Source organism: Sinorhizobium fredii USDA 205 (assembly GCF_001461695.1).
In the GTDB taxonomy this organism is placed as follows: domain Bacteria; phylum Pseudomonadota; class Alphaproteobacteria; order Rhizobiales; family Rhizobiaceae; genus Sinorhizobium; species Sinorhizobium fredii.
On record NZ_AUTC01000136.1, the window covers coordinates 1 to 86,954 of the forward strand.

The 86,954-nt window shown below is 63.6% G+C and carries 75 protein-coding genes, 1 tRNA gene and 3 pseudogenes; 35 read left to right on the plus strand and 44 right to left on the minus strand.

The features are described 5' to 3' along the window. Positions 1 to 260 precede the first annotated feature (260 nt). From N181_RS15060 to N181_RS15095, 7 genes are all read right to left on the minus strand, one after another. Positions 261 to 1,118 (minus strand): SDR family oxidoreductase, encoded by an 858-nt coding sequence (locus N181_RS15060; RefSeq protein ID WP_014329942.1) that lies wholly within the window; start codon positions 1,116 to 1,118, stop codon positions 261 to 263. A gap of 98 nt (positions 1,119 to 1,216) precedes the next feature. Then, complete coding sequence (locus tag N181_RS15065) at positions 1,217 to 2,389, minus strand: DNA topoisomerase IB (protein WP_014329943.1); 1,173 nt, start codon at positions 2,387 to 2,389, stop codon at positions 1,217 to 1,219. A gap of 182 nt (positions 2,390 to 2,571) precedes the next feature. Continuing rightward, positions 2,572 to 3,282, minus strand: coding sequence for a metallophosphoesterase family protein (locus N181_RS15070; RefSeq protein WP_014329944.1), 711 nt, complete (start codon positions 3,280 to 3,282; stop codon positions 2,572 to 2,574). A 12-nt stretch (positions 3,283 to 3,294) separates the two neighbouring features. Beyond that, on the minus strand, positions 3,295 to 4,104 hold the full coding sequence (locus tag N181_RS15075) for a hypothetical protein (protein WP_014329945.1): 810 nt from the start codon (positions 4,102 to 4,104) through the stop codon (positions 3,295 to 3,297). A 146-nt stretch (positions 4,105 to 4,250) separates the two neighbouring features. Continuing rightward, positions 4,251 to 4,856: a general stress protein gene (locus N181_RS15080; protein WP_040961884.1), complete on the minus strand. Its 606-nt coding sequence runs from the start codon at positions 4,854 to 4,856 to the stop codon at positions 4,251 to 4,253. Between the two features lie 78 nt (positions 4,857 to 4,934). Next, positions 4,935 to 5,246, minus strand: a complete 312-nt coding sequence (locus tag N181_RS15085; RefSeq protein WP_014329947.1) for a PepSY domain-containing protein — start codon at positions 5,244 to 5,246, stop codon at positions 4,935 to 4,937. Between the two features lie 544 nt (positions 5,247 to 5,790). Then, positions 5,791 to 5,867 (minus strand) — tRNA-Arg (locus N181_RS15095). Positions 5,868 to 6,066: 199 nt separating this feature from the next. Here N181_RS15095 and N181_RS15100 point away from each other — a divergent pair. The 4 genes from N181_RS15100 to metH all read left to right on the plus strand — a co-directional run bounded on the left by N181_RS15100 (position 6,067) and on the right by metH (position 12,819). Beyond that, positions 6,067 to 6,963, plus strand: coding sequence for an ROK family protein (locus tag N181_RS15100; RefSeq protein WP_014329974.1), 897 nt, complete (start codon positions 6,067 to 6,069; stop codon positions 6,961 to 6,963). Between the two features lie 256 nt (positions 6,964 to 7,219). After that, complete coding sequence (locus N181_RS15105) at positions 7,220 to 7,717, plus strand: heme-degrading domain-containing protein (protein WP_014329975.1); 498 nt, start codon at positions 7,220 to 7,222, stop codon at positions 7,715 to 7,717. A gap of 11 nt (positions 7,718 to 7,728) precedes the next feature. Continuing rightward, positions 7,729 to 8,886 (plus strand): mannose-6-phosphate isomerase Pmi, encoded by a 1,158-nt coding sequence (gene pmi / locus N181_RS15110; RefSeq protein WP_037397972.1) that lies wholly within the window; start codon positions 7,729 to 7,731, stop codon positions 8,884 to 8,886. 162 nt (positions 8,887 to 9,048) lie between these two features. Then, on the plus strand, positions 9,049 to 12,819 hold the full coding sequence (metH, locus tag N181_RS15115; RefSeq protein WP_014329977.1) for a methionine synthase: 3,771 nt from the start codon (positions 9,049 to 9,051) through the stop codon (positions 12,817 to 12,819). Between the two features lies 1 nt (position 12,820). Here the strand turns inward: metH and N181_RS15120 are convergent, their stop codons facing one another. From N181_RS15120 to N181_RS15145, 6 genes are read right to left on the minus strand one after another with little or no spacing between them, the layout of a single operon-like run. Beyond that, positions 12,821 to 14,419 (minus strand): GMC family oxidoreductase, encoded by a 1,599-nt coding sequence (locus N181_RS15120; protein WP_037397976.1) that lies wholly within the window; start codon positions 14,417 to 14,419, stop codon positions 12,821 to 12,823. A gap of 46 nt (positions 14,420 to 14,465) precedes the next feature. Further along, positions 14,466 to 15,464, minus strand: a complete 999-nt coding sequence (locus N181_RS15125; protein ID WP_060563535.1) for a branched-chain amino acid ABC transporter permease — start codon at positions 15,462 to 15,464, stop codon at positions 14,466 to 14,468. Further along, complete coding sequence (locus N181_RS15130; protein WP_037397981.1) at positions 15,457 to 16,344, minus strand: branched-chain amino acid ABC transporter permease; 888 nt, start codon at positions 16,342 to 16,344, stop codon at positions 15,457 to 15,459. Before N181_RS15130 ends, N181_RS15125 begins: the two co-directional genes overlap by 8 nt. Positions 16,345 to 16,347: 3 nt before the next feature. Next, complete coding sequence (locus tag N181_RS15135; protein ID WP_037397984.1) at positions 16,348 to 17,049, minus strand: ABC transporter ATP-binding protein; 702 nt, start codon at positions 17,047 to 17,049, stop codon at positions 16,348 to 16,350. Position 17,050: 1 nt separating this feature from the next. After that, positions 17,051 to 17,833: an ABC transporter ATP-binding protein gene (locus N181_RS15140; RefSeq protein WP_014329982.1), complete on the minus strand. Its 783-nt coding sequence runs from the start codon at positions 17,831 to 17,833 to the stop codon at positions 17,051 to 17,053. Between the two features lie 13 nt (positions 17,834 to 17,846). Next, positions 17,847 to 19,052 (minus strand): ABC transporter substrate-binding protein, encoded by a 1,206-nt coding sequence (locus N181_RS15145; protein ID WP_037397986.1) that lies wholly within the window; start codon positions 19,050 to 19,052, stop codon positions 17,847 to 17,849. A 239-nt stretch (positions 19,053 to 19,291) separates the two neighbouring features. On the opposite strand from N181_RS15145, the gene N181_RS15150 reads away from it, so the two are divergent. Next, positions 19,292 to 20,236: a LysR family transcriptional regulator gene (locus tag N181_RS15150; RefSeq protein ID WP_014329984.1), complete on the plus strand. Its 945-nt coding sequence runs from the start codon at positions 19,292 to 19,294 to the stop codon at positions 20,234 to 20,236. A 27-nt stretch (positions 20,237 to 20,263) separates the two neighbouring features. On the opposite strand, the gene N181_RS15155 is transcribed toward N181_RS15150, so the two are convergent. Together N181_RS15155 and N181_RS35210 are read right to left on the minus strand one after the other, a co-directional pair. After that, positions 20,264 to 20,599: a hypothetical protein gene (locus tag N181_RS15155; protein ID WP_037397988.1), complete on the minus strand. Its 336-nt coding sequence runs from the start codon at positions 20,597 to 20,599 to the stop codon at positions 20,264 to 20,266. Positions 20,600 to 20,602: 3 nt separating this feature from the next. Next, entirely contained in the window at positions 20,603 to 20,734 is a 132-nt protein-coding gene (locus N181_RS35210) for a hypothetical protein (RefSeq protein WP_012709551.1), read from the minus strand. Between the two features lie 300 nt (positions 20,735 to 21,034). On the opposite strand from N181_RS35210, the gene N181_RS15160 reads away from it, so the two are divergent. Both N181_RS15160 and N181_RS15165 read left to right on the plus strand, forming a co-directional pair. After that, positions 21,035 to 21,292 carry a hypothetical protein gene (locus N181_RS15160; RefSeq protein ID WP_014329986.1) on the plus strand — a complete coding sequence of 86 codons (258 nt, stop codon included), beginning with the start codon at positions 21,035 to 21,037 and terminating at the stop codon, positions 21,290 to 21,292. Between the two features lie 54 nt (positions 21,293 to 21,346). Beyond that, positions 21,347 to 21,700, plus strand: a complete 354-nt coding sequence (locus N181_RS15165; RefSeq protein WP_037397991.1) for a hypothetical protein — start codon at positions 21,347 to 21,349, stop codon at positions 21,698 to 21,700. Between the two features lie 29 nt (positions 21,701 to 21,729). Here N181_RS15165 and N181_RS15170 read toward each other — a convergent pair whose 3' ends face one another. Continuing rightward, positions 21,730 to 22,005 (minus strand): hypothetical protein, encoded by a 276-nt coding sequence (locus tag N181_RS15170; RefSeq protein WP_037397994.1) that lies wholly within the window; start codon positions 22,003 to 22,005, stop codon positions 21,730 to 21,732. Between the two features lie 449 nt (positions 22,006 to 22,454). Next, complete coding sequence (locus N181_RS15175) at positions 22,455 to 23,180, minus strand: META domain-containing protein (RefSeq protein WP_014329989.1); 726 nt, start codon at positions 23,178 to 23,180, stop codon at positions 22,455 to 22,457. A 162-nt stretch (positions 23,181 to 23,342) separates the two neighbouring features. On the opposite strand from N181_RS15175, the gene dxr reads away from it, so the two are divergent. Then, positions 23,343 to 24,518 (plus strand): 1-deoxy-D-xylulose-5-phosphate reductoisomerase, encoded by a 1,176-nt coding sequence (gene dxr / locus N181_RS15180; protein ID WP_014329990.1) that lies wholly within the window; start codon positions 23,343 to 23,345, stop codon positions 24,516 to 24,518. A 22-nt stretch (positions 24,519 to 24,540) separates the two neighbouring features. On the opposite strand, the gene hemA is transcribed toward dxr, so the two are convergent. The 4 genes from hemA to N181_RS15200 form a co-directional block, all read right to left on the minus strand. Beyond that, positions 24,541 to 25,755, minus strand: coding sequence for a 5-aminolevulinate synthase (gene hemA / locus N181_RS15185; protein WP_014329991.1), 1,215 nt, complete (start codon positions 25,753 to 25,755; stop codon positions 24,541 to 24,543). A 208-nt stretch (positions 25,756 to 25,963) separates the two neighbouring features. Continuing rightward, a complete protein-coding gene (locus N181_RS15190; RefSeq protein WP_060563536.1) occupies positions 25,964 to 26,761 on the minus strand; it encodes an FAD binding domain-containing protein in 798 nt (265 codons plus the stop codon). A gap of 15 nt (positions 26,762 to 26,776) precedes the next feature. Further along, the gene (locus N181_RS15195; protein ID WP_037397997.1) at positions 26,777 to 29,122 is read right to left on the minus strand and encodes a xanthine dehydrogenase family protein molybdopterin-binding subunit; all 2,346 of its coding nucleotides are present in this window, start codon (positions 29,120 to 29,122) and stop codon (positions 26,777 to 26,779) included. Between the two features lie 56 nt (positions 29,123 to 29,178). Continuing rightward, positions 29,179 to 29,667 (minus strand): (2Fe-2S)-binding protein, encoded by a 489-nt coding sequence (locus N181_RS15200; RefSeq protein WP_014329994.1) that lies wholly within the window; start codon positions 29,665 to 29,667, stop codon positions 29,179 to 29,181. A 428-nt stretch (positions 29,668 to 30,095) separates the two neighbouring features. Between N181_RS15200 and N181_RS33170 the strand changes: the two genes are divergently transcribed. Next, positions 30,096 to 30,347 carry a glycine zipper domain-containing protein gene (locus N181_RS33170; protein ID WP_014329995.1) on the plus strand — a complete coding sequence of 84 codons (252 nt, stop codon included), beginning with the start codon at positions 30,096 to 30,098 and terminating at the stop codon, positions 30,345 to 30,347. A gap of 146 nt (positions 30,348 to 30,493) precedes the next feature. On the opposite strand, the gene N181_RS33175 is transcribed toward N181_RS33170, so the two are convergent. The 3 genes from N181_RS33175 to N181_RS15220 all read right to left on the minus strand — a co-directional run bounded on the left by N181_RS33175 (position 30,494) and on the right by N181_RS15220 (position 32,715). After that, the gene (locus N181_RS33175) at positions 30,494 to 30,919 is read right to left on the minus strand and encodes a DUF1801 domain-containing protein (RefSeq protein ID WP_014329996.1); all 426 of its coding nucleotides are present in this window, start codon (positions 30,917 to 30,919) and stop codon (positions 30,494 to 30,496) included. Positions 30,920 to 30,973: 54 nt separating this feature from the next. Then, positions 30,974 to 31,546, minus strand: coding sequence for a DUF1801 domain-containing protein (locus N181_RS15215; protein WP_014329997.1), 573 nt, complete (start codon positions 31,544 to 31,546; stop codon positions 30,974 to 30,976). A gap of 104 nt (positions 31,547 to 31,650) precedes the next feature. Then, the gene (locus N181_RS15220) at positions 31,651 to 32,715 is read right to left on the minus strand and encodes a sensor histidine kinase (protein ID WP_037436634.1); all 1,065 of its coding nucleotides are present in this window, start codon (positions 32,713 to 32,715) and stop codon (positions 31,651 to 31,653) included. 300 nt (positions 32,716 to 33,015) lie between these two features. On the opposite strand from N181_RS15220, the gene N181_RS15225 reads away from it, so the two are divergent. After that, positions 33,016 to 33,810 (plus strand): DUF899 domain-containing protein, encoded by a 795-nt coding sequence (locus tag N181_RS15225; RefSeq protein ID WP_037398004.1) that lies wholly within the window; start codon positions 33,016 to 33,018, stop codon positions 33,808 to 33,810. A 173-nt stretch (positions 33,811 to 33,983) separates the two neighbouring features. Here N181_RS15225 and N181_RS15230 read toward each other — a convergent pair whose 3' ends face one another. After that, positions 33,984 to 35,537 (minus strand): acetolactate synthase large subunit, encoded by a 1,554-nt coding sequence (locus N181_RS15230; RefSeq protein ID WP_037398006.1) that lies wholly within the window; start codon positions 35,535 to 35,537, stop codon positions 33,984 to 33,986. A 365-nt stretch (positions 35,538 to 35,902) separates the two neighbouring features. Between N181_RS15230 and N181_RS15235 the strand changes: the two genes are divergently transcribed. From N181_RS15235 to N181_RS15245, 3 genes are all read left to right on the plus strand, one after another. After that, on the plus strand, positions 35,903 to 37,816 hold the full coding sequence (locus N181_RS15235; RefSeq protein ID WP_080577638.1) for an autotransporter assembly complex protein TamA: 1,914 nt from the start codon (positions 35,903 to 35,905) through the stop codon (positions 37,814 to 37,816). Between the two features lie 102 nt (positions 37,817 to 37,918). Beyond that, positions 37,919 to 43,537 carry a translocation/assembly module TamB domain-containing protein gene (locus N181_RS15240; protein ID WP_037398009.1) on the plus strand — a complete coding sequence of 1,873 codons (5,619 nt, stop codon included), beginning with the start codon at positions 37,919 to 37,921 and terminating at the stop codon, positions 43,535 to 43,537. A gap of 68 nt (positions 43,538 to 43,605) precedes the next feature. Next, entirely contained in the window at positions 43,606 to 44,349 is a 744-nt protein-coding gene (locus tag N181_RS15245) for an APH(3') family aminoglycoside O-phosphotransferase (protein ID WP_153451750.1), read from the plus strand. Between the two features lie 254 nt (positions 44,350 to 44,603). On the opposite strand, the gene N181_RS15250 is transcribed toward N181_RS15245, so the two are convergent. Then, positions 44,604 to 45,080, minus strand: a complete 477-nt coding sequence (locus tag N181_RS15250; protein ID WP_037398011.1) for a VOC family protein — start codon at positions 45,078 to 45,080, stop codon at positions 44,604 to 44,606. Between the two features lie 102 nt (positions 45,081 to 45,182). Next, entirely contained in the window at positions 45,183 to 45,617 is a 435-nt protein-coding gene (locus N181_RS15255) for an Lrp/AsnC family transcriptional regulator (protein WP_014330004.1), read from the minus strand. A 141-nt stretch (positions 45,618 to 45,758) separates the two neighbouring features. Here N181_RS15255 and rocF point away from each other — a divergent pair, with 141 nt between their 5' ends. The 4 genes and pseudogenes from rocF to N181_RS15275 all read left to right on the plus strand — a co-directional run. Further along, positions 45,759 to 46,682, plus strand: a complete 924-nt coding sequence (gene rocF, locus N181_RS15260; protein WP_037398013.1) for an arginase — start codon at positions 45,759 to 45,761, stop codon at positions 46,680 to 46,682. A 61-nt stretch (positions 46,683 to 46,743) separates the two neighbouring features. After that, positions 46,744 to 47,949, plus strand: a complete 1,206-nt coding sequence (gene rocD, locus N181_RS15265) for an ornithine--oxo-acid transaminase (protein ID WP_037456218.1) — start codon at positions 46,744 to 46,746, stop codon at positions 47,947 to 47,949. A gap of 304 nt (positions 47,950 to 48,253) precedes the next feature. Beyond that, on the plus strand, positions 48,254 to 48,733 hold the full coding sequence (locus tag N181_RS15270) for a chemotaxis protein CheW (RefSeq protein WP_012709572.1): 480 nt from the start codon (positions 48,254 to 48,256) through the stop codon (positions 48,731 to 48,733). A 414-nt stretch (positions 48,734 to 49,147) separates the two neighbouring features. Beyond that, a pseudogene (locus N181_RS15275) lies at positions 49,148 to 50,878 on the plus strand (methyl-accepting chemotaxis protein); the annotation flags it as partial. 329 nt (positions 50,879 to 51,207) lie between these two features. On the opposite strand, the gene N181_RS15280 reads toward N181_RS15275, so the two are convergent. From N181_RS15280 to N181_RS15315, 7 genes and pseudogenes are all read right to left on the minus strand, one after another. Then, the gene (locus N181_RS15280) at positions 51,208 to 51,441 is read right to left on the minus strand and encodes a formate dehydrogenase subunit delta (RefSeq protein WP_014330009.1); all 234 of its coding nucleotides are present in this window, start codon (positions 51,439 to 51,441) and stop codon (positions 51,208 to 51,210) included. Positions 51,442 to 51,469: 28 nt separating this feature from the next. Next, positions 51,470 to 52,375, minus strand: a complete 906-nt coding sequence (fdhD, locus tag N181_RS15285) for a formate dehydrogenase accessory sulfurtransferase FdhD (protein WP_037398018.1) — start codon at positions 52,373 to 52,375, stop codon at positions 51,470 to 51,472. 8 nt (positions 52,376 to 52,383) lie between these two features. Beyond that, positions 52,384 to 55,263: a formate dehydrogenase subunit alpha gene (fdhF, locus tag N181_RS15290; RefSeq protein WP_037398020.1), complete on the minus strand. Its 2,880-nt coding sequence runs from the start codon at positions 55,261 to 55,263 to the stop codon at positions 52,384 to 52,386. Positions 55,264 to 55,492: 229 nt separating this feature from the next. Then, the gene (locus N181_RS15300; protein ID WP_037398027.1) at positions 55,493 to 57,049 is read right to left on the minus strand and encodes a formate dehydrogenase beta subunit; all 1,557 of its coding nucleotides are present in this window, start codon (positions 57,047 to 57,049) and stop codon (positions 55,493 to 55,495) included. After that, a complete protein-coding gene (locus N181_RS15305; RefSeq protein ID WP_014330013.1) occupies positions 57,046 to 57,525 on the minus strand; it encodes a formate dehydrogenase subunit gamma in 480 nt (159 codons plus the stop codon). Before N181_RS15305 ends, N181_RS15300 begins: the two co-directional genes overlap by 4 nt. A gap of 187 nt (positions 57,526 to 57,712) precedes the next feature. Beyond that, positions 57,713 to 58,606: a LysR family transcriptional regulator gene (locus tag N181_RS15310; RefSeq protein ID WP_037398030.1), complete on the minus strand. Its 894-nt coding sequence runs from the start codon at positions 58,604 to 58,606 to the stop codon at positions 57,713 to 57,715. Positions 58,607 to 58,643: 37 nt separating this feature from the next. After that, a pseudogene (locus N181_RS15315) lies at positions 58,644 to 59,365 on the minus strand (SDR family NAD(P)-dependent oxidoreductase). On the opposite strand from N181_RS15315, the gene N181_RS33735 reads away from it, so the two are divergent. The 11 genes and pseudogenes from N181_RS33735 to N181_RS15365 all read left to right on the plus strand — a co-directional run bounded on the left by N181_RS33735 (position 59,276) and on the right by N181_RS15365 (position 70,481). Continuing rightward, positions 59,276 to 59,509 carry a hypothetical protein gene (locus N181_RS33735; RefSeq protein ID WP_162267710.1) on the plus strand — a complete coding sequence of 78 codons (234 nt, stop codon included), beginning with the start codon at positions 59,276 to 59,278 and terminating at the stop codon, positions 59,507 to 59,509. The pseudogene N181_RS15315 and the gene N181_RS33735 sit on opposite strands and share 90 nt — an antisense overlap. A gap of 60 nt (positions 59,510 to 59,569) precedes the next feature. Continuing rightward, positions 59,570 to 60,334, plus strand: a complete 765-nt coding sequence (locus tag N181_RS15320; protein WP_014330015.1) for a DeoR/GlpR family DNA-binding transcription regulator — start codon at positions 59,570 to 59,572, stop codon at positions 60,332 to 60,334. Positions 60,335 to 60,463: 129 nt separating this feature from the next. Beyond that, positions 60,464 to 61,981: a glycerol-3-phosphate dehydrogenase gene (gene glpD / locus N181_RS15325; protein WP_037398036.1), complete on the plus strand. Its 1,518-nt coding sequence runs from the start codon at positions 60,464 to 60,466 to the stop codon at positions 61,979 to 61,981. Between the two features lie 76 nt (positions 61,982 to 62,057). After that, positions 62,058 to 63,128 carry an ABC transporter ATP-binding protein gene (locus tag N181_RS15330; RefSeq protein ID WP_014330017.1) on the plus strand — a complete coding sequence of 357 codons (1,071 nt, stop codon included), beginning with the start codon at positions 62,058 to 62,060 and terminating at the stop codon, positions 63,126 to 63,128. Between the two features lie 20 nt (positions 63,129 to 63,148). After that, on the plus strand, positions 63,149 to 64,219 hold the full coding sequence (locus tag N181_RS15335; protein ID WP_014330018.1) for an ABC transporter ATP-binding protein: 1,071 nt from the start codon (positions 63,149 to 63,151) through the stop codon (positions 64,217 to 64,219). Position 64,220: 1 nt separating this feature from the next. After that, positions 64,221 to 65,087, plus strand: a complete 867-nt coding sequence (locus N181_RS15340) for a carbohydrate ABC transporter permease (RefSeq protein ID WP_014330019.1) — start codon at positions 64,221 to 64,223, stop codon at positions 65,085 to 65,087. A gap of 19 nt (positions 65,088 to 65,106) precedes the next feature. After that, positions 65,107 to 65,930 (plus strand): annotated as a pseudogene (locus N181_RS15345) (carbohydrate ABC transporter permease). Between the two features lie 10 nt (positions 65,931 to 65,940). Then, positions 65,941 to 66,222 (plus strand): DUF2160 domain-containing protein, encoded by a 282-nt coding sequence (locus N181_RS15350; RefSeq protein WP_014330020.1) that lies wholly within the window; start codon positions 65,941 to 65,943, stop codon positions 66,220 to 66,222. A gap of 84 nt (positions 66,223 to 66,306) precedes the next feature. Continuing rightward, positions 66,307 to 68,031 (plus strand): ABC transporter substrate-binding protein, encoded by a 1,725-nt coding sequence (locus N181_RS15355; protein ID WP_014330021.1) that lies wholly within the window; start codon positions 66,307 to 66,309, stop codon positions 68,029 to 68,031. A gap of 273 nt (positions 68,032 to 68,304) precedes the next feature. Beyond that, positions 68,305 to 69,777 (plus strand): nucleobase:cation symporter-2 family protein, encoded by a 1,473-nt coding sequence (locus N181_RS15360; RefSeq protein WP_014330022.1) that lies wholly within the window; start codon positions 68,305 to 68,307, stop codon positions 69,775 to 69,777. A 98-nt stretch (positions 69,778 to 69,875) separates the two neighbouring features. After that, positions 69,876 to 70,481, plus strand: coding sequence for a deaminase (locus N181_RS15365; protein WP_014330023.1), 606 nt, complete (start codon positions 69,876 to 69,878; stop codon positions 70,479 to 70,481). 45 nt (positions 70,482 to 70,526) lie between these two features. Here N181_RS15365 and N181_RS15370 read toward each other — a convergent pair whose 3' ends face one another. Beyond that, positions 70,527 to 70,955 carry a Fur family transcriptional regulator gene (locus N181_RS15370; protein WP_014330024.1) on the minus strand — a complete coding sequence of 143 codons (429 nt, stop codon included), beginning with the start codon at positions 70,953 to 70,955 and terminating at the stop codon, positions 70,527 to 70,529. A gap of 123 nt (positions 70,956 to 71,078) precedes the next feature. Between N181_RS15370 and N181_RS15375 the strand changes: the two genes are divergently transcribed. The 5 genes from N181_RS15375 (at position 71,079) to N181_RS15395 (ending at position 75,656) form a co-directional block, all read left to right on the plus strand. Then, positions 71,079 to 71,981 carry a metal ABC transporter substrate-binding protein gene (locus N181_RS15375; RefSeq protein WP_014330025.1) on the plus strand — a complete coding sequence of 301 codons (903 nt, stop codon included), beginning with the start codon at positions 71,079 to 71,081 and terminating at the stop codon, positions 71,979 to 71,981. Beyond that, a complete protein-coding gene (locus N181_RS15380; RefSeq protein ID WP_014330026.1) occupies positions 71,978 to 72,907 on the plus strand; it encodes a manganese/iron ABC transporter ATP-binding protein in 930 nt (309 codons plus the stop codon). The genes N181_RS15375 and N181_RS15380 overlap by 4 nt, the downstream gene beginning before the upstream one ends. After that, positions 72,904 to 73,764, plus strand: coding sequence for a metal ABC transporter permease (locus N181_RS15385; RefSeq protein WP_037398044.1), 861 nt, complete (start codon positions 72,904 to 72,906; stop codon positions 73,762 to 73,764). The genes N181_RS15380 and N181_RS15385 overlap by 4 nt, the downstream gene beginning before the upstream one ends. Continuing rightward, positions 73,761 to 74,612, plus strand: coding sequence for a metal ABC transporter permease (locus N181_RS15390; RefSeq protein WP_037398048.1), 852 nt, complete (start codon positions 73,761 to 73,763; stop codon positions 74,610 to 74,612). The genes N181_RS15385 and N181_RS15390 overlap by 4 nt, the downstream gene beginning before the upstream one ends. Positions 74,613 to 74,813: 201 nt before the next feature. Beyond that, positions 74,814 to 75,656, plus strand: coding sequence for a DUF6030 family protein (locus tag N181_RS15395; RefSeq protein ID WP_037398051.1), 843 nt, complete (start codon positions 74,814 to 74,816; stop codon positions 75,654 to 75,656). A 12-nt stretch (positions 75,657 to 75,668) separates the two neighbouring features. Here N181_RS15395 and N181_RS15400 read toward each other — a convergent pair whose 3' ends face one another. Further along, complete coding sequence (locus N181_RS15400) at positions 75,669 to 76,100, minus strand: Lrp/AsnC family transcriptional regulator (protein ID WP_014330031.1); 432 nt, start codon at positions 76,098 to 76,100, stop codon at positions 75,669 to 75,671. Positions 76,101 to 76,227: 127 nt separating this feature from the next. Here N181_RS15400 and N181_RS15405 point away from each other — a divergent pair, with 127 nt between their 5' ends. Next, positions 76,228 to 77,331: a saccharopine dehydrogenase family protein gene (locus N181_RS15405; RefSeq protein WP_037398055.1), complete on the plus strand. Its 1,104-nt coding sequence runs from the start codon at positions 76,228 to 76,230 to the stop codon at positions 77,329 to 77,331. 448 nt (positions 77,332 to 77,779) lie between these two features. On the opposite strand, the gene N181_RS15410 is transcribed toward N181_RS15405, so the two are convergent. From N181_RS15410 to N181_RS15445, 8 genes are all read right to left on the minus strand, one after another. Continuing rightward, the gene (locus tag N181_RS15410) at positions 77,780 to 78,184 is read right to left on the minus strand and encodes a F0F1 ATP synthase subunit epsilon (RefSeq protein ID WP_037436629.1); all 405 of its coding nucleotides are present in this window, start codon (positions 78,182 to 78,184) and stop codon (positions 77,780 to 77,782) included. Beyond that, on the minus strand, positions 78,184 to 78,420 hold the full coding sequence (locus tag N181_RS15415; RefSeq protein ID WP_014330034.1) for a hypothetical protein: 237 nt from the start codon (positions 78,418 to 78,420) through the stop codon (positions 78,184 to 78,186). Before N181_RS15415 ends, N181_RS15410 begins: the two co-directional genes overlap by 1 nt. After that, positions 78,420 to 79,937 (minus strand): F0F1 ATP synthase subunit beta, encoded by a 1,518-nt coding sequence (gene atpD / locus N181_RS15420; RefSeq protein WP_014330035.1) that lies wholly within the window; start codon positions 79,935 to 79,937, stop codon positions 78,420 to 78,422. Before atpD ends, N181_RS15415 begins: the two co-directional genes overlap by 1 nt. Positions 79,938 to 79,961: 24 nt before the next feature. Beyond that, positions 79,962 to 80,843 (minus strand): F0F1 ATP synthase subunit gamma, encoded by an 882-nt coding sequence (locus N181_RS15425; RefSeq protein ID WP_014330036.1) that lies wholly within the window; start codon positions 80,841 to 80,843, stop codon positions 79,962 to 79,964. 27 nt (positions 80,844 to 80,870) lie between these two features. Next, positions 80,871 to 82,400 carry a F0F1 ATP synthase subunit alpha gene (atpA, locus tag N181_RS15430; protein WP_014330037.1) on the minus strand — a complete coding sequence of 510 codons (1,530 nt, stop codon included), beginning with the start codon at positions 82,398 to 82,400 and terminating at the stop codon, positions 80,871 to 80,873. Further along, positions 82,400 to 82,966: a F0F1 ATP synthase subunit delta gene (locus N181_RS15435; protein ID WP_014330038.1), complete on the minus strand. Its 567-nt coding sequence runs from the start codon at positions 82,964 to 82,966 to the stop codon at positions 82,400 to 82,402. The genes atpA and N181_RS15435 overlap by 1 nt, the downstream gene beginning before the upstream one ends. Before the next feature lie 251 nt (positions 82,967 to 83,217). Continuing rightward, the gene (locus tag N181_RS15440) at positions 83,218 to 83,604 is read right to left on the minus strand and encodes an AGROH133_08824 family phage infection protein (protein ID WP_014330039.1); all 387 of its coding nucleotides are present in this window, start codon (positions 83,602 to 83,604) and stop codon (positions 83,218 to 83,220) included. Positions 83,605 to 83,726: 122 nt separating this feature from the next. Then, on the minus strand, positions 83,727 to 85,931 hold the full coding sequence (locus N181_RS15445) for a primosomal protein N' (RefSeq protein WP_060563538.1): 2,205 nt from the start codon (positions 85,929 to 85,931) through the stop codon (positions 83,727 to 83,729). 174 nt (positions 85,932 to 86,105) lie between these two features. On the opposite strand from N181_RS15445, the gene fsa reads away from it, so the two are divergent. Beyond that, a complete protein-coding gene (gene fsa / locus N181_RS15450) occupies positions 86,106 to 86,759 on the plus strand; it encodes a fructose-6-phosphate aldolase (RefSeq protein WP_012709604.1) in 654 nt (217 codons plus the stop codon). Positions 86,760 to 86,954: the final 195 nt, after the last annotated feature.

Below are 86,954 nucleotides of genomic sequence, written 5' to 3' on the forward strand. Positions count from 1 at the left end.
CGTCAGTGATCGGGCTTATAGACCCGCACCCTCCAACACGTCAACAGCCATTTTTGAAAAAATGATAGAATTTTCTAAACCATTGAGTTAGTTGGATTATTTCAAGTGCACCGAAAAAACGCTCAAGTTCGACGGCGCATTCCTGGTGTTCACGCAGGGTAAAGGCCCCTCGGGCATGTTGCCTGTATGGTTAACGCTGCCTTGACGCGGATGATCATCACAAGACACGTCCCCCACCACCTCGTTCCTGACGGCCGGCGCTACAATATCGGCTTGCCGCCAGTCACCGCGATCGTCGCGCCGGAGACGTAGCTCGACAGCGGATCTGCCAGCATGACATAGGCCGAGGCGAGTTCCACCGGTTGTCCCGGCCGCTTCATCGGCACCTGCTTGCCGAAATTCACGACCGAATCCTCCGGAAGGGTCGACGGGATCAGCGGCGTCCAGATCGGGCCCGGCGCCACCGCATTGGCGCGGATTCCCTTGTCGGCAAGCATTTGCGCCAGGCCGGCGGTGAAATTCTGGATCGCGCCCTTGGTGGTCGCATAGGCCAGCAGGATCGGATTTGGGGCATCCGCGTTGATCGAGGCGGTGTTGATGATCGAACTGCCGGGCTTCATATGCGGCACCGCTGCGCGGGTCAGATAGAACATCGCATGGATGTTCACCCGGAAGGTCAGCTCCCACTCCTCCTCGCTGATGTCCGCGATATCCGGGAAGGAGGCCTGATGGGCGGCGTTGTTGACGAGGATGTCGATACCGCCGAGTTCGTTGATGGCTGTCTCGACAATTCGGTTGCAATGCGCCGAGCTCTGGATATCGCCAGCAACGAGGACGCCTTTGCATCCCGCCTCTTCGACGAGCGCCTTGGTCGACTTCGCGTCCTCGTGTTCGTTGAGGTAGGAGATCAGCACATCGGCGCCCTCTCGGGCATAGGCGATCGCCACGGCCCGGCCAATGCCGCTGTCGCCGCCGGTGATGATGGCTTTCTTGCCCTGAAGCCGGCCCGATCCCTTGTAGGTTTTTTCCCCGTGGTCCGGGAGCGGGTTCATGCGCTCTGTGGTTCCAGGCATGGGTTGGCTCTGACGCTCGAACGGCGGGCGCGGGAAATTCTCCATGTCCAGGCCTCCTTGTGGATTTGGTGCGAACGGTTTCTCGGCCGGTCGTCGACGACGGCCGCAGCTCCCAAACTCGGGCTCGCCGGGCTTTGTTCCGATCAGAGGGTGGGGCTCGGTCCCGCCGTCACACCATTGATGGCGGCGGGTGCCTTTGGCTCCGTTCGGGCAGCGCGCCCAAGAAAAGTCAGCAGGCGCGCCTCTTCCACACGAAGTTCAGGCTTTGCCCGCCCGCGGCGGCGCAACTGCTTGGCTGTCGCCGCGCAGGCCGTATCCGCGAGACCTATGATATCCGGATGGATGTAGCTCTTGCGACAGATTGCCGGCGTGTTGCAGAGGACCTCGGCGGCCGCCTCGCACATCTTTCTGACAGTCGGGCGCTCGCCTTTTTCCATCGCTTCCCGTGCGGCGGCGAAGGCGGCGACGCTGCCCGCCCAGGTCCGGAATGTCTTGGCCGATACGGAAAAGCCGGCGACCTCCGCCAGGTAGCGGTTGAGACGACCCGACTCAACGGGGCGCAGGATATCGTTGTCGTCCCGCCACACGAAGAGCTGCCGTCCCGGCAGGTCGGCGATGTCCTCGAGCAGGCGCTGCAGCTTCGGGCGCCGCAGCCGTCTCTGGACCCGCTTGCCCCCCTTGGCGGTGAACCGCAGTTCCATGCAGCCGTTGAGCAGCCGCAAATGGCGCTTCAGAAGCGTCGTTGCGCCATAGGTCGAATTCGCCTGGACATAGGCGGGACTTCCCGTCCGCAGATGCACCTCGTCGAGCAAGGCGACCAGCGCGGCGAGGACTGTGCGCGCGTCGTCCGCCCCTCCTTCCATGTGCCGGCGGATCATGCGGCGGATCCTCGGCAGGGCCTTGGCGAACGGAAGGAGCTGGGCGAATTTGTCGCCGCTGCGCTGCGCTTGCCACTCCGTGTGATAGCGATATTGCTTTCGACCCCGCGCGTCATAGCCGGTCGCCTGCAGGTGTCCGTTCTCGTCCAGGCAGATCCACACGTTCTCGTAGGCGGGCGGCAGGCCGAGCGACGCGATACGGGCCCTGATGGCCGGATCGGTCAGGATCGAACCATCCGGCAGCCGGTAGATGAACCCCTTGCCGGAGCGCTGCCGCCTGATGCCCGGCTCGGTATCGCTGACATAGACGAGCCCGTTGCCCTTCGGCGGAACCTCGCCTAGGACCCGATCGCGCCCGTTGCGGCTGCGCCCGGCGCCGGGCCGAACACGCATCGCCGCCGCAGGGCGGGCCGGATTGGAAGTGACTTGCAGCGGCATCGAGTGGCCCTTCCCTTCAGGCGGTGATCGAAGACTAACGCACCGCCGGGTGGGTCAGGTTCCATTCGGGATGCGGCGCCGGATCGATTTCGACGGCGAAGCCTACAGCGCCGTGCGTCTTTTCAGACGCACAAAGGTTGTGCTGGCGGCGCGCCTGAAGTCGGCTGGGCGCCGATCAGGGATCAGAATTCCAGAAGGGCATAGGGCCGGCCGGTCGGCTTCTCCACATGGGTGGCGACGTTGAAGACGGGCGCGCCGCCCGGCGTCGTGCCCTTATACCTACCCTTGTGAGCGTGGCCATGGACGACGGCGCTGACACGGAAGCGGTCGATGGTTTCCGCGAAGCGCGAGGAGCCGAGGAAGGGATAGATCTCTTCCGGTTCTCCCACGACCGTCTCGGCGATCGGTGCGTAGTGCAGCACGACGACGGAGTGCTGGGCGCTGGTCTTGCGCAAGGCGTTTTCGAGGCGCATCGCTTCGTCGACGGTCGCCGATACCATCGCTTTCAGGGCGGTCTCGCCGAAAGAACCCAGCATGTGCCGGCCGAAGCCGCCGACAAACCCTTTCGTGCCGGCAAAGCCGATGCCGGCGATCTCTACCGCCTGCCCATCCAGCAGATGGACACCCGCCTTCATGAGGATCGACGAGATCTCTTCGACGGCATCACATTGGTGGTCGTGATTGCCGAGAACCGCGACCACCGGGACCGTGCAGTATTTCAGGTCGGCGGCGAGAAGCTCCGCTTCGGCCGGCTTGCCGAGATCGGTCAGGTCGCCAGCGATCACCAGCACGTCGGCGACTTTGGAAATCTCCGAAAACAGTTCCGTATAGGAGACCGAACCATCCTCTTTCATGTGGAGGTCTGCGACCGCGGCTACTTTCAGCTTGCCCATGGTGACAACTCCCTATTTTCCTGTCCGCATCTCGAGGTCGCCGCCGACGTCGGCGAACCCCCACTCGGTGACGTCGATCTCGTAGTCGCGCCGCGAATATAGCCGCCCGCGGCAGATCTTCGTCTGGGGCAGCGGCAAATCGCGCTGCGCCGCCAGCCGGCTCAGGAGCTCGTCCATCAGCCACAAGGGCACCCGGTCGCGCTCCGAGGGATAGATCCACCGGAAATTGAGGAGATGGATCAACAGCACCTCCCAGTGCACTTCCATATATTCGAGCAGCCGGCGCCAATCGATCCGGTCGTGGGTTTTGAGGATCGTGTGGGCGACGTCGGCGCCGTCGTAGCGCTCGCGAAGCTGGATGAAAGACTTGGACCAGACCAATTCCGTGGGGGCGACGATCGACACCGGCGAGGCGCTGATCTCGACCGGCAGGGCGTGTTCGAACCACGCGTCGTTGACGAGCATGGTTCCGTTCGGCGAGGCGAAGATGACGTCGAAGAAGAACTTGCCCTTGTAGACCTTTCCCAGCCACCGCTCGTCCTCGATCTCCACCGAGTAGCCGCGCGACTTGAAATAGTTGAGAATTCGCGTGTAGTCGCCGGCTTTGCAGAAGACGTCGAGATCCTTCGTCGGCCTCGAAATGCCGGTGTAGGCACTGAGGGCGAAGGTGCCGGCGATCAGAAACGGGATCTTGGATTTGACGAGCTCCACGATGGCGGCGGCGACGAAGGCTTCGGCCTTCTCGTCGACGAGCTGTGGCAGAGCGAGCGGTGCGCGGGTCGTTCGCGGCGACTTCGACTTCGGGGGCATTGCCGATGGCATGCTTTCTCTCCTGCGAAGGAACACCTACGAGAACACGCGAGAACTCGGCTAGGTTCCGCAGCGGCGTGGCGGACAATGCGGAAGTCCGGTGGGAAAGATGACGCGGGCGCAGCCGCAAGCGGCTGCGCCGACAGTAGATGGTAATGCTACAGCGCCGGTGGGCGGTAGCGTTCCTGCTCGCGTTGAACCTCATCGAGGCTGTAGGGTGCGGATGCCTCGTCGAAACGCGTCCAGCCCTCTTCGGTGTAGGCCCGTCGGCGAACCGACGTGTCGACGGCGTTGCGGTTTCTGAGGATCGCATCGGCCTGCGGCACCAGGGCCTCGTCGACCTTGGCCACCACCAGCGTGCCACCCCGCCGCACACCTTCGGCATAAAGATGCGCGTCCTCGTCCGGAATGCCCGAATCCGTCAGCGACCCGATGATGCCGCCAGTGGCGGCACCCGCCACCGCTCCGGCGATCGCGCCCGCTGCTGTCGATGCGAGCCAGCCGGCCGCGACGACCGGCCCGACGCCGGGGATGGCCATCAGCCCCAGCCCGGTGAGGAGACCGACCGCGCCGCCCCCGGCCGCGCCCAACCCGGCGCCGACGCCGGCGCCTTCGGCAGCTCCGGAACTCTCGCCCGAGTAGCGGTCGCCGACATTATTGGCGACCACGCTGATATCCTCCGACGGAATGCCGGCGACCTCGAGGTCGTTCACTGCCTGTCGAGCGTCGTGATAGTCGTCGAAAAGCCCTGCCACAGTTCTCATCTTCTTCTCCTTTTCTGTAGCGTCGGAGCGTAGAGCGAGCAGATTTCCGCCCGTTCTCCCGACCGAAATCATCGTGACCTAGAGCGCGGTGACGTTGCCCTGGTAATCGAGAGCGACAGTGACGGACTTGCCGTCTTTCGTTGCCGTTCCCCGCCAGATTCCCTGGTCGTCGAGCTTCAGCCCCTTGACCTCGGCGTAACCGGCTTCCTCGATCCGCTCGCGCGCCTGGTCTTCCGTAAAACTGTTCTTGCCGGCGACGGGCGCCTCCGGATTCTCGGTACCCGGCGTGGCGATCGCCGGTGTGCTTCCGCCCGAGGTCGCCGATTGCGCAAATGCCGGCATTGCGGCAGCGCTCAGGAGCACTGCAACGCCAAAGATCGTGGTTTTCATGGTTTTTCCTCTCTCGGGGATTCTTTTTCTGGACCAACCAAACCGGCCCGACATGGTTTGGTTCCGAGGTGTTTTCCAGGAAGAATCGAACTGAGGGGCACGAGGGAAAGGCACGCCTTGCGGAAGCTTTTTGCGCCTTGCCGGTTTGCCGCTGCGAGATCTTCGAGGAGAACGCAATGGCCACCGATGTGAAGGACGGCAAGGCGCCCAAGAGCTCCGATGGAACGCGTGGCGGAAACCGCGCCGGCGACAAGGGAAACAGAGACGCGGACCGGAAACACGAGGTCAAGGAGCAGCGAGGCGCCGGGCAAGGATCCCGCAGCGGGGGCGAGGAGCCGAGGCGTCCCCAAACAAAAAGGCCGGGCTTGGCCCGACCTTTTATCGCCGCCTCCCGCCGCTGCCAGTACATCCGTGGTCAGCGGCGAGAGGGACAGTAAAGGCAGTGTAGGCGTCGATTGTTACAGTGGCAAGACGATCAAAAGGGTGAGGCCGGCGAGGTCAGGTCTGATTGCTGTCGGATCTTGTTTCCGAGAAAACGAGGGATTGGTGATCCCGGCGCGATTCGAACGCGCGACCCCCAGATTAGGAATCTGGTGCTCTATCCTGCTGAGCTACGGGACCACTCGGTATAGACCCATACAAAAGCAAGGCCATTTCGCCAAGTGTTTTTGCGCCCGTGGCCGGCGGATTGCGAAAAGTCGGATGTGTCGATGCGAAATCATGGGGCTAGCGTCACCGACAGGGTGAATGCTAAGCAGGGGCCGGCGGCGGTCGGAGGCGATGTCGCCGTTCCCTAATCCATCCTGGGACCTATCCGCACATGTTTATCGGAATCGATTGGGGCGGCACCAAAATGGAAGTCATCGCGCTCGACCGCGATGGCGAGACGCGTGCCCGGCACCGTGTTGCAACCCCGACCAGCGGCTATGACGCGTGCATCCGCGCCGTGGTCGAGCTCGTCGCCGCCGCCGAGCAGACGGCCGGTGAGCGCGGCTCGATCGGCATCGGCATTCCGGGCAGTCCCAATCCGCGCACCGGCATCGTGCGCAACTCCAACGCCGTGCTCATCAACGGCAAGCCGCTCGGGCGCGATCTCGAAGCCGCACTTGGTCGTCAGGTGCGGCTTGCCAACGACGCCAATTGCCTGGCGGTCTCCGAGGCGGTCGACGGCGCCGGCAAGGATGCGCATGTCGTCTTCGGCATCATCGTCGGCACCGGGCATGGCGGCGGGCTGGCGATCGACAGGAAGGTGCATGCCGGCTACCAGGGCGTCGCGGCGGAGATCGGCCATTATCCGCTGCCGTGGATGACGAAGCACGAATATCCCGGCCACAAATGCTGGTGCGGCAAGCTCGGCTGCCTCGACATGTATGCCTGCGGCACCGGGCTCGAGCTCGACTATCGCCTGACGACCGGCGTCGAGCGCCGCGGCCGCGACATCATCGAGGCGAAGCGGGCCGGCGATCCGGCCGCGACCGGCGTCTACGACCGCTTCGTCGACCGGCTCGCCCGCAGCCTCGCGCTGTTGACCAATATCGTCGATCCGGATGTTTTCGTGCTCGGCGGCGGCATGTCGAATGTCGACGAGATCTATGGCGAGTTGCCGGAGTTGATCACCAGATACTTGTTCGGCGACAGTTTCGAGACGCCGATCCGCAAGGCCGTGCACGGCGACAGCTCCGGCGTGCGCGGTGCCGCCTGGCTGTGGAAGGAATAGCGCGTGTCCAGTCACGGCTGCGGCCGCATTTTCCCCCTCTGGCCTGCCGGCCATCTCCCCCACAAGGGGGAGACTGCAGGCCGCATGCCCCTCGCCCCGGCCGCAACGCTGCTAAGCGCGAAACGCATCGGCGGATGCGTAGACTGTGCCACATCCTTTCTCCCCCTTGTGGGGGAGATGGCCCGGCAGGCCAGTGGGGGTATCACCCACGCCTCACTCCCATCCGTCCGGCCCCATAACGACAAGCGGAGGCATCATGAACAATATCGACAATGATCTGCGCCGGATCGCGCTCCAGGAACAGGAATTGCAATTCGAGCGCTTCGACCTCGACACCGCCTGGACGCTCGGCTCGACGCTGCGCCGTATGGCCGCCGAGCGCGAGCTCGGCGTCGTCATCGACATCACTCTGTTCTCCATGCAGGTCTTCTATGCGGCGCTCGATGGCGCGACGCCGGACAATCCGAACTGGGTGCGGCGCAAGCGCAACACGGTGTTCCGGCTGTTCAGAAGCAGCTACGCCACCGGCCTCGGTCTCCTCAAGCAGCAGACCAACCTGCAGGCGAAGCTTGGCCTGCCGGATGCCGAGTTCGCCGCGCATGGCGGCAGCTTTCCGATCGTCGTGAAGGGAACCGGCTGCATCGGTGCCGTCACGGTGTCCGGACTGCCGCAGCGCGACGACCACAATCTCGTCGTCGAGGCGCTGGCCGAAGTGCTCGGCGCCGATCACGACGCGTTGAAACTCGAGAATTGACGGACGGGCCGATGGACATTGCATTGCAGGCGGCGCAGCTCGACCGCTGGCTCGCGGAAGCCGCCCTGCCGCTCTGGCGCGAAAAGGGTTTCGACACGGCCGGCGGCGGCTTCGTCGAGACGATCGACATGGCCGGCGAGCCGACGCGGGCCAATCGCCGCTCGCGCGTCCAGCCCCGCCAGGTCTATTGCTTCGCGGAAGCCGGACGGCGTGGCTGGCAAGGCGACTGGCGCAGCGTCGCGGAAGGCGGACTTGCCTATTTCGATCGCGTCTACCGGCAGTCGAGCGGCTTCTACGGTGCGCTCGCCAAGGCCGACGGGGAGATCATCGATCCGTCTTTCGACCTTTATAACCAGGCCTTCGCGCTGCTCGCCTTCGCCTATCTGGCCGACGTCCTTCCGGAGCGCAAGGCCGAGATGATCGAGCGCAGCAACGATCTCAGGCAGAAGCTCGAAGCCCATTGCAAGCATCCGGTCGCGGGCTTCGAGGAGGACAACCCGCCGCGCCTGCCGCTTGGTTCCAACCCGCATATGCACCTCTTCGAGGCCTGTCTCGCCAGCGAAGCGGTCGACGGGTTCGACCGGGTCGCCTGGGCCAATCTCGCCGACGAGATCGCCCATTTGGCAATGGATTGCTTCATCGACGCAAAGACAGGCGTGCTGCGCGAATTCTTCGACCGCGACTGGACACCCTTTCCGGGCGAGAAGGGCCGCATCGTCGAGCCCGGCCACCAGTTCGAATGGGCATGGCTGCTCTTGCGCTGGGCGGAACGGCGCGGCAACGCCGAAGCGATCGTCAAGGCACGGCGGCTTTTCGAGATCGGCGAAGCGCACGGCGTCTGCCCGAAGCGCGACGTGGCGATCATGACGCTCTTCGACGACCTGTCGGTCGCCGACCCGGTGGCGCGGCTCTGGCCGCAGACGGAATGGCTGAAGGCGGCGATCCGCTTCGCCGCGCTCTCGGAGGGCAGCGAGCGGCAACGCTATCTCGTTTCGGCGTCGCGCGCCGCGGCGGCGCTGCAACGGTTTTTCGAAACGCCGGTCCGCGGGCTCTGGCGCGACAAGCAGAAGGCGGATGGCAGCTTCGTCGACGAGCCCGCGCCGGCCAGCAGCTTCTATCACATCATTTGCGCGATCTATGAAGTCGAGGATTGCCTGAAGCGATTGTGAACATCGGCTCCCGTCGTCGCCTTCGAACGGCCCGCCGCGCTTGTGGCGGGCTTTTTTCTTGCCTCGCGGTGAAATTGTGATCGGATCGTATGTTGACATAAACATATCTTTATGTGACTTAATCGACAAAGCATTTGTCGTTTTCAGAACGGGAGATTTCCCATGTCCGCCGCGTCCCTCTTCGGAGATCTCTCCCCCAGGCCCGACGGCTCGGAAATATTCCGTGCCCTGCGGCAGGCAGCAAGCGAGCGCATCCTGATCATGGATGGCGCCATGGGCACCGAGATCCAGCAGCTCGGTTTCGTCGAAGACCATTTCCGCGGCGAGCGCTTCGGCGGTTGCGCCTGCCATCAGCAGGGCAACAACGACCTCCTGACGCTCACGCAGCCGAAGGCGATCGAGGAGATCCATTACCGCTACGCCCTTGCCGGCGCCGACATTCTCGAAACCAACACCTTCTCCTCGACACGGATCGCCCAGGCCGACTATGGCATGGAGGACACGGTCTATGACCTGAACCGCGACGGCGCGCGGCTGGCGCGGCGGGCGGCGAAGCGCGCCGAAGCAGAGGATGGCCGGCGGCGTTTCGTGGCCGGCGCACTCGGGCCGACCAACCGCACTGCCTCGATCTCGCCCGACGTCAACAATCCGGGCTATCGCGCCGTCAGCTTCGACGATCTGAGGCTTGCCTATGCCGAACAGCTCCGCGGCCTCATCGACGGCGGCGCCGACATCATCCTGATCGAGACGATCTTCGACACGCTGAATGCCAAGGCGGCGATTTTCGCGACGCAGGAAGTCTTCGCCGAGAAGAAAATCCACCTGCCGGTGATGATTTCCGGCACGATCACCGATCTTTCCGGCCGAACCCTCTCCGGCCAGACGCCGACCGCCTTCTGGTATTCGGTGCGCCATGCGGCGCCCTTCACCATCGGGCTCAACTGCGCGCTCGGCGCCAATGCGATGCGCGCCCATATCGACGAGCTTTCGACCGTCGCCGACACGCTTGTCTGCGCCTATCCGAATGCCGGCCTGCCGAATGAATTCGGCCGCTACGACGAAAGCCCCGAGGCGATGGCAGCGCAGATCGAGGCCTTTGCCCGCGATGGCCTCGTCAACATCGTCGGCGGCTGCTGCGGCTCGACGCCGGCCCATATCCGCGCCATCGCCGAAGCGGTCGGCAAGTATCCGCCGCGCCAGATACCGGAGATCGAACGCCGCATGCGGCTCTCCGGCCTCGAACCCTTCACGCTCACCGACGAAATCCCCTTCGTCAATGTCGGCGAGCGCACCAATGTCACCGGCTCGGCAAAATTCCGCAAGCTGATCACCACGGGCGACTATGCCGCGGCACTCGACGTCGCGCGCGATCAGGTGGCCAACGGCGCGCAGATCATCGACATCAACATGGACGAGGGGCTGATCGATTCGACCGGCGCCATGGTCGAGTTCCTGAACCTCGTCGCTTCCGAGCCGGACATCGCCTGCGTACCGGTGATGATAGATTCCTCCAAATGGGAAGTCATCGAGGCCGGGCTCAAATGCGTCCAGGGCAAGGCGCTGGTGAACTCGATCTCGCTCAAGGAGGGCGAGGAAGCGTTCCTGCATCACGCGCGGTTGGTGCGCGCCTATGGCGCCGCCGTCGTGGTGATGGCCTTCGACGAAAAGGGGCAGGCCGACAGCAAGACGCGCAAGGTCGAGATCTGCCGGCGCGCCTATCGGCTGCTGACCGAAGAGGTCGGCTTCCCGCCGGAGGACATCATCTTCGACCCGAACATCTTCGCGGTCGCCACCGGCATCGAAGAGCACAACAATTACGGCGTCGATTTCATCGAGGCGACGCACGAGATCATCGCCACGCTGCCGCATGTGCATGTCTCGGGCGGGGTGTCGAACCTCTCCTTCTCGTTCCGCGGCAACGAGCCGGTGCGCGAGGCGATGCACGCCGTCTTCCTCTATCATGCGATCCAGGCGGGCATGGATATGGGCATCGTCAATGCCGGCCAGCTCGCCGTCTACGACGCGATCGACACGGAGCTTCGCGAGGCCTGCGAGGACGTGGTGCTGAACCGCAGTCCGGATGCAACCGAGCGCCTCCTGGAGATCGCCGAGCGCTATCGTGGGCAGGGCGGTTCGCAGGGCAAGGAGAAGGACCTCGCCTGGCGCGAGTGGCCGGTTGCGAAACGGCTCGAGCATGCGCTCGTCAACGGCATCACCGAGTTCATCGAGGCGGACACGGAAGAGGCGCGGCTTGCCGCCGAGCGCCCGCTGCACGTCATCGAAGGGCCGCTGATGGCCGGCATGAACGTGGTCGGCGACCTCTTCGGCGCGGGCAAGATGTTCCTGCCGCAGGTGGTCAAGTCGGCGCGCGTGATGAAGCAGGCGGTCGCCGTCCTCCTGCCCCATATGGAGGCCGAAAGGCTTGCCAATGGTGGCGCGGGGACCCGCGAGAGTGCGGGCAAGATCCTGATGGCGACCGTCAAAGGCGACGTGCACGATATCGGCAAGAACATCGTCGGCGTCGTGCTCGCCTGCAACAACTACGAGATCATCGACCTCGGCGTCATGGTGCCCTCGGCGAAGATCCTCGAAATGGCGCGGCAAGAGAAGGTCGACGCGATCGGGCTCTCCGGCCTCATTACCCCCTCGCTCGACGAGATGGTGCATGTCGCCTCCGAACTCGAACGGGAAGGCTTCGACATTCCGCTGCTGATCGGGGGGGCGACGACCAGCCGTGTGCACACAGCGGTCAAGATCAACCCGCGGTACAGCCTCGGCCAGACCGTCTATGTCACCGATGCCAGCCGTGCCGTCGGCGTCGTGTCGAGCCTGCTCTCGCCAGAGGCGAGGGACGGCTACAAGGAGATGATCCGCGCCGAATATCTAAAGGTTGCCGACGCGCATGCGCGCAACGAGGCGGAAAAGCGCCGCCTGCCGCTGTCGCAGGCCCGCGCCAATGCGCCGAAACTCGACTGGGACGCTCATCAGCCGAAGGCGCCCTCGTTCCTGGGCACGCGCGTCTTCGAGAGCTGGGATCTGGCGGAGCTTGCCCGCTATATCGACTGGACGCCTTTCTTCCAGACTTGGGAGCTGAAGGGCGTCTATCCGCGCATTCTCGACGACGAGCATCAGGGGCCGGCCGCACGGCAGCTCTTCGCCGACGCACAGGCGATGCTCGACAAGATCATTGCGGAAAAATGGTTCGCGCCGACGGCGGTGGTCGGCTTCTGGCCGGCCGGCAGCGTTGCAGACGACATCCGCCTCTTCACCGACGAGGCGCGCGAGCGGGAGCTTGCGACTCTCTTCACGCTCCGCCAGCAATTGGCCAAGCGTGACGGCCGGCCGAACGTCGCGCTCGCCGATTTCGTCGCTCCGATTGACAGCGGCAGGCCGGACTATCTCGGCGGCTTCGTGGTGACCGCCGGCATCGAGGAAGTGGCGATCGCCGAGCGCTTCGAGCGCGCCAACGACGATTACTCCTCGATCCTGGTCAAGGCGCTCGCCGACCGCTTCGCCGAGGCCTTTGCCGAGCGCATGCACGAATATGTCCGCAAGGAGCTCTGGGGCTACGCGGCGGACGAATCCTTCACGCCACAGGAACTGATCGCCGAGCCTTATGCGGGGATCCGCCCGGCGCCGGGCTATCCGGCACAGCCCGACCATACCGAAAAGGAAACGCTCTTCCGGCTGCTCGACGCAGAGGCGGCAATCGGCGTCAGCCTGACGGAAAGTTACGCCATGTGGCCGGGCTCCTCCGTCTCCGGCCTCTATATCGGCCATCCGGACGCCTACTATTTCGGCGTCGCCAAGATCGAGCGCGACCAGGTCGAGGACTATGCGACACGCAAACGCATGAATGTTCGCGAGGTCGAGCGCTGGCTGTCGCCGATCCTCAACTATGTGCCGATGCCGGAAACCGAGGCGGCCGAATAGTCTAGGGACGGTTTGCCGCGAGGATCATCGTGGCGGCCTTTTCGGCGATCATGATGGTCGGCGAATTGGTGTTGCCGGAGGTGATCGTCGGCATGATCGAGGCGTCGGCGACGCGCAGGCCCTCCACGCCCCGCAGGCGAAGCTCGGGATCGACGACGCTCTCCGGGTCGGCACCCATGCGGCAAGTGCCGACGGGGTGGAAGATCGTCGTGCCGATGTCGCCGGCGGCGCGCTTCAGCTCGTCGTCTGTCTCGTAGCTCGGCCCGGGCTTGAATTCGGCCGGGTGGTAGCGGGCGAAGGAAGGCTGCGAAACGATGCGACGGGTAAGTCGGATCGACTTCATGGCCACGTCGCGGTCGGCCTCGGCCGTCAGGTAGCGCGGTCGGATGTCGGGCGTGGCGGCAAAGTCCGGCCCCTTCAGATGCACCGAGCCGCGGCTTTCCGGTCTCAAGTTGCAGACGCTGGCGGTGATCGCCGGGAAAGGGTGAACCGGCTCTCCGAATTTTTCGAGCGTCACCGGCTGGACGTGATACTGCAGGTCCGGCGTTTCCTTTTCGGGGCCCGAGCGGGTGAAGATGCCAAGCTGGCTCGGCGCCATGGCCATCGGCCCGGAACGGCGGACGAGATATTCGAGGCCGATCGCCGCCTTGCCGATGAGCGAGGTCGCCTTCTCGTTCAGCGTCGGAACGCCGGTGACCTTGTAGGCGAGGCGAAGCTGCAGGTGATCCTGCAGGTTCTCGCCGACGCCGGGCAGTTCGTGGTGCACTTCGATGCCGTTGGCGCGGAGGACATCCGGGCGGCCGATCCCGGAGAGCTCGAGGATGTGCGGCGAGCCTATGGCGCCGGCGGAAAGCACCGTCTCGCGGCCGGCTCGCGCGCGCTTCGTCACGCCGTCATGCTGGAACTCGACGCCGACGACACGCGCCCCTTCGAGGATCAGCTTGCGGACATGCGCCTTGGTCAGGATCGTTAGGTTGCGCCGCTGCCTGGCGGGCTTCAGGAAGGCCTTGGCGGTGTTCCAGCGGATGCCGGAGCGCTGGTTGACGTCGAAATAGCCGGAGCCTTCATTGGTGCCGCGGTTGAAATCGTCCGTTTCGGGAATGCCCGCCTCGCCAGCTGCCTTCTGGAAGGCATCGAGCACCGCCCAGCGGACACGCGCCTTCTCGACCCGCCATTCGCCGCCCGCGCCGTGCATCTCGTTCGCGCCGCGATAGTGGTCCTCGGATTTCTTGAAGAAGGGCAGCACGTCGTTCCAGCTCCAGCCGGTGCAGCCGAGCTGACGCCACAGGTCATAGTCGCGCGCCTGGCCGCGCATGTAGATCATGCCGTTGATCGAAGAGCAGCCGCCGAGCACCTTGCCGCGCGGATAGAAGAGCGACCGTCCGTTGAGTCCCTCTTCGGCGGCCGTGGTGAAACACCAGTCGGTGCGCGGATTGTTGATGCAATAGAGATAGCCGACCGGAATGTGGATCCAGTGATAATTGTCGCTGCCGCCCGCCTCGAGCAGCAGCACCCGATGCGCCGGATTCTCCGAAAGGCGGTTGGCGAGGACGCAGCCGGCGCTCCCCGCTCCGACGACGATATAGTCGAACGTTTCCATGGGCTTTCTCTGATGTCGGGGCCCGTCGCGTGGCGGACCGATATGCCTACTTGTGCCGGTGTTCGAAGCCGAGCCTGCGGCCGAGGCGCGAGTTGTAGAACTCGCCGACGATGCCGCGGCGGAACAGCAGCACGCAGACCATGAAGACGACGCCGGTAATGATCGTCACCGGAAATTCCGAGGTCGCCAGATAGTTCTGCAGCGTCACGACGAGTGCGGCGCCGAAGAGCGGCCCGATCAGCGTACCGATACCGCCGAGCAGCGTCATCAGGATCACCTCGCCCGACATCTGCCAGCCGACATCGGTGAGCGTCGCGAACTGGAAAACCAGGGCCTTCAAGCCCCCGGCCAGGCCGGTCAATGCGGCCGACATGACGAAGGCGGCGAGCTTGTAGTTCCTCACCGAATAGCCAAGCGAGATCGCCCGCGTTTCGTTTTCCCGGATCGACTTCAGGATCATGCCGAAGGGCGAGTTGATGATCCGCCAGATGACGGCGATGCCGATGACGAAGACGGCCAGCACGAAATAGTACATGTTCGAGGACTGCGAGAGGTCGATGAAACCGAACAGATGGCCGCGCGGCACCGACTGGATGCCATCCTCGCCATGCGTGAACTCGGCCTGCAGGCAGAAAAAATAGAACATCTGCGCCAGCGCCAGGGTGATCATCGCGAAATAGATGCCCTGGCGGCGGATGGCGAAGAAGCCGATCACCGCGCCGAGCAGGGCGGCGCCGGCGACACCGACGAGAAGCCCGAACTCGACCGGCAGGCCCCCTTCCTTGACGGCATGCGCGGTGAAATAGGCCGCGCCGCCGAAGAAGGCCGCATGACCGAAGGAGAGCAGCCCCGTATAGCCGAGCAGCAGGTTGAAGGCGCAGGCGAAGAGTGCAAAGCACAGAATCTTCATCAGGAAGACGGGGTAAAAGAACAGAGGGGCCAGCAGCAGCAAGACAAGACCCGCGCCGAGAAACACCGTCTGGGCGACGATCGGTCTGCGTTCCTTCTGGTTCTGAAGTTCGAGTGTCAGCGTCATATCAAGCATCCCGGCCGAAGAGGCCGGCAGGCCTCAGCAGGAGAACGATGGCCATGATCACGAAGATCACGATATTGGAGGCCTCCGGATAGAAGACCTTGGTCAGGCCCTCGGCGACGCCGAGCAGGTAACCGGTGACGATCGCCCCCATGATCGAACCCATGCCGCCGACGACCACCACGGCGAAGACGACGATGATGATGTTCGATCCCATCAGCGGCGACACCTGGTAGATCGGAGCGGCGAGCACGCCGGCAAGTGCCGCGAGCGCCGCGCCCAGGCCATAGGTCAGCGTCAGCAGGAAGGGCACGTTGATGCCGAAGGATTGCACCAGAACCGGATTTTCGGTGGCGGCACGCAGATACGAGCCGAGCTTGGTCTTCTCGATGACGAGCCAGGTGCCGATGCAGATGAACAGCGAGAAGACGATCGCCCAGCCGCGATAGATGGGCAGGAACATGAAGCCAAGATTGGCGCCGCCGGTCAAAAGCGCCGGCGTCGCATAGGGCTGTCCGGAAGCGCCGTAGAGATAGCGGAACGTGCCTTCGACGGTCAGCGCCAGGCCGAAGGTGAAGAGCAGGCCGTAGAGCGGGTCCAGCGAATAGAGCCGCCTCAGCATGGTGCGCTCGATGGCGGCCCCGATGAGGCCGACGAGAAGCGGCGCGAGGATCAAGGCCGGCCAGTAGCCGATGCCGAAATGCGCGAGCAGCAGCCAGGCGATGAAGGCGCCGAGCATGTATTGGGCGCCGTGGGCGAAGTTGATGACGCGCAGCAGGCCGAAGATGATGGCAAGGCCGAGGCTCAAAAGCGCGTAGAAGGAGCCGTTGATGAGGCCGATCAGGAGTTGTCCGAGAAAGGCCTGGAGCGGAATTCCGAAGATCATCGTCATCACTTACACCCCGAGCACGTCATGCAGCATGTCCATGCGTGCGGAAAGCTCCGAGACCGGAAACTCGCCCGCCACCTTGCCATGGTCCATGAGATAGAAGCGGTCGGCGACCTTGCTGGCGAAGCGGAAGTTCTGCTCGACCAGCAGGACCGTCATGCCGCGCTCCTTGAGTTTCTTCAGCACCTCGCCGATGCGCTGGACGATGACCGGGGCGAGGCCTTCGGTCGGCTCGTCGAGCAGCATCATCCTGGCGCCGGTGCGCAGGATGCGGGCGATCGCCAGCATCTGCTGTTCGCCGCCGGAAAGTTTTGTTCCCTGGCTGTTGCGGCGTTCGTGCAGATTGGGAAAGAGTTCGAAAATCTCCTCGATCGTCATGCCGCCTTCAGCGACGGCCGGCGGCAGCAAGAGGTTCTCGTAGACGGAGAGCGTCGAAAAGATGCCGCGCTCCTCGGGAATGAAGCCGAGGCCGCGGTGCGCGACGCGATGCAGCGGCACGCGGATCAGGTCCTCGCCGGCGAAGGTGATCTCGCCCTTGCGCTCGCGCACGATGCCCATGATCGCCCTGAGCGTCGTCGTCTTGCCGACGCCGTTGCGACCGAGCAGGGTCACCATTTCGCCCTCGCCGACGGTCATGTCGACGCCGTGGAGAATATGGCTCTCGCCGTACCAGGCGTTGAGGCCGGAGACCTTCAGCAGCGGTTTCATCTCAGGCCTCCTCCGTGCCCATATAGGCGGTGCGCACCCGCGGATCCTCGGATACGGTGGCATAGTCGCCCTCGGCCAGAATTTCGCCGCGCTGCAGCACGGTGACGTGATGACAGAGCGTGGCGACGACGGAGAGATTGTGCTCGACCATCAGCACGGCGCGCTCGCGCGCCACCTCGCGGATGATCTCGGCGACCATGCCGACATCCTCGTGGCCCATGCCGGCCATCGGCTCGTCGAGCAGCAGCACCTTCGGGTCGAGCGCCAGCGTGGTGGCGATCTCGAGGACGCGCTTGCGGCCGTAGGAAAGATCGGCGGCGGCCGCGTTGCGCTCCTTGTCGAGGCCCACCGAGCGGATCAACTGCTCGGCCTTGCCATTCAGGGCGTCGAGCGCCGACAGCGGCTTCCAGAACTGCGTCGCAAGCCGGTTCGGCCGCTGCAGGGCGACGCGGACATTGTCGAGGACCGTCAAGTGCGGGAACACTGCCGAGATCTGGAAGGAGCGCACGAGGCCCAGGCGGGCGACCTTGTCCGGCGCGGTGTTGGTTATGTCCTCGCCGAGCAGCGTGATCGTCCCGCGGGTCGGCTGCAGGAACTTGGTCAACAGGTTGAAGACGGTGGTCTTGCCGGCCCCGTTCGGGCCGATCAGCGCATGCACGCGGGCATGATGGACATCGAGGTCGACGTCCTTGACGGCGGTGAAGCCGCCGAAGTCACGGCGGAGACCGCGGGCGGACAGAACCACCCGCGGCGCTCCATTCTCCAAGGGCACGGCGATGCTCATCGCTCGGCGCCGGTCAGGACTTGACGAGGTCGCAGCCGCTCTGGGCCGGATCGATGAAGGCCTCCTTGCCGGGAATGGTCGCCAGAACCTTGAAATAGTCCCAGGGCTCCTTGCTCTCTTCCGGCTTCTTGACCTCGAGCAGATACATGTCGTGGATCATGCGGCCATTCGGCGCCACCGTCCCGTTTTCAGCAAAGACGTCGTTGACCGGCATCGCATGCAGTTCCTTGGAAACCGCATCGGCGTCGTCGGTGCCGGCCTTTTCGATCGCCTTCAGATACTGCATGACGGCGGAATAGGTGCCGGCATGGACCATGTTCGGCATCTTGCCGGTGCGCTCCATGAAACGCTTGCCGAATTTGGCGCTTTCCTCGTTGCGGTTCCAGTAGAAACCCTCGGTCAGCGTCAGGCCTTGCGCGGCCTCGAGCCCGAGGCCATGGACCTCGGCGAGCGTGAAGAGGAGGGCCGCAAGGCGTTGCCCGCCCTGGACGATGCCGAACTCGGCGGCCTGCTTGATGGCGTTCGAGGTGTCGAGGCCGGCATTGGCAAGCCCGATCACCTTGGCGCCGGAGGATTGCGCCTGCAGCAGGAAGGACGAGAAATCGGTGGTGGCGAGCGGATGGCGGACGGCGCCGACCACCTTGCCGCCGTTTTCCTTGACGTAGTTGGCGGTGTTCTCCTCCAGCGAATAGCCGAAGGCATAGTCGGCGGTCAGGAAAAACCAGCTGTCGCCGCCCTGCTTGACCAGCGCACCGCCGGTACCGACCGCGAGCGAGTGCGTGTCGTAGGCCCAGTGGAAGCCATAGGGGCTGCATTGCTTGCCGGTAAGCTCCGTCGTCGCCGCCCCGGTGACGATATCGATCCTCTTCTTCTCCTTCGAGATCGCCTGGACGGCGAGCGCCACCGAAGAGGTAGTGAGCTCCATGATGCTGTCGACCTGCTCGGTGTCGTACCATTGCCGGGCGATGTTGGAGGCGATGTCGGGCTTGTTCTGGTGATCGGCGGTCACCACCTCGACCGGTACGCCGAGCACCTTGCCGCCGTAATCCTCGACCGCCATCAGCGCCGCCTCATAGGAGAACTTGCCGCCGAAATCCGCATAGACGCCGGACTGGTCGTTGAGAATGCCGATCTTGACCTTGCCGTCGGATGCGTCGGCAAGGGCGGCGGTGCTGCTGGCGAGCAGAATTGCAAGCGCAGCGATCAGTTTCTTGTTCATGGGTCCTCCCAAAGGATTTTCAGGGCGATGCGGGGCCGTCATGCGCAAACACATAGGGCCCGGCCGTCGCCTTTCGAGGCCCCGGCCGTTTCCTTGCGTCGCTCTGTTCAAATTTGGCCAGACATGCTCCTCAGATGTCGGCACAGCGCCTACCATCGGGAAAATTTCGCTTGGAAGCAAGCGGCCAAAACCGTAAATTGCAAACAGCATCTGTTCATTTTTGAACAGAGGGGAGAGGTATGAATCCAAATTTCACCTGGGACGACCTGCAGTTCTTTCTGGCGGTGGCGCGCACCGGCCAGCTTTCCACCGCGGCGCGGCGCTTGAGAACCAGCCATGCCACCGTTTCCCGCCGCATCGACCGGCTGGAATTTGCCCTCAAGGTCAAGCTTTTCGAGCGCAATCCGCGCGGCTACGTGCTGACGACGATGGGCCAGCGCTTCGTCGAGACGGCCGAGCGGATCGAGCGGGAAACCGAACAGCTCCAGTTCGACATCAGCGACGGCATGACCGCCCAGCGCGGCGTCGTGCGGTTGAGCACGCTCGAGGGTTTCGGCAATTTCTTCCTTTCCGACCGGCTTGCCGAATTCGCCGGCCGCTATCCGAACATCTCGCTGGAACTCGTGGCGATCCAGCAGATCATGTCGTTGTCGCGCAAGGAGGCGGATATCGCGGTCGCGCTCGCCGCGCCCAAGGCCGGACCGTACCATTCCGAGGTCCTCACTCCCTATACCCTACATGTCTATGGCGCACGAAGCTATTTGGCCCGTCACTCCAAGATCCGCACGCGCAATGATCTGAGCTCGCACCGCTTCGTCGGTTATATCGAGGACATGATCTTCACGCCCGGGCTCGACTATCTCGGCGAGATTCAGCCCGGCCTGCGCGCCCATTTCCAGAGCTCCAGCATCCTGACGCAATTGAAGGCGGCGCGTCAGGGGCTTGGCCTTTGCGTGCTGCCCTATTTCATGGCGAAGGACGAGACCAACCTGGAGATCGTGCTGCCGGAGGAGATCGAACTGAAGCGCACCTATTGGCTGATCTGCCACCGCGACCAGATAGCGATGCCGCGGGTCAGGGCGGTGCGCGATTTCCTGGTCGAAGCGGTCAGGGAGAACCGCGGCTCCTTCCTCAGAGACGGTTCGCCGACGTTTGGCCAGAAGCGCCCTCTCGAAGAGCAATAATTTTCAAGTTGCCCGGACGGACGACCCTCAAAGCTCGGTGGAAATAATATTGTCGACGGTGATCCGGCCGGCAATCACGCCGCGATCCGAGCCCGGCGGTGCCGGCCCCTCCTCTATCACCGTAGAGAGCCTTTCGCTGCGAAAGGCGCTCGCCATGTCGGTGGTCACGCCTTCTGCCGGCTTTGCGTCGATCTCGCGGAAATCGAGCTCAGCCTCCGAGGCGACGATCCGGGCGTCACCGCTGGAACGCGCGACGACAACCACCTCCCCCTGGGACTTGGCGTTTTGCCAGTTCGGGTCCTGGGGCTCGGCCAGCGGCCGCAGCCGGTAAATCTTCAGTACGTCCTGCCGAGCGTCCTCGATAGGTCATTCCGACTGGTCGATCGCATGCGGTGCCGGCTGCCCCTCTTCGGCCGGACCATCGAACGGAAAGATCGTCCAGAGCACCGCGACCAGCACCAGGACGACGATCACGGCTGCGGTCACGGTTTTCGACATCGTACCTTCCCGGCAATTGTTGTGAATCGATCAGAAAACTGCGGTTTTGCTGCTTCCACTATCAATCGTCACAGCTTGGAATTGTTCCCAGGGTCTCCGCTCCGGCCCTGGACCTGCTCGGCTCTGCCCGGCTTGGCAAAAGCGGGAACAAAGTGCCCGCCTCCGCTTTCCTCTCTACAGCGCCGTGCGTCTTTTCAGACGCACAAAGGTCGCTGTAGCACTTGGAATCGCTGCATGTTTTTATTCCTATATCGAATACGATTTAAGGAAGCATGCAGTGGGCAAGGAAGGAAGGATACCATGGCACGCAACAGCCCCAACGGGCCGGCCCGCAGGAACCCGGCTCTGCCTGACGAGGAGGAGGTGCCGGGCACGCCGCGGAGCATGCAAGTGCGGCCGGTCGTGCAAGGCCGGGTACGCCCGGTGCGCAGCCGAGACGAGCAGAACGTCGACCCGGACGAGGCGCTTCCGAATGACGAAGAGGAGCAGTCGATCTCCGACAACCTGTCGCGCGAGGAAGTGCGCTTTGGCGAGGTGAAAACGCCGAAGCCTGACTGACGACGCCGGAACGTCCGCCGTGCAACCCGGTTGTTACGGCAGAAAGGAGCAAGCATGTCCAAGGTGCCCGCAATGGCAAGCAATCCGGCCCAGCTGCGCGGGGACATTCAGCGCGGCCGCACCGGCGACAAGAAGCCGGGCTTCGACCCGGCGGCGGCACCGCTCGAGACCGACGGCGAGGCGGCGGGAACTCCGCTCGATCCCGAGGCAACGCGAGAAGCGAGGGTAGCGCAGCTGCACGGCAAGCCAGTTGAAGTCGCGACCGAGTTCGGCGATGCGATGCGCCCCTTTGCCGCTGCCGAATCTGGCCAGTCGTCGAGACCGCGGCTCGGATTGTCGCTGCTGATCTCCGGCGTTGTGCTCGCGGCAACCGCTCTTGTCTACGCCGTTGCCGCTGGCTGGATATGACGCCACGCCCCGTACGAAGATTGAGCCGCTCAGTCGAAGATGGCTCCTTTTGCCCCTTCGTATTCGCGCGCCAGGCTTTCGATGGCAGCAGACGCCTCTTTGAAGCTCCAGCCGGCCTCTTCGGCCCTGTGCGCCAGAGCGACCAGATCGCCGGTCATTTCTCCGCCAATGGCCGCAACGATTCTCTCCTGGGAGGCTGCAGCGAGGTCCGCGACAGCCGGCCTTAGGGCGGCGATGCAGTCTGCCTGCCGCCCTGAATAGTCGGCGTCCCGTTGCGGCCGGGAAATCGCATGTGATTCCTTCATGTCTCCCTCCTTCGCGTTCGATCTGGGTCCCTCTGTGCAGCGGAGGGGATAATGATCGGTTTCCGCCAATTGTTCCGGCGGGGGACCCTCGACCCGCTATTATTCACCGGGCTCTCGGAAGGTTTCGGCGGACGAAAGGCCATGCGCTCTGTCGGCGTCGTAACCCTGTGTTTACCCGGGCTCCGGAACAATTTTCCGCGTGGCGAATTATTTAGACATCGCTTCCATAGATCGGGAGCGACAATCAAGTCCCCCACCTTCGCTGTAGGCAGTGTCCGCATCTGCGGGCACTGCTGGTGAGCACATTTCGGTGATCCGCTGCCAATCTCTCGTACTGGAACCTTCGACAGTGCCAATGCTGCTGGAAAACGGGGGATGCCCAAGCGCGTGACGCGCAATGCTCGCAAACGAGGAGCGACCCGAAACGGAACGGCGAGCCGTCGGGTTGCTTATCCCCTCCTCTCGCATAGGATACCGGGATCCTCCTCCCCCTTCGAGACATCGAAGAGCGTCGCCTCATCACCCTCAGTCCACCAGATGTAGCGGTCGCCCGCATATCTTGCCCCAGACCCGGAAAGCACGCCCGACGCGACGATATAGTGGCCGCCGATCGAGAAGGTGACGAGTGAGACGGAGCCGGCATTGATATATTCGGCTTCAACCGTCTCCCCACCGCAGTCGTAACGAACCCTCTGACGATCGGCCGCGCCGGCGCCGGGAATTCGCAGCGTCACCTCGGCGATCCCGGAGGAGGCCGACTCCGCCGACACAAAGCGCATGACGGGCGCGTCATTCGACCCTGTCAGAGTGAGTCGCGTGCCATCCACTTTCCAGGTGAGCTCGTTTTTCAGCGTGTCTAGAAACTTCTGTTCCTGCTCCATGATGGCGGGGGCGCACAAGGTACGCGCCGCGGCGGTGGGGCCGAAGGTGATCGTTCTCTCCGAGAGGCTGAAGACGCCGGTGAACATGTTGCAGCCGCCCATCCCGCCATAGGTACCGTCCTCGTGAATCTCGAGAACCGTCTCCAGATCGTCGATGACCCCGCCGCCGCCGATGTCCTCGGCGAGCCAGGAACCGATCAGTTCCGGCGGCACGTTTTCGGCGGCGACCGATTGCATGGAGGCGAGCTCGATCATCACGCAGGCACAGGACGCGGCTGTCAGGGCTTTGAGCATCGGAAACTCCTCACGCAAATCGGCGCGGCGTTGCCGCCGCATCGATTCTTACTCTAGCGGTGCCGCACAGAGAAGAGTGGCAGCTTCTTCGCTTGTTGCCGGCGGGTTTCGGCTGTAGAGCCTATCTAAATCGTTCGAACGAGAAGAATACGGGATTTGGCAATGGCATCCGGCGACGAGAGCAAGCGCCGTCTGACGATACTGGGCTCCACCGGGTCGATCGGAACCAACACGCTCGACGTCATCGAGCGGCTCGGCGGGCGCGACCGTTTCGAAATCGCTGCCCTGACGGGGAATGGCAACATACCGCTCCTCGCCGACCAGGCGCGACGGATGGGTGCGGAACTGGCGGTAACCGCCGACGAACACCGCTACGGCGAACTCAAGGATGCGCTTGGCGGCAGCGGCATCGAGGTAGCCGCCGGGCGGAGCGGCCTGATCGAGGCGGCCGAACGGAACGCCGGCTGGCTGATGGCGGCGATCGTCGGCAATGCGGGGCTCGGCCCCACGCTTGCGGCTGCCCGCCGCGGCGCCGATATCGCGCTTGCCAACAAGGAATGTCTGGTTTCCGCCGGCAGTCTGTTCATCGACGCAGTCGCCAGGGGCGGAGGCCGGCTGCTGCCCGTCGACAGCGAGCACAACGCGATCTTCCAGGTGCTGGAGAACGACCAGCGCCACGCCGTCGAGCGCATCGTCCTGACGGCCTCCGGCGGCCCGTTCCGCACCAAGTCCCTCGAGGAGATGCGGCATGTGACGGCCGACATCGCCCGTGCCCACCCGAACTGGTCGATGGGCCTGAAGATCTCGATCGACAGCGCCTCGATGTTCAACAAGGCGCTGGAAATGATCGAGGCGCGCCATCTCTTCCGCCTGCGCCCCGACCAGATCGAGGTGATCGTCCATCCGCAGTCGGTTATCCATTCGATGGTCGGCTACAGCGACGGATCGGTACTCGCCCAGCTCGGCTGCCCCGACATGCGGACAGCGATCGGCTATGCGCTATCCTATCCGAAGCGCTGCGAGCTGCCGATCGAGCGGCTCGATTTCGCCAAGCTCGCCCGGCTCGATTTCGAGGCCCCGGACGAGACGCGCTTCCCGGCACTCGGCCTGGCGCGACGCGCGATGGAGGCTGGCGGCAGCCAGGGTGCGGTGTTGAACGGGGCCAAGGAGACGGCGCTCGAGGCCTTCATCAAGGGCCGCATCGGCTTCCTTGCCATGGCGGACATCGTCGAGAAGGTGATGGACAGGCTCTCCGACCTGCCGGCCGCCGTGACGATGGACGACGTGTTCGCGGCGGATGAAAAAGCCCGGCAGACGGCTGCCGGGCTGATCCACTAAACAGAATTCGGTTCGCCGAAGCTTACGCGACAGCCCTCGCCAGCGCGCAGCGCGACCACAGCGAATGCAGGGCGCCGACCAGGTGATCGATGTCGGCATCCGAGTGCAGCGGCGTCGGCGTGATGCGCAGGCGCTCGGTCTTCTTCGGCACCGTCGGATAATTGATCGGCTGGACATAGACGCCGAAATGGTCGAGCAGCAGGTCGGAGATCCACTTGCACTTGGCCGCGTCGCCAACGATCACCGGGACGATATGGCTCGGATTGACCAGGTGAGGGATGCCGCGCTGGTCGAGCAGCGAGCGCAGCCGCCGCACGCGCTCCTGATGCGCGAAGCGTTCGAGCTGGCTTTCCTTGAGATGCCGGATCGAGGCGAGCGCACCGGCGGCCAGCGCCGGCGGCAAGGCGGTCGTGAAGATGAAGCCGGAGGCGAAGGAGCGGATGAAATCGCAGAGCGCCGCCGAACCAGTGATATAGCCGCCCATGACGCCGAAGGCCTTGCCGAGCGTGCCTTCGATCACCGTCAAGCGGTGCATCAGCCCTTCGCGCTCGGCGATCCCGCCGCCGCGCGGACCGTACATGCCGACTGCATGCACCTCGTCGAGATAGGTCATCGCCCCGTATTTGTCGGCGAGATCGCAGAATTCCTTGATCGGCGCGATGTCGCCATCCATCGAATAAACGGATTCAAAGGCGATGATTTTTGGCGCACGCGGATCAGCCGCCGCCAGCTTCGATTCGAGATCGGCCACCGAATTGTGCTTGAAAATGACGCGCTCGCATTTCGAATGACGGATCCCCTCGATCATCGAAGCGTGATTCCCGGCGTCCGAGAAGACGATGACACCAGGAATCTTCGAACAGAGCGTGCCAAGCGCGGCCCAGTTGGAGACATAGCCGGAGGTGAAGAGCAGCGCCGATTCCTTGCCGTGCAGGTCGGCAAGCTCGCGCTCGAGCAGGACGTGGTAATGGTTGGTGCCGGAGATGTTGCGGGTTCCGCCGGCGCCCGCGCCGCATTCGTCGATCGCCCGCTTCATGGCTTCGGTGACGATCGGCGACTGGCCCATGCCGAGATAATCGTTCGAGCACCAGACCGTGACTTCCTGGCTTCCGTCGGCCGTGTAGCGCGTCGCCTTGGGGAAATCACCGCGATGGCGGGCGAGATCGGCGAAAACTCTGTAGCGGCCTTCCTGGTGCAGCCCGTCCAGCTCGTTCTTGAAGAAACTCTCGAAATCCATCATCAACTCCAGTGCCTTGCCGTCTTTTTCCTTCAAAGCGACCAGGGGTCAACCCCGGAATGGCCCCTGCGCCTGCGGCAAAAGGCCCCTAGTTTTGAACTATTCCAAAACAGCTAGCGCAACTCAATCCCTTCAACTTTGATCGAAGTCAAGCAATTGTCACAAAGGACGGCCGCAGCCGCCCTTTTTCACGACTTAAGTAGGCCCCTTAGGCCGCCGCGACGGCGCGCTTCGTCATAACCCTGACGAGGTTGGCGCGGTAGGCCGCGCTGGCATGAAGGTCTGTCAGCAAATCCGATGCATCGACCGTCACATTCGCCACCGCATCCGGCGACCAGTTGGCGGAAAGCGCCGCCTCGAGGCCCGGATGGCGGAAGACGCCGCTCGAGCCGGCCCCGGTCACCCCGACCCGGACATCACCATTGTCGCGCCGGGCAACGAAGACCCCGGCCATGGCGTAACGGGAGGCCGGATTGGGAAACTTCTGGTAGGCCGCCTTGGCCGGCGCATCGAAGCGGACGGCGGTGATGATCTCGCCCTCCTCCAATGCCGTCTCGAACAGGCCGGTGAAGAACGCGGCCGCCTTGATCTCACGCCTGTCGGTGACGATCACCGCATCGAGCGCCAGCATGGCAGCCGGATAGTCGGCCGCCGGGTCGTTGTTGGCGATGGAGCCACCGATGGTCCCCATATGGCGCACGGCGGGGTCGCCGATGTGACCGGCAAGCCCGCAAATCGAGGGACAGATGGCCCGCAACGCGGAAGAGGTGGCGACCTCCTCATGCGTCGTCGCGGCGCCGATCCGGACCGACCGGCCGTCGACGGCGATCCCCTTCAGCTCGGCGATGCGGCGAAGGTCGACAAGATCGCTCGGCGCGGCGAGCCGCAGCCGCATCGTCGGGATGAGCGTCATGCCGCCGGAGAGATATTTGCCTTCCGTCGCAGCGCCCATCATTTGCACCGCTTCCTGGATCGAGGCGGCCCTGTGATAGTTCGTCTGGTACATGTTCATTCCTCCCGGTCAGTTGGCGGCTTGAGCGGCTGCCCAGACCTTTTCCGCCGTCGCCGGCATGGTCAGCTGATTGTTGCCGATCGCATCGGTGATCGCGTTGATCAGCGCCGGTGGCGAACCTATCGCGCCAGCCTCGCCACAGCCCTTGACGCCGAGCGGATTGTTCGGACAGGGCGTGTTGGAGGTCGACACCACGAACGACGGCAGGTCGTCGGCGCGCGGCATGGCGTAGTCCAGATAGCTCGCCGTCAGCAATTGGCCGCTGTCATCATAGCGGACCCCCTCGAGCAGGGCCTGACCGATGCCCTGTGCGATGCCGCCATGCACCTGCCCCTCGACGATCATCGGATTGATGATGTTGCCGAAATCGTCTGCCGCGACGAACTGCACGACCTTCGTCCGGCCGGTCTCCGGATCGACCTCCACCTCGCAGATGTAGCAGCCGGCCGGGAAGGTGAAGTTGGCCGGATCGTAAAACGCGCTCTCCTTCAGCCCCGGCTCGAGGCCCGGTGGCAGATTGTGGGCGGTGTAGGCGGCAAGCGCCATCTGGAACCAGGGGACCGACTTGTCGGTGCCGGCGACCTTCAGCACGCCGTCCTCGATGACGATGTCGCTTTCGTCCGCCTCCATCAGATGCGCTGCGATTTTCTTCGCCTTCGCCTCGACCTTGTCGAGCGCCTTGGCGACGGCTGACATGCCGACCGCACCGGAGCGCGAGCCGTAAGTGCCCATGCCCATCTGCACCTTGTCGGTGTCGCCATGCACGATGTTGATGCTGTCGATCGGCAGGCCGAGCCGGTCGGCGACGAGCTGGGCGAAGGTCGTCTCATGTCCCTGGCCGTGGCTATGCGAACCGGTCATCACCTCGATCGTGCCGACCATGTTGACCTTGACCTCGGCCGATTCCCAGAGGCCCACCCCGGCGCCGAGCGAACCGACCGCTGCCGACGGCGCGAGCCCGCAGGCCTCGATGTAACAGCTCATACCGATGCCGCGTTTCATTCCGCGTCCCTCGGCCTCGGCCTTGCGGGCCGCAAAGCCGTTCCAGTCGGCCGCTGCCATCGCCGCGTTGAGAGATGCTTCATAGTCGCCGGCATCGTAGTTCATGATCACCGGCGTCTGATGCGGGAAGGAGCGGATGAAGTTGGTCCGCCGGAGCTCGGCCGGCGAAAGGCCGAGCTCGCGCGCCGCCGTCTCCATGGTCCGTTCGAGAAGATAGGTCGCCTCCGGACGCCCCGCGCCGCGGTACGCGTCGACCGGCACCGTATTGGTGTAGACGGTGCGGACATTGGCGTGGATCGCCGGGATATCGTATTGCCCGGAAAGCAGCGTCGCATAGAGGTAGGTCGGCACGCAGGAGGAAAACAGCGACATATAGGCGCCGAGATTGGCGATGGTGTCGACCTTGAGTGCGGTGATCCGGTTGCCGGCGTCGAAGGCCATCTTCACGGTCGAGACGTGATCGCGGCCATGCGCGTCGGTCAGGAAGGCTTCTGTCCGATCGGACGTCCATTTGACCGGCACGCCGGTCCGCTTCGAGGCCCAGAGACAGACGATCTCCTCCGGATAGATGTAGATCTTCGAGCCGAAGCCGCCGCCGACGTCGGGCGCGATCACCCTCAGCTTGTTTTCCGGCGCGACATTGTAGAAGGCGCTCATCACCAGCCGCGCCAGATGCGGGTTCTGGCTGGTCGTATAGCAGGTGTAATGTTCGTCGCCGGCATCGTAGATCCCGAGCGTGGCGCGCGGTTCCATCGGATTGGGCGACAGGCGGTTGTTGAAGATCTTCAACTCCGTCACATGCGCCGCGGCGGCGAGCGCCCGGTCGACGGCAGCTCCATCGCCGAGTTCCCAGTCGAACACCAGATTGTTCGAGGCTTCCGGGTGAAGCTGCGGCTGCCCGTCGGCGAGCGCCTGCACCGGATCGGTGACGGCCGGCAGGGGGTCGTAGTCGACGACGACGGCTTCCGCCGCATCGCGCGCCTCGGCGACACTGTCGGCTACGACGATCGCCACGGCATCGCCCACATAGCGCACCGTCTTGTCGGCAAGCGGCCGCCAGGCGCCCATCTTCATCGGCGAGCCGTCCTTGGAGTGGATCATCCAGCCGCAGATCAGGTTGCCGATGCCGTCGGCCAGCAATTGTCTGCCGTCGAGCACGTCGATGACGCCGGGCATCGCCCTGGCTGCCGTCGCGTCGATCCCGGCGATCGTCGCATGCGCATGCGGACTGCGCACGAAGACCGCATATTTCATGCCGGGCACCGACATGTCGTCCGTGTAGCGCCCCTTGCCCGTCAGGAACCGCCTGTCTTCCTTGCGCGCCACGCGCGCGCCGATGCCATCAACGCCCATTGCCTATCTCCTCCCGAGACCAAGCGAGATCCTGGATGATACGAGCGGCTTGCCGCTCATTCCGCGGCCTGACGCGCGCCGCCCATCTCGTGGGCCGCGGCGAGGATCGCCTTGACGATGTTGTGGTAGCCGGTGCAGCGACAGATATTGCCTTCGAGTTCGGCGCGCACCGTCGCCTCGTCGAGAGCGCTGCCGTGGCGCTGGATCATGTCGACCGCCGTCATCACCATGCCCGGCGTGCAGAAGCCGCATTGCAGGCCGTGATGCGCCTTGAAGGCGGCCTGCACCGGATGGAGCTCGCCGTTTTGCGCCAGCCCCTCGATGGTGATGACCGACGAACCTGCTGCCTGGGCAGCGAGGATGGAACAGCTCTTCACCGATTGACCGTCCATATGGACGACGCAGGCGCCGCACTGCGATGTGTCGCAGCCGACATGCGTACCGGTCAGTCCGAGGTTTTCGCGGATAAAGTGCACCAGCAGCGTCCGGTCCTCACAGACGCCGCTCACCTGGCGGCCATTGACCGTCATTGTTATTTTCGCCATTTCGCTCCCTCCGGGGTCGGTCCGTACCAACGCGAGCGCGGCTTCAAATCGGGTGAGATATGTTCACGCGACCGAAAGTACGCGCCTGATATCGATGCCCTCTGCCAGCGGTCCGCTCCTCCCGGACCGATTGGCGACGTTGTATCATTTGTCTTTTTTCCGAATGCCGCAACCGTCTCGGCCGCAGAACGGCAAAAAAATCCGATATCGCATGTAACGCCGGAAACTGCGCCTTCATCTTCTGTTCAGGAAGGATCGCATTATCTTGCGGCCGGACGATCGCGCCGCCTCCAGTGGACTTTCCTGGGCGGCGGGGTATTTTCCGCATTGCAAGTTCAAGTGGAGGACGCGGGGTTGCGTCTTGCCGCCATCACTCATGAGACGGACGAAGCGATAGGCTGACATCCGTAGAGATCGGAGAGGACTACATGAAGAAAGCCATCGCACTTGTTCTGGTCGCCCTGGCGGTCGCAAGCTGCACGCAGACGGAAAAGGGTGCCGGCATCGGCGCCGCGTCGGGCGCGATCATCGGCGGCGCGATCACCGGGGACGTGCGCGGTGCCGCCGTCGGCGCGGCCATCGGCGGTGTTTCGGGCGCCGTCATCGGCCATGTCACCGACCAGCCGGGCCAGTGCTACTACCGCGATCGCTACGGCCGCCGCTACATCGACGCCTGCTGATTGCCGCGGCAATCGTCGACCCAATGGCCCCGGAGCGATCCGGGGCTTTTCTGTGTGCGGGGGGCGGTGAACGGCCGCCTTGCGGCTGGCGGGGATCCGGGCGGCGCTGCGCCGCAAGCTCGAGTGGTCGGCTGCATATGAGGTGCTCAGGCGCTCTTTGCTTTCTTCTGAGAGCGGCCAGTGGCTCTTACCGACAGGTTCAGGGTCACGGCGGCGCGAATGAGCGCCTTCAACGCCTGTTCATCGATCCTGTCGCCCTCATGGATATCGATGGCCCGCCTGGTGTTGCCCTCAAGGCTGGAATTGAAGAGGCCCGAAGGGTCTTCCAGCGAGGCGCCCTTGGCGAAGGTCAGCTTGACGACACTCTTATAGGTTTCGCCGGTGCAGATGATCCCACCGTGCGACCACACCGGAACGCCTCTCCACTTCCACTCCTCGACCACTTCATGGTCGGCTTCCTTGATGAGCATCCGTACCCAAGCGAGCGTTTCGCCCCGCCAATCGCTCAACTCTTCGATTTTCGCATCGATCAGTTGAGAAGGAGCGTTTTCTCCTTCGTTCGAGCCGTTCATCCTCTTCTCCGTGTTTGTTTTCATGGTTGCCGTCACGCACTTCGCCTTCGCCGCTCACATTCGTTCGCCGGGCAATTGGCTGGCTTGCTTCACCCAGGCGGCGAACTGAACCTCGTCGAGCTCATCGTCCTCGTGAATATGGAAATAGCGCACCTCCTTCTGCTTCGACTCGCCGGGCGGCACAGGACTGAGCGACGCACCGCGAAAGAAAGCCACCTTGATGTATTTCGTGAAGCAATGGATGCCGAGGAACCAGCTCTGCTCCTCCACTCCGTATAGCGGCGAGTTCCATTTCACCGCCTTGCGCACCTCGGGGACGGTACGCTCGATGAGCGCGTCGAGGCGTCGCCCGACCTCGCTTTTCCAGCCCGGCATGGCCGCTATGTAGGCCTGCACGGGCGCGTCGCCGTAGCCCTTGGCGATCTGCGGATTGCCGCCTGAGAGAAGGGTCGGATTCGCGGCCGTCGCGGGGCCGTTGCTCTTGGTTGCCGCGGCTTTGCGCACCGCCGGCAATTCCTTCGCCGCGGCATTGGCGGGCTTGCGGGCCGATGACTTGACGCCCGGCTGGCGCGGCTCGGCCACCTTCACGGTGACTTTCGTCGGCTTGCTGGGCGACTTGTCGGCCATGGAACTCCCTCCGCTGATAGACGACAGGTAGTCGAAGATAGTTCGATTTCCAGGGATGTCGACCGACTACAGCGCCCGCGCATCCTAGCGGACGCGGCGTCAGATCAGGTGGGCCGGCGCTTCGGGATCGCACGCGTTCGCGCGATTGCAATCGTCGTTCCCTTCGGGCCGGCGCTCGTTTTGAGCTGGGCATCCAGTTGCTCGACAAGCGCCTTGACGATCGTGGTTCCCAGTCCTGGGCTCATCGTCGGATCCGATTTACCGACACCGTTATCCGACACCGTCAGCTGCCAATTGGCGGCGTTGACTTCGTATGTGACGAGAACCTGGGCATCGGGATGGGGCGTTGGAAAGGCGTGTTTTATCGCGTTGATGAGGAGTTCCGTTACGATGAGACCGATGTTGACCGCTGCGCCCGAATCCACCTCTGCATGATCCGCAATCACTTTTACGCCGATTTGGTCCCGCCCCCCAATCATTGACCCAGCAAGGCTCTCGCACAGCTTGCTCAGATAGGAACCTACCTCGACCTTGTCGACGGCTGCGGACGAGTTCAGGTGCTGCTGCACCGCCGCGACGCTCATCACGCGCTGCCGCGCATCCTCCAGATGGTGTCTGGTTTCTTCGGAACTCACCGCGCGCGCCTTGAGCATCAGAATGCTCGCAATGATCTGGAGGCTGTTGGCGACGCGATGCTGGAGCTCCTGAAGAAGAACATTCTTCTGGTGCAGCAATTCTTCGGTTTGCGCGTGGAGCTCGTCTTTCTCGCGCTCCGCCAGCCGACGCGCGGTGACATCGACGAAGCCCAACAGGATTGTGGAGTTTCTCCTGCCGTCAAAGGGAACGCTGCGCGCGCTGAGAAGCATGATCTTCGAGCCGACATTGGGGAAGTCGTGCTCAACCTCGAAATCCTCCATGGGCGTCTTTTCGCCCACGACTGTTCCAAGGAGGCTGCGCAGCACGGGAATATCCCACTGGCCATTGCCAAGTGCGTAAAGCGGCCGATTGAGCGTCTCGGCGGGATCGACGTTGAAGGTCCGATAAAAGGAACGGCTGGCCATGACTACCCCGAGCTTGTCGTCGAGCACGACAAAAGGCTCGGGAATAGTCTCGACGATCGCGACCGCCAGGGTGCGCACGTCCTCGATACTTTTGATCCTCGAAATCATGTCGAAGCCGTCCGGGAAAGAGGTGGAACGGAGGGAAGGCCTAAGTGTTTAACTTTGTACGACGAACTCGCCGGATCGACAAGAAATCGCAGATTTTATCGATGGAGATCACGACATCGATCCCATTGTCTGTGCACGCGTCACGGCTGCAAACAGCGACGCCGCCGGAATACCGTCACACTTGTTACTCGCACCATCGGTTTTCCGGTGCCAAGCTACCCGAAGACCAAGCATTCAGCAGCGAATTGCGCCTCGACCGCGAGGCGCGGCAATTCGCACAAGATTGGAGGTTCCGAAGCCATGACGATACCAACCGAGAACGGACGGAAAGACGGACAGGCCGTCATGCACACGCCACCGGTTGTCTCGACCGAGGCGTGGGAGGCGGCACGCAACGAGCTGCTCGTCAAGGAAAAGGCCCAGACTCGCGCCCGTGATGCGCTTGCCGCCGAGCGCCGGCGCATGCCGTGGATGGCGGTTACCAAGGACTACGTGTTCGAGGGGCCCGCGGGCAAGGTCAGCTTCACGGACCTGTTCGACGGCCGGCGCCAGTTGATCGTCTACCGCGCCTTCTTCGAGCCGGGCGTGTTCGGCTGGCCCGACCAGGCCTGCCGGGGCTGCTCCATGGTGGCCGACCAGGTCGCTCACCTCGCCCACCTGAATGCCCGTGACACCACCCTCGCCTTCGTCTCGCGGGCGCCCCGGGCGGATATCGCCCGGCTGAAGAAGCGGATGGGCTGGGAGATGCCGTGGTTCACCATCACCGACAGCTTCGATGCCGACTTCGGCGTCGACGAGTGGCACGGCACGAACGTGTTCTACCGCGACGGCGACCGCGTGTTCCGCACCTACTTCCTCAACAACCGCGGCGACGAGCAGATGGGCAGCACCTGGAACTACCTCGACATCACGCCGCTCGGCCGGCAGGAGGTCTGGGAGGATTCGCCCGAGGGCTACCCCCAGACGCCGACCTACAAGTGGTGGAACTGGCACGACAGCTACGTCGAAGGTGCCGCGCCCGACAAGAAGTGGGTCGAGGTATCGGATGCCGGCGAGGCGGCGTTCCGGGACGAGGACGCGAAGACAAAGCCCTGAGCCAGACCGGTTCGGGTGGGACGGGCGGCGAAGGTCGGCCGAGGGAGTCCGCGACCACCCGTACCGCCGCGAAGACCAGTCACTCGCGCCCGCAGGCTGCGTAGGGAGCCGAAGCGCGGCTCTCACCGTTCATGGCTCTCCAAACATCCAGAGCGGACGCGTCCAACTCGAAGTCAGATGACCGCCTCGACAAGAAACGGTCCGCGACGCAACAGAACGCTGTCGAGGAGATCACCAAATTCCTCACAGGAATTTGCACGTGCCGCCTCAACCCCCATGCCTCTTGCGATTGAGACCCAATCAAGCGGTGGTTCGTCCAGCTCCAGCATTCGCCGCGCGTTTGTTCCAATCGCCTTGACGCCGACATTCTGCATTTCGGCCTGAAGGATGGCGTAGGCGCGGTTGGCGAAAATGATCGTTACCACATCTAGATTCTCCCGCGCCTGCGTCCAAAGACCTTGCACCGTGTACATGGCGCTTCCATCCGCCTGCAGGTTGAAAACCTTCCGATCGGGGCAGGCGATCGCGGCTCCGATCGACAAGGGAATGCCGTCGCCGATCGCGCCGCCCGTTGTCATGAGATAGTCATGCGGCGCGGCGCCTGCAGACAACGCAAAGAACCGGCGAGCCGAGGTGATAGCCTCATCGCAAACGACCGCATTCTCCGGAAGTTTTCGGGCCATCATGACGGCGATAGCGTCGTCGGTCAGCTTTCCTTTGGGAATAGACTCTTCGGAAGCAATTTTTGAAAGCGGGAGCAGCTGCGATCGAGTTGCGCCCAGTTCGTCGCGGAGCGCTTCCAACGCGCCTTTCAGATCTTCCCCGTACCTTGCCAGAGTGAGCACCTTGCAGCCGTCGCGAACGAGCCGTCCGGGCTTGCCCGGATAGGCGAAGAAGGCGACCGGCTCCGGAGCACCAACCAGCACCAGCACATCGATATCGTCGAACAATTCCAATGCGGCGTCGATTGGATAGGGGATACGAGTCGGGGCGACGCGCCCGGCACCGCGCTCCATCCTTGCTACCAAAACCTCGCTGAACAGGCGTACATCGCAATGCGCTGCGATTTGTCCTGCGATCAACAGGCAGTCTTCGCGTGCGGCGGCCCCGCTGACAAGAACTCCGACCCGACCGGGGGCGTTGCGGATGGCTGCGGCGACCTTTCGCACGATATCAATGCTGACCGTAGCCGGCGCGGGGAGGACTACCCTGTTCGGCCGCGTGGGAACGACTTCGCCCCACGCGGCATTGGCCGGCAGGATCAACGTCGCGATGCCTGGAGGCAAGAGCGCGGCGCGGTAAGCGGCCTCGGTGGACAGCGCAACATCTTCCGGACCGCCGATACGATGCACCCAATTGGACATGGGAGCGGCCAGGCTCTCGATGTCGGTGGTGAGCGGAGCGTCGAGCGGAAGATGGTAGGAGGCATGATCGCCGACGATATTTATCATCGGAACGCGCGCGCGACGGGCATTATGAAGATTGGCAAGACCATTTGCCAAACCTGGTCCAGTGTGGAGCAATGTGGCAGCGGGGTGGTCAGTCATGCGCGCGTAGCCATCTGCGGCTCCGGTGACGACGCCTTCGTAGAGGCCAAGAACACAACGCAGTTCCGGCTTGCGATCAAGCGCCGCAACAAAGTGCATTTCCGACGTCCCCGGATTTGCGAAACACACCCTGACATCGTTGGCCAGGAGAGTATCGCAAAGGCTATCCGCTCCCTTCATCGCTGTATCCTCCGCCCTTCGATACCGTCAGCCTTGCAGACTGAGCGCCTCAGCGCAACTCCACGTACCGCCAGTGCCGGGCTCACCAGCAAAACTTGTTGGCCGGATTGGAGGCAACACGAAATTTCTAGGGCATTCCGGACGAGGGCCTATGGCCGCTTGGGGCCGGAGCCACCCGGCCCCTCTTGTGCCCGAAGCACCACAGAACGAGTCCTTTTTGCCGAAAATCCGACCCGAATCGCCGCTCCGGGGGTGGATGCGCCGGTCCCTGATCGTTAACAAATGGAAAACTTTGCCCTGCTAGAGTGCCCATTGCCGCACATGCAGGTAGTGAGTAAGGAGTCGCCTGAAACGGGATGCGGAGGATGTCTCCACCACACTCGAGTACTGCGTATTGGAAGGCGGCGACAGCACTCGCTCTTGCGGCCTCGACGGCGCTCGGGCCGATTTTCGTCGGCCAGGCCCATGCGATCCGGATCTTCGGCATGCGCTTTTTCGAGAGCGCCGAAGAGCAGGTTCAGGTTCTCGACCCCGTCAACTACACGCTTACCTTCGAGCCCGGTACGGACGACGAAGAGCTGCGCGAGGCGCTTGAAAATGCGTCGCAGCTCAACCAGGATCAGGAAAAACCGGTCTCCGGCGACCTCGGCCTTCTGATCAAGGCGCGCGACGACCGGGAGCGGCTGCTCGCCGCACTCTATGAGAAGGCCCGCTACGGCGGCACCATCACGATCCTGATCAATGGCCAGGACATCGACAGCCTGCCGCCCGATCCTTCCTTCCCCGATGGCCAGGCCGTGCCGGTAACGGTGCGCGTCGCACCGGGGCCGGCCTTCACGCTCGATGCGATAAAATTCGAGGGCGATGCCGCGGGGCTCGATCCGGCGACCTATGATCTGACGCGCGGCGCCCGCGCCGACTCGACGCTGATCATCAAGGCGGGCGAGCAGATCGTCGTCGATCTCAAGGAACAGAGCCGGCCGCTCGCCAAGATCGCCGAGCGCAGCGTTGTCGCCGACCATGCCACCTCCACGGTCGACGTGACGATCAGGGCCGAATCCGGACCGGTTGCGCCTGTCGGCGACCTCACCGTCACCGGTACGAAGACCGTCGACCCGAATTTTGTCCGCGACTATTCGCGGCTCAATCATGGCCGGCCCTACTCGCCGGAAAATATCCGCAAGGCCGCCGAGCGGCTGCGGACGCTGAACGTCTTTTCCAGCGTCACGATCGTCGAGGCCGATCAGCTTGCGCCGGACGGCACAATCCCGATGAACATCCAGGTCTCCGAAGGCAAGCACCGCTATTTCGGCTTTGGCGGCCAGGTCTCGACGACCGACGGCCTCGGCCTGCAGGGCTATTGGGGGCATCGCAATCTCTTCGGCCGGGCCGAGTCGCTCCGGATCGAGGGCTCCGTCGACCGGATCGGCGAGACCACGGATGTCGGCGGGCTCGACTATTCGGCCGGCATTCTCTTTGCCAAGCCCGGCGCCTTCGGGCCGGCATCGACCTTCACGGCGAGCGTCAAGGCAGCCATCGTCGATCCGGATGCCTATAATGCCAAGACGATCACCGCCGCGGCCGGCGCCGCTTTCGAGCTTACGCCCGAGGATACTGTCTCGGTCGGGGCGGAGCTGGGCTGGGCCGATATCGACGATGCCTTCGGCTCGAATTCCTATCTGACCGCCGCGATCCCGCTCGAATATGTCCGCGACACGCGCGACGACAAGCTGAACGCCACGGAAGGCTACCGGGCGATGATCAACGCGAAGCCGAGCTACGAGATCGAGGGCCAGACCTTCTTCAGCTCCTTCGAAACCTCCGCCTCCACCTATTATGCACTCGGCAGCGAGAACCGATTCGTGCTGGCCGGCAAGCTTGGCGCCGGGGTGCTTGTCGGCGGCGACGAGCTTTCCGACATTCCGGCGACCCGGCGCTTCTTCCTCGGCGGCGGCGGCTCGGTGCGCGGCTATTCCTTCCAGGAGATCAGCCCGCGCAATGCCGACAACGAAGAGACCGGCGGACGATCCTATGTGAACGGATCGCTGGAGGTCCGCATTGCGGTCACCGACACGATCGGCATCGTGCCCTTCATCGACGCCGGCAGCGTATCGACGGGCACCACACCGGATTTCTCGGACATACGCGCCGGAGCCGGAATCGGCCTGCGCTATGCGACGCCCTTCGGGCCCATCCGTCTCGATTTCGCGGTTCCGCTCAAGAAATACCCGGGCGGCACCGAATACGGCATCTATGCCGGCATCGGCCAGTCTTTCTGAGGCTGGGCCTGGGATGTCGTGGTAGAATAGCATTCCGTCCAAGCGCGATGCGCTTCCGTCCTGCCGATTCCAGAGCGGCGTAACATGGTCTATGGATAGGACATGAATCAGGTCATCGGCACATTTCGATCAGCGCTGCGCTATTTCTTCGCCTTTCTCGGCGTGCTCGTCGTCGCGCTGCTTCTCCTCGTCGCCTTCCTCGGCTTCACCGTGCCCGGCGCGCGCGTCGTCGCCTGGGCGATCGAAAAATATGCGGCGACGCCCGACCAGATCGTCCGCATCTCCGATCCGGGCGCGCTGCTGACCGGCGACTTCACCGCCGGAACGGTGACGCTCTTCGACGGCGAGGGAATCTATGCGGAGGTCCGCGACCTTTCGGTCAGCTGGACGCCGGCCGAACTTCTGTCGATGCGCTTCGATGCAAGCCACATTTCGGCAGGCTCCGTCCGCCTCGAACGGCTGCCGATCCCCTCCACCGAGACGAAGGAAGTCCGAAGAACCCTGGCCCTGCCGGTGGACGTGAAGATTGAAGCCCTTGATCTCAAGGAGATCGTCATCGGCAAGGCGATCGCCGGCAAGGATCAGTTCCTGACCGCCAGGGGCAAGGTCGACGCCACCAATTCGAGCATCGCGCTCGCCTTCGATGCGGCCGAGCGCGACCGTCCGGAGGCACGCGCCGTCGCCGATCTCGTCTTCAATCCGGCCGGCAACGAGCTGAAGCTCGAGGCCGAGGTTGCCGAACCGAAGGGAGGGCTGGTGGCCAAGCTGCTGCGGCTGCCGGGCGAACCTTCGGTCGATATCCGGCTCACCGGACAGGGGCCGCTTTCCGACTGGACCGGCTCCGGCACAGCTTCGCTCGACGGCAGCGAGCTTCTTCGCCTCGAAGGCCGCCACGTGCTGGCGGCCGATGGCATGCACAATCTTGCACTCACCGGCGGCGGCGCTTTCGCCCAGCTGATGCCGGCCGCCTTCAGGCCACTTTTCGAGGGAACGAGCAGCATCGACCTGACGGCCGCCTTCGACGGGAAGAGCAAGGTCCGGATCGAAGCGGGCAAGCTTGCGACCGGCGCCTTGACGCTCAACGCCTCGGGAACGGTCGACAGCCGCGGCGAGAACAATCTTCAGGCGAGCCTCGCCGGCACGAGCGGCCCCTTCGATTTCGGCTGGCCGCTGAAGGACGGCGAGCTGCAGGCGCGTATCAACACCGCCAACCTGTCGCTGATCGGCGATGGCCAGTCGGCAATTCTCGACATCGCCGCCGACATCGCCTCGCTCGGCCTGCCGCAGGGAAATCTCGGTGCCATCCGGCTCTCGGCGCAAAGCGACGCCTTCAACCTCGAAACGCAGTCCGGGTCGCTGAAGACGGCGGTGGAGATCGGCGAGACGCGCTTCACAAGCGCCGATCTCGACCGGGCGATTAAGGCCCCCATGAAGCTTGCCGGTACGATCGCCATTGCGCCGGACGATATCCGATTCGACCCGTTGACGATCGAAAGCCCCGGCATCGGCGGCTCCCTCACCGGCAGCCTCGAGCGTCGTGTCGGTGCGATCGATGCTGCGTTCAAGCTCTTCGCCGTTCCGGGCGTGCTGCCGCCGGCGCTCGCCGAAAAGTTCGAGAAGACGATCGCCGTCTCCGGCAATCTGCTCACCGAAGAGGACGGCAGCGTTCAGGTGAGCGGCCTTGAGATCAAATCCGAAGCCGTCGAAGCCTCCGGCTCGCTTACACTTTCGGGCGAGACGCTGACTGCCGATCTGAAGGGCGCGATTCCGGATCTCGGCCGGTTTTTGCCCGACGCAAAGGGTAGCGCCGCCTTCCAGGCGACCGCCTCCGGCCCCTTGGCCAAGCTCGACGTCAAAGCGGAGATCACCTCGAGCGGCGCGACGCTTGCCGGACGCACCCTGAGCGATCTGACCATCAATGCCGATGCGACGGCGACGCCCGGCAGCCCCGAAGCGAAGCTGACCGCCACCGGCACCCTCGACGGCCAGGCGATCGACATTCGCGCCGACGTCGTCTCGAAGGACGGCCTTACCTCCGTTCCCGCGCTCGAAGCGAAAATCGGCGGCAACAGCTTGACCGGCACGATCGACCTGACGGCCGATTTCAAGCCGAACGGCAGGTTCGACTTCAACCTCCCCGACCTCGGGCTTCTCGCCGCCATGGCCGGCCAGCAGGCCTCCGGCGACCTTGCCGGTTCGGCAACGCTTGAGACCGTGAACGGCGTCACGTCGGTCGCGATCAAGGCCAATGGCAACAACGTAGCGCGGGACGCGCTGACGATCGCCAAGCCGGTCGTCGATCTCGGCATCGCCGACATTGCCAGACTGGCTATCAAGGGCAGCGTCAGTGCGGAAAGCATTGCGCAGGGCGAAAACCGGGTTTCCGACCTCACCCTCGCTTTCGAACAGCAGGGAAGCCGGACCGGTTTTTCGGCCGAGGGTCTCTATGACGGCGCGCCGCTCAAGGCAGCCGGCGAGCTGACGAGCGACGCCGGCCGCACCGAGATCCGCCTCGCCTCCGCCGCAGCGGTACCGAGACGCCTGCCGTTGCAGCTCGCCGGGCCGACCGTGATCGCCATCGAAAACGGCGTGGCCCATCTCGACGGCCTGACCATCCAGGCTTCGACCGGCACCGTCGCCATCTCCGGCACGGCCGGCGACCGGCTCGATCTCCGGGCGAACCTGAACGACCTTCCTGCCGTGCTCATCAACAGCTTCGCGCCGGCACTCGGCGCCGAGGGCACCGTTGCCGGCACCATCGACATAGACGGCGAGGCGCTGGCGCCGGTGGTCGTTTACGACCTCGCCTGGAGGGGTGCCTCCATGTCCTCGCTGCGATCGGGGGGGCTTGCCACGCAGGATCTGACCGCCAAGGGCACGGTCACCGTCTCGGAGGCGACGATCAGCTTCGACCCGACGACGATCGAGAGCCCCGGTTTCCGCGGCAATCTCACCGGCAGCCTCGCCCGCGCCGAGAAAACGGCGACGGCGAGCTTCGACGTCCGAGCCGAGCCGAACTTTCTGCCGCCTGGCCTTCAAGCGAGATTCGACGCACCGGTGGCTGTGTCCGGCAACGTCGAGACCGGCGGCGACGGCAGCGTCAAGCTGAGCGCCCTTGAGATCCAGTCCGGCACGGTCAACGCCAGCGGTTCGGCGACCATCACCGGAGGTCAACTGACCGCCGATGTCGAGGGCACGCTGCCCGATCTCGGCAAGCTGCTTGCCGACGCGGAGGGGAAGGCCGGCTTCAACGCCGACGTTTCCGGCCCGCTTGACGCGCTGGCCATCAAGGGAGAGCTGACCTCGAGCGGTGCAAGGCTTGCCGGCCGCTCGCTGTCGGACCTCATGGTCACCGCCGACGCAACCGTCAAGCCGGGGAGCCCGCAGGCAAAACTCACCGCGACCGGCGGGCTCGACGGCCAGCCGATCGATGTCCGGGCCGAAGTCGTGTCAGCGGATGGCCGCGCCTCCATCCCGACGCTCGAAGCGAAGATCGGCGACAACCGCGTCACCGGCGCGATCGACCTGACGGCGGATTTCAAGCCGAACGGCACCATCGACTTCAACCTGCCTGATCTCGGCCTGGTCGCCGCCATGGCCGGCCAGAAGGCATCCGGCGACCTTTCGGGCTCGGCGGCGATCAAAACGGCGAACGGAGTCACCTCCATATCGGTCAAGGCGAACGGCAGCAGCATCAAGCGCGACGCGCTGACGATCACCAAGCCGGTGGCCGATATCCGCATCGCCGACATCGCCGCTCTGGCGATCCGCGGCACCGTCAGGGCCGACAGCGTCGCACAGGGACAAAACCGCGTCTCCGCCCTCAAGCTGACCTTCGACCAGCAAGGCGGCAGGACGGGCTTCGACATCGCTGGCCAATATGACGGCGCGCCGCTTGTCGCCAAGGGCGATCTGGCGAGTGCCGGCGGACGCACCGAGATTCGCCTCGCTTCCTTCGCGGCAGCGCCGCGGCGATTGCCGCTGAGGCTCGCCAGGCCGACGGTCGTCGCCATCGAGAATGGTGTCGTGCGCCTTGGCGATCTGACCATCCAGGCGTCCAGAGGCACGATTGCCGTCGCCGGAACCGCAGGCGCGACGCTCGACATTTCAGCAAAACTCAATGCCTTGCCCGCCGCCCTGATCAACACCTTCGCGGCGACGCTCGGCGCCGAAGGGACGATCGATGGAACCGTCAATCTCAGCGGCACCGCCGCCGCGCCGGTCGTCAACTACGATCTGAGATGGAGCGGTGCGTCGGTTGCCGCTGCGCGCGGCGCCGGCGTATCGGGGCTCCAAATCGCGGCGAAAGGGCGGTTTGCCAACAACCGCGTCACACTCGACGCGACCGTCTCGGGACCGGGTGGCCTCTCCTTCCGGGGCGGCGGCCAGGTCGACGTCGCCGGCAACATGCCGATGTCGATGAAATTCGCCGGCGATGTGCCGTTCGCGCTGCTTGCCGGCATCATGGCCGAGCAGGGCTTCACCCTCACCGGCTCGGCGAGGGTCGATCTTTCCCTCTCCGGTTCGGCCAGGGCGCCGCAGATCGCCGGGACGGTCTCGACCACCGGCGGCCGGCTCGTCGACGTCCGGCGCAATCTCGCGCTCAATGACCTTGCGGCCAACGTCACGCTCGACGGCAGACAGGCGACGATCACCAGGCTTTCCGGCAATCTCGCCAGCGGCGGATCGATCGAGGCGAGCGGCACGGTGGGGATCGCTGCCGGTTCCAACTTCCCGGCCGACCTCCGCATTCGCCTCAACAACGCCACCTATGTCGACGGCACCCTGTTCACCGCAAATCTTGCCGGTGACCTGACGCTCAAAGGGCCGCTCGTCGCGACGCCGGTGCTCGGCGGGGCACTGACGATCCGCAGGGCGGCGATCACCGTGCCGGAAAGACTGCCGACCTCGCTCTCGGCAATCGACATCAAGCACAGGAACGCGCCGGCCGGGGTCAAACAGATGGCGCGCGATGTGCGCAGGGAAACGTCCGGTGGTGCGAACGGCGTCAACGCAAGCGGCGTCATCGCCTTCGATCTCGCCGTTCGCTCGCCCGGCCAGTTCTTCGTGCGCGGCCGCGGCATCGATGCCGAACTCGGCGGCGACCTGACGATCCGCGGCACCGCCGTTCGGCCGATCGTCTCCGGCGATTTCGACATGCGGCGCGGCCGGCTCGAAATCCTCGGCAAGCGGCTGACCTTCACCGATGGCCATATCGGTTTCGGCGGCGACCTCGTTCCGACCCTCGATCTCGACGCCAGCTCGAGCGCCGGTTCGACAACCATCACCGTCAACATCGCCGGGCCGGCCAACAACCCGACGGTGACCTTCTCCTCCTCTCCGGCGCTGCCGCAGGACGAGATCCTGGCGCAGTTGATCTTCAACCGGTCGCTGAACAACCTGTCGGCCTTCCAGATCGCCCAGCTCGCCTCGGCGGTCAGCCAGCTTGCCGGCGGCAGCTCGACGTCGCTGCTCGACGGCCTGCGCAACAAGCTCGGCGTCGACGACCTCGACGTCACCACCGACGAAAGTGGCGCCGCCCAGGTGCGGGCCGGCAAGTATCTCAACGACCGGACCTATCTCGAGCTGCAGCAAGGCTCGGACTCGGCCTCCAGCAAGGCGATCATCAATCTCGATGTCGGCCGCGGCGTGAAGCTGAAGGGCGAGGCCGCCGGCGACGGCGCAGCCGCCGGCGGCATCTTCTTCGAGCGGGAGTATTAGGCGAGGCAGCACCCACCAAGACCCTTCCCTGCACAGGGGCGAGGAGAGCAATCACCTGCGGGATCAACTTGAGTCTGCCATGCACGCCCAAGACATCGATTTTCCGCCGAGCGGCGTCGGCCGTATTCCTGCTTAAGGCGGACGGTCGCGCGCGCCTCGTCCTGAAACACGAAGAGGCAGGTCCCTTTGGCGAACTGGCCGACGAGGCGGCGCGCCTGGGATGGCTCGCGGGGGAGGGACTGCTCTGTCCACGCGTCAAAGCACAGGAGATTCATGCCGGCAGACATTGGCTGCTGATGGAGGCGGTAGAGGGCGTCGACCTTGCCAGCTCCAGACAGGCGCCGGCCCGACGCATTGCAGTACTCGCGGAGGCACTCCGCCGGCTTCACCGGCTGGATCCGACCCGCTGTCCCTTCGATCACCGGCTCGACAGTCGCATTGCCGCCGCCAAAGCACGGCTCGATGCAGGCCTCGTCGACGAGACCGATTTCGATGAGGAGCGGCTGGGCAGGACCGCGACAACCCTCTTCGGCGAAATTCAAGCGCGAAGGCCGAAAGGTGAGCGACTGGTGGTAACGCATGGCGATGCCTGCTTGCCCAACATCATCGCGCGCGAAGACGGCTTCGCCGGCTTCATCGACTGCAGCCGCATCGGCGTCGCCGACGTCCATCAGGACATTGCTCTCGCCTGCCGAAGCATCGCCTATAATCTGGGGCAAGACTGGGTTCGACCCTTCCTCGAGCTATACGGCTTGCCGAATCCAGATCCTGAAAAGCTCATTTACTACTGCCTGTTGGACGAGTTTTTCTAGCGGATATGCCGCGCCCTTCAGGCCTGGTTCAAACCGTGGCCACTGCGGTGCCTTGAGTTGGGCAGGACGGTGACGCCTGCAAGCTCATAGCTCTGGTGGTACGAGGGACGAGTTGGTGAAGCGTGTAGCGCCCCCAGCACCCTCGCTTTTCGCGGACCGTTGAGACATAAATGGAGGCGGCGCGGCATCCTAAGCCTCTCCCCCTTGTGAGGAGGGGTTGGGGAGGGGTCTAGGGCCAGGAGCACAACCCTCCTTCAAGCCGCGTTCCGCTCAACCCCGAAGACGTCCAGATCGCTCTCGTCGATCGCCATGAACAGCGCCCAGATATGACCGAACGGATCGATGAGCGCAGCGACGCGGTCACCCGTCGGCAGAGTCTCGACGGCGTTGCGCAGGCTGGCGCCGGCGCCCATCGCGCGGGCCAGCACCCGATCGACGTCGTCGACATGCAGCTCGAGGATCGCCGCGGTCGTGCCGAGCGCATGCGGCGAGCGCGGCCCGCCGAGGTGCGGTTCGGCATCCCGGCGCGGATTGGCGCCGGCCACCCGGAAGATCGAGGCGCCGATGCCAAGATCAGCGCTCGTCAGGATGCCGCTCCATTCATGGCGCTGAAGGAGCTCGGCGCCGAAGACGTCGCGATAAAAGGCGATTGCCCGCTCCTCGTCGCCGTGTCTGACGAACAGTTTTATGCAGATCTGTCGCGCCATTGCGCCGCCACCGGAAATGGCCATGACATCCTCCCTTGTTCGCTGAGACGAGACATCTTAGTCGAACAACGGAACAAAGCAAGAACAAACTGTCCTCAAGCGTCCCCATTTCCGCAGCGGCAGCGATCAGAAAGCGCCGGTCAATTTGCTGGTCTTGAGCAGGATGTTCGTTTCCGTGACGGTGATGCCGTCGATCAGGCGGATGCGGCGCAAGGTCTCGTCGAAGCTGGCGAGGTCGCGGTCCTCGAGTTCGGCGATGAAGTCCCATCGCCCATTGGTGCTGTGCAGCGCCCTCACCTGCGGCAGGCCGCGCAACTGCTCGGCGACGCGATCGGCCATCTTGCCGTGAACCTCGATCAAGACGACGGCGCGCACCCCGGAGGCGGGAATTTCCGATCCGGTCCGGATGGTGAAGGCTGCAATCGTTCCATTCGCCACCAGCCGGTCGATGCGCGCCGCGACGGTTGCGCGCGAGACGCCGGTCATGGCCGAAAGCGTTGAGACGGGGGTTCGCGCATTTTGCCGAAGGGCGCTGATGAGGGCCTGGTCGAGGTCGTCCATTCTCTGTCACTTTGTTAAATGAGGCTTATCAATATGAGAAGCGTAGCCTTCTAATCGGCAGTTTTCCATCTTTTTGCTGTCGCAGCTTTTGGCGATAATCCGCACCGACCCCACGGATTCGAACGGAGAGAAGAGGCGGATATGAAGACCATCACGTTGATCGGCGCACCCATCGAGGAAGGTTCCGGGCGCCGCGGCGCGGCCATGGGCCCGACGGCGCTGAGGATTGCCGGTATCGATACGGTCCTTGCCGACCTGGGCCATACGGTTCACGACGAGGGCGACCTGCGACCGCTGCCGGCCCGCGACCTCGCAAACCATGCGGGGGCGAACAATCTGCAGATGGTCGGCGCCTTCGCCCGTGAACTCAACGATGCAGTGCACGACACGGCCCGCAAGGGGCATTTCCCGATCATTCTCGGCGGCGACCACGCCCTGTCGATGGGCAGCGTCTCCGGCATGGCGCGCTATGCGAACGAGGTCGACCGGCCGCTCTTCGTGCTCTGGCTCGACGCCCATGCGGACTTCAACTCGCCCTCGACCTCGCCATCCGGCAATATGCACGGCATGCCGGTCGCCTTCTTCTGCGGCGAGGCGGAATTCGCTCCCATCCTCTCCCCCGACCGGCCGCTCGTCGACCCGAAAAGGGTCTACCAGGTCGGCATCCGTTCGGTCGACGCACGCGAGCGCGAGGAGATCGCCGAGCACGGCGTCAATGTCTACGACATGCGGGCCGTCGACGAGATCGGCATGGCCCATATCATGCGTCAGATCCTCGACGAGGTGCGCGCCGCCAACGGCTTGCTGCATGTGAGCCTGGATGTCGATTTCATGGATCCGGAATTTGCCCCGGGCGTCGGCACCACCGTGCCGGGCGGCGCCACCTTCCGCGAGGCCCACCTGATCATGGAGATGCTTTGCGACAGCGGCCTCGTCTCGTCGCTCGACGTCGTCGAACTGAACCCGTTCCTCGACGACCGCGGCAAGAGCGCCCGCATCCTGGTTGAGTTGACGGCAAGCCTCTTCGGCCGCCGCATCCTTGACCGTCCGACCCGGAGCGCCTGAGAATGGTCCGATCCGCGCCGCCGCCGAGGCGGCGGCGCGCAAGCATAGCGGAGAGCGATTGATGAAGACCACGGCAGCCCTGATCGAGACCGAACATCTGCTCGGCGCCCACAACTACAAGCCGCTCGACGTCGTGCTGACGCGCGGCGAAGGCGTCTTCGTCTGGGACATCGAGGGCAACCGCTATCTGGACTGTCTGTCGGCCTATTCGGCCGTCAACCAGGGCCATTGCCACCCGATGATCTTCAAGGCGATGATGGAGCAGGCGCAGAAGCTGACGCTCACCTCGCGCGCCTTCCGCAACGACCAGCTCGCTCTGTTCTACGAGGAGGTCGCCGCCCTCACCGGCTCGCACAAGGTGCTGCCAATGAATTCCGGCGCCGAGGCGGTCGAGACGGCGATAAAGGCGGTCCGCAAATGGGGATATGAGGTCAAGGGCGTCGCCGCCGACCAGGCGGAGATCATCGTCTGCTCCAACAATTTCCATGGCCGCACCATCGGCATTGTCGGTTTTTCGACCGATCCCGACTCGCATGACGGCTTCGGGCCTTTCGCGCCCGGCTTCAAGATCGTCCCCTTCGGCGACATCGATGCCTTCCGTGCCGCGATCAGCGAGAACACCGTCGCCTTCCTGGTCGAGCCGATCCAGGGCGAGGCCGGCGTGATTGTGCCGCCCGCCGGCTATTTCGCAGCAGTGCGCGAGCTCTGCACGAAGCACGGCATCACGCTTGTCCTCGACGAGATCCAGACCGGTCTCGGCCGCACCGGCAAGCTGCTCGCGGAAGAGCACGAGGGCATCGAAGCGGATGTGACGCTGATCGGCAAGGCGCTTTCGGGCGGCTTTTACCCGGTCTCGGCGGTGCTTTCGAACTCGGAGGTCCTCGGCGTCCTGAAACCCGGCCAGCACGGATCCACCTTCGGCGGCAACCCGCTCGCCTGCGCGATCGCCAGGGCGGCGCTGAAGGTGCTGACCGAAGAGGGCATGATCGAAAATTCGGCGCTGATGGGCGAGCGCTTCATGAAGGGGCTGACGGACATTCGCTCCAACATCATCAAGGAAGTCCGCGGCCGCGGCCTGATGCTCGCCGTGGAGCTCGTGCCGGAAGCCGGTGGCGCCCGCAAATATTGCGAGGCGCTGAAGGCGCGCGGCATCCTTGCCAAGGACACCCACGGCGACACGATCCGCATCGCCCCACCACTCGTCATCACCGCGACTGAGGTCGACTGGGCCCTCGAGCAATTCGCGGCGGTGCTTGCTTCCACCTGAGCCGCGCCCGTACCACGGACTAAAGCGCCGCGCGCCTATCAGGCGCGCAAAGGTCGCTGTAGCACTTTGAATTGCTGCATGTCTTTGTCCTTAAATCGAGGTCGATTTAAGGACACATGCAGTAGGATGCCGGCTTTCAGAAAACGAAAAAGCAAGTCTTAACGAATCCCGGCCTAGTATGCCGCCAAAGCGCAAGGCGGGCTCCCCGCGCATGATGCGGCTTGCGCCGCGCCGGATGTCGTCGGCGGTCCCATTACGAAGTCGCGCCTCGCGGGCGCCGACGGGAAGCCGGAAGGAGCTTCAAATGACAGGCACGTTGAAAACGGCTGGATTTGACGGCGAGACGCTGGAGATCATCGCGTTCCGCCTCCACGATCAGGAATTCTGCGTCAAGACGACGACGATCCGCGAGATCCGCGGCTGGGCGCCTTCGACGCCGATCCCACATTCGCCGCCGGAAGTGATCGGCGTCATGAACCTGCGCGGCACGGTTATCCCGATCATCGACCTCGCCCACAAACTCGGCATGAAATCGACCGTCGCCAACGAGCGCAGCGCCATCGTCGTCGCGGAAGTCCACAACATGGTGATCGGCCTCGTCGTCGACCGCGTCTCCGACATCCTGACGGTGCAAGGCAGCCAGGTGCAGCCGGTGCCGGAAGTCACCGCCTCCTTCGACAAGAGCTTTGCTGAAGGCATCATCGCCAACGAGAACGGAATGATCTGCTTCCTCAACCTCGCTCGCATGTTCAAGGAGCGCGAGGTGGAAGAGCTCGCCGCCTGACATTCGGCACCTCCAGCCGATCAAGGCCGTCTCGCTGCCCGCGAGGCGGCGTTTTTCGTTCGGGCGGTCTGCGTTGGGCGTACCGGCAACGGCCGGTATAAAACCGGAGCAGGCAATACAACTTTTGATGCGACTGCAATTTTCTACAACTGATATATGATAATTACTATTTTAATTTTGCATTAACTCAAAAAATCTAACGTAGATTGTATAAACGGCCGCAGGCATGAAGCCCAAGCTTTCCGAGATCTTCTCAATAAATCAAGCGCTGACCTGTGCGGGACCGCGCGGCCGACCAGACAGTCGACACATGACATTCTATTCTGTTCCCGGCAGCGAATGGCGACCCCGTCCGCATGCCTGGCGATCACGATCTCACCCCGTATTGACTTCGATTTAGCAAGCGAAACGAGTTTGGAGAGCAACCATGTTTCTTTTGCGAAGCGTTCGGATTCAAACCACATCATCGCGGCATTGTCGAAATCGCAGGCGATCATCCAGTTCGACCTCACCGGAAATATCCTCACCGCAAACGAGAATTTCTGCAAAGCCCTTGGCTACGGCCTTTACGAGATTGTCGGCCAGCACCATCGCATCTTCTGCCCTGCCGACTATGCCGCAACGCCCGAATATCGCGAGTTCTGGGCCCGTTTGGGCCGCGGCGAGTTCGACAGCAACGCCTATAAGCGCGTGACCAAGGGCGGGCGGGAAATATGGATTCAGGCGACCTACAATCCGGTCTTTCGCAACGGCAGGCCCTATAAGGTCGTCAAGTTCGCCACCGACATCACCGCCGCAAAACTCAAAGCCACGGAAGACGCGGGCAAGCTTGATGCGATCTCCCGCTCCCAAGCGGTGATCGAATTCACCCCGGCCGGGGAAATCATCACCGCCAACGAGAATTTCTGCAGCGCCCTCGGCTATCGTCTCTCGGAGATCGAGACGCGCCATCACAGCATGTTCTGCGAGCCGAACTACGCCCGCACGGCCGACTATAGCGATTTCTGGAGACGGCTTGCCCAGGGCGAATTCATCGCGGGCGAATTCGTCCGCTATGGAAAGGGCGGCAAGGAAATCTGGATCCAGGCCGCCTACAACCCGATCCGCGACCCCAACGGCAAGGTCTACAAGGTGGTCAAGTTCGCGACCGACGTGAGCGAACGCATGGCGGCGATCAATACGCTCGGCGCCGGCTTGCGTTCGCTGGCGGAAGGCGACCTGACACGGACGCTGGACACGCCTTTCGTGCCGAGCATGGAGGCGGTGCGCAATGACTTCAACGAGGCGATCGCCCGCCTCTGTCGCGCCATGCAGACGGTCGGGGAAAATGCCGGAGCGATTGCCGGCGGGGCACGCGAGATCAGGTCCGCCGCCGACGATCTGTCGAAGCGTACAGAACAGCAGGCCGCATCCGTCGAGGAAACGGCCGCAGCACTCGACGAGATCACCACCACAGTCGCCGATTCGAGCCGCCGGGCGGAGGAGGCCGGCCACCTCGTCGCCAAGACGAAGGACGGGGCCGAACATTCGAAGCTCGTCGTCCGGAATGCCATCGGTGCGATGGATCAGATCGAGCAATCATCGCGCGAGATCAGCAACATCATCGGCGTGATCGACGATATTGCCTTCCAGACCAATCTGCTGGCGCTCAATGCCGGCGTCGAGGCGGCCCGCGCCGGCGAAGCGGGCAAGGGTTTCGCGGTCGTGGCGACGGAGGTGCGGGAGCTCGCCCAGCGTTCGGCAAGCGCCGCGAAGGATATCAAGGCGCTGATCACCGCTTCCGGCGAGCATGTCCGCAACGGCGTCTCGCTTGTCGGACAAACGGGCGCCGCACTGGAGCAGATCCTCGTCCAGGTTCAGGACATCAACCTCAACGTCTCGGCGATCGTCGAAGCGGCGCGGGAACAGGCGACGGGCCTCAGGGAGATCAATCAGTCGGTCAACGCGATGGATCAGGCGACACAGCAGAACGCCGCCATGGTCGAGGAAAGCACCGCGGCAAGCCACGCCATGTCGCGCGAGGCAGAGGCTCTCTACGGCCTTCTTCGGCAATTCCGCATCGGTCAGGAATTCAACGGCGGTCCGACCGAATTGCGCGCCGATGCGCCCGCTTCACCGGCCCGGCCCCATCATGCAAAGGCGACCAGAGGCGCCCAGAAGCGAAACCTCGCGGTCGTGCCGGCGAAGGCTGACAGAATTTCTGAGCGCACCCCCCAAACCCCGCGCTTAGAGAAGGAGAAGGTGACACGGCGGGTCACCTTCCCCCGACTGCTTTCAGAGGTGAGGTGAAGACTACTCAAGAAAGCCCTCCCCAACCCCTCCCACAAGGGGGAGGGGCTCGGCGCCCGCTTCGGTCGCCTGCCATTTCCGACCTTCGCTTCCGATTGAAAGGTCGATCGGACATGAAGGGCGGTGCGGCAGGGGAGCCCCTCCCCTTGTGGGGAGGGGTTGGGGAGGGGTTTTTCGATCTGCGATTACGCCGCTTCCGGGCGGCGGATCTTCGGAGCGGCTTCGAGCACCAGCGGGTTCAATCCCTCGCCGCCGTGATCGATATGCTCGAACAGCTTGCGGCGCATGCGGGGCTCCCAGTATTTGTTGATATGCGTTGCCACGCCCTGCGCCGCCACTTCCGCCGGCTGGCTCTGGAAGAAGGTGGCGATCTGGTTCGCCATGTAGATCAGCTTGGCGTTGGGATTTTCAGGCGACATCGGCGACTGCTCCGCTCTCTATTGTGTATCAGCGCGGAATGCGGGCGGAAAAGCGCGCACACTTTTCCTCATCCCGTTCTATGCGCTCGGCATGGGTGAAGATTTCGAATTCGTCGCCGCGCACCAGCGCGATTAGCGTCATGCCGGCTTCCTCCGCCGTGCGGATCGCAAGCGCCGTCGGCGCCGAGATGGCAATGATGACCGGGCTTCCGGCAATCGCCGTCTTCTGCACCATCTCGACGGAGACCCGCGAGGTGACGACGACTGCGCCTTGCGCGCCCTTGAAGCCGGCCCGCGCGGCGGCACCGGTGAGCTTGTCGAGCGCATTGTGTCGACCGACGTCCTCGCGAACCGCGATCAGCCCCCTCCCCGGCACGTAGAAGGCCGCACCATGCACGGCGCGCGTCTCAAGGTGCAGGGGCTGCTGGCCGTTGAGCAAGCCGACCGCCTGAACGACATCCTGTTCGGAAAGTCTCAGGGGCGAACCGGAAACATCCGGTGTCGCTCGCACCGCCTGGTCGATCGACTCGATGCCGCAAAGGCCGCAGCCGACGGGACCGGCCATATGGCGGCGGCGCAAGCGCAGAGCATCGTTCTGCTCGTCCCGGAGGCTGATCTGCAGGTCGATACCCTTGTCCTCGGCGACGACATCGACCGTCTCGATCTGATCCGGGTCCGTGATAATGCCTTCCGTCAGGCTGAAGCCGACGGCGAAGTCCTCGACATCGGCGGGCGTCGCCATCATCACGGCATGCGTCGACCCGCCATAGGTCAAGGCGATCGGTGTCTCCTCCGGCACGACGCGCGATTGCGGGACGAGCACGCCCGCGCGACGCGCCTTTTCCGGAACCTTCGCCGTTGTGCTGAAACGGGTCCTGTCGGCCGGGCCGACCGTGACGGTCGTGGGAGAGGACGGAAGTCGTTTGCCTGCCATTCCGCCCCCTACTCCGCCGCCTCCAGCTTGCCGGCGATCCGCCGCGACTGTCGGGCCTGCTCGTCATAGTCGACCTGCCAGTCGGAAGGGCCGTTCGAAGGCGAGACCTGCACCGCCGTCACCTTGTATTCCGGGCAATTCGTCGCCCAGTCGGAGAAGTCCGTGGTGATGACGTTGGCCTGGGTCGTCGGGTGATGGAAGGTGGTATAGACGACGCCCGGCGCGACGCGGTCGGTGATCAGTGATCTGAGCGTCGTCTCGCCCGAGCGGCTGGCGAGCCGGATCCAGTCGCCGTCACGGATGCCGCGCTGCTCCGCATCGTGCGGATGGATTTCCAGCCGGTCTTCCGGGTGCCAGACGACATTGTCGGTACGACGTGTCTGGGCGCCGACATTGTAGTGGCTGAGGATGCGGCCGGTGGTCAAGAGCAGCGGGAAGCGCGGTCCGGTCTTCTCGTCGGTCGCCACATATTCGGTGCGGATGAACTTGCCCTTGCCGCGCACGAAGCCGTCGACATGCATGATCGGCGAGCCGAGCGGCGCCTTCTCGTTGCACGGCCACTGCACGGAGCCCATCTTGTCGAGATAGTCATAGGAGACCATGGCGAAGCTCGGCGTCGTCGCGGCGATCTCGTCCATGATCTCGGACGGATGACCATAGTTCCAGTCGAGCCCCATGGCCTGGGCGAGCGTCTGCGTGACCTCCCAGTCGGCATAGCCGTTCTTCGGGCGCATCACACGGCGAACGCGATTGATGCGCCGCTCGGCATTGGTGAAGGTTCCGTCCTTTTCCAGGAAGGTCGAGCCCGGCAGGAAGACATGCGCATAGTTGGCCGTCTCGTTGAGGAAGAGATCCTGCACCACGACGCATTCCATCGCCGCAAGGCCGGCGGCAACATGCTTCGTGTCCGGGTCGGATTGCAGGATGTCCTCGCCCTGGATGTAGAGCGCCTTGAAGGTGCCGTCGACCGCCGCGTCCAGCATGTTCGGGATGCGCAGGCCCGGCTCGTTGCTGAGCGTCACACCCCAGAGCTTCTCGAAGATCTCGCGCGTCGCATCGTCGGAGATGTGGCGGTAGCCGGGCAGTTCGTGCGGGAACGAGCCCATGTCGCAGGAGCCCTGCACGTTGTTCTGGCCGCGCAGCGGATTGACGCCGACGCCCGGCCGGCCGATGTTGCCGGTGACCATGGCGAGGTTGGCGATCGCCATGACGGTGGTCGAGCCCTGGCTGTGCTCGGTGACGCCGAGGCCGTAATAGATAGCGCCATTGCCGCCGGTCGCGTAAAGGCGAGCAGCGCCGCGCACCAGTTCGGCCGGAACGCCGGTATAGGCCTCGGTCGCTTCCGGACTGTGATAGGGCTCTGCCACGAAGGCCGCCCAATCCTCATATTCCGACCAGTCGCAGCGCTCGCGGATGAAGGCTTCGTTGGCAAGGCCTTCGGTGACGATGACGTGCGCCAGCGACGTCAGAATGGCGACGTTGGTACCGGGCTTGATCGGCAAGTGGTAGGACGCTTCGACATGGGCCGAGCGGACGAGGTCGATCCGGCGCGGGTCGATGACGATCAGCTTGGCGCCCTCACGCAGTCGCTTCTTCAGCCGCGAGGCGAAGACCGGATGGCCATCGGTCGGGTTGGCGCCGATGATGATCGCGACATCCGTATGCTCGACGCTGTCGAAATTCTGCGTGCCGGCCGAGGTGCCGAAAGTCTGGTTGAGGCCGTAGCCGGTCGGCGAATGGCAGACGCGGGCGCAGGTGTCGACATTGTTGTTGCCGAAGCCGGCGCGCACCAGCTTCTGCACCAGATAGGTTTCCTCGTTGGTGCAGCGCGACGAAGTGATGCCGCCGACCGAATCGCGGCCGTACTGATACTGAATGCGGCGGAACTCCGAGGCGACATGGGCGAAAGCCTCCTCCCAGGTCACTTCGCGCCAGGGATCGGTGATCTTCTCGCGGACCATCGGGTTGAGAATGCGATCCTTGTGGCTCGAATAGCCATAGGCGAAACGGCCCTTGACGCAGGAGTGGCCGCGGTTCGCCTGGCCGTCCTTCCACGGCACCATGCGCACCAGCTCCTCGCCGCGCATCTCCGCCTTGAAGGAGCAGCCGACGCCGCAATAGGCACAGGTGGTGACGACCGAATGCTCGGGCTGGCCGATCTCGATCACCGATTTTTCCGTCAGCGTCGCCGTCGGGCAGGCCTGCACGCAGGCGCCGCAGGAGACGCACTCGGAGGAGACGAAATCCTCGTTCATCCCTGCCGAAACCTTGGAGTCGAAGCCGCGGCCGCTGATCGTCAGCGCGAAGGTGCCCTGCACTTCCTCGCAGGCCCGCACGCAGCGCGAGCAAACGATGCATTTCGCCGGATCGAAGGTGAAATAGGGATTGGATTCGTCCTTCGGCGCCCATTGGCGATTGATTTCGCCGTTGTTGCGCGCCTTGACGTGATTGGCGCCGTCATAGCCGTAGCGCACATCGCGCAAACCGACGGCACCGGCCATGTCCTGCAGCTCGCAATCGCCGTTGGCGGCGCAGGTCAGGCAGTCGAGCGGATGGTCGGAGATATAGAGCTCCATGACGCCGCGGCGGACATCCTTGAGCCGCTGCGTCTGCGTCGAAACACTGATGCCCGCTGCCACCGGCGTCGTGCAGGAGGCCGGCATGCCGGCGCGGCCCTCGATCTCGACGAGACAGAGCCGGCAGGAGCCGAAGGCCTCCATCATGTCGGAGGCGCAGAGCTTCGGCACCTCGACGCCGGCTTCCATCGCCGCGCGCATGATCGAGGTGCCTTCCGGCACGGTGATCTCGCGCCCGTCGATCGTCAGCGTCACCAGCTTTTCGGATTTCGAAGCAGGAGTGCCGTAGTCGATTTCATGAATGAGAGACATTAACGGGCCTCCTGAGAAGATACGTTCAAGGGGGCGGACTTACCCCCCTCTGGCCTGCCGGCCATCTCCCCCACAAGGAGGGAGATCGACCCGCGGCAAGCCGTCCGATCCGACAAAACGGTCAGCGCGTGTCTAGCGTTCCGATGGGCACACAGGGCGTGCCGCATGTGTTCTCCCCCCTTGTGGGGGAGATGGCCGGCAGGCCAGAGGGGGGTGTGCGCCGCCGCCATCATTCCGCAGCCTCCGCTATCGGCGCCGGCGAGAAATCCTCCGGGAAGTGCGTCATCGCGCTCATCACCGGATAGGGCGTGAAGCCGCCGAGCGCGCAGAGCGAGCCGAACTTCATCGTATTGCAAAGATCGGTAAGCAGTTCGCGGTTCTTTTCCGGCTCGATGCCGGCCGCGATCTTGTCCGCCACCTCGACGCCGCGCATCGAGCCGATGCGGCAGGGGGTGCACTTGCCGCAGCTCTCGACGGCGCAGAATTCCATGGCGAAGCGCGCCTGCTTCAGCATATCGGCGGTGTCGTCGAAGACGACGATGCCGGCATGGCCGATCAACCCGTCCCTTGCAGCGAAGGCCTCATAGTCGAAGGGCGTGTCGAACAGCGCCCGCGGGAAATAGGCGCCGAGCGGACCGCCGACCTGCACCGCCTTGACCGGCCGGGCGCTCGCCGTGCCGCCGCCGATCGCGTCGACGATCTCGCCGAGCGTCAGGCCGAAGGCCGTTTCGAAAAGCCCGCCATGCTTGACGTTGCCGGCGATCTGGATCGGGATCGTGCCGCGCGACCGCCCCATGCCGAAATCGCGGTAGAAGGCGGCGCCCTTGTCCATGATGACCGGCACCGAGGCGAGCGAGATGACGTTGTTGATGACGGTCGGACAGTCGAACAGACCCTTATGCGCCGGCAGCGGCGGCTTGGCGCGCACCAGCCCGCGCTTGCCCTCGAGGCTGTTCAAAAGCGAGGTCTCCTCGCCGCAGACATAGGCGCCGGCGCCGGTCCTGACTTCCATGTCGAAGGCATGCGCCGATCCGAGCACGGATTGGCCGAGCACGCCGGCGGCGCGGGCGATCTCGATCGCGGCGCTCATCGCGGCAATGGCATGCGGATATTCGGAGCGGGTATAGACATAGCCCTTGGTCGCGCCGGTGGCGATGCCGGCGATCGCCATGCCCTCGATCAGCACGAAGGGATCGCCCTCCATGATCATCCGGTCGGCAAAGGTACCGCTGTCGCCCTCGTCCGCATTACAGACGATGTATTTCTGTGCGCCTTGGGCTTCGAGAACGGTCTTCCACTTGATGCCGGTCGGGAAGCCGGCGCCGCCGCGGCCGCGCAGGCCGCTTTCGGTGACCTCGGCGACGATCGCCGCCGGCGCCATGGAGACGGCCTTCTCAAGGCCGCGCAGTCCGCCATGGCCGCGATAGTCGTCGAGCGACAGGGGATCGGTGACGCCGCAGCGAGCGAAGGTCAGGCGAGTCTGGTTCTTGAGGAACGGTATCTCCTCGGTCTTGCCGAGACAGAGCGGATGCGCGCCGCCCGAGACGAGCCCGGCATCGAGGAGCGAGGCGACATCGCGCGCCTTCACAGGACCGTAGGCGATGCGGCCCTCGGCCGTTTCGACTTCGACGAGCGGCTCCAGCCAGTGCATGCCGCGCGAGCCGTTGCGGATAATGGCAGCGTCGACGCCACGGGCGGCGATCGCCTCGGCCATCGCCGTCGCCACCTTTTCGGCGCCAAGCGCAATCGCTGCGGCATCACGCGGGATGTAGATCTTCACGGTCATCGGCGTGCCTCCGCGACCAGCGCTTCGAGTTCCGTGTCGTCAAGCCGCGCATGCACCTCGCCGTCGAGCATCGCCGACGGCGAGCAGGAACAGAGTCCCAGACAGTAGACCGGCTCGAGCGTGACGGCCCCGTCCGGCGTCGTCTCGTGGAAATCGATGCCGAGCAGGGCCTTGGCGCGCTCGGCAAGCCGGTCGCCGCCCATCGACTGACAGGCTTCGGCGCGACAGAGTTTCAGTACGTGTCGACCTGCCGGGTGTTCGCGGAAATCGTGATAGAAAGTGACGACGCCATAGACTTCGGCGCGCGACAGATTGAGTTCGCGGGCAAGCACCGGCAGGCACGCCTCAGGAACATAGCCGAACTCGTCCTGGATCTCGTGCAGGATCGGCAGAAGCGGGCCTTCCAGCCCCTTGAGTTCGCCGACAATCGCCAGCGTCCGCTCGGCCACGTCTGCACCCGCCAAATGAGTATTCACGCGAAGAGCCCTCCCGGCTCGTGGCGCGCCGCGATCAGAGCCATGCTCGACCACTCCCGCACCGGATGTCTTCATACGCCTATCCGCAGAGGTCGGAGCTCCTTCGGCCCCTGCACAGGCAACAAGCTTCGCGCTTAAGGCCAGAAGGGTCAATAATGCTGTTCCGTTGGTCGATAGAAAAAATCTATCAAGCGGCGTTGCGCTCGCTGAGCATGCGTGCCTCGTGCAGCAATGCCGAGACCAATGGCGTAAACGGCTCACGATAGGTCGCCACCAGGCCGACCGTGTGGCGCACGTCCGGTTCGATGATCGGAATCATCCGGATATTTTCGTGAAAGCCGAAAGATTTCGCGACGTTATAAGGCATGATGCTTGCCCATCTTCCGGTCCGGACGTGGGAGAAGAGCACGATCATCGAGTTCGATTCGAGCGTCGGGGTCGCCACCGCGCCGGCTTCGGCAAAATGCTGATTGATGATGCGCCGGTTCTGCATATCGGCCGTCAATAGACAAAGCCGAATATTGCTAACCTCTTTCCAGGTCACGCTTTCGCGATCCGAGAGCGGTGTTCCGACGGCGGTAACCAGGTGATATTGCTCGATCTGCAGCGGCACGCTGGTGACGCGGCCAAGCGGCTCGTTCTCCAGATAGGTCAGCCCCGCATCGATCTCGAGGTTTTCGAGCAGCGCCAGGATCTGCAGGGAGGTGGTCGACAGCACCGAGAAGGTAACGTCGGGGTGCTTTTCCTGAAAGGGTGCGGTGATCAGCGGCACCATCGACAGCGTCGTCGGTATGGCGGCAAGGCGGATATGGCCGGAAAGCCCCTTGCGCGCCGCGCGCATCTCTTCGCGCATGGTACGCGTATCGCCGACGATCCGCCGCGCCCATTCGAGCACCCGCTGGCCTTCAGGCGTCAGCCCCTGGAAGCGCGAGCCGCGATTGACGAGGATGACGCCGAGCTGGTCCTCGAGCTGGCGAATTGCCGCCGACAGCGTCGGCTGCGTCACGCCGCATTCCTCCGCCGCACGGCCGAAATGCCGTTCGCGGGCGAGGGCGAGAAAGAACTCCAACTTGTCGATCATTGCTTGTCGAACATTGCTCGTCGGTTACTCTGGGGCCTCAGCAGATCAGTTGCCCACCATTCACCTCCAGCACCTGGCCGGTGATATAGCCGGAAAGCGCATGGGAGGCGAGGAAGAGATAGGCGGGCGCGCAATCCTCGGCGGTCCCAAGCCGCCCGAGCGGGATCGACTTGCGCGTCGCCTCGAGCTTGTCGGGCGTCGAGTAGCGCTCGTGGAAATCGGTGGTGATCGTGCCGGGCGAAACGCAATTGACGCGTATCCCTTCCGGCGCCAGTTCGCGCGCCAGTGCCTTGGAATAGGTGGCGACGAAGGCCTTGGTGGCCGAATAGATTGACGAGCCGGCGCTGCCGCCGGAGCGCGCCGAGATCGACACCGTGTTGACGATGGCCGGATGCGTGCCCTTCAGCAACAGCGGCAGCATCGCCCGGGTCATCTCGACGACCGAGGTCTGGTTGAGCTGGATGATCGTCCGGTACGCGTCGTCGCTCAATTCCGCCGCCGGAAAGCGACCGACCATGGTGCCGGCATTGTTGACCAGCACGTCGAGGCTGTCGCAAGCGTCTCAACGCCGCCGGCGGCGAGAAAATCCGCCGCCGAGAGGAATGCCCTGCCCTCAGCCGCCACCAAGTCGAGAAAATCGGGACGCGTGCCGGGAGTCGTCCGGCCAACATGGACCAGCACCCTCGCGCCGCAATCGAGGAACTGCCGCGCGACTTCGAGACCGATACCGCGACCGGCACCGGTCACCACCACATTCATGCCTTTGAACAAGGCCGGATGATACATCGACTTCCCTTCCTCCCACTGGAAAAACCACGCTGGCGCATCCAACAATGGATTGCAACGGTGGTATCGGCGATTGCGGCATCGAAGATCGAATCTGCAACCAATCGCCGATTCTGAAATTGCGCGGCTTTCGTTTTTGCCTATTATGAAAGAAAACGAAAGCAGAGGGAGCGAAGCATGTATCTCACCGGACGGCAAGAGGAGATCCTGGAACTGGCCAAGGCCGAGGGCCGGGTGCTCGTCGAGGAACTCGCCCAGCGTTTTTCGGTGACGCCGCAAACCATCCGCAAGGATCTGAACGACCTCTGCGATGCCCGGGTGCTCAACCGCATTCACGGCGGCGCGATCTTCCCGAGCGGCAAGGAGAACGTGAAATACGATGCCCGCCGCCAGATTGCCGCTCCGGAAAAGCAGGCGATCGGCCGTGCCGCCGCCGCTCTCATCCCCGACAACGCCTCGCTGTTCATCAATATCGGCACCACCACCGAAGCGGTCGGCGAGGCGTTGCTCGACCACAAGGAATTGATGGTCATCACCAATAATATAAACGTCGCCAATCGGTTGCGCGTCTTTCCCTCGATCGAAGTGGTGATCGCAGGCGGGGTGGTGCGCGGCTCGGACGGCGGCATCGTCGGCGAAGCAGCGGTCGACTTCATCCGGCAGTTCAAGGTCGATTTCGCCGTCATCGGCGCTTCCGCGATCGACCACGACGGGGCGCTTCTCGATTTCGATTATCGCGAAGTGAAAGTCGCGCAAGCGATCATCGCCAATGCGCGCCACGTCATCCTGGTTTCCGATTCGACGAAGTTCGAACGCACAGCACCGGTCAGGATCGGCCACATTTCCCAGGTCCAGACCTTCATCACCGACCGATGCATCGTTGAAAACGTTCGCAAAATCTGTTCGGAGCAAGGTGTCAAACTGGTCGAGACCGAGGCTTGATGCCAGCCAAACGGGCCCCGGGAGATTCGGGAAACATTCGTTTGACATTCGAAATGTTTTCGTTTTAACTGCCTTCACTTTCGCGATTGCATCAATTTGTGCATTGCGAAAAGTGGAGGGGAAATCACGGTGTCAGAGCAGGCAATCTTCGACGTCTTTGTCATAGGCGGCGGCATCAACGGATGCGGCATTGCGCGTGATGCGGTCGGCCGGGGATATTCGGTCGCGCTCGCCGAAATGGACGATTTCGCTTCGGGCACCTCCTCCGGCTCCACCAAGCTCATCCATGGCGGCCTGCGGTATCTCGAGCATTACGAATTCCGGCTGGTGCGCGAGGCGCTGATGGAGCGCGAGGTGCTCTGGGCGATGGCGCCGCACGTCATCTGGCCGATGCGCTTCGTACTGCCCTATCACAAAGGCGGCCCGCGGCCGGCCTGGCTGATCCGTCTTGGGCTCTTCCTCTACGACCATATCGGCGGGCGCAAGCTGTTGCCGGCGACGAGCACGCTGGACATGACCCGCGACCCGGCGGGCGCGCCACTGAAGCGTCTCTTCACCAAGGCCTTCGAATATTCCGACGGCTGGGTCGACGACGCCCGGCTGGTGGTGCTGAACGCCCGCGACGCCGCCGACCGCGGCGCACGGATCATGGCCCGCACACGGGTCGTTTCGGCACGGCGCGAAAACAGTCACTGGGCGATCGAAACCGAGGACACCGGGACCGGGGTACGCGAAACCGTTCGCGCCCGCCTGCTCGTCAACGCCACCGGCCCCTGGGTCGACCGCGTGCTCGCCGATACGCTCGGCAAGAACGATGTTCGCAATGTCCGCCTCGTCCAGGGCAGCCATATCGTCGTGAAGAAGAAATTCGACGATCCGCGCGCCTATTTCTTCCAGAATCCGGACGGGCGGATCATGTTCGCCATCCCTTACCAAAACGATTTCACCCTGATCGGCACCACCGACCGGGATTTCACCGCCGACCCCGCGGACGTCCGTATCAGCGATGCCGAGGTCGGCTATCTCTGCAAATCGGCAAGCGAATATTTCAGCGATCCGGTCACCACGGACGATATCGTCTGGACCTATTCGGCGGTGCGGCCGCTCTATGACGACGGCGCCAGCAAGGCGCAGGAGGCGACCCGCGACTATGTCCTGCGGCTCGAAGGGCAGAACGGCCAGGCGCCGCTCCTCAATGTCTTCGGCGGCAAGCTGACGACTTATCGGCGGCTCGCGGAATCGGCACTCGAAAAGGTCGGCGAGGCGATCGGCGCCAAGGGCAGCAAGTGGACCGCCGCATCGCGCCTGCCGGGCGGCGACTTTGCGGCGTCCGGCTATGACGCCGAGGTCGACAAGCTGAAGGCGCGCTACCCTTTTCTCACGATGTCGCACGCCCGCCGGCTGGTCCGGCTCTACGGCACGCTGACGTCAAAACTTCTCGGACACGCCGCAAGCGAGGCCGATCTTGGAAAACATTTCGGCGCCGATCTCTACGAGGTCGAAGTCGACTGGCTGATCGGGCAGGAATGGGCGCGCCGCGCCGAGGACGTGCTCTGGCGCCGCACGAAACTGGGATTGAAGCTGACGCCGGCGGCGGCCGCGGAATTGGAGGACTACATGCGCGGCGCCGTCAACGCCGCCGCATAGTAAGAGTTGGAGCGCTCATCCCGCTCTGATCCGCGATTGAAACTGCCGATGGCTGGGTGGAACACCGGAGAATTCAATGCTTGAAATGAAGAACATAACCAAGGTCGTGGGCGGGGAGACGCATATCCACCCGACCGACCTTGTGCTGGAGCGGGGGTCGCTGAACGTGCTGCTCGGCCCGACACTCTCCGGCAAGACGTCGCTGATGCGGCTGATGGCCGGCCTCGACAAGCCAGCCTCCGGTTCGCTCCATTTCGACGGCGCCGACGTCACCGGCCTGCCCGTGCAGCGGCGTTCCGTTGCGATGGTCTATCAGCAGTTCATCAACTATCCGGCGATGACGGTCTACGACAACATCGCCTCGCCGATGCGTATCAAGGGGGCCGACAACGCCACGATCGACCGCGAAGTCCGCAAGGCCGCAGAACTCCTGAAGCTGACACCTTATCTCGACCGCACGCCGCTCAATCTCTCCGGCGGCCAGCAGCAGCGCACCGCGCTTGCCCGCGCCATCGTCAAGAATGCCGACCTGGTGCTGCTCGACGAACCGCTCGCCAACCTCGACTACAAGCTGCGCGAGGAACTGCGCGAGGAACTGCCGAAGATCTTCGCCGCCTCGGGCGCCATCTTCGTCTACGCGACGACCGAACCCTCGGAGGCGCTGCTCCTCGGCGGCAATACCGCCTCGTTGAGCGAAGGCCGCATCACCCAATTCGGCCGCACCATCGACGTCTACCGCCGTCCGGTCGACATCATTACCGCCCGCACCTTCGCCGATCCGCCGCTCAACACGATCGAGCTGGTGAAAGCGGGATCGGATTTCACGCTCGAAGGTAAGCCGGTCCTTTCCGTTCCCGCGCATCTGGCGGCGGTTTCCGACGGACCCTGCATGGTCGCCTTCCAGCCGCACCACATCTCTTTCGACCGACCCGAGGCAAGCGGCAACCCGCTCACCGTCAAGACGGCCATTTCCGAGATCGCCGGGTCGGAAAGCTTCATTCACGTCGGCTTCGCCGATGCGCGCTGGGTCATGCTGGCGCGCGGCATTCACGACATCGAACCGGACGCGACCCTCGATGTGTTCGTCGACACCCGCCACCTGATGGCCTTCGGGCCTGATGGCCGGGCGATCGGCGGGACCGCGTAGGGAGGCGCTGGGAGGAAACCATGGCACGCATCAATCTCGAACACATCCGCCACGCCTATGGCGCCAAGCCGAAGTCGGAAGCCGACTACGCGCTGAAGGAAGTCCACCACGAATGGAACGACGGCGGCGCCTATGCGCTGCTCGGCCCATCGGGCTGCGGCAAGACCACGCTGCTCAACATCATTTCGGGGCTGATCAACCCGTCGGAAGGCCGCATCCTGTTCGACGGCACCGACGTGACGCATCTGACGACGCAGCACCGCAACATCGCCCAGGTGTTCCAGTTTCCGGTCATTTACGACACCATGACCGTCTACGACAACCTCGCCTTTCCGCTGCGCAACCGGCATGTGCCGGAAGCCGAAGTCGACCGCCGCGTCAAGGAGATCATCGAGATGACCGGCCTTGGCGGCTGGGCGAAGAAGACGGCGCGGGGGCTGACGGCCGACCAGAAGCAGAAGATCTCGCTCGGCCGCGGCCTGGTGCGCTCCGATGTCAGCGCCATCCTGTTCGACGAGCCGCTCACCGTCATCGATCCCGAGATGAAATGGGTGCTGCGCTCGCAGATCAAGCGGCTCCACAAGCAGTTCGGCTTCACCATGGTCTATGTCACGCACGACCAGACCGAGGCGCTGACCTTCGCCGACAAGGTCGTCGTCATGTATGACGGCCAGATCGTCCAGATCGGCACGCCCGCCGAGCTCTTCGAGCGACCGCGCCACACCTTCGTCGGCTACTTCATCGGCTCTCCGGGCATGAACGTCCTGCCGGCCGAGATCGCCGGCAACACGGCAGCCGTGGGTGACCAAAGCATCGCCCTCAATTTCCAGCCGAAGGTCAATGCCGGCGCCAAGACGGAGCTCGGCATCCGCCCGGAATTCATCTCGCTCGGCCGCGACGGCATGCCGGTGGCGATCACCAAGGTCGAGGACATCGGCCGTCACAAGATCGTCCGCGCCCGCTTCGCCGACCGGCCGATCTCGATCATCGTCGACGAAGACGGCGAGATCCCGGCCGAGCCGCGCGTCACCTTCGACCCGAAGGCCATCAATATCTACGCCGATTCCTGGCGCGTCGGCGAGGAGGCCTGACATGGAAAAGACCTGGAACAACAAGGCCTGGTTCATGGTCCTGCCGGTTCTGGTGCTCGTCGCCTTCTCGGCGGTGATTCCGCTGATGACCGTCGTCAACTATTCGGTGCAGGACACCTTCGGCAACAACGAGTTCTTCTGGGCCGGCACCGACTGGTTCATGGACGTGCTCGAATCCGACCGCTTCTGGGACGCACTCACCCGCAACCTGATCTTCTCGGCGATCATCCTGGCGATCGAAATCCCGCTCGGCATCGTCATCGCGCTGAACATGCCGAAGAAGGGCATCGGCGTGCCGATCTGCCTCGTGCTGATGGCGCTGCCGCTGTTGATCCCGTGGAACGTCGTCGGCACCATCTGGCAGGTCTTCGGCCGCGTCGACATCGGCCTGCTCGGACGCACGCTCGCCGCGCTCGGTATCAATTATAATTACGTGCAGAACCCGCTCGACGCCTGGGTGACGCTGATCGTCATGGATGTCTGGCACTGGACGAGCCTCGTCGTGCTGCTCTGCTATGCCGGTCTCGTCTCGATCCCCGACGCCTACTACCAGGCCGCCAAGATCGACGGCGCATCGCGCTGGTCGGTGTTCCGCTACATCCAGCTCCCGAAGATGAAACGCGTCCTCCTGATCGCCTTCCTGCTGCGCTTCATGGACAGTTTCATGATCTACACGGAGCCTTTCGTCGTCACCGGCGGCGGCCCGGGCAACTCGACGACCTTCCTGTCGATCGATCTCGTCAAGATGGCAATCGGCCAGTTCGACCTCGGTCCGGCCGCAGCCCTCTCGATCATCTACTTCCTCATCATCCTGCTCTTGTCGTGGATCTTCTACACCGTGATGACCACCAGCGACGCGCAAGGCTGAGAAAGGAGGGAGGAGCAAAATGATGACCAACAAGCAACCGCTTTCGCAACGCCTCTCCTGGCTGGTGCCGACGATCTACATCGTCTTCCTGCTGCTGCCGATCTACTGGCTCGTCAATATGAGCTTCAAGGAGACCAGCGAGATTCTCAGCACGTTCTCGCTCTGGCCGCAGAACCCCACGCTCCGTAACTACGCGGTGATCTTCACCGATCCCTCGTGGTACAACGGCTACATCAACTCGATCACCTACGTCGTCTTGAACACGCTGATCTCGGTGACCGTGGCGCTGCCGGCCGCCTACGCCTTCTCGCGCTACCGCTTCCTCGGCGACAAGCACCTGTTCTTCTGGCTCTTGACCAACCGGATGGCGCCGCCGGCAGTTTTCGCGCTGCCCTTCTTCCAGCTCTATTCCGCCTTCGGCCTGATCGACAGCATATCGCCGTCGCGATCGCCCACTGCCTGTTCAACGTGCCGCTCGCCGTCTGGATCCTCGAAGGCTTCATGTCCGGCGTACCGAAGGAGATCGACGAGACCGCCTATATCGACGGCTACTCCTTCCCGCGCTTCTTCGTGAAGATCTTCGTGCCGCTGATCGCCTCCGGCATCGGTGTCGCCGCCTTCTTCTGCTTCATGTTCTCCTGGGTCGAACTGCTGATCGCCCGCACGCTGACGACGACGGACGCCAAGCCGATTGCCGCGACGATGACGCGCACGGTTTCGGCCTCCGGTCTCGACTGGGGTGTGCTTGCCGCCGCCGGCGTGCTGACCATCATCCCGGGCGCGCTCGTCATCTATTTCGTCCGCAATTACATCGCCAAGGGCTTCGCCCTGGGTCGCGTCTGAGGAGATTTCTATGGACTTTTCATGGATGGCTTGGACGCTGCCGACGGCGCTGTTCTTCCTGGCGATCGCGCTGATGCTGGTCGGCATGGGCGTCTGGGAGTATGTCTCGCCCGGCGGCAATCCGCGCGTCGGCGTCCTGCGCTTCGAGACGACCCGCGGCGACCGGCTGTTCGTGTCGCTGCTCGGAAGCGCATTCATTCACCTCGCCTGGCTGGGGCTGGTCGGCGCAAATCTCTGGTGGGCGCTCGCCCTCTCGGTGATCTACGCCATCGCCGTGTTCCGCTACGTCTGAGGCACCGGAACGAGGGGCGTCCTGCGAGGGGCGCCCCTCGAAACTGCAAGAAAACGCAATCGCAAAACCCAAAGGGAGGAATTAATGCGACGGCATCTTATGACAACGACGGCGGCCATGCTGCTGGCACTTACCGGCTCGGCCTTCGCCGGCATGGACGAGGCGAAGCAGTTCCTCGACAAGGAAATCGGCGATCTCTCCGCGCTCGACCGCGCTTCACAGGAAGCGGAAATGCAATGGTTCGTCGATGCGGCGAAGCCCTTCGCCGGCATGGAGATCAAGGTCGTTTCCGAGACGATCACCACGCATGAATATGAAGCGAAGACCCTGGCCAAGGCCTTCTCCGACATCACCGGCATCAAGATCACCCACGACCTGATCGGCGAAGGCGACGTCGTCGAAAAGCTGCAGACGCAGATGCAGTCGGGCGAAAACGTCTATGACGCCTACATCAACGATTCCGACCTGATCGGCACCCATTGGCGCTACCAGCAAGCCCGCAACCTGACCGACTGGATGGCCAACGAAGGCAAGGACGTCACCAACCCGAACCTCGACATCGACGACTTCATCGGCAAGTCCTTTACCACCGCTCCGGACGGCAAGCTCTACCAGCTTCCCGACCAGCAGTTCGCCAACCTCTATTGGTTCCGCTACGACTGGTTCAACGACCCGAAGATCCAGGAAGAGTTCAAGGCCAAGTACGGCTACGACCTCGGCGTTCCGGTCAACTGGTCGGCCTATGAGGACATCGCCGAGTTCTTCAACGGCCGCGAGATCGACGGCAAGAAGGTCTATGGCCACATGGACTACGGCAAGAAGGACCCGTCGCTCGGCTGGCGCTTCACCGACGCCTGGCTGTCGATGGCCGGCAACGGCGACAAGGGCATCCCGAACGGCCGCCCGGTCGACGAATGGGGCATCAAGGTCGACGAGAACTCGCGTCCGGTCGGTTCCTGCGTCGCACGCGGCGGCGACACCAACGGCCCGGCTGCGGTCTATTCGATCGACAAGTATCTGACTTGGCTGAAGAGCTACGCCCCGCCGGAAGCCCAGGGCATGACCTTCTCCGAATCCGGTCCGGTTCCGGCCCAGGGGGCGATCGCCCAGCAGATGTTCTGGTACACGGCCTTTACCGCCGACATGGTCAAGGATGGTCTGCCGGTCGTCAACGCCGACGGCACGCCGAAGTGGCGCATGGCCCCCTCGCCGCACGGTGTCTACTGGAAGGACGGCATGAAGCTCGGCTATCAGGACGCCGGTTCCTGGACGCTGCTGAAGTCGACGCCGGACGATCGCGCCAAGGCGGCCTGGCTCTATGCGCAGTTCGTCACCTCGAAGACGATCGACGTGAAGAAGAGCCATGTCGGCCTCACCTTCATCCGCCAGTCGACCCTCGACCATCCGAGCTTCACCGAGCGCGCACCGAAGCTCGGCGGCCTGATCGAGTTCTACCGTTCGCCGGCCCGCCTGCAATGGTCGCCGACCGGCACGAACGTGCCTGACTATCCGAAGCTGGCACAGCTGTGGTGGCAGGCGATCGGTGACGCTTCTTCCGGCGCCAAGACCGCGCAGGAAGCCATGGACTCGCTTTGCGCCGAGCAGGAGAAGGTGCTGCAGCGCCTCGAACGCGCCGGCATCCAGGGCGATATCGGTCCGAAGCTCGCCGAGGAGCACGATCTCGAATACTGGAACGCGGAAGCCGTCAAGGCCGGCAACCTCGCTCCGCAGTTGAAGGTCGAGAACGAAAAGGACAAGCCGGTCACCGTCAATTACGACGAACTGGTCAAGAGCTGGCAGACCAACTAAGTCTGCAATATCGCCGCCCGTTCCGTCGGGCGGCGGTACAGTATCAGGAGATGCGGCGCCGGGGCTGGCAACAGCCCCGGTTTTCTCTTTCCTTGCGGCCGCAAACCGCACCCTGTTCGGCCCACAAGAGCTGACCGAGAGCATTACCGCCGTACAACCGAAAACTGTTTCCCTTTTTTCGATAAAGTCAGGCTCCACAGCCAATGCCATAGTTTGCCGCCCACGTCGTAGGAGGAGGTGGGCATACACGCAAAGGTATTGGAGGAGATTACCTTGGCAAACAGCCCAGAGGAAACCGTGGCGCAATCGCGCCCGGAAGATGAAAAGCTCGGCATCGGCGCCAACCTGGCCTATGGCCTGCAGCACGTGCTGACAATGTATGGTGGTATCGTTGCCGTGCCGCTGATCCTGGGCCAGGCGGCGGGCCTGAGTTCCGGCGAGATCGGCCTGCTTGTCACCGCATCCCTTTTCGCCGGCGGTCTCGCCACCATCCTGCAGACGCTCGGCCTGCCGTTCTTCGGGAGCCGGTTGCCGCTGGTCCAGGGTGTTTCGTTTTCCGGCGTCGCGACAATGATTGCCATTTCCGGCAATGGCGGCATGCAGTCGGTGCTCGGCGCGGTCATGGCCGCGTCACTGGTCGGCCTTCTGATCACGCCGATCTTTTCGCGGGTCACCCGGTTCTTCCCACCGCTCGTCACGGGCATCGTGATCACGACGATCGGCTTGACGCTGATGCCGGTCGCGGCACGCTGGGCGATGGGCGGCAATAGCCAGGCGCCGGATTTCGGCAGCCCGGCCAATATCCAGCTCGCCGCAGTGACGCTCGTCATCGTACTTTTGCTGAGCAAGCTCGGCAGCTCCGCGATCTCGCGGCTGTCGATCCTGCTCGCGCTGATCATCGGCACCGGCGTCGCCTATTTCACCGGAATGGCCGATTTCTCGCAGGTGACCGAAGGGCCCTTCTTCGCCCTTCCGACGGTCTTCCACTTCGGCTATCCGACCTTCGAGATTGCCGCGATCGTGTCGATGTTCATCGTCATCATGGTGACGCTGGTCGAGACCTCGGCGGATATCCTTGCGGTCGGCGAAATCATCGAAACGAAAGTGGATTCGCGCCGGCTCGGCGATGGGCTGAGAGCCGACATGCTCTCCAGTCTCATCGCGCCGATCTTCGGCTCCTTCACCCAAAGCGCCTTTGCCCAGAATGTCGGGTTGGTGGCGGTCACCGGCGTCAAGAGCCGCTACGTGGTGGCGACCGGCGGCCTGTTCCTCGTGGCGCTCGGCTTGCTGCCGGTCATGGGCCGCATCGTGGCGGCGGTTCCGAGTGCCGTGCTCGGTGGCGCCGGCATCGTGCTCTTCGGCACGGTCGCGGCGAGCGGCATCCGCACCCTCTCGAAGGTCGACTACAACAACAACATGAATCTCGTTATCGTCGCCACCTCGATCGGCTTCGGCATGATCCCGATCGCCTCCCCGGACTTCTATGAGCACTTCCCGGCCTGGTTTGCGACGATCTTCCATTCCGGCATCAGTTCCGCCGCCTTGATGGCGATCAGCCTCAACCTGATCTTCAACCACCTGACCGCCGGAAACTCCGACCAGCAATCGGTATTTGTCGCAGGGACGGAGCGGACGCTCCGCTACCAGGACATCGCGCGGCTGCACGATGGCGACTATTTCCTCAACGGCAAGCTCTACGACGCGAAGGGCCTTGAGGTGCCGGTGATCGCCTCAGAAGCGCACTAGTCCCAAACTGCCGCAACGAATCTCGCTTGCGCCCGGGAACGGTCACGACCGCTCTCGGGCCGGCGCAGCGACGCGGACGCAACAACAAAGGAACGATCATGGCACAACAACACGAAATGCTCGGGCTGCTCGACGCCCTACTGACGACGATGGAGCACGGCATCATCCCCGCGACGGAAGCCGGCGTCGCGGCCGGCAACAAGATCTTCGGCGCCGCCCTCATCAGGAAATCGGACTTGTCGCTGGTCCTCGTCGAGACCAACAATGAAACCGAGAACCCGCTCTGGCACGGCGAGGTCCATACCTTGAAGCGGTTTTACGAAATGGCAGGCCTGGAACGCCCGGATTCGCGCGACCTCATCTTCCTGTCGACGCACGAACCCTGCTCCATGTGCCTTTCGGCGATCACCTGGGCGGGCTTCGACAATTTCTACTATTTCTTCAGCCACGAGGATTCGCGCGACGCCTTTTCGATCCCGCACGACCTGAAGATCCTCAAGGAGGTGTTTACGCTGGAACCCGGCGGCTACAACAGGACGAACGCCTTCTGGAAGGGCCAGTCGATCCACGATCTGATTGCCGCCCTTCCCGAGCCCGACCGCGCTCCGCTTCAACAGCGGGCCGATGCGATCGGCCGTAAATATGCCGATCTCTCCGCCGCCTATCAGGCCGGCAAGGCGGACAACGCCATCCCGCTGAACTAGGCCGCCTTCGCGGCTTATTCTCCGGCGAAGACGGAGACATCCCGATCAATCCTTGCGCTTCCGGCAATAGAGCTCCAGCCGGTGGCGCACCAGGTCGTACCCGAGCTCGGCGGCGATTTCCGCCTGCAACTGCTCGATCTTGTCGGAGCGGAACTCGATCACCGCGCCGGTTTCGATATCGATCAGATGGTCATGATGCGGAGCGTCGGCCGTCTCGAATCGGGCGGTGGCATTCTCGAAAGCATGCCGCTGCACGACTCCCTGTTGCTCCAGCGCCGATAAAGTCCGGTAAACGGTCGAGAGCGACACCGTCGCGTCGATTTCCTTGGCGCGCCGATGCAGTTCGCTCGCATCCGGGTGGTCTTCCGCCTCGGCCAGAATCTTGAGGATCGCGGCGCGTTGGCGGGTGACGCGCACCCCCCCGTCACGAAGGATTCCTTCCAGTTCGACGATCCTATTCTTGCTCTGGCTCATGCGGCGACACTAGCCAAGGGCGTTGGCTTTGAAAATAGCTAGTTGCAAATGGTTCTCATGTGCATTGACTTATGCAGGCCATTCGCCTAGGCATTGGGCCGGTTCAAGATTGAGGAGCGATGGATGATCGATCGGACGCGGCGCATGATTCTGGCGGCAGCAACGGCAATGGCTGCCTTTTCCCTCCTGTCCGGCGCGGCGGCAGCGGAAAAATTCAAGGCGGTTACCACTTTCACGGTCATTGCCGACATGGCGCAGAATGTTGCCGGCGATGCGGCGATCGTCGAATCCATCACCAAGCCCGGCGCCGAAATCCACAACTACCAGCCGACCCCGCGCGACATCCTGAAGGCGCATGATGCCCAATTGATCCTCTGGAACGGCCTCAACCTCGAGCTCTGGTTCGAGAAATTCTTCCAGAACTTCGACGACATTCCGGGCGTCGTCGTCTCCGAAGGCGTCGAGCCGATGGGCATCGCCGAAGGCCCCTATACGGGCAAGCCGAACCCGCATGCCTGGATGTCGCCGTCGGCGGCGATGATCTATGTCGACAACATCCGCGACGCCTTCGTGAAATTCGACCCGGAGAACGCCGAGGCCTACAAGGCGAATGCCGAGGCCTATAAGAAGAAGATCGAGGCGACCATCGCGCCGATCAGGGCCGAACTCGACAAGATCCCGGCGGAAAAGCGCTGGCTGGTCTCCAGCGAGGGCGCCTTCAGCTATCTCACGCGGGATTTCGGCCTGAAGGAGCTCTATCTCTGGCCGATCAACGCCGACCAGCAGGGCACGCCGCAGCAGGTGCGCAAGGTGATCGACGCGGTGAGGGCCAACCACATTCCGGTGGTGTTCTCCGAGAGCACCATCTCGCCAGATCCGGCCATGCAGGTGGCACGCGAGACGGGTGTCAAATATGGCGGCGTGCTCTATGTCGATTCCTTGAGCGAGGCCGACGGACCGGTCCCGACCTATATCGATCTCCTGCGTGTCACGTCCGAAACGATCGCGAAAGGTCTTTCGCAATGAACCTTCAGGTAAAGGCCCGGCCGACCCCGCGACCGGGCCCTCTGGACGAGAGCAGCGGCATTCGCGTCCACAATGCCACCGTCACCTATCGCAACGGCCACCGCGCCCTGCATGATGCCTCCTTCGAGATTCCGACCGGCACGATCGCCGCGCTGGTCGGCGTCAATGGCAGCGGCAAGTCGACGCTGTTCAAGGCCATCATGGGCTTCGTCCGGTTGGCGAAAGGCGATATCTCGGTCCTCGGCCTCACCGTGCCGCAGGCACTGAAGAAGAATCTCGTCGCCTATGTCCCACAGGCCGAGGAGGTCGACTGGAATTTTCCCGTCCTCGTCGAGGATGTGGTGATGATGGGCCGTTACGGCCACATGAACATGCTGCGCATCCCGAAGCGGGCCGACCATGAGGCGGTCGAGGCGGCGCTGGCGCGGGTCGGCATGAGCGATTTCCGCAAGCGCCAGATCGGCGAGCTTTCCGGCGGCCAGAAGAAGCGCGTCTTCCTTGCCCGGGCGCTCGCCCAGGACGGCCGCGTCATCCTGCTCGACGAGCCCTTCACCGGCGTCGACGTCAAGACCGAAGACGCGATCATCCGCCTGCTCCTCGCGCTTCGCGACGAGGGACGCGTGATGCTCGTCTCCACGCACAATCTCGGCAGCGTGCCGGAATTCTGCGACCGCACCGTGCTCCTGAAGAACACCGTTCTCGCCTACGGTCCGACCGAGACCACCTTCACCCGCGACAATCTCGAACTCGCCTTCGGCGGCGTGCTGCGTCACTTCGTACTCGGCGGCGACAGCCTGCACGACGATGCCGATCCCCGCCAGCTTTCCGTCATCACCGATGACGAGCGACCGCTTGTCATGTACGGCGCGAAGGGAAAAATGGTGACGCAGCCGGCCAAGCTCGAGACCGAGGCGGACAGCGAATGATCGCCCTGCTCGCCGAACCCTTCACCTATGGCTACATGCTGAACGCCATGTGGGTCAGCGCGCTGGTCGGCGCCGTCTGCGCCTTCCTGTCGGCCTATCTGATGCTGAAGGGTTGGTCGCTGATCGGCGACGCACTGTCCCATGCGATCGTCCCCGGCGTCGCCGGCGCCTATATGCTCGGCCTCCCATTCTCGCTCGGCGCCTTCTTCTCCGGCGGGCTCGCCGCCGCCGCCATGCTGTTCCTGAACCAGCGGACGCGGTTGAAGGAGGATACGATCATCGGCCTGATCTTCACCTCCTTCTTCGGCCTCGGCCTGTTCATGGTGTCGCTGTCGCCGACGTCGGTGAACATCCAGACGATCGTGCTCGGCAACATCCTCGCCATCACCCCGGCCGACACGCTGCAGCTCGCCCTTATCGGCATCGTCTCGCTGCTGATCCTCTCGGCGAAATGGAAGGACCTGATGGTGACCTTCTTCGACGAGAGCCATGCCCGCTCGATCGGCATCCATACGACCTTCCTGAAGGTGCTGTTCTTCACCCTGCTTTCGGCCTGCACGGTGGCCGCGCTGCAGACCGTCGGCGCCTTTCTCGTCATCGCCATGGTCGTGACGCCGGGCGCGACTGCCTATCTGCTCACCGACCGCTTCCCGCGCCTGATCATCATCAGCATCGCCATCGGCGCGGCCACGAGCTTCTTCGGCGCCTATGCGAGCTATTTCCTCGACGGCGCCACCGGCGGCATCATCATCGTGCTGCAGACGTTGATCTTCCTGCTCGCCTTCGTGCTGGCCCCGAAACACGGGCTGATCGCCGCCCGCCGCCGCGCGGCCGAGGCGTTGGAGGTTGCCCGATGATGTCTTTCGACATGCTCACCGCCGTCTTCGAGTTCGAGTTCATGCGCAACGCGCTGCTGATCTCGGTCCTCGTCGCCGTCCCGACGGCCATGCTCTCCTGCTTCCTGGTGCTGAAGGGCTGGTCGCTGATGGGCGACGCGATCTCGCACGCGGTTTTCCCGGGCGTCGTCATCTCCTACATCGTCGGCCTACCGCTTGCCGTCGGCGCCTTTGCCGCCGGCATGTGCTGCGCCCTCTTGACCGGCTATCTCAAGGAAAACAGCCGCATCAAGCAGGATACGGTGATGGGCGTCGTCTTTTCCGGCATGTTCGGCCTCGGCCTGGTGCTCTACACCAAGATCCAGAGTGACGTGCATCTCGACCACATCCTCTTCGGCGACATGCTCGGCATCGGCTGGGGCGATATCCTCGAAACCGGTATCATCGCCGTTTTCGCCGGGGGCATCCTTTCCCTCAAATGGCGCGACCTGCTGCTGCACGCCTTCGACCCGGCCCAGGCGCGCGCCGTCGGCTTGCCGGTCGGCTGGCTGCATTACGGGCTGCTCGCCATTCTGTCGTTGACGATCGTCGGCGCGCTGAAAGCCGTCGGACTGATCCTCGCGATCGCCATGCTGATCGCCCCCGGCGCGATCGCCTTTCTGGTGACGCGGACATTTGGCGGCATGCTGATCGTCGCGGTCTCCGTTGCGGTCCTCGCTTCGTTCTCGGGCGTTTACCTATCCTTCTTCATCGACAGCGCCCCCGCCCCGACCATCGTCCTCCTGATGACAGCGATCTTTCTCGTCGCCTTCGCCTGGTCCACCTGGCGGACGGCGCGAATCGAAGCGCATCGCACCCGCGTCGAATAGAGTCGCAGGTCGAATTAAAGTCTCCTCCCCAACCCCCTCCCCCTTGTGGGGAGGGATTCTTCCGTGATCCTAACTGCGCCCCTTCCGTGCACGATGCCTCTTGGACGCCGGTGGCATGATCCCGTATTGTGCGCCATCTTTATCAGGTGCGGGACGGTGGCGGCGAGCGCCGTACACGGTCCCGAGGCGGAGCAACGGGGCATGGAGAAGAAGCAGAACGGCCGTTCGGGCGCCGCTTTCTTCCTGACCGCCGTGGCGCTGATCTTCACCGCCATCCTGGCGACCGTGCTGCTTGCCAACGAACAGCGCAATCTGAAACAGTTGGCGGCGGCGATGGGGTTGCAAGATCTGCTTCCTCAAGCCGCGCCGGTGCCGGCGCCCGAGCCCGTCCGCTCGCGTCCCAAGAAGCCGGAGCCGCCGAAGGCGCTGCTGCCGGCCAGGACATTCGAGAACCTGCAGACGCCCGAGCAACAATTCATCCGCGAGATCCGCAGCGACCCGCGCGCTTTGTGCGAGGGCCTGCGGGGGGCCGGCTTCCGCGAGCTCGAATGGAAATCGGCCGAGAGCGGCCGCTGGGAATGTTCCTCGCTCGTTCCTTTTGCCCGCCCGGGCGTCGAGAAGGGCTCGTCGATTTTCATCTTGGTCAAAGGCAGCGACGCGGATGAAATCACCTCGTTCCGCGTCAAGCTCAACATCGAGCATGCCGAAGACACCCAGGCTGTCACGAGTGCCGCGGCGACGGCCGCCTCGGTCTTTCTGAACGAGGTTCACTGGGCCGACAGCGAGAGCGTCACGCTGAAGATACAGGCGCTCGGCGAATTCGATCTCAAGCGTTTCGGCAGCCGCATCCAGTTCAAACGGGAATCGGGCGACACGCCCCGCTACAATTTCCTTGCCAATCAGGCGGCGCGCACCAGACCGAAAAGCATTGCCGAGTTCTATTTCGACCGTGAGAAATGGCTTGCACCCGGGGATGGCTCGATCGATTCCGTCGTTCGTGGCCCAAGTGCGTGGAACAGGTCACCTGCAGCCGAATTGCGCTGAAGGCCCACCGCGTCAGCGGTCGATGCGCGTCGACAGGATGATCGATGACAGCGTCTTTTCGACGCCCGAGATCTCGCCGATGCGATCGATCAGCAGATCCAATTCGCTGATCGATGCCGCCGCGACGATGGCGATCAGATCGAAGCTGCCGCTGACGGAGTGCAACGTGCGGATCTCACGGATCGCGGTCAGTTCGGGCGTGACGCGGCTCAGCGCCCGCGGCGCGATGGTGATCAGCACATGCGCCTGCACCAGCCCCTTTTCGTAGCTCTCGGCAAGCCGCACGCCATAGCCGGCGATCACCCCCTCGCGCTCGAGTCGCTCGATGCGCGCCTGCACGGTGGTGCGCGAGACGCCGAGCCGCCGCGCGATCGTCGCCGTCGGCAGGCGGGCGTTCTCGCTGAGGATGGCAAGAAGTTCACGATCCTTGTCGGTGACTTGCATATCGTCGACCTTCATTGGCGAAATGCCGATTATTAGACTGCGATTTATCCATATCGGCGCTTCAAATCAACATGCCTTCGCAGGAAAATAGCTGCTGAAGAGGCTCATACCCCCGGGGATAAGAAGTATGAAAGACATCGTTGTCATCGGCGCCGGCAAGATCGGCTCGACAATCGCCCGCATGCTGGCCCATACCGGCGACTATCGCGTCTGCATCGCAGACCGCAGTGCCGAGCAATTGCAGCAGGTCGAAACCCATGAGGCGATTTCGACGGCTGCCATCGACATCGCCGACAAGGAGGCCCTCGTCGGACTGCTGACCGGCAAGTTCGCGGTCCTCAGCGCCGCACCGTTCCACCTGACGGTTGCGATTGCCGAAGCCGCCGCCGAGGCGGAGATCCACTATCTCGACCTGACGGAAGACGTCGAATCGACCCGCCAGGTCAAGGACATTGCGGCACATGCGAAGACCGCCTTCATCCCGCAATGCGGCCTCGCACCCGGCTTCATCTCGATCGTCGCCAATGATCTGACCAGGCATTTCGATACGCTCGAAAGCGTTCGCATGCGGGTCGGCGCGCTGCCGCAGTACCCGTCGAATGCCCTCAACTACAATCTCACCTGGAGCACCGACGGCGTCATCAACGAGTATATCGAGCCTTGCGAGGCGATCGTCGAAGGCTCGCTGATCGAGGTTCCGGCGATGGAGGAACGCGAGGAATTCTCGCTCGACGGCGTCACCTACGAAGCCTTCAACACGTCCGGCGGCCTCGGCACGCTTTGCGAAACGCTGAAGGGCAAGGTCCGCACGCTGAACTACAAGACGATCCGCTATCCCGGTCACGCCGCGATCTTCAAGGCGCTCCTGAACGACCTCGGCCTGCGTCATCGCCGCGAGGTCCTGAAGGACATTCTCGAAAACGCCCTGCCAACCACGACCCAGGACGTGGTGGTGATTTTCGTCACCGTTTCCGGCTTCCGCCAGGGCCGGCTCATCCAGGAAACCTATGCCAACAAGGTCTATAGCGGCGTCGTTGCGGGACGCATGCAGAGCGGCATCCAGATCACCACGGCCGGCAGCATCTGCGCCGTCCTCGACCTGCTCGCCGAAGGCAAGATCCCGACCACGGGCTTCGTCCGACAGGAAGACATAGCGCTGGAGACCTTCCTCGCCAACCGCTTCGGTCACTACTACGCCCAGAAGCACGACGCGGAACGGGCGGCGGGCTGAGCTTTACGCCCGCTCGGCGTGCTTCAGTAGATTTGGAAAATGCCCGGACGCCGTTCGGGCATTTATTGCTCCGGCGTCCTTCTCGAAGTGGAACTCATCCGTCCTGCCGGCTACCTTCTCCCACCAAGCGGGCGGAGGAGACCCATGGCCGCCGTTCAAGTCCCCTCGCCCCGCATGCGGGGAGAGGGTTAGGGTAAGGGGCAAAACTGCTTACGTCCGGACGATCGCGGTCCATCTGCTCGACCAGCCTCTCGGACATCCTACAGCGCCGCGCGTCCAATCGGACGCGCTAAGGTCGCTGTAGCACTTTGAAATGCTGCATGATTTTATCCTTAAATCGATCCCGATTTAAGGAATCATGCAGTGGCGGAATGCAGCAAACACAAAAAACCCCGCGCGAAGCGGGGTCTGATGGTTGTTAGTCGTTTCCCTTATCGGGATGTCCCTTTCAGGCCGGGATGACGATCTCCCCAAGCCGCGTCAGTTCGGCGATGAACTGCTCGATGCGGGTCTTCTTCTCGTCAATCGCGCCTTCCAGCTCGGCACGAGCCTCATCGATGCGATTCTCAAGCACGGTCCGATCGAGTTCGTCGACATGAACCGCCGATTCGGCGAGCAGCGTGCAGCCGGTCGGCAGGATGTCGGCAAAGCCGCCGAAGACGGCGAAACGCTCGGACTTGCCATCGGCCGTCTTGACCGTGACCACACCCGGCTTGATGGTCGTCATGGTCGGGGCGTGGTTGGCCATAACGGTCATCTCGCCCTCGGTTGCCGGGATGACGACTTCGGTCACCTGGGCGGAAAGCAGCAGGCGCTCCGGGGAAACAAGCTCGAAATTGAAACTGTCGGCCATTAGTGACTTACCTTTTCAGCGATGGCTTCAGGGTCCTGCAACTTGGTTCCGCAAAACGGGCAGTGCATGACCGCATGATCCATATAACCGAGCCCTTCCTCGGTTTGGACTATCCCTACGACCATCATCAGCACACCGTCTTCCGAAATGTAGACAGTTGGCTCTGCTGGTTCGGGAAGTTCTGCCGCGACCTCCCTCAGGGTGTCGCAGCAGAACTGATTTAGAGCATCGCTCATCAAGCGGCTTCGGCAGCCAGCTTCTTGGCCTTCTCGATGGCTTCCTCGATGGAGCCGACCATGTAGAAGGCGGCTTCCGGCAGGTGGTCGTACTCGCCGTTGACGAGGCCCTTGAAGCCCTTGATCGTGTCTTCGAGAGCGACCAGCTTGCCCGGCGAACCGGTGAAGACTTCCGCGACGAAGAACGGCTGCGACAGGAAGCGCTCGATCTTGCGGGCGCGGGCAACAGCCAGCTTGTCCTCTTCGGAAAGCTCGTCCATGCCGAGGATGGCGATGATGTCCTGGAGCGCCTTGTAGCGCTGCAGGGTCGACTGCACCTTGCGCGACACTTCGTAGTGCTCTTCGCCGACGATCATCGGGTCGAGCATGCGCGACGTCGAGTCGAGCGGGTCCACGGCCGGGTAGATGCCCTTTTCGGCGATCGAGCGCGACAGAACGGTCGTTGCATCAAGGTGGGCGAACGAGGTTGCCGGCGCCGGGTCGGTCAAGTCGTCGGCCGGAACGTAGATCGCCTGAACCGAGGTAATCGAGCCCTTGGTGGTGGTGGTGATGCGTTCCTGCATCTGGCCCATGTCGGTCGCGAGCGTCGGCTGATAGCCCACGGCTGAAGGAATACGGCCGAGCAGAGCCGACACTTCCGAACCCGCCTGGGTGAAGCGGAAGATGTTGTCGACGAAGAAGAGAACGTCCTGACCTTCGTCACGGAACTGTTCGGCAACCGTCAGGCCGGTCAGAGCAACGCGAGCACGCGCGCCCGGCGGTTCGTTCATCTGGCCGTAGACGAGAGCGGCCTTGGAGCCTTCGCCGCCGCCGTGCTTGTTCACGCCCGATTCGATCATTTCGTGATAAAGGTCGTTGCCTTCGCGGGTACGTTCACCCACACCGGCGAAGACCGAATAACCACCGTGCGCCTTGGCGACGTTGTTGATCAGTTCCATGATCAGAACGGTCTTGCCGACGCCCGCGCCACCGAAGAGACCGATCTTGCCGCCCTTTGCGTAAGGCGCAAGCAGGTCGACGACCTTGATGCCGGTGACGAGGATCTGCGCTTCCGTCGACTGTTCGACGTAGGAGGGAGCGTCCTGGTGGATCGCACGGCGGGCCGAGGTCTTGAGCGGGCCGGCTTCGTCAACCGGCTCGCCGATGACGTTCATGATGCGGCCGAGCGTTTCCTTGCCGACCGGAACCGAGATCGGGCTGCCCGTGTCGGTCACCGACTGGCCGCGAACCAGACCTTCGGTCGAGTCCATGGCGATCGTACGGACGGAATTTTCGCCGAGATGCTGTGCGACTTCGAGAACCAGGCGGTTGCCCTTGTTGTCGGTCTCCAGCGCGTTCAGGATCTGCGGGAGCTGGCCTTCTTCGAATGCGACGTCGACAACGGCGCCGATAACCTGCGTCACGCGGCCGACAGCACCCGTAGCCGTAACAGCGGCTGTCTTGGCGGTAGCTGCCTTCTTCGGAGCAGCGGGCTTCTTCGCCGCTGCGGTTTCTTTGGGGGTAGCTGCCTTAGCCATAATTCTTACCCTCTTCTCGTAACCTTAGAGCGCTTCCGCGCCAGAGATGATTTCAATGAGTTCCTTGGTGATCTGCGCCTGCCGCTGACGGTTGTAGTTGAGCGTCAGCTTGTTGATCATGTCACCGGCATTGCGCGTCGCATTGTCCATGGCACTCATCTTGGCGCCCATTTCGCCGGCGACATTCTCGAGCAGGGCCCGGAAGATCTGGACGGAGATGTTGCGCGGAATAAGATCTGTGAGGATGGCCGCAGCGTCCGGTTCGTATTCGTAGATCGCCGACGCGCTGTCGGCCTCGGCAGCAACCGCGCCGGCCGATGCAGGGATAAGCTGCTGGGCGGTCGGAATCTGCGAAATGACGGACTTGAACTCGGAATAGAACAAGGTGCAGACGTCGAACTCGCCCTTTTCGAAGAGTTCGATAACCTTGTGACCGACCCGGTCGGCGTTCTCGAAGCCGATCTTCTTGACCTCGCGCAGATCGACGCGATCGATGATCAACGACGCGAATTCCCGCCGCAGGATATCGAAGCCCTTCTTGCCGACGCAGATGATCTTGACCGTCTTGCCCTGGGCGAGCAACTTGCGCACGTGATCGCGGGCAAAGCGGGCGATCTGCGAGTTGAAGCCGCCGCAGAGGCCGCGCTCGGCCGTGCAGACGATCAGCAGATGGGTGTTGTCCCTGCCGGTGCCCGTCATCAGCTGTGGCACGCTGTCGTCCGCGCCAACCGCCTGGGCGATATTGGCGAGAACGGCAGCCATGCGCTGCGAATAGGGCCGGGCGGCCTCGGCCGCCTCCTGCGCACGCCGAAGCTTCGCCGCGGCGACCATCTTCATCGCCTTGGTGATCTTCTGCGTCGCCTTGACGGAGGCGATCCGGTTCTTCAGATCCTTAAGTGAAGGCATCCGTTGTCCGTCCTAACTGAAATCCGCTCAGGCGAAAGACTTGGCGAAGCTGTCGATTGCGGCCTTGAGCTTGCCTTTGATGTCGTCCGAGATCGCCTTTTCCTTGCGGATGGCTTCCAGCAGTTCCTTGCCTTCCGAACGCAGATAGGAAAGCAGGCCCTGCTCGAACTTGCCGACCTGGTTGACGGGCAGCTTGTCGAGGTAGCCGTTGACGCCGGCGAAGATCACCGCAACCTGCTCTTCCGTCTTCAGCGGCGAGAACTGCGGCTGCTTCAGGAGTTCGGTCAGGCGGGCACCGCGGTTGAGCAAGCGCTGCGTCGCGGCGTCGAGATCCGAGCCGAACTGAGCGAAGGCCGCCATCTCGCGATACTGCGCGAGTTCGCCCTTGATCGAGCCGGCAACCTGCTTCATCGCCTTGATCTGTGCGGCGGAACCGACGCGCGAAACCGACAGACCGACGTTAACGGCCGGACGGATACCCTGGTAGAACAGGTCGGTTTCAAGGAAGATCTGGCCGTCGGTGATCGAGATCACGTTGGTCGGAATGAACGCGGACACGTCGTTGCCCTGCGTTTCGATGACCGGCAGAGCCGTCAACGAGCCGGCGCCATTGTCGTCGTTGAGCTTTGCAGCGCGCTCCAGCAGGCGCGAATGCAGGTAGAAGACGTCGCCCGGATAGGCTTCGCGGCCCGGCGGGCGGCGCAGCAGCAGCGACATCTGTCGGTAAGCGACGGCCTGCTTCGAAAGGTCGTCATAGCCGATCAGGGCATGCTTGCCGTTGTCGCGGAAATATTCGCCCATCGTGCAGCCAGCGAACGGAGCGAGGTACTGCATCGGCGCCGGATCGGAAGCGGTCGCGGCGACGATGATCGAGTACTGCAGCGCACCGCGCTCTTCGAGCACCTTCACGAACTGCGCAACCGTCGAGCGCTTCTGGCCGATGGCGACGTAGACGCAATAGAGCTTGTCACCTTCCGGACCATTGTCGTGAATGGCCTTCTGGTTGAGGATCGTATCGAGAATGATCGCGGTCTTGCCGGTCTGGCGGTCGCCGATGACGAGCTCGCGCTGGCCGCGGCCGACCGGAATGAGAGCGTCAATGGCCTTGAGGCCGGTCGACATCGGCTCATGCACCGACTTGCGCGGAATGATGCCGGGCGCCTTGACGTCGACGCGGGCGCGCTGCTTGGCGTTGATCGGGCCCTTGCCGTCGATCGGGTTGCCGAGCGCGTCGACGACGCGGCCGAGCAATTCCGGACCGACCGGAACGTCCACGATGGCGCCGGTCCGCTTGACCGTGTCGCCTTCCTTGATGTCGCGGTCGGAGCCGAAGATAACCACACCGACATTGTCGGCTTCGAGGTTCAGCGCCATGCCGCGAATTCCGCCCGGGAATTCGACCATCTCGCCTGCCTGGACATTGTCGAGGCCGTAGACACGGGCGATACCGTCACCGACGGAGAGCACCTGGCCGACTTCGGAGACTTCTGCTTCCTGGCCGAAATTTTTAATCTGATCTTTAAGAATTGCGGAAATTTCCGCGGCGCGGATATCCATCAGCCGACCTCTTTCAGTGCAAGCTTAAGGGTAGAGAGTTTGGTGCGAAGGGAGGTGTCAATCTGGCGGGACCCGACCTTGACGATCAGACCTCCAAGAATAGACGGGTCGACGGTGACGTTGACCGCCACGTCTTTGCCGGTGACGCCTTTCAGCGTCGCCTTCAATTCGGTTTCCTGCGCCGCTGTCAGCGCATGGGCCGACGTGACGTCGGCAGTGATTTCGCCGCGGTGGCGTGCGGCGATCAGGCGGAACGCCTTGATGCTGCCTGGCAGCGCGAAGAGGCGGCGATTGCGCGCCACGACCTTGAGGAAGTTGCCGACGAGCCCGGAGAAGCCGAACTTCTCGACGAGCGCCGAAATGGCCTTGAACTGGTCGGCGGCGGAAAAGACCGGGCTCACGACCAGACGCTTCAGGTCGTCGCTGCCGTCGATCAGCGCCTGGACGCGATCGAGATCGGCACCGACCGCCTCGACCGAACCAGCCTCCAGGGCGAGTTCGAAAAGCGAGGACGCATATCTTTCTGCAACACCGGAAATAAGCTGGGATGTGTCGGCCACGGGCACAAGCTTCTCTCAAAATCATCCAAGAGCGTCAGCAGCGGCGAACCGTTGGTCTAACTACTTGAATTTGCTGCAATAATTCGCAGGATATCGAGGCCCTTCCGACCCACTTCCCCCGCAATTCGCGGTTCGTCTAGCATAGGATGTTTGGACTCGCAACACGCCAACGGCAGGAATGCGGCATAACACCGCCCCGCTCGACGGAATTTTGCCGTAAATTGGCGGAGCCGGGATTTGTCCCTGTTCCGGCTCCGTCAGATGAACCCGAAAACATAGGCGAGCGGCAGGATCGCAAGCGCCGACTGGACGACAAGCGCAGCCCAGTTGAAGAGCGTCGCGCCGTTGTCGCTCATCATCGACAAGATGCGGCCGAATGCCGCGAGCGCAAAGGCGGCGCCGACGGCGAGATAGACCATCGGCTGCGCGAGCAGGATGGCCCCGAGGCCGAGGCCCACATGCATGCCGCCCATGGTGGAGCGCGCCTCGGCCAGCCCGCCGCGACGCCCTTCGGCGATGCCGATCCCGGCGGCGCGGAAGATAAGGCGCGGCGCAAAAAGCATGACGAGACCAATCAGCATCGCTGCGCCCGCCGCGCAAAAAGCCAGGAACTCCCCGGTTTCCGTCGGAATATAGAACTCCATGCCCTTCCCCGCGGCGATCTCGTTGCAAGTGCCGCGAAGCGATTCTCCGCCGGCGTGCCGTTTGGTCTAGCGCATGTCGGCGATGATGTGAATCGGCAGCATCGCAAGTCTGCGCCGTCCGATCACAGAAAACTCTGCGGATCGACGTCGAGCTGCACGGTGACCGAACCGCGCTCCTTTGGCCCGGCGGCAATCATCGCCTTCAGAAAAGACTGCATGTCGCTGTTGCGCCGCCCGTGTACCAGCAGCCGGAAACGGTGTCGGCCGCGGATCAGCGCCAGCGGCGCCTCCGCCGGCCCCAGGACGGAAATGCCATCGACCCGCGGCGCGGCGTTGCGCAGGCCCCGCGCATGCCCCTCGGCATCGCCGCGCGTATCGGCCGAGACGATGATCGAGGCAAGCCGGCCGAAGGGCGGCAGCGCCGCCCTCTCCCGCTCGTGGATCTCGCGGTCGTAGAAGGCGTCCGAATCGCCCGACACGATCGCCTGCATCACCGGGTGCTGCGGCTGATAGGTCTGCAGGAGGCCGAGGCTCTTCAGGCCCGTTCGCCCGGCGCGCCCCGTCACCTGCGACAGCAGTTGAAATGTCCGCTCGGCGGCGCGCGGATCGCCGTTGGCAAGGCCGAGGTCGGCATCGACGATGCCGACCAGCGTCATCATCGGAAAATTGTGGCCCTTGGCGACGAGCTGCGTGCCGATGACGATGTCCGCCTCGCCGCGGGTGATCGCCTCGAGCTCCAGCCTCAGCCGCTTGACGCCCATCAGGTCGGAGGAAAGCACGATGGTGCGGGCTTCGGGAAAGTGCCGCTCGACCTCCTCGGCGATCCGTTCGACCCCCGGGCCGCAGGCGACCAGGTGATCGAGCGTGCCGCATTCCGGGCAGGCTTCCGGGGTGCGCTCCGAATAGCCGCAATGGTGGCACTGGATCTGGCCGCGAAAGCGGTGCTCGACGAGCCAGCTCGAGCAGTCCGGGCACTGGAAGCGGTGACCGCAGACGCGGCAGAGCGTCAGCGGCGCATAGCCGCGCCGGTTCAGGAACAAGAGCGCCTGCTCGCCGCGGCCGATCGCCTTGCCGACCTGGTTCAGGAGCACCGGCGAGAGGAATCCGCCACGCTCCGGCGGATGGCGACGCATGTCGACGACGCCGAGATGCGGCAGCGCCGCATCGCCGAAGCGGGTCGGCAGGTGGATCGGCCGGTAACGGCCGACCTCGCCGTTGACCCGGCTCTCGACGGAAGGCGTTGCGGAGACGAGCACGACCGGAAAGTGGCTGATCCGGCCGCGCACCACCGCCATGTCGCGGGCGTTGTAGAAGACCCGGTCCTCCTGCTTGTAGGCAGGGTCGTGCTCCTCGTCGACGATGATCAGGCCGAGTTCCTCGAAGGGCAGGAAAAGCGACGAGCGGGCGCCGGCGACGACGCGCACCTGGCCGGTCGTCACCTGCCGCCACACTTTCTCCCGCATGCGCGGCGCGAGGTCGGAATGCCATTCCGCCGGCTTGGCGCCGAAACGGTCCAGGAAGCGCTCCAGGAAACTGGCCGTCAGCGCGATCTCCGGCAACAGGATCAGCACCTGCTTGCCGGCTCTCAGCGTCGCGGCGACCGCCTCGAAATAGACCTCGGTCTTGCCGGAGCCGGTGACGCCGTCGATCAGCGAGACGGAGAACTGTCTTTCTTCGACAGCCGCAAGCAGATCGGCGGCGGCCTCCTTCTGCGGACCCTCGAGGCGCGGCGCGGCGAAATCCGGATCGGGCACGGCGACCACCGGCGGCGGCGGCATGAACACCGTCTCGAACACGCCTTGCGCGGCAAGTCCGTCGATCACCCCGGACGAGACGCCGGCGGCATGGGCAAGGCCGGAGCGCGTCCAGGAGAAGCCGTCACTCGCCGTCGCAAGGACCCGCTCGCGTGCGGCGGTCATCCGTTCCGGCCGCCGCTCGGTCAGCCGCAAGGCTTCGACCATCGGCTCGGGATCGAAGGCGGTCGGCGCGCGGAGCGCCATGCGGGCCACCAGGCCGGGGGGCGTAATCGTATAGGACGCCACCCAATCGAGAAAGGCGCGCATGTCGCGGGTGAGCGGCGGGCAGTCGAAGACCTTCTCGATCTCCTTCAGCTTCTTCGGATCGACCGTACCGTCATCGAGGCCGTCCCAGACGACGCCGACGACGAGCCGCGGCCCGAGCGGCACCTGCACGATCGAGCCCGGCTCGACCGCCATGCCGTCCGGCACCGCATAGGAATAGGGCCTCAGTGCCGGCATCGGCACCAAAACGGGCACCACGCGGCGGTCGAAGAGAGCGCCGAATAAATCGGTTGAATCAAGAGTCATTTTGCCGTGACCTTGCCACCGCTTTCAGTTAAAGAAAACTGCACAGCGAACCGCTGCCTTGCAGGAGCAAGGGTTTGTCACGGTTCCACCCGAGTTTCAACGCGCGCGATTCCGCCTTGGACTTTCCATTGAGGGATATGCGCCTGAACGGCTGAGTGCCAGAGGAAGACTCCCATGAAATTTTTCGTTGATACCGCCGATGTGAAGGAAATCCGGGAACTGAACGATCTCGGCCTGCTCGACGGCGTCACCACCAACCCGTCGCTGATCCTGAAGTCGGGCCGCGACATCGTCGAAGTCACCAAGGAAATCTGCTCGATCGTCGAGGGCCCGGTTTCGGCCGAAGTGACGGCGACCGAATATAGCGAGATGATGAAGGAAGCGGCCGCGCTTTCGAGGATCGCCGACAATATCTGCATCAAGCTGCCGCTGACCCTTGACGGCTTGAAGGCCTGCAAGGCGCTGACCTCGGATGGCCACCACACGAACGTCACCCTCTGCTTCTCCGCCAACCAGGCGCTGCTTGCCGCCAAGGCCGGCGCGACCTTCGTCTCGCCCTTCATCGGCCGCCTCGACGACATCGCCTTCGACGGCATGGACCTGATCCGCGAGATCCGCCAGATCTTCGACAATTACGGCTACGAGACGGAAATCCTTGCCGCCTCGATCCGCACCGTCAACCACGTCAAGGAAGCGGCCCTGATCGGCGCCGACGTCGTCACCGCGCCGCCGGCGACGCTGAAGGCGCTCGTCAAGCACCCGCTGACCGACAAGGGCCTGGAAATGTTCCTCGCCGACTGGGCGAAGACCGGGCAGAAGATCGGCTGATCTTTCGGACGCGATACAGCAAAATACGAGGGCCTCGCAGCAATGCGGGGCCTTTGTCGTTTCAAGGTTCTTCTGTGACTTTGGAATGCGTTCGGCACCAAAAGCGGCGCAGCGCGAACTGCCCCTCACCCTAGCCCTCTCCCCGCACGCGCAGGGCTGTCCGGGGAACGGCCTGGGTGAATCGAAATGTCGCAG

Coding starts and splice junctions, on each gene's coding strand:
- N181_RS15060 (WP_014329942.1), bottom strand. CDS start 1,118: ATGGAGAATTTCCCGCGCCCGCCGTTCGAGCGTCAGAGCCAACCCATG.
- N181_RS15065 (WP_014329943.1), bottom strand. CDS start 2,389: ATGCCGCTGCAAGTCACTTCCAATCCGGCCCGCCCTGCGGCGGCGATG.
- N181_RS15070 (WP_014329944.1), bottom strand. CDS start 3,282: ATGGGCAAGCTGAAAGTAGCCGCGGTCGCAGACCTCCACATGAAAGAG.
- N181_RS15075 (WP_014329945.1), bottom strand. CDS start 4,104: ATGCCATCGGCAATGCCCCCGAAGTCGAAGTCGCCGCGAACGACCCGC.
- N181_RS15080 (WP_040961884.1), bottom strand. CDS start 4,856: ATGAGAACTGTGGCAGGGCTTTTCGACGACTATCACGACGCTCGACAG.
- N181_RS15085 (WP_014329947.1), bottom strand. CDS start 5,246: ATGAAAACCACGATCTTTGGCGTTGCAGTGCTCCTGAGCGCTGCCGCA.
- N181_RS15100 (WP_014329974.1), top strand. CDS start 6,067: ATGTTTATCGGAATCGATTGGGGCGGCACCAAAATGGAAGTCATCGCG.
- N181_RS15105 (WP_014329975.1), top strand. CDS start 7,220: ATGAACAATATCGACAATGATCTGCGCCGGATCGCGCTCCAGGAACAG.
- pmi (WP_037397972.1), top strand. CDS start 7,729: ATGGACATTGCATTGCAGGCGGCGCAGCTCGACCGCTGGCTCGCGGAA.
- metH (WP_014329977.1), top strand. CDS start 9,049: ATGTCCGCCGCGTCCCTCTTCGGAGATCTCTCCCCCAGGCCCGACGGC.
- N181_RS15120 (WP_037397976.1), bottom strand. CDS start 14,419: ATGGAAACGTTCGACTATATCGTCGTCGGAGCGGGGAGCGCCGGCTGC.
- N181_RS15125 (WP_060563535.1), bottom strand. CDS start 15,464: ATGCTTGATATGACGCTGACACTCGAACTTCAGAACCAGAAGGAACGC.
- N181_RS15130 (WP_037397981.1), bottom strand. CDS start 16,344: ATGACGATGATCTTCGGAATTCCGCTCCAGGCCTTTCTCGGACAACTC.
- N181_RS15135 (WP_037397984.1), bottom strand. CDS start 17,049: ATGAAACCGCTGCTGAAGGTCTCCGGCCTCAACGCCTGGTACGGCGAG.
- N181_RS15140 (WP_014329982.1), bottom strand. CDS start 17,833: ATGAGCATCGCCGTGCCCTTGGAGAATGGAGCGCCGCGGGTGGTTCTG.
- N181_RS15145 (WP_037397986.1), bottom strand. CDS start 19,052: ATGAACAAGAAACTGATCGCTGCGCTTGCAATTCTGCTCGCCAGCAGC.
- N181_RS15150 (WP_014329984.1), top strand. CDS start 19,292: ATGAATCCAAATTTCACCTGGGACGACCTGCAGTTCTTTCTGGCGGTG.
- N181_RS35210 (WP_012709551.1), bottom strand. CDS start 20,734: ATGTCGAAAACCGTGACCGCAGCCGTGATCGTCGTCCTGGTGCTGGTC.
- N181_RS15160 (WP_014329986.1), top strand. CDS start 21,035: ATGGCACGCAACAGCCCCAACGGGCCGGCCCGCAGGAACCCGGCTCTG.
- N181_RS15165 (WP_037397991.1), top strand. CDS start 21,347: ATGTCCAAGGTGCCCGCAATGGCAAGCAATCCGGCCCAGCTGCGCGGG.
- N181_RS15170 (WP_037397994.1), bottom strand. CDS start 22,005: ATGAAGGAATCACATGCGATTTCCCGGCCGCAACGGGACGCCGACTAT.
- N181_RS15175 (WP_014329989.1), bottom strand. CDS start 23,180: ATGCTCAAAGCCCTGACAGCCGCGTCCTGTGCCTGCGTGATGATCGAG.
- dxr (WP_014329990.1), top strand. CDS start 23,343: ATGGCATCCGGCGACGAGAGCAAGCGCCGTCTGACGATACTGGGCTCC.
- hemA (WP_014329991.1), bottom strand. CDS start 25,755: ATGGATTTCGAGAGTTTCTTCAAGAACGAGCTGGACGGGCTGCACCAG.
- N181_RS15190 (WP_060563536.1), bottom strand. CDS start 26,761: ATGTACCAGACGAACTATCACAGGGCCGCCTCGATCCAGGAAGCGGTG.
- N181_RS15195 (WP_037397997.1), bottom strand. CDS start 29,122: ATGGGCGTTGATGGCATCGGCGCGCGCGTGGCGCGCAAGGAAGACAGG.
- N181_RS15200 (WP_014329994.1), bottom strand. CDS start 29,667: ATGGCGAAAATAACAATGACGGTCAATGGCCGCCAGGTGAGCGGCGTC.
- N181_RS33170 (WP_014329995.1), top strand. CDS start 30,096: ATGAAGAAAGCCATCGCACTTGTTCTGGTCGCCCTGGCGGTCGCAAGC.
- N181_RS33175 (WP_014329996.1), bottom strand. CDS start 30,919: ATGAACGGCTCGAACGAAGGAGAAAACGCTCCTTCTCAACTGATCGAT.
- N181_RS15215 (WP_014329997.1), bottom strand. CDS start 31,546: ATGGCCGACAAGTCGCCCAGCAAGCCGACGAAAGTCACCGTGAAGGTG.
- N181_RS15220 (WP_037436634.1), bottom strand. CDS start 32,715: ATGATTTCGAGGATCAAAAGTATCGAGGACGTGCGCACCCTGGCGGTC.
- N181_RS15225 (WP_037398004.1), top strand. CDS start 33,016: ATGACGATACCAACCGAGAACGGACGGAAAGACGGACAGGCCGTCATG.
- N181_RS15230 (WP_037398006.1), bottom strand. CDS start 35,537: ATGAAGGGAGCGGATAGCCTTTGCGATACTCTCCTGGCCAACGATGTC.
- N181_RS15235 (WP_080577638.1), top strand. CDS start 35,903: ATGTCTCCACCACACTCGAGTACTGCGTATTGGAAGGCGGCGACAGCA.
- N181_RS15240 (WP_037398009.1), top strand. CDS start 37,919: ATGAATCAGGTCATCGGCACATTTCGATCAGCGCTGCGCTATTTCTTC.
- N181_RS15250 (WP_037398011.1), bottom strand. CDS start 45,080: ATGGCCATTTCCGGTGGCGGCGCAATGGCGCGACAGATCTGCATAAAA.
- N181_RS15255 (WP_014330004.1), bottom strand. CDS start 45,617: ATGGACGACCTCGACCAGGCCCTCATCAGCGCCCTTCGGCAAAATGCG.
- rocF (WP_037398013.1), top strand. CDS start 45,759: ATGAAGACCATCACGTTGATCGGCGCACCCATCGAGGAAGGTTCCGGG.
- rocD (WP_037456218.1), top strand. CDS start 46,744: ATGAAGACCACGGCAGCCCTGATCGAGACCGAACATCTGCTCGGCGCC.
- N181_RS15270 (WP_012709572.1), top strand. CDS start 48,254: ATGACAGGCACGTTGAAAACGGCTGGATTTGACGGCGAGACGCTGGAG.
- N181_RS15280 (WP_014330009.1), bottom strand. CDS start 51,441: ATGTCGCCTGAAAATCCCAACGCCAAGCTGATCTACATGGCGAACCAG.
- fdhD (WP_037398018.1), bottom strand. CDS start 52,375: ATGGCAGGCAAACGACTTCCGTCCTCTCCCACGACCGTCACGGTCGGC.
- fdhF (WP_037398020.1), bottom strand. CDS start 55,263: ATGTCTCTCATTCATGAAATCGACTACGGCACTCCTGCTTCGAAATCC.
- N181_RS15300 (WP_037398027.1), bottom strand. CDS start 57,049: ATGACCGTGAAGATCTACATCCCGCGTGATGCCGCAGCGATTGCGCTT.
- N181_RS15310 (WP_037398030.1), bottom strand. CDS start 58,606: ATGATCGACAAGTTGGAGTTCTTTCTCGCCCTCGCCCGCGAACGGCAT.
- N181_RS33735 (WP_162267710.1), top strand. CDS start 59,276: ATGGACCAGCACCCTCGCGCCGCAATCGAGGAACTGCCGCGCGACTTC.
- N181_RS15320 (WP_014330015.1), top strand. CDS start 59,570: ATGTATCTCACCGGACGGCAAGAGGAGATCCTGGAACTGGCCAAGGCC.
- N181_RS15330 (WP_014330017.1), top strand. CDS start 62,058: ATGCTTGAAATGAAGAACATAACCAAGGTCGTGGGCGGGGAGACGCAT.
- N181_RS15335 (WP_014330018.1), top strand. CDS start 63,149: ATGGCACGCATCAATCTCGAACACATCCGCCACGCCTATGGCGCCAAG.
- N181_RS15340 (WP_014330019.1), top strand. CDS start 64,221: ATGGAAAAGACCTGGAACAACAAGGCCTGGTTCATGGTCCTGCCGGTT.
- N181_RS15350 (WP_014330020.1), top strand. CDS start 65,941: ATGGACTTTTCATGGATGGCTTGGACGCTGCCGACGGCGCTGTTCTTC.
- N181_RS15355 (WP_014330021.1), top strand. CDS start 66,307: ATGCGACGGCATCTTATGACAACGACGGCGGCCATGCTGCTGGCACTT.
- N181_RS15365 (WP_014330023.1), top strand. CDS start 69,876: ATGGCACAACAACACGAAATGCTCGGGCTGCTCGACGCCCTACTGACG.
- N181_RS15370 (WP_014330024.1), bottom strand. CDS start 70,955: ATGAGCCAGAGCAAGAATAGGATCGTCGAACTGGAAGGAATCCTTCGT.
- N181_RS15375 (WP_014330025.1), top strand. CDS start 71,079: ATGATCGATCGGACGCGGCGCATGATTCTGGCGGCAGCAACGGCAATG.
- N181_RS15380 (WP_014330026.1), top strand. CDS start 71,978: ATGAACCTTCAGGTAAAGGCCCGGCCGACCCCGCGACCGGGCCCTCTG.
- N181_RS15385 (WP_037398044.1), top strand. CDS start 72,904: ATGATCGCCCTGCTCGCCGAACCCTTCACCTATGGCTACATGCTGAAC.
- N181_RS15390 (WP_037398048.1), top strand. CDS start 73,761: ATGATGTCTTTCGACATGCTCACCGCCGTCTTCGAGTTCGAGTTCATG.
- N181_RS15395 (WP_037398051.1), top strand. CDS start 74,814: ATGGAGAAGAAGCAGAACGGCCGTTCGGGCGCCGCTTTCTTCCTGACC.
- N181_RS15400 (WP_014330031.1), bottom strand. CDS start 76,100: ATGCAAGTCACCGACAAGGATCGTGAACTTCTTGCCATCCTCAGCGAG.
- N181_RS15405 (WP_037398055.1), top strand. CDS start 76,228: ATGAAAGACATCGTTGTCATCGGCGCCGGCAAGATCGGCTCGACAATC.
- N181_RS15410 (WP_037436629.1), bottom strand. CDS start 78,184: ATGGCCGACAGTTTCAATTTCGAGCTTGTTTCCCCGGAGCGCCTGCTG.
- N181_RS15415 (WP_014330034.1), bottom strand. CDS start 78,420: ATGAGCGATGCTCTAAATCAGTTCTGCTGCGACACCCTGAGGGAGGTC.
- atpD (WP_014330035.1), bottom strand. CDS start 79,937: ATGGCTAAGGCAGCTACCCCCAAAGAAACCGCAGCGGCGAAGAAGCCC.
- N181_RS15425 (WP_014330036.1), bottom strand. CDS start 80,843: ATGCCTTCACTTAAGGATCTGAAGAACCGGATCGCCTCCGTCAAGGCG.
- atpA (WP_014330037.1), bottom strand. CDS start 82,400: ATGGATATCCGCGCCGCGGAAATTTCCGCAATTCTTAAAGATCAGATT.
- N181_RS15440 (WP_014330039.1), bottom strand. CDS start 83,604: ATGGAGTTCTATATTCCGACGGAAACCGGGGAGTTCCTGGCTTTTTGC.
- N181_RS15445 (WP_060563538.1), bottom strand. CDS start 85,931: ATGACTCTTGATTCAACCGATTTATTCGGCGCTCTCTTCGACCGCCGC.
- fsa (WP_012709604.1), top strand. CDS start 86,106: ATGAAATTTTTCGTTGATACCGCCGATGTGAAGGAAATCCGGGAACTG.